This is a genomic window from Desulfonauticus submarinus, from assembly GCF_900104045.1.
Lineage (GTDB): Bacteria > Desulfobacterota > Desulfovibrionia > Desulfovibrionales > Desulfonatronovibrionaceae > Desulfonauticus > Desulfonauticus submarinus.
Genome location: NZ_FNIN01000001.1, coordinates 346,029 through 461,371 on the forward strand (window position 1 = coordinate 346,029; position 115,343 = coordinate 461,371).

121 protein-coding genes and 1 tRNA gene (2 of these 122 cut by a window edge) are annotated in these 115,343 nt (G+C 31.8%); 47 read left to right on the forward strand and 75 right to left on the reverse strand.

The genetic code is table 11. The features are described 5' to 3' along the window. From BLP60_RS01670 to BLP60_RS01710, 10 genes are all read right to left on the reverse strand, one after another. On the reverse strand, positions 1-705 hold the 5' portion of the coding sequence (locus tag BLP60_RS01670; RefSeq protein ID WP_234970930.1) for a branched-chain amino acid ABC transporter substrate-binding protein. Its footprint begins 384 nt before the window's first position; only the first 705 of its 1,089 coding nucleotides appear in the window; its start codon is at positions 703-705; its stop codon lies off the left edge, out of view. A gap of 95 nt (positions 706-800) precedes the next feature. Beyond that, positions 801-1,355: a tetratricopeptide repeat protein gene (locus BLP60_RS01675; RefSeq protein WP_092062393.1), complete on the reverse strand. Its 555-nt coding sequence runs from the start codon at positions 1,353-1,355 to the stop codon at positions 801-803. Between the two features lie 2 nt (positions 1,356-1,357). Next, the gene (locus BLP60_RS10720) at positions 1,358-1,489 is read right to left on the reverse strand and encodes a hypothetical protein (RefSeq protein WP_289626249.1); all 132 of its coding nucleotides are present in this window, start codon (positions 1,487-1,489) and stop codon (positions 1,358-1,360) included. Between the two features lies 1 nt (position 1,490). Further along, a complete protein-coding gene (gene ccsA, locus BLP60_RS01680) occupies positions 1,491-2,156 on the reverse strand; it encodes a cytochrome c biogenesis protein CcsA (protein WP_092062396.1) in 666 nt (221 codons plus the stop codon). 1 nt (position 2,157) lies between these two features. Further along, positions 2,158-2,814 (reverse strand): heme exporter protein CcmB, encoded by a 657-nt coding sequence (locus BLP60_RS01685; protein ID WP_159427669.1) that lies wholly within the window; start codon positions 2,812-2,814, stop codon positions 2,158-2,160. A gap of 25 nt (positions 2,815-2,839) precedes the next feature. Further along, positions 2,840-3,445, reverse strand: coding sequence for a heme ABC exporter ATP-binding protein CcmA (gene ccmA / locus BLP60_RS01690; protein ID WP_092062402.1), 606 nt, complete (start codon positions 3,443-3,445; stop codon positions 2,840-2,842). A 10-nt stretch (positions 3,446-3,455) separates the two neighbouring features. Continuing rightward, on the reverse strand, positions 3,456-5,330 hold the full coding sequence (locus BLP60_RS01695) for a heme lyase CcmF/NrfE family subunit (protein ID WP_092062405.1): 1,875 nt from the start codon (positions 5,328-5,330) through the stop codon (positions 3,456-3,458). A 35-nt stretch (positions 5,331-5,365) separates the two neighbouring features. Beyond that, a complete protein-coding gene (locus tag BLP60_RS01700; protein ID WP_092062408.1) occupies positions 5,366-5,749 on the reverse strand; it encodes a cytochrome c maturation protein CcmE in 384 nt (127 codons plus the stop codon). Then, entirely contained in the window at positions 5,746-6,783 is a 1,038-nt protein-coding gene (locus tag BLP60_RS01705; protein ID WP_092062411.1) for a hemolysin family protein, read from the reverse strand. Before BLP60_RS01705 ends, BLP60_RS01700 begins: the two co-directional genes overlap by 4 nt. Positions 6,784-6,833: 50 nt before the next feature. Beyond that, positions 6,834-8,099, reverse strand: coding sequence for a TIGR04013 family B12-binding domain/radical SAM domain-containing protein (locus BLP60_RS01710; RefSeq protein ID WP_092062414.1), 1,266 nt, complete (start codon positions 8,097-8,099; stop codon positions 6,834-6,836). Positions 8,100-8,295: 196 nt separating this feature from the next. Between BLP60_RS01710 and BLP60_RS01715 the strand changes: the two genes are divergently transcribed. Next, positions 8,296-9,072: a DUF4198 domain-containing protein gene (locus BLP60_RS01715; RefSeq protein WP_092062417.1), complete on the forward strand. Its 777-nt coding sequence runs from the start codon at positions 8,296-8,298 to the stop codon at positions 9,070-9,072. Next, positions 9,073-9,543 carry a hypothetical protein gene (locus BLP60_RS01720; RefSeq protein WP_092062420.1) on the forward strand — a complete coding sequence of 157 codons (471 nt, stop codon included), beginning with the start codon at positions 9,073-9,075 and terminating at the stop codon, positions 9,541-9,543. Positions 9,544-9,623: 80 nt separating this feature from the next. On the opposite strand, the gene BLP60_RS01725 is transcribed toward BLP60_RS01720, so the two are convergent. The 7 genes from BLP60_RS01725 to BLP60_RS01755 form a co-directional block, all read right to left on the reverse strand. Beyond that, complete coding sequence (locus BLP60_RS01725; protein ID WP_092062423.1) at positions 9,624-10,169, reverse strand: pyruvate ferredoxin oxidoreductase subunit gamma; 546 nt, start codon at positions 10,167-10,169, stop codon at positions 9,624-9,626. A 19-nt stretch (positions 10,170-10,188) separates the two neighbouring features. Beyond that, positions 10,189-10,797, reverse strand: a complete 609-nt coding sequence (recR, locus tag BLP60_RS01730; protein WP_092062426.1) for a recombination mediator RecR — start codon at positions 10,795-10,797, stop codon at positions 10,189-10,191. Between the two features lie 2 nt (positions 10,798-10,799). Continuing rightward, entirely contained in the window at positions 10,800-11,102 is a 303-nt protein-coding gene (locus BLP60_RS01735; RefSeq protein ID WP_092062429.1) for a YbaB/EbfC family nucleoid-associated protein, read from the reverse strand. Between the two features lie 32 nt (positions 11,103-11,134). Continuing rightward, a complete protein-coding gene (dnaX, locus tag BLP60_RS01740) occupies positions 11,135-12,436 on the reverse strand; it encodes a DNA polymerase III subunit gamma/tau (protein ID WP_092062432.1) in 1,302 nt (433 codons plus the stop codon). Continuing rightward, positions 12,437-13,357, reverse strand: a complete 921-nt coding sequence (locus tag BLP60_RS01745; RefSeq protein ID WP_234970925.1) for a branched-chain amino acid transaminase — start codon at positions 13,355-13,357, stop codon at positions 12,437-12,439. Between the two features lie 34 nt (positions 13,358-13,391). After that, positions 13,392-14,705 carry a ribosome biogenesis GTPase Der gene (gene der, locus BLP60_RS01750; protein ID WP_092062438.1) on the reverse strand — a complete coding sequence of 438 codons (1,314 nt, stop codon included), beginning with the start codon at positions 14,703-14,705 and terminating at the stop codon, positions 13,392-13,394. Positions 14,706-14,801: 96 nt separating this feature from the next. After that, positions 14,802-15,596 (reverse strand): sulfide-dependent adenosine diphosphate thiazole synthase, encoded by a 795-nt coding sequence (locus tag BLP60_RS01755; protein WP_092062441.1) that lies wholly within the window; start codon positions 15,594-15,596, stop codon positions 14,802-14,804. A 345-nt stretch (positions 15,597-15,941) separates the two neighbouring features. Here BLP60_RS01755 and BLP60_RS01760 point away from each other — a divergent pair, with 345 nt between their 5' ends. After that, complete coding sequence (locus BLP60_RS01760) at positions 15,942-17,075, forward strand: GGDEF domain-containing protein (protein ID WP_092062444.1); 1,134 nt, start codon at positions 15,942-15,944, stop codon at positions 17,073-17,075. Here the strand turns inward: BLP60_RS01760 and mtnA are convergent. The 13 genes from mtnA to BLP60_RS01825 all read right to left on the reverse strand — a co-directional run bounded on the left by mtnA (position 17,070) and on the right by BLP60_RS01825 (position 30,982). Next, entirely contained in the window at positions 17,070-18,089 is a 1,020-nt protein-coding gene (gene mtnA, locus BLP60_RS01765; protein ID WP_092062447.1) for an S-methyl-5-thioribose-1-phosphate isomerase, read from the reverse strand. The two genes, BLP60_RS01760 and mtnA, sit on opposite strands and share 6 nt — an antisense overlap. A gap of 21 nt (positions 18,090-18,110) precedes the next feature. Then, positions 18,111-19,547: an Asp-tRNA(Asn)/Glu-tRNA(Gln) amidotransferase subunit GatB gene (gene gatB, locus BLP60_RS01770; RefSeq protein WP_289626251.1), complete on the reverse strand. Its 1,437-nt coding sequence runs from the start codon at positions 19,545-19,547 to the stop codon at positions 18,111-18,113. Between the two features lie 27 nt (positions 19,548-19,574). Continuing rightward, complete coding sequence (locus BLP60_RS01775; RefSeq protein WP_092062453.1) at positions 19,575-20,198, reverse strand: DUF4254 domain-containing protein; 624 nt, start codon at positions 20,196-20,198, stop codon at positions 19,575-19,577. Next, positions 20,191-21,339 carry a murein transglycosylase A gene (gene mltA / locus BLP60_RS01780; protein WP_159427671.1) on the reverse strand — a complete coding sequence of 383 codons (1,149 nt, stop codon included), beginning with the start codon at positions 21,337-21,339 and terminating at the stop codon, positions 20,191-20,193. The genes BLP60_RS01775 and mltA overlap by 8 nt, the downstream gene beginning before the upstream one ends. A gap of 1 nt (position 21,340) precedes the next feature. Then, positions 21,341-23,107 (reverse strand): ARMT1-like domain-containing protein, encoded by a 1,767-nt coding sequence (locus BLP60_RS01785; protein WP_092062459.1) that lies wholly within the window; start codon positions 23,105-23,107, stop codon positions 21,341-21,343. After that, positions 23,101-23,940, reverse strand: a complete 840-nt coding sequence (locus tag BLP60_RS01790) for an NAD(+)/NADH kinase (protein ID WP_092062462.1) — start codon at positions 23,938-23,940, stop codon at positions 23,101-23,103. Before BLP60_RS01790 ends, BLP60_RS01785 begins: the two co-directional genes overlap by 7 nt. Continuing rightward, the gene (locus tag BLP60_RS01795) at positions 23,941-25,455 is read right to left on the reverse strand and encodes a sigma-54-dependent Fis family transcriptional regulator (RefSeq protein ID WP_092062465.1); all 1,515 of its coding nucleotides are present in this window, start codon (positions 25,453-25,455) and stop codon (positions 23,941-23,943) included. Next, positions 25,443-26,042, reverse strand: a complete 600-nt coding sequence (locus BLP60_RS01800) for an indolepyruvate oxidoreductase subunit beta (protein WP_092062468.1) — start codon at positions 26,040-26,042, stop codon at positions 25,443-25,445. The genes BLP60_RS01795 and BLP60_RS01800 overlap by 13 nt, the downstream gene beginning before the upstream one ends. An 85-nt stretch (positions 26,043-26,127) precedes the next feature. After that, on the reverse strand, positions 26,128-27,954 hold the full coding sequence (gene iorA / locus BLP60_RS01805) for an indolepyruvate ferredoxin oxidoreductase subunit alpha (protein WP_092062472.1): 1,827 nt from the start codon (positions 27,952-27,954) through the stop codon (positions 26,128-26,130). 3 nt (positions 27,955-27,957) lie between these two features. Further along, positions 27,958-28,605: a tetratricopeptide repeat protein gene (locus BLP60_RS01810; protein WP_092062474.1), complete on the reverse strand. Its 648-nt coding sequence runs from the start codon at positions 28,603-28,605 to the stop codon at positions 27,958-27,960. 1 nt (position 28,606) lies between these two features. Continuing rightward, complete coding sequence (hypB, locus tag BLP60_RS01815) at positions 28,607-29,266, reverse strand: hydrogenase nickel incorporation protein HypB (RefSeq protein WP_092062477.1); 660 nt, start codon at positions 29,264-29,266, stop codon at positions 28,607-28,609. Between the two features lie 15 nt (positions 29,267-29,281). Further along, positions 29,282-29,635, reverse strand: a complete 354-nt coding sequence (gene hypA, locus BLP60_RS01820) for a hydrogenase maturation nickel metallochaperone HypA (RefSeq protein WP_092062480.1) — start codon at positions 29,633-29,635, stop codon at positions 29,282-29,284. A 27-nt stretch (positions 29,636-29,662) separates the two neighbouring features. Further along, on the reverse strand, positions 29,663-30,982 hold the full coding sequence (locus tag BLP60_RS01825; RefSeq protein WP_092062483.1) for a malic enzyme-like NAD(P)-binding protein: 1,320 nt from the start codon (positions 30,980-30,982) through the stop codon (positions 29,663-29,665). Positions 30,983-31,099: 117 nt separating this feature from the next. On the opposite strand from BLP60_RS01825, the gene BLP60_RS01830 reads away from it, so the two are divergent. Genes BLP60_RS01830 through BLP60_RS01840 form a run of 3 tightly spaced genes read left to right on the forward strand, consistent with a single transcriptional unit; the run spans position 31,100 to position 36,088 of the window. Further along, positions 31,100-32,230 (forward strand): ABC transporter substrate-binding protein, encoded by a 1,131-nt coding sequence (locus tag BLP60_RS01830; RefSeq protein ID WP_092062486.1) that lies wholly within the window; start codon positions 31,100-31,102, stop codon positions 32,228-32,230. Next, positions 32,220-34,763: a hybrid sensor histidine kinase/response regulator gene (locus tag BLP60_RS01835; RefSeq protein WP_092062489.1), complete on the forward strand. Its 2,544-nt coding sequence runs from the start codon at positions 32,220-32,222 to the stop codon at positions 34,761-34,763. Before BLP60_RS01830 ends, BLP60_RS01835 begins: the two co-directional genes overlap by 11 nt. Continuing rightward, entirely contained in the window at positions 34,760-36,088 is a 1,329-nt protein-coding gene (locus BLP60_RS01840; protein ID WP_092062492.1) for a tetratricopeptide repeat protein, read from the forward strand. Before BLP60_RS01835 ends, BLP60_RS01840 begins: the two co-directional genes overlap by 4 nt. Here BLP60_RS01840 and BLP60_RS01845 read toward each other — a convergent pair. The 11 genes from BLP60_RS01845 to BLP60_RS10780 all read right to left on the reverse strand — a co-directional run bounded on the left by BLP60_RS01845 (position 36,075) and on the right by BLP60_RS10780 (position 46,537). Further along, complete coding sequence (locus BLP60_RS01845) at positions 36,075-36,575, reverse strand: HyaD/HybD family hydrogenase maturation endopeptidase (RefSeq protein WP_092062495.1); 501 nt, start codon at positions 36,573-36,575, stop codon at positions 36,075-36,077. The two genes, BLP60_RS01840 and BLP60_RS01845, sit on opposite strands and share 14 nt — an antisense overlap. 84 nt (positions 36,576-36,659) lie before the next feature. Beyond that, positions 36,660-38,360, reverse strand: coding sequence for a nickel-dependent hydrogenase large subunit (locus BLP60_RS01850; protein WP_092062498.1), 1,701 nt, complete (start codon positions 38,358-38,360; stop codon positions 36,660-36,662). A 34-nt stretch (positions 38,361-38,394) separates the two neighbouring features. Next, positions 38,395-39,348, reverse strand: coding sequence for a hydrogenase small subunit (locus BLP60_RS01855; RefSeq protein ID WP_092062501.1), 954 nt, complete (start codon positions 39,346-39,348; stop codon positions 38,395-38,397). Positions 39,349-39,510: 162 nt separating this feature from the next. Continuing rightward, on the reverse strand, positions 39,511-39,963 hold the full coding sequence (locus BLP60_RS01860) for a hydrogenase maturation protease (protein ID WP_092062504.1): 453 nt from the start codon (positions 39,961-39,963) through the stop codon (positions 39,511-39,513). Positions 39,964-40,066: 103 nt separating this feature from the next. Further along, positions 40,067-41,605, reverse strand: a complete 1,539-nt coding sequence (locus BLP60_RS01865; protein ID WP_289626250.1) for a Ni/Fe hydrogenase subunit alpha — start codon at positions 41,603-41,605, stop codon at positions 40,067-40,069. 41 nt (positions 41,606-41,646) lie between these two features. Next, positions 41,647-42,639, reverse strand: a complete 993-nt coding sequence (locus BLP60_RS01870) for an NADH-quinone oxidoreductase subunit B family protein (protein WP_092062507.1) — start codon at positions 42,637-42,639, stop codon at positions 41,647-41,649. A 2-nt stretch (positions 42,640-42,641) separates the two neighbouring features. Further along, entirely contained in the window at positions 42,642-43,055 is a 414-nt protein-coding gene (locus BLP60_RS01875; RefSeq protein ID WP_092062510.1) for a hydrogenase iron-sulfur subunit, read from the reverse strand. A gap of 12 nt (positions 43,056-43,067) precedes the next feature. Continuing rightward, a complete protein-coding gene (locus tag BLP60_RS01880) occupies positions 43,068-43,976 on the reverse strand; it encodes a CoB--CoM heterodisulfide reductase iron-sulfur subunit B family protein (protein ID WP_092062513.1) in 909 nt (302 codons plus the stop codon). A gap of 18 nt (positions 43,977-43,994) precedes the next feature. Then, a complete protein-coding gene (locus BLP60_RS01885) occupies positions 43,995-44,516 on the reverse strand; it encodes a 4Fe-4S dicluster domain-containing protein (RefSeq protein ID WP_092062516.1) in 522 nt (173 codons plus the stop codon). Between the two features lie 11 nt (positions 44,517-44,527). After that, on the reverse strand, positions 44,528-45,922 hold the full coding sequence (locus tag BLP60_RS01890) for a CoB--CoM heterodisulfide reductase iron-sulfur subunit A family protein (protein ID WP_200779093.1): 1,395 nt from the start codon (positions 45,920-45,922) through the stop codon (positions 44,528-44,530). Positions 45,923-45,952: 30 nt separating this feature from the next. Then, positions 45,953-46,537, reverse strand: coding sequence for an FAD-dependent oxidoreductase (locus BLP60_RS10780; protein ID WP_200779094.1), 585 nt, complete (start codon positions 46,535-46,537; stop codon positions 45,953-45,955). 325 nt (positions 46,538-46,862) lie between these two features. On the opposite strand from BLP60_RS10780, the gene acs reads away from it, so the two are divergent. Both acs and BLP60_RS01900 read left to right on the forward strand, forming a co-directional pair. Beyond that, positions 46,863-48,986, forward strand: coding sequence for an acetate--CoA ligase alpha subunit (gene acs / locus BLP60_RS01895; protein ID WP_092062525.1), 2,124 nt, complete (start codon positions 46,863-46,865; stop codon positions 48,984-48,986). Between the two features lie 405 nt (positions 48,987-49,391). Continuing rightward, the gene (locus BLP60_RS01900; protein ID WP_092062528.1) at positions 49,392-50,399 is read left to right on the forward strand and encodes a DctP family TRAP transporter solute-binding subunit; all 1,008 of its coding nucleotides are present in this window, start codon (positions 49,392-49,394) and stop codon (positions 50,397-50,399) included. Between the two features lie 28 nt (positions 50,400-50,427). On the opposite strand, the gene BLP60_RS01905 is transcribed toward BLP60_RS01900, so the two are convergent. From BLP60_RS01905 to BLP60_RS01940, 8 genes are all read right to left on the reverse strand, one after another. Next, the gene (locus BLP60_RS01905; RefSeq protein WP_092062531.1) at positions 50,428-50,970 is read right to left on the reverse strand and encodes a Fe-S-containing hydro-lyase; all 543 of its coding nucleotides are present in this window, start codon (positions 50,968-50,970) and stop codon (positions 50,428-50,430) included. Next, on the reverse strand, positions 50,971-51,807 hold the full coding sequence (locus tag BLP60_RS01910; RefSeq protein WP_092062534.1) for a fumarate hydratase: 837 nt from the start codon (positions 51,805-51,807) through the stop codon (positions 50,971-50,973). Positions 51,808-51,864: 57 nt separating this feature from the next. Beyond that, the gene (locus BLP60_RS01915) at positions 51,865-52,614 is read right to left on the reverse strand and encodes a fumarate reductase iron-sulfur subunit (RefSeq protein WP_092062538.1); all 750 of its coding nucleotides are present in this window, start codon (positions 52,612-52,614) and stop codon (positions 51,865-51,867) included. Positions 52,615-52,701: 87 nt separating this feature from the next. Beyond that, complete coding sequence (locus BLP60_RS01920; RefSeq protein WP_092062863.1) at positions 52,702-54,552, reverse strand: fumarate reductase flavoprotein subunit; 1,851 nt, start codon at positions 54,550-54,552, stop codon at positions 52,702-52,704. A 15-nt stretch (positions 54,553-54,567) separates the two neighbouring features. Beyond that, a complete protein-coding gene (locus BLP60_RS01925; RefSeq protein WP_092062541.1) occupies positions 54,568-55,209 on the reverse strand; it encodes a succinate dehydrogenase/fumarate reductase transmembrane subunit in 642 nt (213 codons plus the stop codon). Positions 55,210-55,230: 21 nt separating this feature from the next. Next, complete coding sequence (xth, locus tag BLP60_RS01930; protein ID WP_092062544.1) at positions 55,231-55,995, reverse strand: exodeoxyribonuclease III; 765 nt, start codon at positions 55,993-55,995, stop codon at positions 55,231-55,233. 53 nt (positions 55,996-56,048) lie between these two features. Further along, a complete protein-coding gene (locus tag BLP60_RS01935) occupies positions 56,049-56,708 on the reverse strand; it encodes a metallophosphoesterase family protein (RefSeq protein WP_092062547.1) in 660 nt (219 codons plus the stop codon). 43 nt (positions 56,709-56,751) lie between these two features. Next, the gene (locus BLP60_RS01940) at positions 56,752-59,064 is read right to left on the reverse strand and encodes a cysteine synthase (protein ID WP_092062550.1); all 2,313 of its coding nucleotides are present in this window, start codon (positions 59,062-59,064) and stop codon (positions 56,752-56,754) included. Between the two features lie 28 nt (positions 59,065-59,092). Here BLP60_RS01940 and BLP60_RS01945 point away from each other — a divergent pair, with 28 nt between their 5' ends. Beyond that, positions 59,093-59,971: a DMT family transporter gene (locus BLP60_RS01945; protein WP_092062553.1), complete on the forward strand. Its 879-nt coding sequence runs from the start codon at positions 59,093-59,095 to the stop codon at positions 59,969-59,971. Here BLP60_RS01945 and BLP60_RS01950 read toward each other — a convergent pair. After that, the gene (locus BLP60_RS01950; RefSeq protein WP_092062555.1) at positions 59,937-61,148 is read right to left on the reverse strand and encodes a mechanosensitive ion channel family protein; all 1,212 of its coding nucleotides are present in this window, start codon (positions 61,146-61,148) and stop codon (positions 59,937-59,939) included. The two genes, BLP60_RS01945 and BLP60_RS01950, sit on opposite strands and share 35 nt — an antisense overlap. 386 nt (positions 61,149-61,534) lie before the next feature. Here BLP60_RS01950 and BLP60_RS01955 point away from each other — a divergent pair, with 386 nt between their 5' ends. Further along, positions 61,535-63,001: a DUF4139 domain-containing protein gene (locus tag BLP60_RS01955; protein ID WP_092062558.1), complete on the forward strand. Its 1,467-nt coding sequence runs from the start codon at positions 61,535-61,537 to the stop codon at positions 62,999-63,001. 16 nt (positions 63,002-63,017) lie between these two features. Continuing rightward, positions 63,018-63,317 (forward strand): MTH1187 family thiamine-binding protein, encoded by a 300-nt coding sequence (locus BLP60_RS01960; RefSeq protein WP_092062561.1) that lies wholly within the window; start codon positions 63,018-63,020, stop codon positions 63,315-63,317. On the opposite strand, the gene tgt is transcribed toward BLP60_RS01960, so the two are convergent. After that, complete coding sequence (gene tgt, locus BLP60_RS01965; protein WP_092062564.1) at positions 63,314-64,411, reverse strand: tRNA guanosine(34) transglycosylase Tgt; 1,098 nt, start codon at positions 64,409-64,411, stop codon at positions 63,314-63,316. The genes BLP60_RS01960 and tgt overlap by 4 nt on opposite strands. 62 nt (positions 64,412-64,473) lie before the next feature. Further along, the gene (gene nth / locus BLP60_RS01970) at positions 64,474-65,100 is read right to left on the reverse strand and encodes an endonuclease III (RefSeq protein WP_092062567.1); all 627 of its coding nucleotides are present in this window, start codon (positions 65,098-65,100) and stop codon (positions 64,474-64,476) included. Between the two features lie 119 nt (positions 65,101-65,219). Here nth and BLP60_RS01975 point away from each other — a divergent pair, with 119 nt between their 5' ends. The 17 genes from BLP60_RS01975 to mutL all read left to right on the forward strand — a co-directional run bounded on the left by BLP60_RS01975 (position 65,220) and on the right by mutL (position 82,318). After that, positions 65,220-65,984, forward strand: a complete 765-nt coding sequence (locus BLP60_RS01975) for a hypothetical protein (protein ID WP_092062570.1) — start codon at positions 65,220-65,222, stop codon at positions 65,982-65,984. 83 nt (positions 65,985-66,067) lie between these two features. Continuing rightward, positions 66,068-67,411 carry a sigma-54 interaction domain-containing protein gene (locus BLP60_RS01980; protein ID WP_092062573.1) on the forward strand — a complete coding sequence of 448 codons (1,344 nt, stop codon included), beginning with the start codon at positions 66,068-66,070 and terminating at the stop codon, positions 67,409-67,411. Positions 67,412-67,538: 127 nt separating this feature from the next. Further along, on the forward strand, positions 67,539-68,138 hold the full coding sequence (locus tag BLP60_RS10640; protein WP_143338902.1) for a NifB/NifX family molybdenum-iron cluster-binding protein: 600 nt from the start codon (positions 67,539-67,541) through the stop codon (positions 68,136-68,138). Positions 68,139-68,159: 21 nt separating this feature from the next. Then, positions 68,160-68,501, forward strand: a complete 342-nt coding sequence (locus BLP60_RS01990; RefSeq protein ID WP_092062576.1) for a DUF5320 domain-containing protein — start codon at positions 68,160-68,162, stop codon at positions 68,499-68,501. Between the two features lie 85 nt (positions 68,502-68,586). Further along, a complete protein-coding gene (locus tag BLP60_RS01995; RefSeq protein ID WP_092062579.1) occupies positions 68,587-68,949 on the forward strand; it encodes a NifB/NifX family molybdenum-iron cluster-binding protein in 363 nt (120 codons plus the stop codon). Further along, complete coding sequence (locus tag BLP60_RS02000) at positions 68,946-69,788, forward strand: ATP-binding protein (protein ID WP_092062582.1); 843 nt, start codon at positions 68,946-68,948, stop codon at positions 69,786-69,788. The genes BLP60_RS01995 and BLP60_RS02000 overlap by 4 nt, the downstream gene beginning before the upstream one ends. Then, complete coding sequence (locus BLP60_RS02005; RefSeq protein WP_092062585.1) at positions 69,789-70,640, forward strand: Mrp/NBP35 family ATP-binding protein; 852 nt, start codon at positions 69,789-69,791, stop codon at positions 70,638-70,640. 66 nt (positions 70,641-70,706) lie between these two features. Next, positions 70,707-71,600 (forward strand): ATP-binding protein, encoded by an 894-nt coding sequence (locus tag BLP60_RS02010; protein WP_092062588.1) that lies wholly within the window; start codon positions 70,707-70,709, stop codon positions 71,598-71,600. Between the two features lie 23 nt (positions 71,601-71,623). Beyond that, a complete protein-coding gene (locus BLP60_RS02015) occupies positions 71,624-71,962 on the forward strand; it encodes a NifB/NifX family molybdenum-iron cluster-binding protein (RefSeq protein ID WP_092062591.1) in 339 nt (112 codons plus the stop codon). Positions 71,963-72,001: 39 nt separating this feature from the next. Further along, entirely contained in the window at positions 72,002-72,886 is an 885-nt protein-coding gene (locus tag BLP60_RS02020) for an MBL fold metallo-hydrolase (RefSeq protein ID WP_092062594.1), read from the forward strand. Positions 72,887-73,062: 176 nt separating this feature from the next. Continuing rightward, entirely contained in the window at positions 73,063-74,322 is a 1,260-nt protein-coding gene (locus tag BLP60_RS02025; protein ID WP_092062597.1) for a permease, read from the forward strand. Positions 74,323-74,347: 25 nt separating this feature from the next. Next, positions 74,348-75,952 (forward strand): glycosyltransferase family 4 protein, encoded by a 1,605-nt coding sequence (locus tag BLP60_RS02030; protein WP_092062601.1) that lies wholly within the window; start codon positions 74,348-74,350, stop codon positions 75,950-75,952. Positions 75,953-76,094: 142 nt separating this feature from the next. Then, complete coding sequence (locus BLP60_RS02035) at positions 76,095-76,367, forward strand: TMEM165/GDT1 family protein (RefSeq protein WP_092062604.1); 273 nt, start codon at positions 76,095-76,097, stop codon at positions 76,365-76,367. A gap of 26 nt (positions 76,368-76,393) precedes the next feature. Beyond that, complete coding sequence (locus BLP60_RS02040; protein WP_092062606.1) at positions 76,394-77,629, forward strand: inorganic phosphate transporter; 1,236 nt, start codon at positions 76,394-76,396, stop codon at positions 77,627-77,629. A gap of 34 nt (positions 77,630-77,663) precedes the next feature. Continuing rightward, positions 77,664-78,344, forward strand: a complete 681-nt coding sequence (locus BLP60_RS02045; RefSeq protein WP_092062609.1) for a DUF47 domain-containing protein — start codon at positions 77,664-77,666, stop codon at positions 78,342-78,344. After that, a complete protein-coding gene (locus BLP60_RS02050) occupies positions 78,345-80,597 on the forward strand; it encodes an LPS-assembly protein LptD (protein WP_092062612.1) in 2,253 nt (750 codons plus the stop codon). A 2-nt stretch (positions 80,598-80,599) separates the two neighbouring features. Next, positions 80,600-82,318 (forward strand): DNA mismatch repair endonuclease MutL, encoded by a 1,719-nt coding sequence (gene mutL, locus BLP60_RS02055; protein WP_092062615.1) that lies wholly within the window; start codon positions 80,600-80,602, stop codon positions 82,316-82,318. Between the two features lie 54 nt (positions 82,319-82,372). Here mutL and ilvC read toward each other — a convergent pair whose 3' ends face one another. From ilvC to BLP60_RS02115, 12 genes are all read right to left on the reverse strand, one after another. Then, complete coding sequence (gene ilvC / locus BLP60_RS02060; protein WP_092062618.1) at positions 82,373-83,362, reverse strand: ketol-acid reductoisomerase; 990 nt, start codon at positions 83,360-83,362, stop codon at positions 82,373-82,375. A gap of 21 nt (positions 83,363-83,383) precedes the next feature. Next, positions 83,384-83,869 (reverse strand): acetolactate synthase small subunit, encoded by a 486-nt coding sequence (ilvN, locus tag BLP60_RS02065; RefSeq protein WP_092062621.1) that lies wholly within the window; start codon positions 83,867-83,869, stop codon positions 83,384-83,386. A gap of 13 nt (positions 83,870-83,882) precedes the next feature. After that, positions 83,883-85,571, reverse strand: a complete 1,689-nt coding sequence (ilvB, locus tag BLP60_RS02070; RefSeq protein WP_092062624.1) for a biosynthetic-type acetolactate synthase large subunit — start codon at positions 85,569-85,571, stop codon at positions 83,883-83,885. Position 85,572: 1 nt separating this feature from the next. Continuing rightward, entirely contained in the window at positions 85,573-85,806 is a 234-nt protein-coding gene (locus BLP60_RS02075; protein ID WP_092062627.1) for a DUF465 domain-containing protein, read from the reverse strand. A gap of 19 nt (positions 85,807-85,825) precedes the next feature. After that, entirely contained in the window at positions 85,826-86,119 is a 294-nt protein-coding gene (locus BLP60_RS02080; protein ID WP_092062630.1) for a DUF167 domain-containing protein, read from the reverse strand. 4 nt (positions 86,120-86,123) lie between these two features. After that, entirely contained in the window at positions 86,124-86,621 is a 498-nt protein-coding gene (locus BLP60_RS02085) for a DivIVA domain-containing protein (RefSeq protein ID WP_092062633.1), read from the reverse strand. A gap of 9 nt (positions 86,622-86,630) precedes the next feature. Continuing rightward, positions 86,631-86,939, reverse strand: coding sequence for a YggT family protein (locus tag BLP60_RS02090; RefSeq protein WP_092062636.1), 309 nt, complete (start codon positions 86,937-86,939; stop codon positions 86,631-86,633). A gap of 71 nt (positions 86,940-87,010) precedes the next feature. Further along, positions 87,011-87,667, reverse strand: a complete 657-nt coding sequence (locus tag BLP60_RS02095) for an HAD family hydrolase (RefSeq protein ID WP_092062640.1) — start codon at positions 87,665-87,667, stop codon at positions 87,011-87,013. A gap of 15 nt (positions 87,668-87,682) precedes the next feature. After that, positions 87,683-89,329 carry an AMP-binding protein gene (locus BLP60_RS02100; protein WP_092062643.1) on the reverse strand — a complete coding sequence of 549 codons (1,647 nt, stop codon included), beginning with the start codon at positions 89,327-89,329 and terminating at the stop codon, positions 87,683-87,685. Positions 89,330-89,344: 15 nt separating this feature from the next. Next, positions 89,345-89,917, reverse strand: coding sequence for a helix-turn-helix domain-containing protein (locus BLP60_RS02105; RefSeq protein ID WP_092062647.1), 573 nt, complete (start codon positions 89,915-89,917; stop codon positions 89,345-89,347). Positions 89,918-89,928: 11 nt separating this feature from the next. After that, the gene (locus BLP60_RS02110; protein ID WP_092062650.1) at positions 89,929-90,651 is read right to left on the reverse strand and encodes a hypothetical protein; all 723 of its coding nucleotides are present in this window, start codon (positions 90,649-90,651) and stop codon (positions 89,929-89,931) included. Positions 90,652-90,671: 20 nt separating this feature from the next. Continuing rightward, the gene (locus BLP60_RS02115; protein ID WP_092062653.1) at positions 90,672-91,037 is read right to left on the reverse strand and encodes a hypothetical protein; all 366 of its coding nucleotides are present in this window, start codon (positions 91,035-91,037) and stop codon (positions 90,672-90,674) included. A 262-nt stretch (positions 91,038-91,299) separates the two neighbouring features. Here BLP60_RS02115 and BLP60_RS02120 point away from each other — a divergent pair, with 262 nt between their 5' ends. The 14 genes from BLP60_RS02120 to flgM all read left to right on the forward strand — a co-directional run bounded on the left by BLP60_RS02120 (position 91,300) and on the right by flgM (position 102,823). Continuing rightward, a complete protein-coding gene (locus BLP60_RS02120) occupies positions 91,300-92,028 on the forward strand; it encodes an amino acid ABC transporter ATP-binding protein (RefSeq protein WP_092062656.1) in 729 nt (242 codons plus the stop codon). A 62-nt stretch (positions 92,029-92,090) separates the two neighbouring features. Further along, entirely contained in the window at positions 92,091-92,867 is a 777-nt protein-coding gene (locus tag BLP60_RS02125) for an ABC transporter substrate-binding protein (RefSeq protein ID WP_491996584.1), read from the forward strand. Positions 92,868-92,950: 83 nt separating this feature from the next. Further along, on the forward strand, positions 92,951-93,652 hold the full coding sequence (locus tag BLP60_RS02130) for an amino acid ABC transporter permease (protein ID WP_092062664.1): 702 nt from the start codon (positions 92,951-92,953) through the stop codon (positions 93,650-93,652). Positions 93,653-93,667: 15 nt separating this feature from the next. Then, on the forward strand, positions 93,668-94,363 hold the full coding sequence (locus BLP60_RS02135) for an amino acid ABC transporter permease (RefSeq protein ID WP_092062667.1): 696 nt from the start codon (positions 93,668-93,670) through the stop codon (positions 94,361-94,363). Then, entirely contained in the window at positions 94,353-95,207 is an 855-nt protein-coding gene (locus BLP60_RS02140; protein WP_159427672.1) for a 50S ribosomal protein L11 methyltransferase, read from the forward strand. Before BLP60_RS02135 ends, BLP60_RS02140 begins: the two co-directional genes overlap by 11 nt. Then, complete coding sequence (locus tag BLP60_RS02145) at positions 95,200-95,844, forward strand: endonuclease III domain-containing protein (protein WP_092062870.1); 645 nt, start codon at positions 95,200-95,202, stop codon at positions 95,842-95,844. The genes BLP60_RS02140 and BLP60_RS02145 overlap by 8 nt, the downstream gene beginning before the upstream one ends. Next, positions 95,823-96,944, forward strand: coding sequence for a murein hydrolase activator EnvC family protein (locus tag BLP60_RS02150; RefSeq protein ID WP_092062673.1), 1,122 nt, complete (start codon positions 95,823-95,825; stop codon positions 96,942-96,944). The genes BLP60_RS02145 and BLP60_RS02150 overlap by 22 nt, the downstream gene beginning before the upstream one ends. A gap of 11 nt (positions 96,945-96,955) precedes the next feature. Further along, the gene (locus tag BLP60_RS02155) at positions 96,956-98,227 is read left to right on the forward strand and encodes a S41 family peptidase (RefSeq protein WP_092062676.1); all 1,272 of its coding nucleotides are present in this window, start codon (positions 96,956-96,958) and stop codon (positions 98,225-98,227) included. 66 nt (positions 98,228-98,293) lie between these two features. Continuing rightward, positions 98,294-99,580, forward strand: coding sequence for a divergent polysaccharide deacetylase family protein (locus BLP60_RS02160; protein WP_092062679.1), 1,287 nt, complete (start codon positions 98,294-98,296; stop codon positions 99,578-99,580). A gap of 141 nt (positions 99,581-99,721) precedes the next feature. Continuing rightward, the gene (gene ndk / locus BLP60_RS02165; protein WP_092062682.1) at positions 99,722-100,141 is read left to right on the forward strand and encodes a nucleoside-diphosphate kinase; all 420 of its coding nucleotides are present in this window, start codon (positions 99,722-99,724) and stop codon (positions 100,139-100,141) included. A 5-nt stretch (positions 100,142-100,146) separates the two neighbouring features. Next, entirely contained in the window at positions 100,147-100,941 is a 795-nt protein-coding gene (gene proC / locus BLP60_RS02170; protein WP_092062685.1) for a pyrroline-5-carboxylate reductase, read from the forward strand. 1 nt (position 100,942) lies between these two features. Continuing rightward, entirely contained in the window at positions 100,943-101,833 is an 891-nt protein-coding gene (locus BLP60_RS02175) for a nuclease-related domain-containing protein (RefSeq protein WP_092062688.1), read from the forward strand. Between the two features lie 270 nt (positions 101,834-102,103). After that, entirely contained in the window at positions 102,104-102,520 is a 417-nt protein-coding gene (locus tag BLP60_RS02180; RefSeq protein WP_092062691.1) for a DVU0524 family FlgM-associated protein, read from the forward strand. A 9-nt stretch (positions 102,521-102,529) separates the two neighbouring features. Beyond that, positions 102,530-102,823 carry a flagellar biosynthesis anti-sigma factor FlgM gene (gene flgM, locus BLP60_RS02185; RefSeq protein ID WP_092062694.1) on the forward strand — a complete coding sequence of 98 codons (294 nt, stop codon included), beginning with the start codon at positions 102,530-102,532 and terminating at the stop codon, positions 102,821-102,823. Between the two features lie 12 nt (positions 102,824-102,835). Here flgM and fliW read toward each other — a convergent pair whose 3' ends face one another. The 11 genes from fliW to flgF are packed head-to-tail and all read right to left on the reverse strand — an operon-like array spanning position 102,836 to position 112,875. Continuing rightward, complete coding sequence (gene fliW, locus BLP60_RS02190; RefSeq protein WP_092062697.1) at positions 102,836-103,285, reverse strand: flagellar assembly protein FliW; 450 nt, start codon at positions 103,283-103,285, stop codon at positions 102,836-102,838. After that, positions 103,273-103,500, reverse strand: a complete 228-nt coding sequence (gene csrA, locus BLP60_RS02195; RefSeq protein ID WP_092062700.1) for a carbon storage regulator CsrA — start codon at positions 103,498-103,500, stop codon at positions 103,273-103,275. Before csrA ends, fliW begins: the two co-directional genes overlap by 13 nt. Positions 103,501-103,503: 3 nt before the next feature. Next, a complete protein-coding gene (gene flgL, locus BLP60_RS02200; protein ID WP_092062703.1) occupies positions 103,504-104,979 on the reverse strand; it encodes a flagellar hook-associated protein FlgL in 1,476 nt (491 codons plus the stop codon). 9 nt (positions 104,980-104,988) lie between these two features. Then, a complete protein-coding gene (gene flgK, locus BLP60_RS02205) occupies positions 104,989-107,103 on the reverse strand; it encodes a flagellar hook-associated protein FlgK (protein WP_092062706.1) in 2,115 nt (704 codons plus the stop codon). A gap of 2 nt (positions 107,104-107,105) precedes the next feature. Beyond that, complete coding sequence (gene flgN / locus BLP60_RS02210) at positions 107,106-107,558, reverse strand: flagellar export chaperone FlgN (RefSeq protein WP_092062709.1); 453 nt, start codon at positions 107,556-107,558, stop codon at positions 107,106-107,108. 27 nt (positions 107,559-107,585) lie between these two features. Beyond that, a complete protein-coding gene (locus BLP60_RS02215) occupies positions 107,586-108,497 on the reverse strand; it encodes a peptidoglycan DD-metalloendopeptidase family protein (RefSeq protein WP_092062711.1) in 912 nt (303 codons plus the stop codon). A 1-nt stretch (position 108,498) separates the two neighbouring features. Then, entirely contained in the window at positions 108,499-109,587 is a 1,089-nt protein-coding gene (locus BLP60_RS02220) for a flagellar basal body P-ring protein FlgI (protein ID WP_092062714.1), read from the reverse strand. 11 nt (positions 109,588-109,598) lie between these two features. Then, positions 109,599-110,330 (reverse strand): flagellar basal body L-ring protein FlgH, encoded by a 732-nt coding sequence (locus tag BLP60_RS02225; RefSeq protein ID WP_092062717.1) that lies wholly within the window; start codon positions 110,328-110,330, stop codon positions 109,599-109,601. A 15-nt stretch (positions 110,331-110,345) separates the two neighbouring features. After that, positions 110,346-111,284, reverse strand: coding sequence for a flagellar basal body P-ring formation chaperone FlgA (gene flgA / locus BLP60_RS02230; protein ID WP_092062720.1), 939 nt, complete (start codon positions 111,282-111,284; stop codon positions 110,346-110,348). A gap of 8 nt (positions 111,285-111,292) precedes the next feature. Continuing rightward, positions 111,293-112,072 (reverse strand): flagellar basal-body rod protein FlgG, encoded by a 780-nt coding sequence (flgG, locus tag BLP60_RS02235; protein WP_092062723.1) that lies wholly within the window; start codon positions 112,070-112,072, stop codon positions 111,293-111,295. 26 nt (positions 112,073-112,098) lie between these two features. Further along, positions 112,099-112,875, reverse strand: coding sequence for a flagellar basal-body rod protein FlgF (flgF, locus tag BLP60_RS02240; protein WP_092062727.1), 777 nt, complete (start codon positions 112,873-112,875; stop codon positions 112,099-112,101). Between the two features lie 133 nt (positions 112,876-113,008). On the opposite strand from flgF, the gene BLP60_RS02245 reads away from it, so the two are divergent. From BLP60_RS02245 to infB, 5 genes are all read left to right on the forward strand, one after another. Further along, positions 113,009-113,084 (forward strand) — tRNA-Gly (locus BLP60_RS02245). Positions 113,085-113,148: 64 nt separating this feature from the next. Then, positions 113,149-113,610 carry a ribosome maturation factor RimP gene (gene rimP, locus BLP60_RS02250; RefSeq protein ID WP_159427673.1) on the forward strand — a complete coding sequence of 154 codons (462 nt, stop codon included), beginning with the start codon at positions 113,149-113,151 and terminating at the stop codon, positions 113,608-113,610. Between the two features lie 17 nt (positions 113,611-113,627). Further along, positions 113,628-114,863, forward strand: a complete 1,236-nt coding sequence (gene nusA, locus BLP60_RS02255; RefSeq protein ID WP_092062733.1) for a transcription termination factor NusA — start codon at positions 113,628-113,630, stop codon at positions 114,861-114,863. A gap of 27 nt (positions 114,864-114,890) precedes the next feature. Then, the gene (locus BLP60_RS02260; protein ID WP_234970931.1) at positions 114,891-115,094 is read left to right on the forward strand and encodes a YlxR family protein; all 204 of its coding nucleotides are present in this window, start codon (positions 114,891-114,893) and stop codon (positions 115,092-115,094) included. Next, positions 115,094-115,343: the 5' end (the start) of a translation initiation factor IF-2 gene (gene infB / locus BLP60_RS02265; protein ID WP_092062739.1), read on the forward strand. The gene runs 2,480 nt beyond the window's last position; 250 of the gene's 2,730 nt are visible here — the first part of the coding sequence; the start codon lies at positions 115,094-115,096; its stop codon lies off the right edge, out of view. Before BLP60_RS02260 ends, infB begins: the two co-directional genes overlap by 1 nt.

Genomic DNA, 115,343 nt, shown 5'->3' on the forward strand with positions numbered 1-115,343 from the left:
TAAACGTTTTCTTCTCATGGTGCTTACAATTTTTGAAGCTTCAGGATGATATCCACCAAACATTACTACATCTGGTTTTTTTCTCTTAATCTTTTGAACTACAGCAGAATAATCAACTGCACCAGGAGTTACACCCTCAAACAATACGACTTTAGCTTTTCCACTCTCTTCAATAAACTTTTTCTCCATAGTAGCTAAGCCTTTTCCATAATCTCCCTTATCATGAATAATAGCAATCTTTTTAGCATGAAGATTATTTAATACAAACTCAACATCTAACTTTGCTTGAGCATCATCAGGAGCAATTGTTCTAAAAAAATTTGGATATTTACCACTTTCTGTTAAATCAGGGTTAGTTGCAGAAGGAGAAATTACTACAACCTTAGCACTTTTATAAATCGGTAAAGCAGCTTTTGTAGCTCCACTACAAATATGACCAATAACCCCTACAACTCCATCAGAAACTAACTTTGTTGCCACATTAGTAGCAAGCTCAGGTTTACATTGCTCATCTGCAACAATTAATTCAATTTTTTTACCCAAAACACCACCTTTGTTATTATACTTTTCTACAACCAACTTGGCAGCATTAACAGTAGGAATACCATAAGAGGCCAAGTCTCCACTATGAGAACCAGCAACACCTATTTTAATGGTATCACCAGCCCACGCTAAACTAGTTAAAAAACAAAAAAGAGCTACCATTCCTACAATTTTTCCCAATTTTCCCATCTTTTCCCCTCCTCATTTCATTACCTTATTTAAAATAACATACTTCTAACCTTAAAGATTTTTCTCTGTCAATTGGAAATATGACTAAGAAAATCCTTTACCTCTTGCTTTAACTTAGACTCCGCATCTGGGCTATTTAAAACTTTCTGAAAATATATTTTTGCCTTATTAGGCTGAGATAAAAATTTCGCATAAATTACCCCTAAATTATAATTAATTATATAATTATTTTCATCTGACTTTAATACTTCTTCATATAAATGCACAGCCTTATGATATTTCTGTAATTGAAAATAACAATATCCAGCCTGACTTAAAGCCATTCTATCCTTTGGCTCTATATCTAAAATCTTTGTCCAAAAAGATAACGCTCTATTCCAATTACCCATCTTCATAAAAACAAAACCAAGTTCTTTTAAAACATCAATATTATTTGGATCTTTTTTTAATTTTTGCATCAAATCTATAACCATTGCCATGGTATCTTGAGAATTATTAACCTTTGTTTTTACTTTTAAAGTAAGATTAGGACTATTAAATCTATAGAATATAGAAGAAATAAAAATGATTATAAAAGACAAAAACAAAGTTAAAAAAACATTTTTTCTTATAACTTCATTCATATTTATTTATCCTTTTTCAAATTATATAATTCTTTTACTTTTACACCAATTTCATTATTTTTCTTATTTAGAAAAATAAGATACAAACATATAAAAGACCAAATAAAAATATTTGCACCTATAATATATTTCATCTTACAGCTCCTTTATTATCTCAAAAAACATTCCCTTTATCCTATCCTCAAGCAATAATTGTCTAAAACGTAATACTAAAAGAGAAAGCCATAAAAAAAAGAACGTAACCAAAGCTGCACTAACTGTATACAGCATTTCTATACTTAATCCTCCCCCTTTAGCATAAAAAACTGCAGGATGCACAGAACGCCAAATTCTTGCAGAAATAAATACCAAAGGAACATCTAAAAAAGCCACAATTCCAATTACAGCTGCAATATTTTGCTTTTTTCTTCTTGAGATGTCTAATGATTGTATAAGTACATACCCCATATATATAAACCACATAATAAGAGTAGTAGTGAGTCTAGGATCCCAGGTCCACCAAATACCCCAACTAGATTTTGCCCAAATAGAACCCGTAACTAATGCTATTGCTGAAAAAAGCACTCCTATTTCTGCGCTTGCTCGGGCTAAGAAGTCAAAGTTATCTCTTTTAGTAATTAAAAACCCAACACTCCCTATAAATACTAACAAAAAGCTCATCATTCCCCACCAAGCAAAAGGAAGGTGAAGATAAAAAATTTTTTGAACTATACCTAGAGTAGCTTCAATAGGAGCATATATCCATATAATATATTGTAAAATTATAATTAAAATTCCAAAAATCATTATAAACACTATCATTTTACTCTCCACTAAAAATAAAGGGAAATAAAATATAACCACCTCCCAAATAAATCAAATCAAAGGAAAGCGTTAACCTAAACCAAGACAAAAGATCATTGCTTTCTCCCCAAACGCTTTCTCCCAATTTAATACCAGCTAAAAGTAAAGGAATTACCAGTGGAAAAATAATAAGAGATAAAAAAGATTCTTTAATTTCATATCCATAACTTAATGCCCCTAGAAGAGAACCTATCAAGGTTAAGCCGATATTAATTAAAAAAAAGAAAATTATTGCATATAAGGAACAATTAAACTCTTGCTGACCTAAAAAAATAACAACCGCACCTATAAAAAATATTTGCACTAATAACAATAACACAAGTCCAGAAATAGCTTTTGCTATCCAAATCTCTTGAGAAATTAGAGGAGACAAATTTAGAGCTTCATGCATATTATTCTCTTGTTCTAATAAATAAAGAGCATTAAAAATTAAAATAAGAGAAAAATTTGATGATATCCAAAAAATTGTTGCTGCATAACTTGAAGTTAAAATTCCTCCAATAGGACGAGATAAACTAAATAAAAAAATTAAAACCAAACCAAGCAAAATAGACTGCAAATATATATTGCTTCTCCCTAAAATAAGTTTTAAATCTTTTTGTATTAAATAAAACAATCTAACCATCTTACTTTAAATATTTTTAGGAAAACACCAGTTTTTTATCTTTTATCCTCACTTCAACATCATAATAACTAAAAGTTGAAGAATGAGAGATCCAAACTACAGTCCCTCCCCTATCAACTACTTCCTTGATTTTTTTATTCAAACTTTTAATAAAATCTTCATCAAGGCCTGTTTCTGGCTCATCTAACAACAATAGCTCAGGGGAAAGCAAAAAAATTCTAGCCAAATTCAACCGTTGTTTCATGCCACGAGAAAAATTCTTTACCTTTTCTGTGGCAAATTTTTCAAGTCCAACACTTTCTAACGTATATATTATTTTCTCTTCATCAATTTTAAGAGAATAGATTTTAGCAAAAAAAGATAGGTTTTCCATTGCAGAAAAATATGGATAAATAAAAGGAGAATGAGCAAGATAACCTATTTTTGTTTTTTCCATATTAAAAACCACATCTCCTTCTGTAGGTTTAAGCAATCCCGCCATAATCTTTAACAAAGTGGACTTTCCAGATCCATTTCTACCCCGTAATAAATATAATTTACCTTTTTCTAAACAAAAATTAACATTCTTTAAAATTAACCTATACCCAAAAAAATGAGTGACATTATTTAAGGCAATAAGCATAAGCAAATAATTACGCTTTTTTTCTGCTAAAACAAGCCATTAATCCACAAATAGACAAAATAAAAGAGCCAATCCAGATCCAATTTACAGCAGGATGTAAACTAATTTTTATACTCACATTTTTATTTTTATCAAAACCCAGCAAACTAATATACACCTCTGTCCCTAAAGAAGGATACGTATCTACCTCTACAAATGGTTGTTCAAAATGAGCATACAGCCTTTTTTGAGGCCTTAGTTCTCCTATCTTCTTACCTTTTCTAAAAATATCAAAAACACCCTCAAAAATCTCAATACCAGGAACTTTTTTATGTATTAATTCTTTATATTTAATATTAAAGCTATCCATTGTAATTTCTTTGCCAGGAGATAAAATAAATTCTTCCTCATGTTTAAAAGGACCTGAAATAGCAATACCAATAATAATTAAAGATATCCCTATATGTAGTCCGTATATTCCAATCATATTAATATTTTTATAAAATCTATTTTTTAAAGTAAACCAAATCAAAGTCAAAATAGAAAATATGGCAGAACCAACTCCAAGTAAGCTAAAAAAATTCTTATATCCATTAAATAACATTAAAGCTACTGAAAGGAAAAAACCTAAAAAAGATAATAAGAGTATTTTTTTATCTTGTATTTTACCTTTCCAATCTAAAACAAAACAGATAGCCATAGCTACTGCTATAAATATAAACAAAGGAGCACAAACTCTATTATAAAAAGTAGCATCCAAGCCAACAGTATTATCAGACCACAACTTAGAAAACACAGGCCATAAAGTGGCTATAATTACAATAATTCCCAGAAAAATAAACAACCAAGAAGTAATTATAATAAAACCCGATTTAGTCCATAAATCATCTAACCTTTTACCTTTAACTGGAATTAAAGTGAGATATAAAGTAATTAAAAAGTAAATAAACATAAAAATTGATAAGGGCCAAGCAATACCACCAGATCCAAAGGCATGAAGAGACTCAACTACATTACTTCGGACTAAAAATGTAGCAAAAAAACAAGCAATCAAGGTAAGATGAAGAAGAAAAAATGTTGTCTTATATAAAGAAGAACGCTTACGAGCAATAATAGAAAAGTGTAGATAAGCTGAACCAAAAAGCCACGGAATTAAAGAAGCATTTTCTACAGGATCCCATGCCCAATAACCGCCCCATCCTAATTCCATATAAGACCACCAAGCTCCCAGGACTATTCCAACACTTAAAAACACCCAAGAAAGAATTGTTATGGGTCGAACAATCTTAATCCACTCTTTATACTCTCCTTCTAGCCAAAATGCTAAAGCCAAACAAGCAGGAATAGTAAACCCAGCATATCCTAAAAATAAAAGGGGAGGATGAAAAATCATACCTACATTTTGCAACAAAGGATTTAAACCTCTACCTTCTGAAGGAGCAGGACTTAATTTCAAAAAAGGATTACTTGGACCAGTTAAAATCAATAAAAAAAACGCCTCTATTAAAAAATAAAAGCACCAAAACATTACTTTTTGTCTACCAGTCATCTTTTGATAACTAGAGGTAAATAAAAAGAAAAAACCAAACAAAGCAATAGATAAAAGCCAAAATAAAAAAGATCCTTCTTGCCCAGCCCAAAAAGCTGTTAAAGCATAAAACAAAGGCAAAAAAGTATCAGTATAATCATGAACATAAGCATAAGAAAAATCTCTAACTCCTAAAGCATAAAGCAATATTACAGAACTTAATAAAATAAGAAAAGTTACACTTTTTTGGACATTTTCAGTCAATTTTAAATTTACTGTTACATCTTTATTAGTAAATAAAAAATAGGTACTAATACCACCATTTAACACTATAAACAATAATGCGATTAATAAAGAAAAAAAGGCAAAATAATGCATTTATTGCTCCTTTTATGTCTCTTCTAGACTATAGTCTATTTATTTTTGTATTTAGAAGGACATTTTGTAATAATAAGAGACGCCTGAAAATATTCTGGCTTCATTCTTCCTTCTACAATAACTTCAACTCCAGGTTTAAAAGTATCTGAAAGTGCTCCTTTATAAAAAATTGGAATAGATTTATGTTTATCTGTTTTATCCAAAAGATAAAAAAAAGTTTCTAAACCACCATGAGATCTTTTTAGTCCTTTTTTTCCTACGATTCCAAACAATCTTGCCTGGTTTAACTTATCTAATCCCATATTCAAGGCTTCTGACACAGTAACAAAGTATACCTTATTCTCACTAAGGGTGGAAAATGCCAAATAAAAAATAGCCCCTAAAATAAGAATAAATGCCAAAATATAATTCTTTTTCATTTTATTTCCTTAGAAATTATTTTTTTCCTTCTTTCTCTGGCTAGCTGACGCATATCTACTACTTCATCCGTTTCGTCAATAATTTCTTTGCCTAAAATTTCCTCTAAAACATCTTCAAGAGTCACAAGACCTGCTACACCTCCATATTCATCTAAAACAATAAATAAATGCATTCTGGTTTCTAAAAGTCTAACCAAAAGTCTATCCAGAGTTAAACTTTCAGGTACAAACTGCACTGGTTTCATTATTTCTACTAAGGTCAAGTTGTGTTTATCTTCTGCAAGTGTAGATAACAAATCTCTTCTTAAAACAATTCCTACAATATCTTCTATATCGTTTTCATAAACAGGAATTCTACTATGCGGTAGAATTTTTTTCTTTTCCAAAGCTTCCTTTACTGTAATATGAGCTGGCAAACAAAACATTACGGTTCTAGGAGTCATTATATCTTTAACGGTTTTTTTATCTAACATTAAAATATTTTGAATAGATTCTTCTTCATAAGGCTTAATAATTCCTGACCTTCTTCCAAGACTTAATACAGCCAAAACATCTTCTTCAGTAGCTGTGTATTTCCCCTTTCTTTTTTCTATAAAAAAAACAAGAGCTTGAAAAAGACGAATAAGAGGTTTTAAGACAATAATAATTCCATATAAAGGATAAGTAATAAGGGGTACTATTTTATCATTATAAACTACTCCAATCGTCTTGGGGATAATTTCTGAGAAAATTAAGATCGTTATGGTAAAAATCAAAGAAAAAAAGAAAACACTTTGTTCTCCAAATACCTCTGAAGCTGCAGCACCGGCAATAGCAGCGCCTGCAGTATTAGCTATGGTATTTAAAGTAAGAATAGCAGTAATAGGTTGCTCTATATTAGAACGCAAGTTTTCTAACAACTTGCCCAACTTCGGGCTCTTTTCTTTTAAACGCTCAATACTACCCCAGGAAACAGAATAGAGAGCTGCCTCTGCAATAGAGCAAAGGGCTGAAATAACGACAGCTAAAAAAAAGGCTAGTCCTAACTTTGTCATCTTGTGAAAAAGAATTTAACAAAATAAATAAATAAGAGCAAGCAAGACTTCTAGAGATAACCTTGTAAATCAAATTTATTACGCCAAAATTTAACCAACTTCTCTGCTTCTGTTTCTTGTCTTTCCCAGTTACCAAAAGCCTTTCCATTGGAAATAAGTCTAGTAATGGCTCTTCTTACATCTATACTTATTTTTCCAGGACTCTTATCTTCCCACGGAGTTCCTGGTAAAGGAATAAAAGTATGAGCATGAACTCTTGCTCCTAATTGAGTCAATTCTTGCATGAATAAAATAGTATCCTGTTCATCTTCTTTTGTTTCCCCAGGAAGGCCAAAAATAAAATCAACACAAGGAATAAAGTTATATTTTACAGCTAATCTAACAGCAGAACGCACATCATCAAGAGTATGTTGTCGTCCCATACTTCTAAGCATTCTTTCACTTCCTGTCTGAGCCCCTATAACCAAATTTTTATTATCAATCTTTTTAGCTAATAACCGCATAATCTTTTCACTCAGTTGTTCTGGTCTGACTTCTGAAGGAAAAGAGCCAAAAAAAATCCTTCCATAAGGCAGTATCTCTCTTATTTTAGTTAAAAGCTCTTCAATAGCTTCTATATTGACCTCTCGTCCATTTCTAGAACCATAAGCCAAAGCATTGGGTGTAATGAAACGAATATCTGTTAAATTTATGCTTTTAAAAAATTTAATCCATTCCAAAATAGTTAAAATACTTCTATGTCTAACTTTTGTTCCAAATAAAAATGACGTCTGACAATATTTACAAGCAAAAGGACATCCCCTTGTAATTTCTAAAGGGCCAAAGCGCATCAAAGACTTTGAAAACGGAAAATATTGATTCAAATCAACATACTTCTTGTTTTTATTAATTTTTACATTTTCTTTTTCTAAATAAGCTACGCCAGGGGTAGATTTAAATTCATTGCCATTTAAAAAATTATCCAAAAAAAGACAAAAACTTTCTTCTGACTCGCCCACAAAAACAAAATCAAATCCAAAACATAAACTACCATAAATATCACCACTAGGATGAGGACCACCTGCCAAAAATATACTATTTTTATATTTTGTTTTTAGCGTTGAAACAATTTTGTAAATCTCAAAAATATTAAAAGAACAAAAAGAAAAACAAAAAATTACAGATGATTTAAAAGAGATGTTTAAGTCTTGTATAGAATTAAAAAAAATGATTTCAAAATTATTTAACAATTTTTTAGTTTCTAACGCTCCTAATAAAGCATTAATACTATACCTATTTAAAGAATTTTTCCAAAATAAAAGATATGTTTTTCTCATTTAACCTAAACGGAAAAAGTTTTGTACCCTACCAATCTTAATTAACTATCAGTACTTAAACCAACTATTCATATTTATCTAGAGCCATTTTTATCTAAATTTAATAAAATTATTTTTCTAAAAATATTTTTAGTTGACATATTTTTATTAAAACAATAACACTCTAAACACAAACTTTTTCACAGGAGGTTTATAAATGAATTGTTTTAAAAAAATTTTTATCTTTACCATGTTAATAGTAGGATACCTATTTTCTAATCAAGCTTCTGCTCATGAATTTATTGTTAAGCCCTACTTTTTTTCCTTACCCCAGCCAGGAGAAAATCCTTTTAGTATTGTATCTAGTCACATATACATGCTCAGTGAAGAAGTAGAACCATTAGATAAAGTAGAAGTATATTTAATAGGTCCTGATACAAATCAGAAAATCAATCTTCAACCAAATCAAACTCTTTATACGCTTGATGGCAAAGTTATGCTAACTGAACCAGGCATGTTTTATTTAAAGGCACACCGCAAAGGCATGATTTGGACAAAAACAACTAAAGGATGGGTACAAAAAAGTAAAAAAGGTTTAAAAGGAGTATTAAAAAGCGGCTTGTATGAAAAGTTTTCTAAAGCTCTTATTAAAGTAGGTGAAAATACAAATTTTTATAAAAAACCTTTAGGACAGACACTAGAAATTATTCCCTTAAAAAATCCTTATCAGCTAAAACCAGGAGATATCTTGCCAGTAAAGGTTTTATTACAAGGAAAGCCTATAAATACTGAAATAATGGCAAGTTATGATAGATTTAGTATGCATCCTAATACCTATGCCTATTTAACGGAGGCACAGGATAATGGCATAGGATATGTTAAAATTTCATCTCCAGGTGTATGGATGGTAAGAGTTCAAGTAGAGAAAAAAGTTAACTCTAAAGATTATGACGCCCATGTTATGCGAGCTACTTTAATCTTTGAGGTGAGATAAGTGTATTTTAAGGCTATAGTAAGTTATACTATATTTATTCTAATCTATTTAACCACCCAAGTCTGGGCTCATGGATTAGGATATACAATTACTCAAGGAAATAACATCCCCATTCTACAAATTACATTTACAGGAGGTGAAGCTGCTGGCTTTGCCTCTGTAAAAATATTCCATAAAAACAACTTAATTCAAACAGGCAAAACAACTGCTCAGGGAAAATTTCCTTTACTTATACCTAAAGAAATAAAAAATATTAAAATAGAAGTTTATGCTGGTATGGGACATAAATTAATATTCTTTTATACTCCTATTCAAAAAAACCAGGCAAAAGACATTTCTCACAATTATAAAAAAAACAATATTATCTATTCTAGCAATATCAAGATAAATTGGCTTAAGGTTATTTTAGGACTTTCTTTAATTTTAAATTTGATATTTTTAGGCAAGCTACGATGTTTTAGGCAACAATAAACTCTATCTTTTGCCGCATCCTTTACAACCAAAAAGGGCAACATTAATGTTGCCCTTTTTGGTTTATTAACAATAATAAACTATGCTACCATGGTTTTAGAAAACGCTTCGTTTAATGCCTCAAAATTTTTTGGTCCTAATTTAGAACCAAAACGTTCTAATAAAACTCCTTCCATATCCTCTGGCATTAGGATAGAAGTGGCTTTTAATAATGCTCCTAACATAGTAGTATTTGTAATAGGAACTCCTAAACAACTTAAAGCTATTTTTAAAGCATCCACCTGAGCAACTTTAGAAAAACCGTATCTCTCTTTTAACTCTTCTACCGATTCTGAAGCATTTACTATTACAATACCATCTTTTTTAAGACCCTTAGCCACATCTACAACACCCAGTAAGGTAGGATCTAAAACCAAAACTACATCAGGGTTATAAATTTTTTCTCTTATCCTAATCCTCTCATCTGACACTCTAACAAAAGCTTCTACAGGTGCTCCTCTTCTTTCTGGGCCAAAACTTGGAAAAGCTTGAGCAAACTTTCCTTTATCAATTGCTGCCTTTGCCAAAAGTTCAGCTGAGGTTACTCCGCCCTGTCCTCCTCTTCCATGAAGTCTAATCTCTATCATCTTCCACCTCACCCTATTTTTAAAGTTTTTGCCTAAAATTTAAAGACTGACGCAAGGTTTCTTTATCCATATATTTCACTTCTGCTCCCAAGGGTATCCCTTGAGCCAATCGAGTAATATTTATCTTAGGAAACTTACTATTTACTAGATTTTTTACATAAGAGGCAGTATTTTCTGCCTCAACGGTACTTCCTAAGGCTAAAATTACTTCTTTTATTTGTCCATATCTTAATCTATTCTCTAAAGCTTCAGTATTTAAACTTTCACTTTCTTTACCATCTAACGGAGACAAAAGTCCTCCAAGTATAAAATACTTTCCCCTATAAAAACCTGGTTCTTCTAAAACAAACATAGAATCCAAATCAGCTACCACACAAAGTAAAGTCTCATCTCGAGTTGGATCTGCACAAATAGAACAAGGGTCTTCTTCTGTAAGTGCCTGACAGTACTTACAAGGTTTTAATCTAGACTTAAGTTCTAAAATATCTTTCCCTAAAGTTATAACTTTGTCTTCTGGCCAATTGAGAAGTTCCATCACCATTCTCAACGCACTCTTAGGACCCACTCCAGGAAATTGAGAAAATTTATATACTAAATTTTGAAGCGGAAGAGGTAATTTATCTAACATCTCTAAAATAACCCCGGAATATTCAGTCCACCTGTTAATTTAGACATTTCACTTTGTACCATATCCTTAGCTTTTTTTAAGGCTTCATTTGTAGCTGCTAAAACTAAATCTTCTAACATTTGAACATCTTCTGGATTAACTACTGTAGGATCAATTTTTATTTCTACAATTTCCTGTCCTCCTGTAGCTTTTACCACAACCATTCCTCCACCTGCAGATGCTTCTACTACTTTCTTTTTCAATTCTTCTTGCATTGTTGCCATTTTTTTCTGCAACATCTGAGCTTGGCGAATTAAATCTTGCATTACATCCTCCTCTAATAAAAAACTTTCAAAAGTTAACTTTTTACAACAGCTAATATTCTAGCATCAAACTCTTCAATAATTTTCTTTACTAAAGGATGTTCTTTTATCTCTTGATCATCCTTTTTCTCATTCAAAATTTTTTCAGTTCTTTTTTTTAACGTTAAATTTAAATTTTTCTCTAAAGAAATTTTATTTTCTATTTCACCTCTTTTATCTTCAATAATTAATTCTTCTACTCCTAATAACTTTGACAAATAAGCAAGATTAAAAAATAAAAGCTCTAAATCTAAAATGGGGTCAACATTTTTTAAAATAGTCCTCTGAGCTTCTACAACCATTTGCCAACTAGCATGAATTCTTTTTATTCCAAACTGTTTAGATAAGTTAATCCAGTAGTCTAATTTATCTCTTTCCCAACCTAAAATCTTATTTGCCTCATTTTTAAGTTGAGCAATTAAAAATAAATTACGCCAATACAATCCAAATTCTTTTATAAAAAAACCTAAATCCAGTCCCTGCTCTCTTAAATATTCCACTAAGTTGTGTAGCTCTATTAAATTTTCTTGAATTAAACTTTCAAACAATCTTTGAAATAATTCTTCTCCTGCCAACCCTAAAATTTTTCGCACATCTTCTTCTTGAAGTTCATTTCCTGATAAAGCCAAAACTTGAGCTAATAAAGACATTGAATCGCGAATAGAACCATCTGCTCTTTTTGCAATTAAACTAATAGCTTGGAGTTCATACTTTATGCCTTCTAAATTCAAAATATTTTGAAGATGAGACTCAATTTGACTTTGAGTCAAAGCATTAAACACATAATGCTGAGATCTACTAATAATAGTGATAGGAAATCTTTCTGGTTCTGTAGTAGCAAAAATAAAAACACAATGTTTGGGGGGTTCTTCTAAAGTCTTTAAAAAAGCATTAAAGGCTGCTTTTGAGAGCATATGAGCTTCATCAATAATAATGACTTTGTAGTTCCCAGAAATAGGAGGTAAAAAAACATCTTCTCTTAATTTTCGAACATTATCAACGCCTGTGTGAGATGCTCCATCTATTTCTAAGACATCAGGAGAAATGCCTTTAGTTATAGCAATGCAATTAGAACATTTATTACAAGGTTCAGCTGTAGGGAATTTTTCACAATTAATTGTTTTTGCTAAAATTCTTGCTATTGTTGTCTTTCCAACCCCTCTTGTCCCACTAAATAGATAAACATGGGCCACTTTGTTTTCCAAAGCAGCCCGCGAAAGAACCTGTTTTATAAAATCTTGCCCTACTACCTCGGCAAAGGTCTGAGGACGATATTTTCTAGTTAGCTGAATACTCATTTAAATCTCAAATTTAGTAAGCCAACCAGCGTATTTTAAATTATCACCCTTTACTATTTTAAAATATTCACTTTGTAATAATAATGCAGTTGGACCTGCTTGCCCACTTCCAATAACTCTTCGATCTACCTCTCTAATAGGAGTTACTTCTGCTGCTGTTCCACAGAAAAATGCTTCATCAGCACTATATAATTCATCTCTTGTAAAACGTTGTTCAACTACCTCATATCCCATGTCCTTAGCCAAAGTTATTAAACTATCTCGAGTTATTCCTGGTAAAATAGAATCTAAAGGAGGAGTTTTTATAATACTGTTACGAACAATAAATATATTTTCCCCAGTAGCTTCAGCAACATATCCTTCTGGATCAAGCATTAAAGCCTCATCATAACCATCTGCCACTGCTTCTCGTTTTGCCAAAACAGAATTAACATAATTACCACATACTTTTGCCTTGGTCATCATAATATTAACATGATGTCTTGTAAAAGAAGAAGTTTTTACTCTTATACCTTTTTTTAAGGCTTCTTCCCCTAAATAAGCTCCCCACGGCCAAACAGCTATAACTAAATGAACAGGATTTTTACCAGGATGCACTCCCATAGCTCCGCTACCAATAAAAGCTAAAGGACGAATATATCCTTCCTCTAGTTTATTTACTTTTAGAGTCTCTACAATAGCTTCTGCCACTTCTTCTACAGAAAATGGAATCTCCATTTCTACAGCTTTGGCAGAATGAAAAAGCCTTTGAACATGTTCTTTTAATCTAAAAACAGCAGATCCACCTTCTATACATTTATAGCATCTAATTCCCTCAAATACCCCCACACCATAATGTAAAGTATGAGTAAGTACATGAACATTAGCCTCTTCCCATGGTACTAATTCACCATCAAACCAAATTTTTTCTGTTTTTAACATAACGCCTCCACCCATTAAATTTTATATCTTTTCTTTAACTCCTTCCCCTAAAATATATTTTTAAGGGAACCATTTCCAGGTTAAAAAGATTCCTTATTTTATTTTCCAAAAACCTTTTATAGGAAGCTTTTATCAAACTAGGATTATTCACAAAAAACACAAACTCTGGTGGATAAACATCGGTCTGAGTAACATAATAAAATTTAAGCCTTTTACCTCTAACTATAGGAGGTTGATGTTTGTGTTGTACCTCTCTTAACAACCTATTTAACTCAGAGGTAGAAATCCTAATTCCTGATTTTTCCCAAACCTTCTCTGCTAAAGGAACAAGGCTACCCATCCCTGCTCTGGTTACAGTAGAGGTAAAAACTACAGGAACATAACTACAAAATCTCAGCTCATAAGCTATTTCTTCTTTTATTCTTTTTAACTCATTTTCTTTTAATAAATCAATTTTATTAACCAAAACAATAAACGGAATATGTTCTCTCTGCAAAAAAGAAATAAGTTTTTTGTCCTGATGGCATATACCTTCTAAAGCATCTACCATCAAAAAAACAATATCTGATCTTTTACTGGTTTTTAACGCCCTCAGAACACTAAATCGTTCTAAACTTCCTTCAATATTACTTTTACGCCTAACTCCTGGAGTATCAATTAAAATATAGTGCCTACCATTCTTTTCAATTACAAGATCCACACAATCTCTAGTTGTGCCAGGGACAGAACTAACTATTTGTTTTTTTCTTCCAAATAACTCATTAACTAAAGAAGATTTCCCTACATTTGGCCTTCCTAAGACACAAAGTTTTAGTCCTTGTTCCTCCATCTGAATGTTATCTTTACTTTGCACAAAAGGTAAATTTTCTACAACCTGATCCAATAAAAATCGCACATTATAACCATGAGCTGCGGATACAGCGACCATTGGAAACCCTAAACCATAAAAATCTGAAATTAAGAGATCTTCTTGCTCAAATCCATCTACTTTATTCACCACAAGTAAAGTATTTTTATTAGCTTGTCGGAGTAACCTCGCTACTTCTTTATCCTGAGGAGTAAGACCATCTTTTCCATCCACCACAAATAACACTAAATCTGCATCACTTAAGGCTTCTTCAGCCTGAACTAAAATCTCTTTTTCAAATTCATCCTCACCCTCTAAAACTAATCCTCCTGTGTCAACTAAAGCAAATTTTACTTTTTCATGTATTACCTCTCCGTAAATATTATCACGAGTAACACCTGGCAAATTATGAGTTAAGGATTTCTTTTTTTTAAGTAAACGATTAAATAATGTCGACTTACCAACGTTAGGTCGACCTAAAATTACTACTAAAGGTATCATCTTTTTCTTCTTCTAATGTATAAATATTTCCATAATGCAAAACTACTTTTACAATATTAGCCAATTTCTACAAAATTTAAAAATACAATAAAAAAATTAATCTCCCTTTTTAATACGCTCTGCAATCTCTTTAGCAACCTTAACGCCAGAGAGCAACATCCCGCCAAAGATTGGCCCCATTCTATAAGAACCAAAACAAGCATTAGCAGCCATCCCACATACATATATGCCAGGAAATGCCTCTTGAGTATTTTTTAATGTATTTTCTTCAGCCACCTCTGCCCACATAGATTTCTCTCCTTCTATTTCTCCTGAAGGAGTAAAAAGCTTTATATCATTCTTTCTAACCAATGTCTTTAAAACTTCTGTATCGTGTCCTGTAGCTTCAATTACAAACTTTGTTTCTAAAACTAAAGGATCTACATGTAAGCCAGCCATTTCTACAGGACTATAGTTTACTACCAAGCCAGAAACTCTTTTCTTACCATTCTCTTCTCGAATAACCACATCTTCTACACTCATACAATTAAATACTTTTACTCCAGCAAGACATGCCTTTGAAGCTAAAGTGGTAGTAGCCAAAACAGCATCTACAGTAAAATAACCCGTTTTATACTCTTTAGTAGGAATACCAAGATCTTCTAAAATTTCTCTACCTTGCTCCTGAACAACTATATAATTAAAGGTCATTCCACCTCCCCACATTCCTCCACCAATAGAAAGCTTTCGCTCAAATAAGGCCACTTTAAATCCCTCTTTAGCCAAATAATATCCTGCAGTCATTCCAGAAGGTCCGCCTCCAACTATAGCTACATCTAAAGAAAGACTACTTTTAAAGTCCTCAAAATAACGGGAAATAATGGCTTCTGAAATAATTTTCTCTTCTAACATATTATTCTCCTTATATTTTTTTCTACTCATAACATAAAATTATCATCTTTTTTTACCTAATTGCAACAAAATACATTCCTTACAGGATAAACAACCTTGAGTTAAAGGTAAAGAGTTTTCCTTTTATCCAAATAATCTCCCTATTTTTCCAAACTGTTAAATAAAAACACAAATATTAACAATTAAGTTTATATATTAAAAATGTAATTTAAAGAAAAATATTTTCCTAAGAATTTTAATTTTACCATTGACAAAAAAGAAAAAATCTACCAATCCTCTCAACTCTAACCTAGACAAACTAAAATATAGTATTGCAAGGCATCTATTTTATTGTTAAAAGATACTATGCTAAAAAAGATAATTAAATCAATATCTCTTGAATTTCCAGATCCAACCTTAGAACAAGCATTTAAACAAGAACAAATAAAAAATTATTTAAATTATATGCGATTTTCTATCCTGATAGGAGCACTTATATACATTTCCTTTACTCTTTTAGACCAAATTATTACGCCAGATGTAGCATACACTGCTAGACTAACTAGAATAATAGTTATTTCTATAATATTCTTTCCAATTTTTATATCAACCTTTTTTAAAAAATTTCATCAATATATTTATATTTTTTTAGTTATAATTATAATTTCAACAGCAGCAAGTATTATTTTTATAATGTATATATCGCATTCAAATTATGCTCATCTCCATTTTGCAGGAATAATTTTGGTATTTTTCTATTCTTATACATTTTCTCATCTATTGTTCAAATTTGTTAATATATCATCTATAGTAATATGGACAATTTATACTATATATGCTATTGGAAAATTCAATACAAATCATGTCTTATTTTTAATAGACACTAGCTTCCTTCTTGGATCTTTTATAGCATCTGTATATGCTGGATATTCTTTAGAACAATTTTCTAGGTTAAATTTCATAGCATTGAAAGAATTAAAAGAAGAAAAAGATAAATTAAAGCTTGCTAGTTTTATAGACTATTTAACAAAATTATATAATAGAAGATATATGGAAATACGTCTAAAAGAGGCAATAAATCTTTATCAAAGAGAAAAAATACCTATATCTATTCTATTTATCGATTTAGATAATTTTAAAATCATAAACGACAATTATGGACATGACTTTGGAGATATTGTTTTAAAACAAATAGCTATTACCATGAATACTGTATTGCGCGATAAAGATATTGTTTTTAGATATGGAGGAGATGAATTTTGTATTCTTCTATTTAATACTGATTTAAACCAAAGTCTTCAAATTGGAAGACGTATTTTAAATCAACTAAAAAATATAAAATATATCAATCAACATCCAGTCACTCTTAGTTTTAGTGGCGGGGGTCTTACTTTAAATCCTAAAATAAAAACAGTTAATGATATTATAAAAAAAGCAGATAATCTTCTTTATAAAGCAAAAAAACAAGGAAAAGCAACTTTACTAACTGAGAATCTATAACCCCTTAAAATCATAAGGAAACCTAAAAATATCTTTTTCTGTTATAATTGCAGAAACTAAATGTGCTGGTGTAATATCAAAAGCAAAGTTTAAAACATCTACATTATCAGGTATAATTTTTTTATCATTAATAAAAGCAACTTCTTTTTTAGGCCTTTGTTCTATATTTATATCATCTCCTTTAGCTGTATTAGGATCTATAGTATAAAGAGGTGCAGCTACATAAAAAGGTATATTATGTTCTTTTGCTAATAAAGCTACGCCATAAGTGCCAATCTTATTGGCAACATCTCCATTCACTGCTATACGATCAGCTCCCACAATGACTTTATTTATCATTTTATTTTTCATTAAAAAAGCACACGCATTATCGCAAGCAACTTTAACCTCTATCCCATCTTTTGCTAATTCATAAGCAGTAAGCCTTGCCCCTTGTAAAAAGGGTCTGGTTTCATTAGCAATAACCTTTATTTGTTTTCCTTGCTCTACAGCTGCCCTTATAACTCCAAGAGCGGTTCCATATCCACCTGTAGCAAGTGCCCCAGCATTACAATGAGTCATAACAACATCTCCATCCTCTAATAAATCAGCTCCTAATTTGCCCATTTTTTGATTTATTTCTATGTCAAATTCATGCAAAGAAGTAGCTTCTTTTGTCCAAAAATCATATATTAATTGGGGATCTTTTATTTGTAGGTCTTCTAATTTATGACGCATCATATTCACTGCCCAACTTAAATTTACAGCTGTTGGTCTTGATGCTGCAAGATTTTCTAATCCCCTATATAACTTACCTTGCCAATCATCATATTTGCTTATTTCTTTAATTAAAATACAACATCCATAAGCTGCAGTAATTCCAATTGCAGGTGCCCCCCGAATAACCATTTCTTTAAGAGCATAAATCACATCTGTTAAAGTTTTGCATATAAACCAATCTTCTTTTTCAGGTAAAAAGCGCTGATCTAATAATTTTAATATTCCATTCACCTTATCAAATTGAATATGATTCATTTTCTCCCTCTTTTATCTCGGCTAGACTAACTTTTTTTGTAAAATAGAATTAACTAGTTGTGGATTAGCCTTGCCTTTTGTTGCTTTCATAACTTGACCTACAAAAAATCCTTGAAGCTTTTTTTCTCCATTTTTATATCTTTCCACTTCTTTAGGAAAGTTATCTAATATTTTTTCAATAATAGCTTCTAATTCTGAGCTATCAGATATTTGAATTAAACCTTTTTCTTTTACATACTTTTCAGGATCATCACCTGATAATACCAAATGCTCAAAAATATTTTTACCTATTTTTCCACTAATAAGTCCCTTATTAATTAACTCAAGTAAATTATATAATTGAAAAGGTGTAAACTTTGACTCTTTTAAACCTAACTTATGCTCATGCAATACTCTTAAAAGCTCAGATAATATCCAATTACTTACTTTTTTAGGATTTGCTCCTAATTCTACAGTTTTTTCAAAAAAATCAGCCAAATCTTTCTCTGCTGTCAAAGTAAGGGCCTCATCTTGGCCTAATCCATAATTTTCCTTAAAGCGTTTAAATTTACTCTCTGGAAGCTCTGGCAGGCTCTTTTTAATCTCATTAATCCAATTTTCATCTAACACTAATGGTACTAAGTCAGGATCAGGAAAATAACGATAATCATGTGCCTCTTCTTTACTCCTCATGGGTTTAGTAATATTTTTTTGAGGATCGTAAAGTCTAGTTTCTTGAACAACTTCTTCTCCATCTAAAACCAAGTCTATTTGTCTCTCAATCTCATATTCTAAAGCTTTCTGAACATGTCGAAAAGAATTAATATTCTTTATCTCTGTTCTAATACCAAATGTATTTTCTCCTTTAGGCCTAATAGATACATTAGCATCGCACCGAAAGCTTCCTTCTTCCATGTTACCATCACAAATATCTAAATAGACCAAAATAGAACGCAAAGCTTTTAAATAAGAAACCGCCTCTTCAGGACTTCTTAAATCTGGTTCTGAAACTATTTCCAACAAAGGAACACCTGTTCTATTTAAATCTATAAAACTTTCTGAGCTAGAATGAATCGATTTACCAGCATCTTCCTCCATATGAATACGAGTGATCCCAATCTTTTTATCACCCTTATTAGTTTGAATAACAAGATACCCATGTTCAGCTATAGGCAATTCATATTGAGATATTTGATAACCTTTAGGCAAATCAGGATAAAAATAATTTTTTCTAGCAAATATAGAATAAGTATTTATTGTACAATTTACAGCTAATCCCATTTTTATAGCAAATTCTACAACCTTTTTATTTAAAATTGGTAAAACTCCTGGCATTCCTGTACATACAGGACAAGTATTAACATTTGGCTCATCACCAAAAGCTGTAGAGCAACTACAAAAAATTTTACTTTTAGTTTTAAGCTGCGCATGGACTTCTAACCCAATCACACTTTCAAATTCCATCCTTGCCTCCCTAATTATCAACTTACTATAAATGTATTTTTATTACTTTTTATTATATAATTCAGGATTTAAACTTGGATCGTTATACATTTTAAATTGAAAATAAACTTTTGGAACTTTTTTACCTAAAAAATATTCATCAATTAAATAAAATAAAGAATTTTTTAGATCTTTATGTTGCTCTTTTAAAATGTTTAACTTTTTTTTACAATTAATAACATGTTTATCATCAACATCTGTTCTAAACAACTGTTCATTCATATGATAAATTTTTAAACTTAAAATAGATAATCTATCTAATACTGAACCTATTGTTTCTGTATTATAAACTTTATATTTTACTGAAGGTAAAAATGGTAGTATATTATGCATTATCCACAAATCGATCTTTTCAATCCAATCATTCCTACATTGATTTAATTTATCAATATCTCTTTTACATTGAGCAATAACACTATCATCAACGTCAATACGTCTTGCCCTATCTTCAACATGCCATAATTTAAAATTACACAAATGTTCTCTTTTCACAATATTCTCTAAACTAAGATTATCTCTTATTTCAAATATATTGATGTCCTCTTCTTTTAAGTGCCATTCAACTACACTTTCAATTTGAAAACTAATACATTTATCAACTAAATTTTTAAATTTTTCTTTATTCATTTTTCCTCAATATCAAATATAACTTTATTCTATCTTTTAAGTGACCTGCTATAAATTCTGCCTTGTCTCCTGAACCACAAAAAAGATCTAAATGATCCTTTACAATAGCTCCTCCTGTATCTTGAGCTAAAAAGATAGAAGCAAATTTTTGCGAAACATCAGTTTGCAAAGGCAATTCTCCCTCTCCTATAACAATACTTCCCCAGGGCAAAAACGAATTATCACTAGCTACACTTACCCACGGTGTCAACGGCTGCGATATACACCCAAATGGCCCCTTATCTGCTAATTTAAAAAACACATAACTAGGATTGGCCCACATTAAATCATCTACTAACTCTGGATGCATTTCTAAGGTATGAAAAATTGTTTTAAGATTTACTTTCTCTGCTTTAAGCAATCCTTTTTTTACCAACACTCTTCCTAAAGAAACATACTGTCTACCATTCTTTCCAGCAAATAAAACATGTTTCACTGTTCCATCGGGAAATATAAGCCTTCCTGAGCCTTGAATATGTAAAAAAAATAGTTTCACTTTATCTTTTACCCAAGCAATTTCTAACCCTCTTCCCTCAAGAGCACCATTATCTATTTCTTCACGAGAAAAATAAGGCTCTATTTTATCTCCTAAAATTCTATAATATAATCTTTGCCCCTTAAATCGTGGATGAAATTTTCCCAAGTCTACTACTTTTAAATCATCAGGCAAACCATAAATAGGATATTTATACTCTTCTGTTTTAACATAATTTGCCTCTAACCAAGGTTCATAATATCCTGTTAAAAGAGTATCTGTAGACAATACATAAACATTAAAAAGACGAGAAAATTCTGTTATATTCTCCCACAATAAATCTATATTATCCATTAAACTCAATGCTGTATATAATAAATCACCATAAGTACAAGTCAAAGTCCCTCTATTTAATACAATTTTATTAGGATTTTGTTTAATTAAAAAGTCAATTTGATAATTCAAGGCATTTATAAGCTGATCTCTGGAAGCAATAAATTGGCGTGATACTTTTTTAAATAAAATTTTTTTTTGATATAAAGATAAATTTATCTCTGGAGGTGGAGATTTAAAAGTACAAGCAAAAATACTTACACAACAAATTAAAAAAAATAATTTTTTTTTCATTTTAACCATTAACTAATTTAATCAAACTAGCATCAAAATATTTACCAACACCATACTCTTTACGTCTAAAAAATTTATCAGGAGAAGGTCCAATAATTTGCATCTCAGGATATTTTTTTTGTTCTTCTAAAGCAATTTGCATTTCTTTAGTACAGCCAGTGGAAAATGTTGCATCCTTTCCTGCCCATACAGGAGGTACTTTTTGTCCCATTAACTCAAAACTCTTTTCTATATCTTCTACTGTTTGAAAGCGCCAAATATCTATTAGACCACTTCTTTGTACCATCTCCCACATATACATTAAATCATCTCCATCCATTCCAGGCTCAAAGTGTTCAGCAGGATTAATAATAAATGTTCCTTCTAGTTTACTTCTCAAATAATTTACAAAAGTATTTAAAACTTTTATTGCTGTTTGAGTCTGTCCTGGGATACTTCCTACAATAGCACTATAAAACATAACTTTCTGGCCACTTGCGTGAGCTTTTCTCATTTCTTCTTTAATTTCTTCTGCTTTAGCAATAATCTCATTTTCTGTAATTTTACGCACTTTTGGACTTTTTTCTTTATACTCAAAACATACTTTTCCATTTTTATCTCTGTAGCAGACAACTATGTCTCTAGTAAATAAATGAGAAGTTAATATTAGACGACGATAATTACCATATCCCTTCGCAATAATAAAATCACATTCTTTCCAAGACCTTGCAAAAGTAACACTACTTCTGCATAAGTTAAGTCTCTCTCTCGTTCCATCTGAAATAACAACAAGATCATGCTCTTTTAATTTATAAAGAAGATCTTTTTTAGAAATTTTATTATTTGAGATAAAATAAGCTTTTTTCAAAACTTTTTGCAAAACCAAATCATTATCCATATCCCAAAAAGTAGGATAATCAAAATAAAATCCTTTTTTAAAAGATAAAATAACTTTACATCCTAATCTTAACAAAACATTTACAATTAATAAATCTATAATAAGCCCTCCTGCACTATCAGGTAAATAGAGAATCTTTAAAGACCGAGACCTGTCTTCACCCATCATTTTTTCCAAAGCAAATCGAAATTTCTTAAATTCCAAGGCATATTCTTTTAACTCAAAATCATATTTCTTGTTAAACTCCCCTTTTGTCCAAATAGAGTCCATTTGAGATAAATAAAACAACCTAGAAAGCTCAAACATATCTAATTCCCAACGCAAATCTCCTAAACTCTGACAAGTCATTTTTTCGGCAGGGCAAATATCTACTATTTTTCTAAATTGCTCAGAATTAACAAAATCAAACGCTTGTTGGTTAAACCATTGTTTCCTAACCTCATATGGATCATGAACCACACATTGAGAAAGCAAAATAGTAATTAAACGTTTAGCAAGTCTAGTAGGAATTAAAATCATATTTTTATAGGCTTGTTGAAATTTATACCTCCATAAGTTAACCAATTTTTTACGCACATAATCATCTAAAGGCATAGCATTTAAAAGTAAAACCAATCGTTTCCAGGTATAAAGATATTCTTTTTTTAAGTCTTTACTAAGCTCGCCTTTTAAAAGATTTAATAAAAGCCAATCAGTACAAGGAGCAAATACCTGATCTTCTTCCAAATCAACCATAAATTTAATCTGCTCTGGTGATGCATTATCTTCTGGATTTGCCAAAGGTTCTAAATCATTTTCAGTCATAAAGTTTAATATCCAAGCATCTAAAATAGGATCCTTACCATAATAAAGATCCCTTACCGAATGAATATTAGAAGGAAATTTTAACATTGTAATATTCCTTTATTTTTTAAACGAGTTACAAATCCAGATTCTTTTTTTTGAATTAAAATAAAACTCTTCTTACATACACTTATATTCAATTTAACTTGAGGTGGTAATAAAATACCTTTTTGTCCATCTATAGTTAGCATGGCTTCAGATTGAAAAGAAGTTAAAACGATTTGAAGTTTAGTTGACTTTGGTAATACAAAACTAGGTAAAGGACATAAAAAAGGACAAATAAAAGTTAAAACAAATGCTTTTAACTCAGGAAATAATAAAGGTCCGCCAGCTGAAAAATTATAAGCACTAGATCCTGTAGGTGTTGCAGCAATTACTCCATCAGCTCGAACTGTAAACTTTTCCTCTTTATTAATTGTTATTTCAAATTCTAAAAGCCTTGCTAATCCAGTACGATGCAAAACAATATCATTTACTGCCACACCCTTTTCTTCTAAGCTAGGAATATCATAGTTTAACTCCAATCGATTACTAAGTCTAAAATTACCTTGCAAAATATTTTCTAAACTTTCTTGCCAGCTATCTGCCTCTAATTCTGCCATAAATCCCACACGACCAAAGTTAAATCCTAAAAAAGGAACCTCTGGCAGAATCATCTTTCGCGCTACACTCAGTAAAGTCCCATCTCCTCCTACCACGATTACTAAATCTATATTCTTTGAATTAACTTCAATGGTTTTCCCTTCTAAACGATTAAAAAAAATTTCTACTTTTATTCCTCTAATATTTAAAAAAGATTTTATTTGTTGGCTCAACTCTAATGCTTTTTCATCACCATATTTTAAAACTAATAAAATATTTTTAAAATAACTGGACATCATTTAACGAACAAATTTTTTAGGGTTAATATTATATTTTTTAATTTTATAATTTATAACTCTATAGCTTGCTTTAAGTTCTCTTGCTACCTGCAACATATTTCCTTTTGCTTTTTTTAATGCTTCTATTAAAATCTCTTGCTCAAATTTAGCCACCGCTTCTGCAAAAGGAAGTTGAATATCTGTTGCTGAACTTTCTGCTGTTTGAAGAGTTGGCGGAAGATGATAAGTTCTAATAACTTCTTCATTACAAATAAGAACTGCTCTTTCCATACAATTTTTTAATTCTCTTACATTTCCTGGCCAATGGTATTGAACTAAAAGATCAATAGCAGGAGTAGAAATTCTTTTTATCTTTTTATTATACTCATTAGCATAATACTCTAAAAAATGCTCTGCTAAAGGTAAAATATCATCTCTTCTTTCTCGTAAAGCAGGAATATACACAGGAAATACATTTATTCTAAAGTAAAGATCCTCTCTAAATTTTTTCTCTTGAATTAATTTTTCCAAAGGTTGATGAGTAGCACACACTATCCTAACATCTACTTGAATAACTTTTTCTCCTCCAACACGCTGAATCTCCCCTTCTTGAATTGCTCTAAGTAATTTAGCCTGAGCCTCTAGACTTAATTCTGCAATTTCATCTAAAAACAAAGTTCCTTTATGAGCCAATTCAAATTTTCCCTTTTTAGTATGAATAGCTCCTGTAAAAGCTCCTTTTTCATGTCCAAATAACTCAGACTCTATTAAATCTGCTGGCAAAGCAGCGCAATTTAGCTTAATAAGAGGCCCATCCTTTACTTTACTAAGTTTGTGAATAGCCTCTGCTATCAACTCTTTACCTGTCCCAGATTCTCCTCTAAGTAAAACAGTAGCCTTAGAAGGAGCTACCTGGGAAATTTGGGTCATAATTTTAGACATTGCTTTTGAAGAAAATACTATTTTCTCTTTTTGAACTTCACTCTCATCACCCTTACCAAATTCAGGTAAGAAATGTTTCTTAGTAAGCTCATCCTGGAGATAAGAGGTATGCCGTGCGATAATAATAGCTAATAATTCTAAAAACTCACTTTGTTCTTTAAGAATTTCAAGAGAACGCCTGGGTATATCTGCTGTTAAAACACCAAAAATCTCAGCTAAGCCATCATTATTTTTTAACAACACAGGAACAGCAATAAAGGAAAGCCTTTTTAAATCTTGAATATCTCTATTAAAAGCCAAATTCAAAAACCGAGGCTCATCTCCCATTACAGGGACAATAATTGGCTTTTTTTCTTTGACCACCTGTCCAATTATACCCTCTCCAGGAGCATATGTCTTTTGAGGAACTTTGGCATAACCAGAATAAATGGTAAATTCTATCATTTGGGAAATGGGATCAAAAATAGCCAAAGACATATGGCGATATCCCATCTTTTTAGCTACATGTTCTAAAAGATGGGTAAGCCCCTCCCTTAAAGGCTTTGAAAAAGAAAGTTCTAAAACTGCTTCTTTTAAAATATCTAAATAGTGCATGGGATTAATTTTTTTGCCACTTCAATAGCTTGTAGGTTTACCTCCACAATCTTTGGTTTTAAATATTTCTTTATACCCTTTTCCAAGTCATTTACTGTGATTTCTATTTTATTTAAAGCCAAAAATGCTGCCAGCAAAATAGTATTAGCAACCTGTGGCACTCCAAGTTTTTCAGCTTCTTCTAATACGGGTAAAAAATAACTTTTTTCAGCACAATCTTCACACTTCTTCTTTATATCTTGCAAAGAAGGATAAGTATCTTGCCCTAAAGAAACTCCTATGGGAAACAAAGGATTCTCACTAGAAACAACTAAACCTTTTTTTAACTTTAAAAAAGGTAAAGCTCTAAGAGTCTCTAATGGTTCAAAACCTAAAAGCACATCTGCCTCACCTAAATTTATTTTAGGGCTCAAATATCCTCCCAATAACACAAAAGTATGAACAACTCCTCCTCGTTGAGCCATTCCATGAATTTCTCCAGCAGTAACAGGAATTCCCTTATCTAAGGCCAAAGTAGCAAACAAATTAGTAACTGTTAAAGTTCCTTGTCCACCTACTCCTGCAAAAAAAATTCTTACCAAAGACATATTAACTCCTTTCAAACCTACCTAAATTCAGTTTAATACAATAATTGTATTTTTAAAATAACAAGTTAATTTACGTATTTATTTTTTACTTTGCTTTTATATGTTCACAAATTTGCAAACACACCATGCAACCAGAGCAAAGAGCTTCATCTATTTTTACTTTACCTTCCTCAATAAAAAAAGCAGGACAAGCTAATTCTTGAACACACTTTAGACAATTATCACAGTTTTCTGTAATATAGGCTTTTTTATCCTTTTTTATACCCATCACTTTGCGAGCAAAAAGAGGACACGGCTCTTCAGAAATAAGTACCCTCACTCCATCAAGATTTTTAAGTTCTTCTAAAGCTTTTATTAATGCCTTTTGATTTAAAGCTCTTACTTTTTTTACTTGAGATACTCCTATAGCCCTTACAATTGGCTCTATTTCTATAGGCGTTACATCTTGGGACATTTTTTCAGCACTCACTCCAGGATGCGGTTGATGTCCTGTCATAGCTGTAGTTTTATTGTCTAAAATAACTAATAGAATATTATGCCTATTATATACCGCATTTACTAACCCTGTAAGGCCTGAATGGAAAAACGTAGAGTCTCCAATAAAAGCCACCACTGGTTTATCCACAACTTTGGCCATGCCACTACCCGCAGAAATAGAAGATCCCATACATAAAAGGAAATCTGCCATTTTTAAAGGCGGTAAAATTCCCAAAGTATAACAACCTATATCTGAAGAATAATAAGCATCATCTCCAAAAACCTTACGAACTGCATAATAAGTAGAGCGATGAGGACATCCTGCACACAAATTAGGTGGTCTATTAGCAAGATTTTTCTCTTCCTCACATAATTTAACTTCAGTAATACTTTCTCCCATAAATTTTGAGAGGGCCTTAGCAATTAAGGTGGTAGAATACTCTCCAAATCGTGGCAAACCAATATTTTTGCCCATAATTTCTATGGAAACTTTTTGCTTCTGAACCAATGCTCTAACTTCTGTTTCTAAAATAGGTTCTAATTCCTCTAAAATTAAAACTTTTTCCACTCCATCTAAAAAATTCAGAATTAACTTTTCACTTATAGGATAAGTAAATCCAAGCTCTAATACCTTTATTTTATTTAATTGAGGAAAATCTTTTAAAACATCATGTAAATAGGCTCTACTTATTCCTGAAACAACTATACCTAACTTTCCTGTTCCCCAAATTTTATTAAAAGAAGATTTGTTCACTTCTTCTTTTATTTCTTCCAATTTAGATAATAAAACTTTATGTCGTTCTCTAGCCACTACAGGAATAGGAACAAATCTAAAAGACACTTTTTGAAATTCAGCCTTTGTTATCGCAGGTTGTACTTCCTCAAATACCACCTTTCCTCTTAAATGATTCACTCTAGTTGTAGTCCTTAACACAAACGGCTGCTCATATTTTTTTGATAACCTAAAAGCTTCTTTGGTCATATCTTTACATTCTTGAGCAGAAGCTGGTTCAAAACAAGGAAATCCGCCTAATCTAGCATAATAACGATTATCCTGTTCATTTTGACTAGAATGACAAAAAGGATCATCTGCACTTAAAATCACCATTCCACCAGGTGTTCCAATATAAGCCAAAGTCATTAAAGGATCAGCTGCTACATTTACTCCTACATGTTTCATAGTAACCATACTTGGCACACCTGCTAAGGTAGCTCCTCCAGCTACTTCCATAGCCACTTTTTCATTAGTAGAATATTCAAAATAATAGCTTCCCTCATTTTTCAAACGATAAAAAGTATCAGGGACCTCTGAAGATGGGGTTCCTGGATAACAAGAAACAAACCCAACTCCTGCCTCAATTGCTCCCCTTACAATGGCTTGATTACCAAGAAGTAAATGTTGATCTCCACTTTTTCCTTTAACAAGTATATCCATATCTTACCCCTGCATTTCTTCTTCTATTTTTTTTAATTTATAATCAAGATAAGTAGTATCCTCGCCTTGAGATAAAGTTTTTAATTCTTGATAAAACGCATAAGCATTTTTTAGATCCCTAGTTTTTTCAGCCAAAAAGGCTTTTTTATATAAAACTTCTTTTTTATAATCTGATGGTATTTTGTCTTCTGCAGATTTTAAAAGCTGATAAGCAGTCTTATACTTATCTTTATCTATCAACAAATTAACTTCAGTTAAAATGCAAATAGGATAAATATCCACATCCATATTTTCTAACTTTTTAAATACATTTAAAGCCTTTTGTTCTTGTTTTTGAGCAACATAAATTTTTGCCAATTCTATATAAACAGCAGGCTTCAATCTATCTGGAGCTTTATTTAAAAAATTCTCTAAATCCTGGGCCTTATTTTTAGAACTAACCAAAATTACACCCAATTCATTTTTTGCTTTTTGCAAAGTTTGGGTTTGATAATACTTAACTCCTGAATAAATACCCACTGCCAAAACAATAGCTCCCAATGTATAAGCAATGGGCTTAATATTGTTTAAAATCTTTTCCAAAAGTGGATGAACTGTTTCATCAACTTCTGCTTCTATCTGTTCCAAAATTTGAGGTCCTTGCTCTTTCATCTTAATTCTCCTTTTTCTTTTTTACTTCTTGTCTCAACCAATCATACCACGCATTCAAACCTTCTCCTGTTCGTGCAGAAACAGGAAAAATATCTATATCTGGATTCAAACTTTTAGCAAAATTAGATGCTTTTTCTACACTAAAATCAACATAAGGCAATAAATCTATCTTATTTAAAATCATTACCTTTGATTCTGCAAAAATAAGGGGATATTTTTCTGGTTTGTCATCTCCCTCAGTAACGCTCAAAATAGTTACTTTATAATCTTCTCCTACTGTAAACTCTGCAGGACAAACTAAATTACCAACATTTTCCACAAATAAAATATCAACGCCATTCAAGTCTATTTTATTCACTGCTTCTAATACCATACTGCTATCTAAATGACATCCTCCATCTGTATTAATTTGAATAGCCTGAGCTCCTGTTGCTGCAACGCGTTTAGCATCGTTATTAGTTTGCACATCTCCTTCAATTACAGCCATTTTAAACTCATTTTTTAAATCAGCTAAAGTTCTTTCTAAAGTAGTTGTTTTCCCAGCACCAGGAGAGCTCATTAAATTTAAGACCAAAATCTTTCGCTCTAAAAACATTTTTTTTAACTCTTGAGCAATGCGTTCATTTGCCTCTAAAATATTTCTTACAACCTGAATTTGCATACCCTTACTCCTTATTTATTCTGCTTCAATCTCTTCTATAATCAACTCTTTCCCAGAGATAATTTCATGACCAAACTCTGCTTTACAATAAGGACAATAGATTACTACAAATTCATCTGGATCAGGTGTAAATTCTCGCTTACATACTCTACACCTTGCTTTCAAAGGAACTTCTTCAGTAATTATCTCTGCCCCTTCCAAGGGAGTATCTGCTGTCAATACCTGAAAAGCTGTTTGTAAAGCCTCAGGCACTATAGCAGATATCTGACCATATTTTATCTTCACCCTTATTAACTTATTTACATTATGTTTGGCCATCTCTTCTTTAATTATCTTTAAAAGAGATTCAGCCACAGATAGTTCATGCATAAATTCTCCTAATCCATTAACAAAAAATTAAAATCCAAGATTATAAGAGGCTATAAACTCTGCCATTCTTTTCCTCGAAGCCTTAAGTCTTGTTTTTAGCTGTTCTCTATATGAATCTATATTTAAATTTTTCCTAGCAACACCTGAGTCGATTGCAGCTTTAGCTACAGCTGGAGCTTCCCACTCTAAAATTCTCAAATCAAGAGGTTTAGGAATAATATAATCTGGGCCAAATTCAAGTTCTTTTAACCCATAAGCATCTAATACATCTTGCGGAACAGGTTCTTTAGCTAAATCAGCCAAAGCCCTAGCAGCAGCCCTTTTCATCTCTTCATTAATTTTTTTGGCATGCACATCTAATGCACCCCTAAAAATAAATGGAAACCCTGAAACATTGTTTACCTGGTTGGGATAATCAGATCTTCCAGTAGCCATAATACAATCTGGCCTTACTTCCTTGGCTACTTCAAATTCAATCTCTGGATCAGGATTAGCCATAGCAAAAATAATAGGAGATTTACCCATAGACTTAACCATTTCAGGTTTTAAAATACCCTTTACAGAAAGTCCTACAAAGACATCAGCGCCCCTTATAACTTCAGCCATTGAGCCATAATCTTTATCCTGAGCAAACTCTAATTTAAACTCATTTAAGTCAGGTCTATCCTTATGAAGTAATCCTTTAGAATCAAACATAAAAATATTCTCTTTTTTTAAACCTAAGCTTACATAAAATCTACAACAAGCAATGGCAGCTGCTCCAGCTCCAGATACAATAACTTTTACATCTTCAATTCTCTTACCTTCTATTTCTAAAGCATTTAAAAGCCCTGCACCAGAAATAATAGCAGTACCGTGCTGATCATCATGAAAAACAGGAATTTCCATTTCCTCTATTAATTTTTTTTCAATATAAAAACACTCAGGGGCTTTAATATCCTCTAAATTTATACCACCAAAAGTCGGCTCCATACTTTTTACAATCTCAATAAGTTTCTCTGGATCGTTAACTCTTAAGTTAATATCATACACATCAATATCTGCAAAAATTTTAAATAACACCCCCTTACCTTCCATAACTGGTTTTCCAGCTTCTGGTCCAATATTGCCTAATCCAAGCACTGCTGTTCCATTAGAAATCACAGCTACTAAATTTGCTTTATTAGTGTATTCATAAACAGCTTCTATATCCTTTTCTATCTCTTTACAGGCCAAAGCAACTCCTGGAGTGTAAGCCATGGAAAGATGTTTTTGAGTTATACAAGGTTTAGTGGGAACCACCTCTAACTTACCCTTTCTGCCAAGGGCATGATAATCTAATGCTTCTTGTGGAGTAAAAAGAGCCATACTTCCTCCTAAAATTTGATTTGACCTTTCTCTTTAAGCTAGATTAAGCTAGGTTTCAATAAGGAATTTACTAAATAAAAAACAAACCTTACCTAACCATTTGTTTTTATTAACCTCATGAAAAAATACAATTATAAATATTTTTGGATATTTACAATAGTCATTAGTTGTATCCTATTCTGTGCTTTTATTTTTAAAATTAAAATCAAACAAAAATTTATTAAAATTGGATTATGTGTCCAACTTTCAGGCCCAGGAGCTGAACTAGGACTGGGAGTAAGAAATGGAGCAAGATTAGCTGTAGATAAAATTAATGCCAACGGTGGAATAGCTGGAAAGAAAATTATTTTATTAGTAAAAGATGATCAAGGAAAACCAACTATAGCTAAACAAAAGGACTTAGAACTTATAAAACAAGGTGTTGTTGCCATAATAGGACATATTACAAGTTCTGTTAGTATAGCTGCTGTGCCTATAGCAAACAAATATAAGACTGTTTTACTTAGTCCAACATCCTCAACTCCAGCTTTAAAAGATAAAGATGATTATTTTTTTAGAATAGACAAAGTATCAGAAGATGAAGCCCAACTTCTTGCTAATTTTGCCTTTAATCATTTAAAACTTAATCAAATAGGTATTATATGGGACAAAAAAAACATTTATTATTCTAGATATTATGCTAGAAACTTTACTCAAGCCTTTAGTAAACTAGGAGGAAATGTTCTATTTTCCATTGGCTATGATAAACCTAATAGTATAAATTTGTCCTTAGAAAAAATAACTCCTCAGTTTAAAATAAAGAATATTTTATTTATATGTAGCGATATAGATTTACTAGCATTCCTCAAATCTAAATTTAGACACATATCATATATCTTAGCCAGTGGATGGCCTATGACTCAAACTTTAACAATTAATAAGCCTCTGCTTGAAAACAAAAATATATTTTTTGCGTCTTCAACTCCTCCTAAAAAAAATCAAAAAGAAATTATTTTTGAAGAAAGTTATAAAAAAATATACGGATTCTCACCAGTATTTTCAGCAGCCAGAGGATATGACGCTGTCAGGTTAATAGTAAAGGCATTACAGATAAATCCAAATAATTTAAAAAAAGGACTTTTAAAAATTAAAAATTTTCCAGGTATTCAATATAAAATTACTTTTAATAAGTATGGAGACATAAAAACCCCCACATATATATACCAAATTAAAAACGGACATTTTATACATATTAAGTATGATAAATAACAAACATAAATTAACACATCTTGCCAAAAAATTTGTGATTCAAAAAATAGGATATCCGTCTATTATTATAAGTATTATTTTAACTAGCTTACTAGGATATGCTGAAATAAAATATTGGATAAATATCTCAAAACAACAAAATAAAATCATTAATCAACAAATAAATATATTCTTTAACCTAACATTAAAACAATTAAGAAAGTTAGAAGTATTTTTTGAATCAAAATCATTAAACGATCTTACTACATCTCAAATTTCTCTTCCCTCCTTTGCAGACAATCTTTTTATTTTAGATAAAAAATATCGTCCAATATATGTATATCCAGAAGATCATAAAATACCCTATCTTAATTTGATATTTGATAATTTTAACAAAAAAGTTGCTTATTCTAGACTTTATTATTCAATAAATCTTAATAAACTAGCATTTGCTATTCTGGATAATGCAAGAGCTAAGTACTCTTACCTAGTTGAAATGGATATTGATGTGTTCCAAAAAAGCATTCAAAAACTTGTGGAGACGCAAAAAAAAGAAATATTAATAGTTACTGATAACTATGGGAATGTAATTGCTTCTTCCTTACCACATCTTTTGGATATTCAAGAAAATATTAATTATTTAAAATTTTTTAAAAAGCTCAAAAAAAATAAAAATATATTTTATATATCTATTTTTAATAGTTCTCCATATTTTATATTTGGAGAGAATTTTGGACACTATCAAGTTATAAGACTAATAAAACCTATAAATATAGTCTTACCATTAATATACATCTTGCTAATAACATCTCTTATATTAATATCTTTAAACATTTACTTTGGAATTTCTATAAATAACTTTATTTATAAAACTATATCAAAACATGTAAATAGATTTAGTGAAATATTAGATAGCAGTTTAGACAATAAATTTATTGTTAAAAATTTAAACAAACTAAAATCTGAAACAAAATTTAAGGAACTAGATATTGTTATTAGAAAATTAATATATTATTTAAATAAATTAAATATTTTTGAAGAAACATTAAAAGAAAAAAATCAAGATTTAGAATTCCTTTTAAACAATCTTCCCATGTGGATATGGTATTTAAATGATCCTACCACTTTTGGCATAATCAATAAAAACCTTGCAGATTTTTTTGGTCTTAATATTCATTCTTATATATATCAAAAAATACCATTTGAACGACTATCTTCTCAAGAACTAACAGAAGCCACCAAGCGAGAAAATAAATATCTCTTTGAAAAAGGCAAAACTATTAAAGTAAAAAGATGGTTTACTAATAAAAATGGGCAAAAAAGATTAATAGCTATCACTAAACAACCTATTTTTGATGAAAAAGGACAAGTAAAACAAGCAATATGTTTTGGATTAGATATAACCGAAAACTACTTACAAGAAGAAAAAAGAAAACAACTAGAAGAACAACTACGCAGAATGCAAAAAATGGAAGCTATTGGTACTTTGTCTTCTGGAATAGCTCATCATTTTAGTAATCTACTACAAGCAATATATAGTTATTTAAATATTTTAAAACGTTCTCAAAACAATATTGATAAAAATATATTTGAGAAAATTGATGAACAAATAAAAAAAGGAAAATCTTTAGTTCAATCATTACTTGCTGCAACACATAAAACACCAGAAGAATTTGAAATTTTTGAACTTAATAAATTTATTCAACAAATTTTAGATATTATTCAATCTTCTTATCCTAAAAACATTAAAATTAAATCATATATTGAACAAACTAAATTGTATATTAATGGGAATCAAGGCTTATTAGAACAGGCTATTTTAAATATAACAAATAATGCTAAAGATGTTTTAAAGACAAAAACTCAAGCAGAAATAAATATTACAATTGCTTCTGAGACTATTAATAAACAAAACTATATCAAAATAAAAATTAGTGATAACGGACCAGGAATCCCATCTAAACACCAAAACAAAGTATTTGAACCTTTTTTTACTACTAAAGATATTGGCAAAGGAACAGGATTGGGGCTATATTTAACTTATCAAATAATAAAAATGCATAAAGGCAAAATAAATTTTATCACTAATAATAAAGGAACAACTTTTATAATATATCTCCCACAAAGTAATCCACCCACGTATCCCAAAACAAATAACTCCTACCTTCCAAAACCTCCTTTTTCAGCCACTATATTGACTATAGAAGATGAAGAACTTATTTTAGATGGTGTTAAGGATTTCCTTGAAGATAAAGGACTTAAAGTAATTGGGGCCAAAGATGGAGAGCAAGGACTTGAATTATTTTATAAATTACAAAATAAATTAGATATAGTAATCCTTGATCTAGGACTGCCAGGTATCCCAGGCAAAGAAATTTTAACTAAAATAACTAAATACTCTTCAAATATTAAAATAATAGTCTGTTCAGGATATCACCATCATGAAATTGCTAAAAATCCCCAAAAATTTAAAGTAAGTGCTTTTCTTTCAAAACCATACGAACTAGAAGATTTATATAAAGTTATTTTAAAAATCTTAGAAGTAGAACAATGATTAACAAATATGATAAAGAAGTTATAGATTTTATTTTAAATAAAAATGGATATTTCATTATAGTATCAAAAGACAATCTTTTTGAAAAAACATTCTTGGCAATGCTTAAAACTCTTGCTCTAAAAGATACCTGCTTTTGTATTTGTTCAGAAAATAATTTAATTTCTAAAATAAAAGATATAATCAATCAAAATCTAAAACCAATTATTTTTATAGAACTATTCTCACAATCAGAAATAAATATAGTAAAAATAAGTGATTTAAAAAGTTATTTTGGTAATAAAATAAAGATAATATGCTTATCTAATGAAATAGACAGAGATAGAGTAGCACAAATATTAGAAAGCGGAGCAGACAATCTTATTATAAAACCTATATCAATAAATTCCCTAGTACAAAAAATATCTTCAACTATAAAACCAAATAACATTACTAAAAAAGTTGATTTATGTAGATATTTTATAGAAAAAAAAGATTTTGTCCAAGCAGAAAAAATTGTTAAAGATATTCTCACAATCAAACCAGACAGTGCTATTGCTTATATCCTAAAAGGAGATATTTTAAGACATAAAAAAGAATTTGAAAAAGCCGAAGAATATTATTTAAAAGCATCTTTAAGAAGTAAACTTTATTTAGAACCTTTGAAAAAATTAGCTGAATTATATGCAGAAATTGGAGATTTAGAAAAAAAATTAAACTACTTAAAAAAACTAGACAGGTTATCGCCACTAAATTTTAAAAGAAAAATAGATATTGGAGAAACCTACATAAAACTAGATCAAATTGAGGAAGGAAAAAATTATATAGATGAAGCTATTAAGCAGGTTAAAAAACTTTCTAAAGAGCTATTAGCCAGCACTCTAATGGATATAGCAATGAGAATTAAAGATAAAACCCCTGATTTAAGTACACAATACATGAAACAAGCAATTGATACTAAAGAAGATTTTCTTCATCCCAATGATCTATGGATGTTTAATGAATTAGGTATTCTTTTAAGAAAAAAGGGTAAATGGGAAGACGCAATTAAATACTATAAAAAAGCCCTTACTATAGCACCTAACGATAGTCATCTTCATTATAATATAGCACTCGCTTATTTAGAAGCTAATAAACCATATAAAGCTCTAGAGTTTGCTGAAAAAGCTCTTAGTTTTGATGCAGAACTTCCTTTAAAAGGAGCAAATATTGCTTATAATTTAGCCTTTATTTACTTTCGTGCTCATAAAATTGTAGAAGCACAAAAATTTATTTCTCTCTGTTTAAAACAAGAGCCACAGCATGTTCAAGCTAGAAAACTTTTAAAGCGTATCAGTCAAAACTAGACTTTTTTTTAAAGTCTCCTCCTACTCTTTTAATTTCAGCCAATACCTTTTCTATTACTAAAGGAATCACTCGTTCTAATTCAGGACTTACTTTCATATTAACATCATCCATATTTTTAGGTTCTACTCCAATAACTACTGCCTTAGGACGATTTCCCATAAGCTCACAATAGGTTAAAGTATCTACCAAATCGGTTTGATGTAAAGAATTTTTAAAAGAAATGCTTTTTCTAAGTCCATCTCCTTCCAATCGATATATCTCTCCAGGCTCACCATCCCCCAACACAGCATCTACAATAATAAGGTTTTCACTCCTTAAAATATAGTCCATTAGCTTCATTCCAAGAGTACCACCATCCAAAAGCACTACATTTTCTGAAAATTCATATAACTCTTCTAACTTTTGAATTACTTTTACTCCTATGCCCTCATCTGTGTATAAAATATTTCCTACTCCTAGCACTAAAACAGGTATTTTTTCTCTCATCCCTCTCCCTTTTTAATCCCTTTAAAAAAACAAGAGAGACCTAAAATTTTAGGTCTCTCTTGTTTTCTAATTTTTTAATTTATCTTACAAAATCCTAAACTTATACACTTCATTATTTCTGGCATCAATTACATGTACACCACAAGCAATACATGGATCAAAAGAATGAACAGTACGTAAAAGTTCTACAGGACGTTTAGGATCTGCCACTGGAGTATTTAATAATGCCTCCTCAACTGGGCCTAATTTGTTATTTTTACATCTTGGACCTAAATTCCAAGTAGAAGGAACTACTAATTGATAATTCTCAATTTTCTTATTTTTAATCCTAATCCAATGGCTAAGCGCTCCTCTAGGAGCAGTAGAAAAACCAACACCTTCCGCTTTATCTGGCATTTCATATTCTTGATAAAGTTTTGTATTTCCAGATTTCACATTCTCTTCCAACTCATTTACCCAATTCACCATTCTATCTGCAGTCACTTTAGTCTCAATAGCCCTAGCTGCTGTTCTACCCAATGTAGAAAATAAAGCATTTGGACCAACACCTAAGTAATTAAGAACATAATCTACTAATTTTTTTACTTCTGGAACTCCTCGAACATATGCGACCAACACAGAAGCCAAGGGACCTGTTTCACAAGGTTCACCTTTATATCTGGGAGCCTTCATCCAAGAGTATTTCTCTTTATCTTCCAAGCTAGTATAATGAGGCCTTGTTTCTCCATCGTAAGGATGAAGAGCAGCATCTCCTTCATACCAACTATGTTTTACGTGTTCATAAATAGCTTTTGGATCAAAGTCCTCCACTCTACTTAGATCTCTATTAAAAATCACACCTGCAGGTAAAAATCTTGATGCTATATCATTAGCTTTCTCAGGAAATTCACCAAAAGTAAGAAAGTTTGTACATCCACCATACTGGGACCAATCTTTATAATATGAGGCTACTGTAAGTAAATCAGGAATATAAACTTCATCAATAAATTTCTTACACTCTGCTAATAATTTTCTAAATTCTTTAAGTCGTTCTGGAGTAAGAGCCTCATAATTAGTTACACCACCTACTACTGTAAATTGAGTATGTGGGTTTTTAGCTCCAAAAACAGCCATTGCTCTGGCAGCTTTCACTTGTAAGTGCAAAGCTTCTAAATAGTGAGCTGTTGCAATCAAATTTACTTCTGGAGGTAAATAATAAGCCTTATGCCCGCCCAAGAAAAATGCATTAGTAAAAATACCAAGTTGTCCACTATCTACAAAAGCCTTTAATTTTTCTTGAACAGCCTTTAAATCTTCTGCTTTGGGAGGATTTGGATAAATATTAGCAGCTATCTTTGCAGCTTTATAAGGATCTGCTTTTAAACCTGAAGTTACATCTACCCAATCCAAGGCATGAAGATGATAAAAATGCACAATATGGTCATGAATATATTGTGCACCCATTACTAAATTTCTCATAATCCTAGCATTAGCAGGAATATCTACTTTTGCTGCATCCTCTACACAACGAAGAGAAGCCAAAGCATGCACATAAGTACAAACTCCACAAGCTCTTTGAGTAATATGCTGAGCATCTCTTGGATCTCTACCTTTTAAAATAATTTCTAATCCCCTAAATAACTGAGGCTTGCTCCAAGCATTTTTTACCTTTCCATTTTCAACCTCTACCTCTATTCTTAAATGTCCTTCTATTCTAGTTACTGGGTCCACCACAATAGGACCACTAAAAGAACTTTTTGGAGTAACTGGAATAGCAGGAGCCTGCTTTACTCTACAACCAGACATAAACTTCCTCCTTTATGTTTAGGCCCTTTAAAACCTACATAGATTCATAAAATGGTGCCATTTCATCCCAAAAATCTGGTTCACTACAACCAATACAAGGATGTCCTGCTTCTACAGGCCAATTGGTTTGATTAAATTTTATCTTAGGACAATTATTGTAAGTATAAGGACCTTTGCAACCAAGCTCATACAAACACCAACCTTTTTTAGCCTCTTCAGAATCAAAAGAAGGTGCAAATTCACCATTATCAAAATGTTTTCTTCTTGGACATAAATCATGCACTGTTTGTCCATAAAACATCAAAGGTCTATTATTATCATCTAATTCAGGCATACCCTTAGTTAGCAAGTGCACTACTGTGCCGACAAAATTATAAGGATTAGGAGGACAACCACCTAAATTAATAGCTTTAACCCCATGCTTTCCTAAAGCATCGTTTACCCCTTTTGCGCCAGTAGGATTTGGAGCAGCAGCTTGCACTCCACCAAACGCAGCACAAGTACCTATAGCAATAGTAGCAAGGGCTTTTGGCGCTACTTCTTTACAAATATCATACATTGTCCTACCACTTACCTTTCCATATATACCACCATCTTTAGTAGGAATAGCTCCTTCAATTACACAAATATATCCTTTTGGCGAAGATATCGCCTTTTTTAAGGCTTCTTCGGCAAGCTCACCTGCTGCAACCATTAAAGTCTCATGATAATCCAAAGAAATAGTGTCTAAAATCAATTCGTCTACATAAGGTTTAACTGTTCTAAGAACAGCCTCTGAACATCCTGTGCATTCTGCATTATGTAACCAAACAACACTAGGACGTTCTTTGCTTGTAAGAGCTTCAGCAACTTTTGGAGCAAAAGCAGGCCCCATTCCCATCATCACCGCAACTGTTGTACAAAATTTCATAAAATCACGGCGCGATATACCTCTTTTCTCCAACCTCTCAAGAGGTTCCTCCTTGGCCAGCCCAATACTATACTTCATAGGGCACCTCCATTGTTTTATAAAAGTTAAATACAATAAAACCTTACGTATTATTTTTTATACTTCTTTTTATGCATAAAAAACAGAAAAAAGGCAAGGGAAATTTTAATATAGATATTTTCTTTTTTAAAAAAAATGTTTGATTTGTTTTTTATATAATTTTTATAAACACAGTTCTTGTTTTATTCTTTGTTTTACTTCTTCTACTGCTTTTTTTACTTCTGGAGTAAAATTTTTAGAAAACTCTTCAATATTTTCTACTTCTATTAAAAAAATTTTAACTTCTTTTGGCATTAAATCAGGATAAAGTTCAAAACCTAACTTTAAACTCGTTCCTATGTGCATGGCATGAGAATTAACTAATTTAGAAGAAGCAAAAATATCTTCTACTTTGACCTCTAAAATATCTCCTATTTTTTGTCCTAACATGCATGCATCTACAATAATGGCCTTTTTATATCCCAAAATCTTATCTAAAAGTTCGAAACCAACTGTATAAAGTATCTCAAATTGGGCTGGAAGTCCTTCTCTCTCCAAATCTTCTACAATTACAATCCCAGCTCTATCATCTGATAATAAAGGATTACCAATACCTATAACAACAACTTCTTTCATTTATTTCTCCTTAATTTGTAAAAACTTATAACCTAAAATATTTATAAAGAAAAAAGGCCAGGCTTATGAAGCCTGGCCTTTTGATTTTAAACATCTTTCTAACCTAGAAGTTCCTAAGTTTCTTTTGCAATCTACCTTCACAATCATAAATTTCCATTTCCAAAGGAAAAACACCTGTAACTGTATGAGTAGCACAAGCTAGACATAAATCATAAGGTCTAAATGCCATCTCAACATAATTTAAAATACCTTCACTTACGTTACCATCTTTAATAAAATGTTTAGCTGCATTTTTAATAGCTAAATTAATAGGACCATTATTATGAGTAGTAGCTACAATTAGGTTAGCATTAGTTACTACACCTTTATCATCTGTAACATAATGATGAATCAATGTACCTCTTGGAGCTTCAATTATACCAACGCCCTCACCTACAACACTATCAGGTTTATTCCAATTATCTGTTCCAGTAATATCAGGATCATTAATAAGTTCTTTCATTCTTTCAGCAGCACTCAAAAGTTCAATAGCCCTTGCCCAGTGATAAGCCAAAACAAAGTGTACAGGTCTAGATCCAAAAGTAGAATGAAACTTCTCATAGTGTTTTTGAGCTTCTGGAGTATCCATACCACCTGCAACATTTAATCTTGGCAATGGACCTACTGCATATAAATTAGTTCCTTGTCCTTCTTTAATACCATCCCAGCCACCTACTTTCTTTTGATAAGGGAATTTTAAATAAGACCAAGGCAATGTTCTTTCAGCAATAAAATCCAAATACTCTTTTCCTCTAAACGTACCTATCTCATTTCCTTCTGTATCAATAACCTTTTGCAAACCATCATAGTAAGCAATACGACCTTGCTCATCAACACTACCCATATAATTAACTACAACTTTATACATATCTCCAGTAACAAGTTTCATGTAGTCTTCATTTTTTAAGACCACATCTTCAAAAATCTGCAAGGTCAGTTGCCCTAATTCAATAAGCTCATCTATCCAACCAGCAACCATTTTACGTTCATCTTCAGTAAGAGTCTTAGACCATCCACCTGGTAATGCAGCTACTGGATGGTTAGGCTTACCACCTAACAATTCAAAGATTTTTACTGCCAGTCTTCTTTTATTTAGTACAAGCTTTCCAGTTTCAGCTCCAACAGCCTCGATAAGACCAACTACATTTCTTTTAGCAGGATCAGCCTCTGGTCCAACTACAAAATCAGGAAACCCAAGAGCATATAAAATAACTGCATGGTCTTCTACATAATGAGCCATATAAAAAAGCTCTCTTAACTTTCTAGCAGTAGGAGTTGGCTCAACTCCAAAAACACCATCCATTGCTTTCATAGAAGCAGTAAAATGAACCCCTCTACAAACACCGCATATAGTAGATACTGAACGAGGTACTTCCTCCATAGGCATGCCTTGAAGGAATTTCTCATAACCACGAAATTCCACTACCTGGAAGAAGGCATCATCAACATTGCCACTATCATCTAAGAAAATGGCAATTTTTCCATGGCCTTCTAACCTGGTTATTGGATTTATTTCTATTTTTTTCACTTTCCCATTCCTCCCTATTTCTTCTTTCTTCTCTCTTCCTCCAAAAAACTTGGAGAATACTTCTTTTATTTTCATAGGACCTTCTCCATTAGGCCCATAACGGGGTTTAAAGGATTCTATCCTTTTTTATATTTTAAAGCCTTTCTCTTTCTTTCTACTAAGGAACTAGGATAGGAGTACCTATAGTAAAACTTAGCTAAAACAGGATATTTTTGCATAAGCTCTTCTACAGCTTCCTCGCTTCCCAAAATAGAGCCTATGGCACTCATAGCTCTTGCACCATAATCATTAACTCCTGGAATAGGACCGCCACATCCTCTACAAGGAATACCTACTTGCAAACAAGATGCTCCACAATCGCCTTGAGTAAATGGACCAAAACAAATAATACCCTGCTCTAATAAACACTTATCTTCTTCTGGAGCCTTTTCAATAGTACGATAAACTTTATCTACAAACTTCCTATCTTCCCCTTTATTTCTTGGATTTCTCTTACAAACATCACAAACAGCTTTACCAGAAGTAATCCAAGAACCCTTAGGTGGTAAATTACCCTCAATAATAGCTTGAACAGCTGCTGCTACAAAATCAGGATGCGGAGGGCACCCACCTATATAATAGTCAACTTCTACTATCTCATCTAAAACTCTAACATCATCTAAAAACTTAGGTAAGGTTAAATTATATTTACCATCTAATAAGTATTCAGGTTGAGGCAAGACACCATCTGGATTATCTGTACTAAAGGTATCTATATAACCTTGTTTTAAAAGTTCCTCTGCACTGTGCATATTACTCATACCAGGAATACTGCCCATAGAAGCACAAGCACCATAAGCAATAAGGACTTTACACTTATCCCTCATAACTTTTGTCATATGCTCCTGTTCACTCAATCGAACCATACCGTCAATAAAGCCAACATCTATAGATTTATCTGGCATTGCCTCTAAATCTTTATATTTTACATCAGCAACTGTAGGAGCCCAAAAGGCCACTTCCAAATGACCTAAGGCATCTACAAGTTTATCTCCCATATCAACCAAACTCATTTCACAGCCAGCACACCCGCCAGCTAAGAGAACTGCAATTTTTATCTTATCTGCCATCTCTATTTACCTCCCTTGAGAGGGTTAGGACCTAATTTCTTAATGGTTTCTGTAAATTCAGTAACTACTTCTGCAAACTTTTGACCTTCTGAACCAGAAATCCATTCCCAACGAAACCTTTCTGGTTCAATTCCTAACTCTTTAATCATTACTTCTACTTGTTTCATTCTTCTTGCAGTTTTGTAGTTACCGTCTTTATAATGACAATCACCAAAATGACAACCACCTACCAACACACCATCTGCTCCATTAGCTAAAGCCTGAATAATATATTCTGGCTCAATACGACCAGAACAAGGAACACGAATCAATTTTATAGTTGGAGGGTACTTTAACCTCAAACTTCCAGCTAAATCAGCGCCTGCATAAGTACACCAATGACAGGCAAAGCCAACTATATTGGGTTTAAATTCCATTTCCTGCCCTCCTTATTTAACTAAACGTTTTTCACTTTGTATTTCTTTTATTACTGCATCCCTTGGAGTTTGGCTAATAGAAGCCACTTCCTGAGGATTAAATCCCATAGCCAAAGCCAAAAATTGCACAACATGAAATACAGGAATCTCAAAATCTATTTCTCCTTTCTCCTTTAATGCCTGCTGAGAACCATCAAATTGGAGATAACAAGAAGAACATCCTGTAACAATCATATCAGGGTCAATTTCTTCTTTAATAGAAAGAATTTTACGTTTAAAAGTTTGCAAAGATTTCTCCCTATCTGTAGAGCTCATTGCTCCCATTCCACAACAATCTTCTATTCTACTATAATGAGGAGCTTCTGCTCCTGTTGCTTCTACAAGCTCTTTTAATTGAATTGGGAAAAATGGATTTTCTTCTTTTACTTCATATACATCACTTGGCCACAATGCATGGCAACCTTGTTGTATACCAATTTTCAAACCTTCCAAATTATACTTAGAAGCTTCTTTTATCTTTTCAGCACCTACAAATTTATAAAGTAAATGCATAATATGATAAATCTTAGCAGTTCCTTTATATTCCTTACCAATTAATTTTAATTTTTCATTTACTATCTCAAACTTACCTGGCTTATGATCAATCATATGTTTGGCTTCACTCAAAACTCCAAAACAACTATTACAACCTGTAGTAATATCTACTCCTTTTTCTTCAGCCAAAGCAATATTCCTTCCAGATAAAGAAAGCCATGTATCCACATCAAAAGAAGGAGCCGTACCCCAAGCAGGACAACAACTAGCACCTTCTAAATCAACCGGCTCTATACCAAAAACAGGTAATATCTTACGGAAGGACTGCTCTATATCTGGAGCTCTAAAAGGAATATTACATCCTAAAAACAATCCTATTTTTTCCATTTTTACTCCACTCCTTGTTTAAAATATTCCTAAATCTGCCATTGGACTATTATCCAACAATGTTTGGATTTCTTTCTGAGCTTGTTCATTATTTAAAGCAGTTGGAGGAACTTCTGGCAGACCAACTTTCTTTCTATTTTCACCAACAGCTTCTGGGCTAATAGTTACTGCGTGGCCCTTTTCATACAAGCTCATCTGTGGGCCAAATGCAGATGTAGAAAGAGCCAATTCAGAAGCTTGATAACGTCTAAACGCAAACACTACTTCCATAGGACGAACACCTTGAGGACAAATTTCTGTACATCTATTACAGGCCTGACATCCCCAAGTAGACATTTCTTCTATTGTTTCTTCTAATTGACCAGTTAATACTCTTTTTATCAACATTCTACATAAAATATTAAAACCCACTCTTACGCCAGGACATACGCTAGAGCATGCCCCACACTGTACACACTTAATCAAGGCTTCTCCACCAAAACCACTAATGGTTTCGATTGCCTCTTTAACTTTTGCATCATCTATTTTTAAACCAGCCATAAAAAATCCTCCTACGCTGTTAAAGCATCTATCTGAGCAAAAATTTCTTCATCAGTAAAACCATGAAGCGTTATTGCCTGAGATGGACATGCAGAGGTACAAACTCCACACCCCTTACACAAGCTATAATTAATTTCTGCTCTCAAAGTTTCTCCCCATTCCTGCATAGAAATAGCTCCATACGGACAAAGAGGAACACAAATACCACATCCACTACATTTATCAGGATTGATTTCAGAAATAAGAGGTTCAATCTTAACTTTACCTTGAGCTAATGGCACAGCTGCTACTGCCGCAGCACCCTTGGCCTGAGCTACTGTAGCTGGAATATCTTTTGGCCCTTGACAACAACCAGCAACAAAAACTCCGCTAACAGCAGTTTCAACAGGACCAAGTTTTGGATGAAGTTCTCTATAAAAATGACTACCACAAAATTGAAGTCCTAATTTTTGAGCTAACTCTTCTGCACCTTCAGGCATTTCAATAGCTGTAGCCAAAACAACTAAATCAGATTCATATTCAATAGGTGTACATTGTTCCATATCATAAGCTAACACCCTTAATTTATCTCCTGGCAATACTTCTAAGCCACCAACTTTTCCTTTAAAAATGTTAATACCCATTTTCCTTGCGCCAACATAATATTCATCATAGCCCTTACCAGGAGTTCTCACATCAATAAAATGCATATTAATATTAATATCTGGATATTTATCTTTAATTAAACGAGCTTGTTTAATCATATACATACAACAAATTCCAGAACAATAGGTATGAAATTTTTCATCTCTAGAACCTACACAAGAAATAAAGGTAATAGTATGAGGCTTTTCATTATCAGAAGGACGTAACAACTTTCCACCAGTATGACCTATACTAGACATAATTCTTTCAAGTTGAAGCGCTGTGATAACATTTGGATTTTTAGGAGCAAATTCTTTAAAATGATCTTTTTCCATAACCTTAAATCCAGTTGCTACCACAATAGAACCAACCTCAACTTCTAATATTTCGCCCTCTGGATCTAAGTTTAAACTTCTGTCAATTGCTTCTGCCTGACATGCTTTCTGACATGGAGCTAAAATTGGCTTGCCTGTTTTTTTACTAATTCTTGGTTCTTCACCATATTTACGCCCATCACAATTACGACAATTATCTATATCAATAACAGCCTTCTTTGGGACTGCTTGAGGAAACATAATATAAGCAGCGCCTCTTGTACCTAAACCACAATTAAATTCATCAGGAACCTTAACAGGACAAACTTCAGCACAAGCACCACAACCTGTACATTTATCCCAATCTACATAAGTCTGTTTTTTACGGATTTTTACTCTAAAATCACCAATAGAACCCTCTACATCTTCTACTTCAGAATAAGTAAGAAGTTCGATATTTTTGTGCATCCCAACCTGGGACATCTTAGGAGTGAGTATTCACGCAGAACAGTCATTGGTAGGGAATGTCTTGTCAAGTTGAGCCATAACCCCACCAATAGATGGATTTTTTTCTACTAAATATACTTTATATCCCATTTCTGCCAACTCTAAAGCAGAAGACATTCCAGCAATACCACCGCCAATTACCAAAGCAGCTTGTTTTACATCTACATATTTTTCTTCCAATGGTTCTAAACGAGCAGCTTTAGCGACTGCAGAAGCAACTAATTTTTTAGCCTTTTCTGTAGCAGCTTCTGGCTCATGAGGGTGAACCCAACTGCCTTGGTCACGAATATTGGCCATCTCAAATAAATACCTATTCAGACCAGCAGCTTCCACAGCAGCTCTAAAAATAGGTTCATGAGTTCTGGGAGTACAAGCAGCTACTACAACCCTGTCTACCAATCCTTCTCTAATGTCTTTTTTAATTACTTCCTGACCAGCATCAGAACACATAAAAAGATTAGTTCTTGCTACTGCAACATCAGGCAAACTCTCAGCAAAATCCCGTACGGCCTCAACATCTATAACACCCGCGATGTTGGTGCCGCAATAACATACGTAAACTCCTACCTTTGCCATCGCTACCTCCTTAACTTTTTGGCAAACATAAAAGATTAAGGCCCTCGCCCTAATCTCAAAAACCACCAGAATTAACTCATTTTTCAGTTCGGCTTATAATCGAAAAAAAATATATTTGTCAAAGGATTATTCTTAAAAATAAAAAAATTTCTTATCTAATCTTGATTTTTCTCAATACTTATATAGCTTATCTCCAGTAACACTATTTTACCTTTTTTCTTACAACAATTTAAAGGATTCTAAAAAAAATATTTGGACTCTATTTAGAGGTATGTTATAATATTTTTAGAAATTAATTTTTAATAATAATAAAGGGTATAGAGTTATGAAACAAAACCTTGAATATCTATTTTCTCCTAAAAGTATTGCTATTATTGGAGCATCATCTCATCCTGAAAAAATTGGACACATTGTGTTACAAAATCTTCAAGAAATGAATTTTAAAGGTGAAATTTATCCTGTAAATCCTAAAGCAAAAACTATCTTAGGATTGCCAGTTTTTTCAGACATTAAATCCCTACCTAAAAAAATAGACTTAGCTGTTATCACTGTTCCTAGAGGACTAGCTGTAAAATCTGTAGAAGAGTTAGGGGAAAAAGGAGTCAAGGCTGTTATTGTCATCTCTGCAGGTTTTAAAGAAATTGGAGGTAAAGGATATCACCAAGAACAAAAATTAATAGAAATAGCTAAAAAGTATAATATCGCTCTTTTAGGGCCAAATTGTCTGGGACTTATTAATACCCACGCTAATTTAAATACAACTTTTGCTACAGGTATTCCCAATAAAGGTAATATCAGCTTTTTTTCTCAATCTGGAGCATTATGTGTAGCAATCTTGGATTGGGCTTTGGGAGAAAATATTGGGTTTTCAAAATTTATCAGTCTTGGCAATAAGGCCATTTTAGATGAAACTGACATGATTGAATACTTGGGAAAAGATCCAAAAACAAAAGTTATCTTGGGTTATATTGAAAATGTATGCTCCGGAGAAAAATTTATTCAAACGGCAAAAAAAGTCACTAGAAACAAACCAATACTCCTCATAAAATCTGGAAGAACAGCAGCAGGAGCAAGAGCAGCTTCCTCCCATACAGGAGCAATTGCTGGTTCAGATAAAGCCTATTCTACTGCGTTTTCTAAGGCTGGAATTATTAGAGTGTTTGATGTAGAAACCCTTTTTAATCTTGCTCTTGCGTTTTCAACTCAACCCCTCCCTCAAGGACCTAATCTCACTATCATTACCAATTCAGGCGGACCAGGAATAATGGCAGCAGACATATGCGAAAATTCTAAACTTCAAATGACAAGGCTTTCTGCAGAAACAATTCAAAAACTGAAACAAATACTGCCAGGCTATGCAGCCTTATACAATCCCATAGATATCATAGGAGATGCAGATGCCAAGCGCTATTTAGACACAATTGACGTTATTGTTGATGATCCCAATACCCATGCTATTTTAGTTCTTCTAAGCCCAACTTCTGCCATTGCTCCTCAAATAACAGAACTTGCCAAAGGAATTGTAAAAAAATGTAAGAATATCCCTAAACCCATATTCTGTGTATTTATGGGAAAACATCATGTTAAAAAAGGACAAAAAATACTTTTAGACAACAATATTCCCTGTTATTTATTTCCTGAACCAGCTATCAGATCTTTAGAAACTATGTATAAACACTGGGAATGGACAAAAAAAGGTGAAATAAAAATAGAAATTCCTAAGAGAAATTTAGAGTTAGCTAAAAAAGTAATAAACGAAGCTATTGTCACAAAACAAAGAGAAATTGTAGAGTTTCAAGCCCTAAAAATATTACAAGCCTACAACCTACCACATCCTAAAACCAAATTAGCAAGATCTAGTGATGAAGCAATGCATATTGCAGAAGAAATAGGATTCCCTGTAGTTCTTAAAATAGCTTCTCCAAGCATTTCTCATAAAACAGATGTAAAAGGAGTTATTATCAATTTAAACTCTCCTAAAGAAGTAAAAAATGCCTTCTTAGAAATAACCTCCAGAGCCCAAAGGTTACGCCCAGAAGCTCATATAACAGGATGTTTAGTGCAAAAAATGGCACCCAAAGGATGTAAAGAAGTGATTGTTGGATTTAAACGAGACGACCAATTTGGCCCCTTAATTATGTTTGGCCTCGGAGGAATTTATGTAGAAGTTTTGAAAGACATATCTTTTGGTCTTGCTCCTTTAACTAGAGATGATGCCCAAAATATGATCAGACAAATTAAATCCTATCTCCTTTTAAAAGGATTTAGAGGAGAGCCTCCTGTAAATTTTAAAGCAATAGAAGATATCATCTTAATAATGTCCCAATTATCTTTAGATCTCCCTGAGGTATTTGAAGCCGAATTTAATCCTGTATTAGTTAATGATAAAGAAGCCTTAGTAGCGGATGTAAGATTAATTATCTCCGCAAATAATAATAAAAAAAATTAAAAATGATCAGTATGTATCTTCTTTTTAATAAAAATTAATTTTCCTTTATTTGTAAAAATTTTACCTACAAAAGATAGCAATATAGATTACACAATAAATATTAACAAAAGATTAAATTACCTAATACATAAAGTTAAATTAATTCTAAATTTTGTAAAAAAAATTCTATATGTGGTAAAAAAATACTATTAACATATTTTTACATATCAAGTTCAGTATCTTTATTCACAAATAAGTCTTTTCAAATTAAAAAGGTTCATAGCATTTATTATATTAAAGAAAATTATTTTTCTCCTAACACCTCATATTGACAATTTTAAAAATTTTCTCCATAAAGGAAAATGTTTTAGTCTTGAGAAAAATTATTTCCCCTATTTTATAGTCAAAAATTAAGGAGAAAATATTATGATAAATATGATAAAGAAAAAATTTTTCTTCATAATACTTATTTTTAGTATATGCTTAAATTTTGCGTCCATTTCTTACGGACAAAAATTTTTAATCAATTTTGTTCACATATTGCCAAAAAATACACCCAAAGGAATGGCAGCAGACTATTTAAAAAAACTCTTAGAAGAAAAGTCAAATGGTCGATTTATTGTAAAAGTTTTTGAAAATATGTCTAAAAAAGGCTACAATGATGCCAGAGCAGTAGAAGGTATTAAAAGAAATGCCATTCAATTAGCATGTCCTTCTTTTTCCAAATTTCCCAAAAAAGTACCTCAAATTCAACTTTTTGACTTACCTTTTTTGTTTGAATCTCAGCAACATGTAAATAAATTTGAAGACAGTGCATATGGAAAGGAAATTTTAAGTTTTTTAAAAAAAGAAGGTATTATTGGTCTAGCCTATTGGAGTAATGGATTCAAATGTATATTTAATAATAAAAAACCCATTCGCACTCCCTCGGATTTAGCTGGGTTAAAATTTAGAATAATGCCCTCTGAAGTATTAAAGGCTCAATTTGAAGTTGCAGGAGCTATCCCTATTCCTATGCCATTTTCAAAAGTTTATGATGCACTCAAGACTGGAAAAGTAGATGGCTTTGAAAATACATGGAGTAATTTTTATTCTAAAAAATTTTATGAAGTCCAAAAATATATTACTGTAACCTATCATGGATATCTTGGTTATGTATTAATCACAAGTCCAAAATTTTTAAATAGCTTACCTTCAGATTTAAGAAATATATTCTTAGAATGTGTAAGACTTGCTACTGCCTATGAAAGAAGTATAGCCTATAAAACTAATCAAGAGTTCTTTCATAAAGTGCAAAAGATCCCTGGCTTAGAAATTATAACTTTAAACCAACAAGAAAAAGCTAAATGGAAAAAAATAATGACTCAGATTTATCCAAAATTTTATCAATCAATTGGCAAAAAATATATAGACGCAGCTTTAAAAATGAAATAAAAAAGGCGGCTTTTAAAAGCCGCCTTTTTTATTTATAGTTTGGCTTAGCATATAATTCACCCCCAAAAGCATCATTAATCACCAATAGGGGAAAATCTTGAACTTGAAGTACTCTGATAGCTTCAGGCCCTAAATCCTCATAAGCAATCACTTTTGCTTGTTTTATACATTGAGATAACAAAGCCCCTGCTCCTCCTGTTGCCCCAAAATATACCCCTTTATATGTTTTCAAAGCATCTTTTACCGCCTCATTTCTTTTTCCCTTACCTATAGTTGCTTTTAAACCAAGTTCATAAAGTTTAGGAGCATAAGTATCCATTCTATAACTAGTAGTAGGTCCAGCAGAACCTATAGGCCGTCCTGGAGGTGCAGGACTAGGACCAACATAATAAATAACAGCTCCTTCAATAGGAAAAGGTAATTTTTCTCCTTTTTCCAAAGCCTGAAACAGTCTCTTATGAGCTGCATCTCTAGCAGTATAAACCAACCCAGACAGCAAGACCTTATCTCCTGACCTTAACTTTAAAATATCTTCCTCAGTAAGAGGAGTTTGTAATTTATATTCACTCATTTACAATATTACCTCCTTGTGTCTAGCAGAATGGCACTGAATATTCACGGCCACGGGTAATGAAGCTATATGACAAGGATGCTTTTCTATTTTCACACCCAAGCAAGTAGTTTTGCCTCCAAGCCCCATAGGACCTATACCTAAATCATTTATAGCCTCTAAAAGTTCTTGTTCTTTTTCTGCTAAATCAGAATCTGGATTAACATCATCTAAGCTTCTAAAAAGAGCTTTTTTAGCCAAAATTGGAGCATAATCAAATGTTCCGCCTATGCCAATTCCTACAATTATTGGAGGACAAGGATTTGGACCTGCCTCTGCCACTCTTTTTAAGACAAATTCTTTTATCCCATTAAAACCTTGAGCAGGAGTGAGCATAGTGGCTCTAGACATATTTTCACTCCCACCACCTTTAGCCATAAAATTCAACTTTAATTTATCTCCAGAAACTAATTCTATATGAATAAGAGCAGGAGTATTATCTCCTGTATTTTTTCTAGTAAATGGATCACAAGCAGATTTTCTTAAAAAACCTTCTTCATATCCTTTTCTCACTCCCCGATTGATTGCCTCTATTAAATTTCCCTCTATCTTTAAATCTTGTCCCAATTCTACAAAAAATACAGCTAAACCTGTATCTTGACAAAGAGGTAACTTTGTTTTTTCTGCTAATTTATAATTTTCAATTAGCTGTCTCAAAACTTCTTTACCTGCCTCACTGCTCTCTTGCTCAAAGGCATTATTTAAAGCATTTTTAACATCCTGAGGCAAATAAATATTGGCTTCTACCACTAATTTGGCAACAGCCTCCTCAATCGTTATCATCTTTAAAGTCCGCATACATACTCCCTCTTAACTTCTTTTTCACCAATATCCCACATCGTCACTTAAAACATTTTATTTCTTTTTTCTCCATGATAAATAATTTTTAACAGCAGCAATTCCCATTTTACGTCGCAAATACCCTAATTGATCTTGCAGTGGAATATTTTTAGGGCATACATCTTCACAAGCTAAAAGCCCCATGCATCCAAAAATACCTTGATCTGAACCAACAATTTCAAAATAATCTTTATCTGTTCGTTCATCTCTAGGGTCTAAAATAAATCTTGCAATTCTGTTTAAAGCAACTGCGCCTAAAAAGTCTGGTCTCATTTGAGCAGTAGCACATGCAGCAATACAACATCCACATTCAATACACCTATCCAATTCATAAATTTGTTCTGCTAAAGCATTGTCCATCCTTTCTTCTTCTGCACTAGGATCAAATTCTTTAGTTGAGTGAACCCAAGCCTCAATCCTTTCATTCATAGCTCTAAACCATGTTCCTGTATCTACTGAAAGATCTCCTACTAGTTTAAATCCTGGTAAAGGCAATAAATTAATCTGCTCTGGCAAGTCTTTAGTCTTTGTCTTACATGCTAAACCAGGTTTTCCATTTATAACCATGGCACAAGCACCACAAATAGCTGCTCTACAACAAAAATCAAACATCAAAGAAGGATCTTGTTCCTCTCTAATTCTATTTAATGCTATAAATAAATTTAAATTTGGAGTCTCATCTAAATAAAAACTCTGTAGATGAGGTTTTGAATCAGGATCATTTGGATTATATCGAAATATATTAAACTGTAAAATTCTTGCCATCTTGCTACCTCTTAAATTATTTTATACTTTTTCACCTATTTTTCACATTACTAAAATTACACCTTTTCCCCACTACTCAAATATTTTTTACTCTTCTTCTGGCAAAGGCTTATCCTTTGGATAATCATAAGGAATTATCTTTGCTCCTCCATATCCTCTATCACCAGGAGGTAAAATAACTTCTTTTGTAGCAGGTTCATATTTTAAAGTGGGCAAGGTTTTACCTTCTTCAAAATAAGCGAGGGTTCTCACCCACCAATCTCGATCATTCCTATAAGGATAATCTTCTCTGGCATGGCTACCTCTACTTTCTTTTCTTTCCAAAGCTCCATACGCTACACACAAAGCAAGCTTAACCATTCCTTCTATTTTGGTAGCCAAAGTAAGTTCTGCATTGGCTCCAATTCCATTAGATCTAAGTTTTACATTTTTTGCTCTTTCTAAAACTTCTTGCAGTTTATCCACAGCTGTTTGTAAATCCTTTTCATTTCTAAAAATACCAACATAATCCATAAGAATATCTTGCATCGCACCTCGAACTTTATAGACATTTTCCTTACCACTGCCAGAGATAAGGCGTTTTATTCTCTCTTCCTGTTTTTTTACTTCTAATTCTACTAAATTAGACTTAAAATTAACTTCTGCATTTTGCAAAAATTCAACGATCCTTTTCCCAACTATCATTCCCGCAACAACAGTTTCTGCCAAAGAATTTCCACCCAGTCTATTAAACCCATGCATATCCCAACAAGAGGCCTCTCCAGCAGAAAATAATCCTTTTAATCCATATGCTTCACCAAACTTATTGGTTCTAATACCTCCCATACTGTAATGTTGAGTAGGTCTTACAGGAATTAGCTCGTGAATTGGATTTATACCTAAAAAATTCATACAAATATCATAAACTTCTCTAAGCTTAGTAGTAATATGGGCCTCTCCAAGATGCCGAATATCTAACCACAAATGTTCGCCATAAGGACTTTTCACTCCAAGTCCTTTTCTAATATGCTCTATCATTCTTCTAGATACAACATCTCTTGAGGCTAGTTCTGCCTTCTCAGGCTCATAAATATGCATAAACCTTTCTTCATTCACATCTAATAAAGTTCCTCCATCTCCTCTACACCCTTCAGTAACTAAAATATCTCCTGGAACAATACCTGTAGGATGAAATTGCACAGCCTCCATGTTACCCAAAGGAACAAGACCTGTATCTAACGCAATAATCAATCCTCCACCTTCATTTATAACTGCATTAGTAGAAGCTCTATAAATTCTTCCAAATCCTCCAGTAGCAATAAGAGTGGCTTTGGCAAGATACACTCTTAATTTTCCTGTCCTCAAACATCTAACCACAGCTCCTAAACAATTTTCTCCATCATGAATTAATGAAATCGCCTCACTTCTATCATGAACTTCAACTCCCTTACTAACAGCCACGCTATCCATTGTATATAACATAGCATGTCCTGTTCCATCAGAACAATAACAAGCTCTCCATTTTGCAGTTCCACCAAAATCACGGGCAGTAATTAAACCCTCTTTTTCTTTTTTTTCTTCTTTTTCAAATTTTTTACCACCTTTATAATAAAAAGATTTCCCAGCAACTACTCTATTCCAAGGAACTCCCCAATAAGCCAATTGTCTAATAGCAATTGGAGCTGTTTCAGCAAAAAGTTTGGCAACCTCCTGATCACATCCCCAGTCTGAGCCTTTTACAGTGTCTTCAAAATGTATTTCAGGATTATCTCCCTCTCCTTTAACACAATTACCCAAGGCAGCCTGCATACCTCCTTGGGCTGCAGAAGAATGGGATCTTCTGGCAGGAACTATACTCAAACAAATTGTCTTAAAACCTGCATCAGCAGCTTCTACTGCTACTCTTTCTCCTGCCAACCCTGCACCTATACATAACAAGTCTGTATAAATTACATCCACCATAATCTCCCCTTTTTATACAAAATAAAATCTAATTAAACTAATCACATCTAATACTATCAAAGCCCCAATTAAACCAAAAACAATTTTCTTGATTTTAGACCTATTGGCTCTTGTTACAAATCCCCATTTAGCTCCCACTCTATAAAGACCAATTCCTAGATGCAAAGCTATACACAATAAAAATAAAATATTAAAGTAAAGCCATAAACCACTTTGAATTAAAAGTTTTGACTTCAAAGCAGTAATTGGTAAATCATTTAAAATTACCCAAAGATGAATACTTCCTAAAAGTAAAATACTCATTCCTGTAAATACTTGCACTAACCACAGCCATGTGTCCTGGTGTTTAAGCATCTTAGCATGTTTCCATACAGTTTGCTGTTCTTTAAAAGAAAATGGTATTTTTCTAGCTGCTAAAATAAAATGAACTAGAAAAATCAACGCTAAAATAACTCCACCTGTCTGAGCTAAGCCAGTATCCTCAAAAAATAAAGCCACTTTATTAAAAACCTTTGCTCCAAACACAACACTAAAAATAAATAAAGTATGACATAACATAAATAACGACAAAATAACCCCACTTATGGCCTGAGACCAGTCCATATATGCAGGGGCTTTAGAAACATTTAAGCTCACTACATTGGATGCCTTCATAAAACCTCCATCAAAGTATTTTTAAATTTCTAACTCTAAACCAATAGGACAATGGTCAGAGCCATAAACATCACTTTCAATCCAAGCTCTCTTAACCTTGTCCTTTAACTCCATTGACACAAAAAAATAATCTATACGCCATCCAGCATTTCTTTCTCTTGCCTTAAATCTATAGTCCCACCAGGTATAATGCCCTCCTTCTTGGACAAATAGCCGAAAAGTATCAACATATCCACTCTCAACAAATCTATCTAACCATTTTCTCTCCACTGGTAAAAACCCAGACCTTTTCTCATTTTGTTTAGGATTTTTCAAGTCTATTTCTCGATGAGCTGTATTAAAGTCTCCACAAGCTATAATCGGCTTACTCTTTCTCAATTCTTCACAATACTTTAAAAAATGTTCATAATATCCTAATTTAAATTTTAGTCTATCCTCGCTCATTTGACCATTTGGAAAATAAATATTTAATAGATAAAAATTATCATACTCTAAGGTAATTAACCTTCCCTCACCCTTGAAAGCTTCATCAGGAAAACCCAAAAAATAAGCACATGGTTCTTTTTTACAAAAACAAACTACACCAGAATATCCTTTTTTAATTTTTGAAGGGTTCCAAATAGCATAATAATCTTTAGGTTTCTTTTCTTCTAAAGAAAGCTGATCTGGATGTACTTTGGTTTCTTGCAAACAAACAATATCTGCCTTTCTTTTATAAAACCAGTCCCAAAAACCTTTCTTTAAGATAGCTCGAAATCCATTAACATTCCAAGAATATAAAATCATTTCTAATTTATCCTAACCTATTTATTCAAAAACTCTCTAAACGAATTTATATTTTAATGCAATTCTAACTCTAACCTTCCATCTCTAAAAAATATCTTTACATAACCCCCATCACCAACAGGCCCGGGATTTACTATAAGCGTCTTACCAATTTCATCTATTGCCTTAGACTCATGGATATGACCTGTAAGACAAATATCTGGCTGCACTTCCTCAATAAATTCTCGAACAGATTTGCTTCCAACATGAGAGCCACCTAACACTACATCACACTTAGTATCTAAAGGTGGAGTATGAGACATAAAAATAAGATGTTTTTTATTTTTTGCTTCTAATTTCAATTGTTTTAACCATTTTGCCATTGCATCCTCAGAAACTTCTGAAGGAGTATTAAAAGGCGTAAACGTAGAATAACCTACTCCTGCTAAGAAAATTCCTGAATCTAACTCTATAACCCTTAAATGAGTATTTATACCTAAATCATCTAATACTTCCTCTATCTCAAAACTATCCATATTCCCAATTTGAGCAAAAATTTTAGGGTTATTTTCTTTTAGTTTCTGAAAAAAATTGTAAACTTTTTCTTTATTCCCTTTATTAGTAATATCTCCTGATATTAGAATACCAGAAGATTCCTTTAAATTAGGAAGATTAAAAACTTGCTCAAAATCCTCATGAATATCGCCAAATCCAATCCATAACTTACTTCCCATATTTCCTCCTCAATAAATCTATAATTTTGGAATTAAATTAATATTATTCATTTAACCCATTCTTTTTACGATGCAATAAAACTACCGTCTCAGTTCCCATATCCACGACTTTATAACCAAAATCTTCTATTTTTTCTCTTAACTTATCACTTAAAGCAAAATTCTTATTCACTCTAGCTTGCTTTCTTTCTAATAATAATTCTTTTATCTTTTCTGGAGGATTATCATCAAAACTAATGCGCTCCTCTTCAAATAAATCAAAAATTTTGTTTAATTCTTGTAAAATATTTTTAATGCTACTTACATCTTCTTTTGTAAGCTGATTATTATTTAAAATATAATTGACTTGTTTAATAAAATTAAACAGATTAGACCAAAATAAATGAATTTTAAAACCACTTTCAAATAACTGTCTCAAATCTCCTTTAATTTTCAAAATCAATCCTTCAATCTCTGAACACAAATCACCATCTTTAAAAGGTAATACATTTAATTTAAACCACAAATCAGATATTTTTTGATAGTTTTTTTGCCACATTTTTAAACTTTCTAAAGTCAATTTTTGTCGCTTTTGAATAGAGGAAGAAACTAACCAACCTTTAAGAACCTTTAATTTATCTTCACTTAAAGAAAAAATATCCAAATCAACTTCATCTTTAACACCTAAAACAACTCCCCATGCTTTAGGCAGCTCTTTATTTTTATTTTTTAATAAAGAGATCAAGTTATCTAGATGAGGAAAAACTTGTCCTTCTCCTGCCACTACCATCTGGACTGGTTTTTGAAGAGAAGATAAAATACTTGCTTGTTGTAAATACCAAGAAGGACGCACTTTACCCCATTTTGTATTCAAAACTTCACCTTCTTTTAGATCTTGCAAACTTGCTCTTTTTAATAAAGTAAAATCTTCAGGGTTATCTTTTAAATACCGTCCTTTTATTATATCCTGCTTTGGCCTTAATTGAATATCTTTCAAACCAAGATATCCATAATTATCTTGTCTTCGCACATCAAAATACACAGATCTTAATTTTTCATAAGCCTTACCTTTAGTTAAAAGATCTGTACAAATCTCTAAAGCTATTTCTATACGCTCTGAAAAAAACGCAAATTCTATTTTTTGAAGACCAAATTTTTGGCATACCTTAGCCAATTCTTTTTTACTTTCTCTAATAAGATCCTCTCTGCTAACCTTTTTCAAACGACAATAATTTAAAGTTCTATCATCAAAATCCGAAATCCCTACTATTACTATACTTTCAATTCCTATATGCTGAAAATACCTTGCTAAAACTTCTAAAAAAACAATTCTTCTCCAGGCACTTAAATTCTTTAAATCATCTAAAGTGGGCCCAAAAGTAAAAAAATTAAAAGCATTATCTTGAGGACATAGCAAAACTTTCTTACCATCTAGTCCAACAAATTCAATTCCCCTCTTCTCTGGAGATAAAAATAGAGAAGTACTTAAATAACGTTCACCACTATCTGGAAAAATAGTTACTATTATTCCATTTTCTATTCTTTTAGCAACTTTAATAGCCCCAGCTAAGGCAGCCCCTGAACTCATACCAACCAATAAACCTTCTTCTCTAGCTAACCTACGACACAGTTCAAAAGCCTCTTCATCCTCTACTCTTAAAATCTCATCAACTAAATCAGGATTATAAATACCTGGAGGATATGATTCTTGCATATTCTTAAGACCTTGAATTTTATGTCTAAGTCCTGGTTCAACAGCTATGCATTTTATTTGGGAATCAACTTCTTTTAGATATTTTGTTACTCCCATTACAGTTCCAGAAGTGCCTAAACATCCTACAAAATGAGTAATCTTTCCCCCTGTCTGTTGCCAAATTTCGCTTCCAGTGTGTTTATAATGAGCTTCTACACAAGCCTGGTTGTTATATTGATCCATAAGAATATACTTATTTGGATATTCCCTTGCTAATCTATAAGCTTCTTCTATTGCCCCATCTGTACCTAAATGAGCTGGCGTAAGAACTAACTTTGCTCCATAAGCCTGTAAAATACGTTTTCTTTCCTCAGAAGCAGACTCAGGCATTATAAGCATTAATCTGTATCCTTTTACTGCACAAACCATTGCCAAGCCAATACCCGTATTACCACTTGTTGCTTCAATAATAACTTTATCAGAAGTAATTAAGCCACTAGACTCTGCAGCTTCAACCATTGCCAAAGCAGCCCTATCTTTAATAGATCCACCAGGATTAAACGCCTCTAATTTTGCCAAAATTCTCACACCACTTTTAAACCAAACCTTTTTTATTTCTATTAAAGGAGTATTTCCTATAAGATCTAGAAGAGTTTGCACTTGAATTTGATTTTGGTTATACACTTTTCTTACTTTCCTTTTGGAGAAATAAATGTCTAATCCTAAAAAAGCTTATCTTTTTGGATTATTAACTGTTTTTATTTGGTCCACTGTGGCCTCAGCATTTAAACTAACCCTTGTTTATATTTCACCTCTTGAGTTGCTATTTTATTCCTGCCTAACTTCTACTTGTGTGCTTTTTGCTTCTGCTTATCTCAATACCAAAGGTTTTATTTTTATTCTAAAAAAAGAAATATTCAAGTCTGCTTGGCTTGGTTTTATTAATCCATTCTGTTATTATTTAGTTTTATTTAAAGCTTATGATTTACTTCCAGCTCAAGAAGCTCAACCCTTAAACTATACTTGGGGTATTACTTTAAGCCTTTTATCTATTCCTCTATTAAAACAAAAAATATCCTTTCATCAGTTAGGAGCTATTTTATTGAGTTATTTTGGAGTGTTAATAATTTCTACTCACGGACATATTTTTTCCCTTCATTTTACAAATCCTTTAGGAGTAGGTTTGGCTTTATTTAGCACTATTCTTTGGGCTCTTTATTGGATATTTAATACTAAAGACACCCTAAATCCTTCTCTTCGTCTATTTTATAATTTTTTATTTGGTAGTATTTATATATCCATTTATTTTTTATTAACAAAAACATCTCCTACCTTTAATTTAAAAGGATTTCTTGGTGCTTTTTATGTAGGACTATTTGAGATGGGAATAACCTTTATTTTATGGCTAAAAGCACTTAAATACGCCCAAAATACTGCCCAAGTAAGCAATTTAATTTATTTATCACCTTTTTTATCCTTAATTTTCATTCATTTTTTAGTAGGAGAAAAAATTCTCTTTTCCACCTATATAGGCCTAATTTTTATTTTAGCAGGACTTATTTATCAAAACCAGGCCACTCAAAAGCTTTAGCTACTTCATCTCGCTTATCCACAAGCGCATTACGTTGATAAGCCCTTAAACCAAAAAAAGGCAATGCTGCTAAAAGATGGTCAAATATATCTGCTTGTAACCTCTCATATTCTGCCCACCGAGTTTCATCTACAAAACAATATATTTCCAGAGGCAACCCTTTACTTGCCTCTGGTTGCAAGTGTCTTACCAAAAAAGTTAAATTCTTAACTACCCTAGGGTGACGTTGCAAATAGTTAACAACATAAGCTCTATATGTACCTAAATTAGTTAAATATCTCCCATTTAGCACAATTCTATCTTTGTTTTCTGCATTAGCCTTAGCCAACTCCTCCTCTTTCTTTCTTAAATATCCTTCTATTAACTTAATTTTTTTTAACCTATTTACTTCCTCAGGAGATAGAAATCTAACACTAGACTGGTCTATTAAAATAGAGCGCTTAATCCTTCTTGCCCCAACTTCATACATACCCCGCCAATTTTTAAAAGAATTATCTAAAAATTTATGGGTAGGAACAGTAATAATCGTCTTATCAAAATTTTGCACCTTAACAACATGAAGAGATATATCTATTACATCTCCATCAACTCCAAATGAAGGCATCTCTATCCAATCTCCAACTCTAAGCAATCCGTAAGAGTTAATTTGTAAACTTGCCACAAAAGATAAAATAGTATCTCTAAAAATTATTAACACAACTGCGGTCAATGCACCAATTCCACTCAATATACCCCAAGGAGATTTATCTAGTAAATAAGAAATAATAAATATAGACCCTATTATATAAATAAAAATCTTAATTAATTGAATATATCCTTTAATTGGCCTATTCTTTGATATTTCAAATGTATTATAAAGATCATTACAAAAATTGAGGAATCTAGATAAAATTAAAACAAATACACATGTTAAATATATAAAAGCTATCTTTTGTCCATAATATTCAAATCTAGGAAATAAATTGACAAAATAATATAATAAAATACCTGGTATAAGGAGGACTAAAGCATGAAGTAATTTATTTTTAAGAATAAGATCATCTCTTTTACTTTTAGTTTTTTGTAAGATCTTTTTAAATAAACTTAAAATAACTATTTTTGATATCCAATAACTAAAAAAAATGGCAAATAAAAACAATGCAAATCTAATCCATATATTTAACCCTAAAAATTCCATACTGCCCTCTCTTCAAAATATACATTATTATTTAAATTTTTTTCCCTTCTTTGCCAAAAAATTTTAAGATCAAAATAAAAAACACCTATATCTTTTTTGTAAAATATTCCTTCTGGTTTAGCAAGTTAAAGAAAATAATAAAAATTCTAAAATCTTCCAAGCATAGCTTTATATAGTTAATAACTTAAAAAATATAATTAGATTGTGCTTTTTCTCTACTTGCCTAAACCACAACCTCTTGATAAAAACTAAGAAGCTATTTTAAGATGAGATAAGAATTTTCTTTTCTCTAGCGAAAATCATGGTCAAATCTCGACTATGAAGGAGAGTGGCAAGACGAAAAAATACTAACAAAATCAAAAAATAATAAAGAATAAGAGGATATTATGAAAAAAAAAGTAATTTTTACAATCTGCTTACTACTTTGTAGTTCTCTAAGTTTGGCAAAAATAGAGAAAATATATTTATATCCAAAGGGAGCAGAAATTATCTCTAGTGCAATTACAAATAACTCTGAATTTGAATTAGTGCTTCCTGGCTCAGCCCAACCAGAAACATTGACATTTTCTTCTGATATAGAAAATTTTTCTTATCATCTTAGAGAAAAAACTCCAAAATCTATAGAAAAATTAAAACAACAATTAAAAAAACTTATATTAGAAAAGCAAAAAATTAAATCCAATATCATATCCCAAGAAAATTCTTTAATGTTTTGGAAAACTCAGGCTGAAAGAAAAGACATTGGCTTTAAAAATCTTGTTAATTTTAATAAATTAATTCTAAAAAACTTCACTCTCGCTAAATTTAATATTTTGCAATTAGAGTTAAAATTAAAAGAAATAAAAAAGAAAATAGAAAAAATAAAAAAGAAAATAGAAAATATTGCGGCTAAAAAAGATAAAGAATGGTTAATAAAAATAAAAACCAAAAGAAAGGGAATTATCAGGTACTCATATTTTGATAGCAGTGCAGGATGGACTAGCTCTTATAGTTTATATGCATTGCCAATGAAAAAAAAGATAAAAATAAAACAAAAAGCTAAAATATGGCAGAAAACTGGAAGTAATTGGGATAATGCCTCTATTATATTAGTAAGTGGACATTTCTCTAAACAATTAAAACCCCTACCTCTTAGTCCCTGGATCATTCGTCAAAAAGAAATTTTTTATAGAAAGGCAGCATTAAAAGCACCGAGCGATATCTTTGGAAAAATGGAAGCAGATAAAGCTAATATCAATCTCCCTATCCAAAAACAGAGAAACTTTTTTGACGAATACTATCTTGGCAAACTATCATTAAAAACAGGTGGGGAAAAATATATCACATTAAAACAACTTACGACTAATGCCAACTATTCTTATATTATTAGGCCTTATATTTCTCCAAAAGCCTTTCTTCAAAGCAAAGCTTCTTTAAAGCATAGTTTAAAACTACCTCCAGGTAAGGCTAAATTATTTTTAGATGATACTTTTATAGGAAAAACCTCATTTTCTCTTTGGGATAAAAACTTGAAAATATATTTTGGCAATGATCCAGAAATAAAAACAAAATTTTATTTTCACAAAGAATATGGAAATAAAGGAATATTTAAAAAAGAAAAAATATATACTTATATTTATGAATTAAAAATTCAAAACTTAAAAAAAATGCCTGTGAATATCGAAGTAGAAGATGCTAAACTTCAAAGTGAAGAAAAAAATGTTAAAATAAAATTAGATTATAATATTAAACCTATAATAAAAGATAATAAAATTAGTTGGAAATTTGTTTTACAGCCTCAAGAAGAAAAAATATTACATTATGAATACACTATTTCATTCCCATTAAATTTAAATCTAGACATGGGAAGATAAAAAAAGAGGTAAAACTATGAGTACATTAGCAGAATTGGCTATTTTCCCTTTAGATAAAGGAGAAAGTGTAAGTGAATATGTAGCCAAGGTATTAAAAATTATCCAGCAAAGCAATCTAGAACACCAATTAACCCCTATGGGAACCTGTATAGAAGGAGAATTTGATGATATAATGAATATTGTATCTAAATGTTTTAAAGCTCTTGAACCAGAATGTAATCGTATTTATCTAACGTTAAAAATAGATTTTAGAAAAAATAGAAAGAATGCATTAAAGCAAAAAATTAAATCTGTTGAAGACAAACTACATGATTAACAAGTATATATTGATTTTATATGATTATAAAAATTTTCAAATGTACCATTAAAAATAGAAGCTCTAGCTTGATTAACCAAATTAAGAAAATAAGTAATATTATGAAGAGTATTTAATCTATAAGCTAAAAGTTCTCTAGAAGTGTACAGATGTCTTAGATAGGCCTTAGAAAAGTTTCTACAAGTATAGCAATTACATTCTGGATCAAGAGGAGAAAGATCTCTTTTATATTCTTCTCTTTTGATATTAATTTTTCCTTTAGAGGTATAAAGGGTCCCATTCCTAGCATTTCTTGTGGGTAAGACACAGTCAAACATATCCACACCAGCTCGAATACCTTCTAAAATATCCAACGGTTTTCCTACTCCCATAAGGTAACGAGGCTTATCTTCTGGCAATAAAGGAGCAGTAAAATAAAGAAACTCTATCATTTGAGCTTTTGGCTCTCCAACACTAAGTCCTCCTATAGCATACCCATCAAAAGGTATATTAGTAATTTGCCTAGCACTTTCTTCCCGTAAATCCTTAAAAAAACCTCCTTGAACAATACCAAAAAGTAACTGTTTTCCAGAAGGATAAAATTCCCTACATCTCTTTGCCCAATATGTAGTAATTCCTACAGAAGACCGCGTGTAGTCATAATCTGCACCATATGGTACACACTCATCTAACACCATCATTATATCTGAACCAAGATTTTTTTGAATCTGCATCACCTTTTCAGGAGTAAAAAAATGTTTTGAGCCATCTATATGAGAAGAAAATTCCACACCATCTCTAGTGAGTTTACGCAACTTGGCTAAACTAAAAACCTGAAATCCTCCAGAATCAGTAAGAATTGGCTTAGGCCAAGACATAAAGTTATGAAGACCGCCTAAATCTCTAATTAACTCATCACCTGGCCTTAAATATAAATGATAAGTATTGCCTAAAATAATCTGAGCTTTTGCCTCTATTAAATCATTAGGAGATAAACTCTTTACACTGGCTTGAGTTCCTACTGGCATAAATATAGGTGTGTTGATCTCTCCATGCGCAGTTCTTAGTACACCTGCCCTAGCCTGTTTATCCTTAGCCACTAATTTAAAACTCATAAATCCTAATTCCTAATTTTTTATTATTCAAAAGCTTACAAAAATCTCCCAAACCTTTCTATTTAAATATTTTTTTCGCAAATATCATTTAAAGGGCACTTTTCACAATTTGGCTTTCTTGCCTTACATACTTCTCTTCCTAAATAAACAAGTAAGTGATTTACATTGCTCCACTCTTTTTTAGGAAAAATTTTCATTAAATCTTGCTCAACTTTATTAGGTGTAGTGTTTTTAGTTAAGCCAATCCTAAAAGCAAGACGTTTTACATGAGTATCTACTGCAATCCCTTCCTGAATCCCAAACGCATTCCCCAATACTATATTTGCTGTTTTTCGTGCCACACCTGGTAGGGAAACGAGTTCTTCCATAGTTTTTGGCACTTGTCCATTATATTTTTCTATTAATATTTTAGCTGTATTAACCAAATTCCTTGCCTTATTCCTAAAAAAACCAGTAGACCGTATAACTTTTTCCACTTCCTCTATTTCAGCATTTGCTAATTTACTGGGATCTGGCCATTTTTCAAAAAAAACAGGAGTTACTTTATTTACTCTTTCATCAGTGCACTGAGCTGCTAAAACAGTTGCTACCAATAATTCCCAAGCATTCTTCCACGTTAAAGCTGTTTTTAACTGATATCGCTTTTTTAACCTTTCTAAAACTTTCCTTGCTATCTGTTGTTTATCCATAATTGCCTCCTTTTTTAACTTTAAATTAAAAAATATCTTAAATTTAATTATTCTAGTTGAAAAAAAAATTAAATTAAATAACAATTTTTATAAATTCCTAACAAATAGGAGGAGATAAAATGAGACTATTCATCATTAACTTAATAATTATTATTTTGTACCCATCTTTATTGCTAGCACAAAATAAACCCTATATAGGAATATGGGAAAGAAAAGCAACGTATATAAATAAAAAACTAGTAAGTAAAGAAAAATCTTTATTATTTATTACTAAAAAGGACTATATCGAGTTATTTACAAACTCAAAAATAAAAAATTGTTCATTTAGTGGTAAAATAAGAGTTAAAAAAAATAATATATACTTAAAAATAAATATGTCATCTTGTTATAAAATTAAAAAAGGTGAAAAAATAGTTTATACATACTATATTAATAGTAAAGGAAATCTTATATTAAAAACAAATAAAAATAATAGAATAATAAAAAAAATTTACACTAGGCGATATTTTTCAAAATTTCATTCTATTGAAAAAATTTACGGTAAGCCATTATGTTCTCATCCTTTATGTGGAATATGGAATAGAGTTGCCACATACACAGGAGACGAATTAGTAAATAATACTCCAGCATATACTGTTATAACTGAATATGATTATTATTCTATAGCACCAATTTGTTATAATTATTTAAAAATAAACTCAATCCAAGCAGATCAATTCACTATGACAATGACTAGGCATAATTGCCCTACTGGTGGATTGGGTATAAAAATTGGAGATAAAGTAATACAAAAATATTATTTAACTGATAATGGTAATAAATTAGTTATAATTAACACCTCATATGGAATTCCAGTAAAAACAGTATTTATACGCATAAAATAATATTTTAAAATAACATTCTACCAGCTTGTCAAACAGCGTTAATAATCTTATTCTTATATTTTACTCAAAAAGGAAGCTGTGCTGTGAAAAAAATATTATTAGATGCAGAATCCATATTAGAAAGTATTTCAGATGGAGTGTTTACAGTAGATAAAAATTGGAGAATTACTTACTTTAACAGAGCTGCTGAAGAAATTACAGGTATAAAAAAACAAGATGCCTTAGGACGTCTCTGCGCAGAGGTTTTTCGCTCTAATATGTGTGAAACAGAATGTGCCTTAAGACAAACTCTTAAAACAGGAAAACCCATAATTGGAAAGTCTGGGTACATAATTGATTTTGAGGGAAACAAAATTCCTATAAGTGTATCTACTGCGGTTTTAAAAGATGAAAAAGGAAATATTATAGGAGGAGCAGAAACCTTTCGAGATCTAAGTGAACTTGAAAGCCTGCGCCAAGAACTTCAAGGTCGCTATCGAGTTGGTAATCTAATTAGTCGTTCTCCTAAAATGCAACAAATTTTTGAAATCCTTCCTGCTATAGCAGAAAGCTCTAGTACTGTGCTTATCCTCGGAGAAACAGGTACAGGCAAAGAATTAATAGCACGAACTATTCACCAACTAAGCCCTCGTCAAAAACAACCCTTTGTGGCTATAAACTGTGGAGCATTACCAGAAAATCTTTTAGAAGCAGAATTGTTTGGATACAAAAAAGGTGCATTTACAGGAGCAACAAAAGATAAACTAGGCCGCTTTGTCCTGGCCCATAAAGGAACTCTATTTTTAGATGAAGTTGCAGAAATGCCACTCTCTATTCAAGTTAAACTCCTTCGCGTACTTCAAGACAAAACCATTGAACCCTTAGGAAGCACTTCTTCTAAAAAAATAGATGTAAGAATTTTAGCAGCCACTAATAGAAATCTTAAAGAAATGGTAGAGAAAAAAGAATTTAGAGAAGATCTTTATTATCGCTTAAATGTTATTCGTTTGGAACTCCCTCCTTTAAGAGAAAGAAAAGAAGATATTCCTCTTTTAATAGAACACTTTATCCAACGCTATAAAAAATTAGAACAAAAACCTATCACAGGTATCTCTGCAGAAGCCATATCTTTGCTTTTAGCTTATCACTGGCCTGGGAACATAAGAGAGTTAGAAAATGTCATTGAAAGAGCTTTTATTCTATGCCCTAAAGGAGAAATAAATACCCAACACCTACCAGAGGAAATTTTAAGCCTTGCCCCAAAAATTAAAATTAAACAACAAAACCTAAAACAAAACAAGGAACAAATTGAAAAAGAACTTATCCTCAAAACTCTTAAAAAACACAATTATAATAAAATAGCCACAGCCAAGGAACTAGGTATACACAAGACAACTCTTTTTAGGAAATTAAAAAAATTTAATATTCCTTACCACCCCACAAAGTAGCAAAAAAGCTACTAATACTACCTAAAAGTATCATTTTAGCTACTCAAATTTTAAACTCTTTATCTCTACAATTCTAAAAATTATTTAATTTCAGTATGTTAAGAAAAAATAAAATTTGGCATCAAATATGCTTACTAAAGTAGCGATGAAAGTAGGATTTACAGTATGGCAAAATAGGATTGCGCCAGTTTTTGATGTGGCCAAAACTCTAGAGATAGTAGAAATAGAAAATGATTCTATTATCAGGGAATGTGTAGCAACCATAAATACTCCACTGATATGGCAAAAAATCAAAGAACTGGAATTACTTGGATTAGATACAGTGGTATGTGGAGCTATTTCTCGCTCAGTATGGGAATTTTTACAGGCTCGGAAGATAGAAGTTATTCCTTTTATATCTGGCCATATCAATGAAGTAAAAAGAGCTTTTTTGGAAAACAAGTTAATTGGCAGCGCAATCTTTGCCATGCCAGGATGCTTAAAACGACAACAAGAGAGGTGGTTTATGCCAGGACAAGGTGGAGGAAGAGGAGTAGGCGGAGGCCGAGGTACAGGTAGAGGCATGGGCGCTGGAAGCGGAAAATGTAGAGCAGGAGGGCCCATGAGAGGAAGACAAGATGGTATGTGTATTTGCCCTCAATGTGGCTATAAAGAGCCACACTTAAGAGGTGTTCCATGCTTTGAAAAAAAATGTCCTAAATGTGGGACGGTTTTAACTAGAGAATAAAATTAAAAAGGGAGGTGTGTTATGCCTTGGGGAGATAGAACAGGACCTTTGGGCAATGGCCCAAGAACAGGACGTGGTCTTGGTTTTTGCAGCGGCTATGATAGCCCAGGATATGTAAAAGGAAGAGGATATGGGTTTGGCCGAGGCTTTGGCCGTGGATTTGGTAGGGGTTTTGGTTTTAGGCGTGGTTTTGGATGGTGGGGGCCAGGATTTGGTTTTAGAGCCCGTTTTTGGGGTGTTGGGCAAGTTCCAGAAACAGCCCCCAGCAATGAAAAAGAATATCTGGAACAGGAAGCAAAGGTATTAGAACAAGAGTTAGAGGCTATCAAAAAACGATTAGAATCTTTAGAGGCTCAAAAATAGGCTCTCTAACCCTCCTTGTATCAACGGGGACAAAAAGTCCCCGTTGTACTTTAATTTAAAACAAAATTTTTAAAAGGAGATACAAATGAAAATAGCTATTCCAACTTCAGGTGATAATTTAGAAGCAGCATTTGATCAACGTTTTGGCAGAGCAGCTAAATTTATTATTTACGATACAGAAACTAAAAAATTTAAAACCATTGATAACACTCAAAATTTGAATGCTATGCAGGGTGCAGGCGTACAAACAGCTCAAAATGTAGCTGCAGAAAAAGTAGATGTGGTTCTAACTGCCAATTGCGGGCCAAAAGCTTTTCAAGTTTTATCTCACGCTAATATAAAGGTCTATACTGTGCAGGCAAACACTGTACAAGAGGCAATAGACAAATTCTTAAATAATGAAGTTAGTCCTTTAAACGACGCAAACGTAGAGGGGCATTGGGCATGATCTTAGCCATTGCATCAGGAAAAGGTGGTACTGGGAAAACCACTGTGGCGGTAAATTTGGCTCAAACCATAGAACAAGATGTTTTTCTTTTGGATTGTGATGTGGAAGAGCCAAACTCTCATATTTTTATTCAAGGCAACAAAATAAAAGAAAAAGATTTTAGCGTTCCTATTCCTAAAGTAGATGAAGATTTATGTCAGGAATGCGGAGAGTGTGCTAAAATATGTCAATTTAATGCTATAGTTTCTTTTAAAACAATTCCTCTTATTTTTCCAGAATTATGTCATAGTTGTGGAGGATGTATAAAAGTATGCCCAACCAATGCCTTAAGTGAAGTTGAGCATACTATTGGCAAGATATCTATATATAAAAATAAACATATAACTTTAGTAGAGGGCAAATTAAATATCGGACATCCAATGGCCCCTCCTCTTATTAAGGCAGTAAAAAAGCATATTCCAGAGGATAAAATTACTATCTTAGATGCTCCTCCAGGGACCTCTTGTCCTGTAATTGCCACTCTAAAAAAAGCCGATGTTGTTTTATTAGTAACTGAACCCACTCCTTTTGGATTAAATGATCTTAAATTAGCAGTAGAAACGGTTCGAGAATTAAAAATACCATTTGGAGTAGTGGTTAACAGGGCAGAACCAGGACAAGATATTATAGAGAATTACTGTCAGGAAGAAGGTATACCTATTTTACTACAAATACCTGACAGCAGAAAAATTGCAGAACTTTATTCTCAAGGGAAAACTATTGTAAATCATCTTCCCGAATTCAAAAAAGAATTTAAAACTCTTTTAGAGCAGGCGATGTTACTTGCAAGGAGGCAATAAATGGCAGACCGTGAATGCAAATCTTGTGAGCAAAAAGAAAGTTGTGACAAAGAAACTTGCCAAAAAGAAGAAGAACAAAAATTAAAGAAAAGTTTATCTAGAATAAAACATAAATTAGTAATTCTTTCTGGAAAAGGAGGAGTTGGAAAAAGTACAATAGCAGTAAATTTAGCAGTGGGCTTAGCTTTAAAAGGCAAAAAAGTTGGTCTCTTAGATGTAGATGTACATGGTCCTTCTATCCCTCGTTTACTTAGTTTAAAGGGAAATCCTCCTCATATAGAAGAAAATTATATTGATCCTGTGCCGTGGAGTAAAAATTTATTTGTAATGTCTTTAGGATTCCTAATCCCTTCAGAAAAAGAAGCTGTTATTTGGCGCGGTCCTATTAAAATGGGATTAATTAAACAATTTCTAAGAGATGTGGCCTGGGGAGATTTAGATTTTTTAGTAGTAGATTGTCCACCAGGCACAGGAGATGAACCATTAAGTGTTATGCAACTTTTAGGCACTAGTGCTTATGGTATTGTAGTTACTACTCCTCAGCAAGTAGCAATAGATGATGTAAGACGTTCCATTACTTTTTGTAAACAGTTAGGCAACCCTGTACTAGGAATTGTAGAAAATATGAGCGGTTTTATATGCCCTAAATGCAAAGAACGTACAGATATATTCTTGAGCGGAGGCGGACAACAATTGGCTCAAGAATTTAATGTGCCTTTTTTAGCTAAAATCCCTTTGGATCCTGAAATAGTAAGAGCAGGAGAAGAAGGTTATGTATATGTAAAAACTCATCCAGATAGTGAACCTGCAAAAGAGATAAATAAAATAGTAGCAGAGGCATTAACCTTATAACAAACTTTTATTTATCTTGATTTAAAAACTTTAAAACAAAGCGTAAAAAACAAATTGAGGCGGTCAATGAGCAAAAAAAAATCAAAAGAAATTATAGTACTAAGCGGAAAAGGGGGTACTGGAAAAACCAGTATTACTGCTTCTTTAGCTGCTTTACAAAAAAAACAAGCAGTACTTGCAGATTGTGATGTAGATGCAGCTAATTTACATTTACTTTTAAACCCTTCTATAAAACAAAAAACTCCTTTTGTTTCTGGGAAATTAGCTAAAATTAGGCAGGAGGACTGCATCAGCTGTGGGCTTTGTCTAGAAAACTGTCGATTTGACGCTATAATCCAGCAAAAACTTTTGGACAAAGTAGTATTTACAGTAGATCCTATCGAATGTGAGGGATGTGGTGTTTGCGTGCATTTTTGCCCTGCCAAAGCCATTGACTTTGATGAACAAGAGTGTGGGAATTGGATGATTTCTTCTACCAAATATGGGCCTATGGTGCATGCAAAACTACATATTGGTGCAGAAAATTCAGGAAAACTTGTCTCTTTAGTAAGAAATGAAGCCCGAAAACTAGCAGAAGAAAACAACATTCCTTATATATTAGTAGATGGCCCTCCGGGTATCGGTTGTCCAGTAATTGCGTCTCTTACAGGAAGTGATTTTGTCTTAATTATAACAGAACCTACTTTATCTGGCAGACATGACTTTGAAAGAATTTTAAAGCTAGTTAAACATTTTAAACTTCCTTCTGCCTTACTTATTAACAAATGGGACTTAAACCCTGAAATAGCAGCTCAAATAGAAGAAACAGCTCATGAATATGGATCAATCATTTTAGACTCTATTCCCTATGATCCAGCTTTTACTAAAGCTCAACTATCAGTAAAACCAGTAGTAGAAATTAGCCCTATATTAAAAGATAAAATTGAAATCATTTGGGAAAAAATAACAGAATATATTTAAAAAAATCTAAACAAGGAGGGATTATGAAAATCGCTATTCCTGTTGCAGGAAACCAATTGTGTCTCCATTTTGGACATTGCGAACGTTTTGCCATGATAGAGGTAAATGAGGAACAAAAAACCATTCTAAATGTAGAATATGTAGATGCTCCACCTCATCAACCTGGGTTACTTCCCCCATGGATGAAAGAAAGAGGAGTAAACTTAGTAATAGCTGGAGGAATGGGAGCAAGAGCAATCGGACTCTTTAATCAATTAGGAATTCAAGTACTTGTTGGAGCAAGCCCTGATGTGCCAGAAAATATTGTTAAGGCGTATTTAGATGGCACATTAAAAACAGGGCAAAACGTATGCGACCATTAACTTCTCTCTAAATTAATATGTTTGAGGTTATAACGCACTATGGACATTTATTTACAGAAAAAGGACATCCTGACGACTCGGGCAGGATGTCCTCAAATAAAAATTATTTTTTTAATAGAAAATAAATCTCTTAACAACTCTTTATCTGCAGAACATGGACTGAGCTTATGGCTGGAAATAGGAAAAGAAAAAATTTTATTTGACACTGGCAGTTCAAATAAATTTATTCAAAATGCTAAACAGCTAGGAGTTGATCTATCTGAAACAAAGTGGATAATATTAAGCCATGGCCACTACGATCACACCAGTGGTTTAGCTGAAGCACTAAAATTAGCTCCAAAAGCAAAAATAGTGCTTCATCCCAACTCCATTGTACCAAGATACTCAATAGAAAAAAATAATCCCAGAAAGATAAGCATGCCCATTGAATCTAAAAAAGCTCTTCTTCAAATCAAAGAAGAGCAAATTATTTGGAATTCTGGGCCATTTAGATTATTCCAAGGAGTTGGAGTAAGTGGCTTTATACCAAGAGAACATCTAGAACAAGACAAGCAAAATTTTTTTGAAGACCCAAAAGGACAAAGAAAAGACATTATACCAGATGACCAAACCATGTGGATAAACTGTGAAGATAAACTTATCCTCATAACTGGCTGTTGTCATGCAGGAGTATTAAACACTTTGGATTATCTTATCAAAATAACAGGTAGCCCCAATAAACCAATTATCTTAATAGGTGGACTACATCTTTACAAAACTCCTCTTCAAAATATCCAAAAGTTAATCCAAGACCTTAAAAAATATAATATCCAAACCATCATTCCCTGTCATTGCACAGGAGATACGGCTTCTCAAGAATTTTCTAAATACTTTTTCAACACCATCAAAGCTCATACTGGATTTATCTGGAAAGTAGAAAATTAAAAAAAATTTATTCTCAATTTTTAGCTAAAAATTTAAAAGCCTACGCAATTAATACATCTTACGATTGTATGCGTAGGCTTAAACTTATCTTAAACTCTAACCATTTAAAGGTTGACCATAAAGATTACAATGAATAATAAACAATATTAACTAAATTCTAAAAAAAGGATAAGCCTATGTTTGACCCTATCATATGGAAAACTTTAAGCCAAAACTTATGGATTACTACTACAGCATTAAGTTTGTGGTTATTTGTAGGACTATTAATGGCTGGACTCCTCCACATACTTGTTCCAGACAACTTTATCATTAAACACTTAGGACATGAAAAAGGTATTTTAAGTGTCATTAAAGCTGTCTTATTAGGAGTCCCTATGCCTCTTTGCTCTTGTGGAGTAATACCTGCTGCTTTAGGTATAAAAAAACAAGGCGCAGGAGATGGCGCTGCCATTGGCTTTCTTATTAGCACTCCTCAAACAGGAATAGACTCTATTATGGTCAGTGCTTCTTTGCTTGGCTTACCTTTTGCTATTTTCAAAGTTATTAGTGCATTTTTTATTGGCATTATAGGAGGAATATGGGCATTTATAGCTAGTTCATCTACCCCATCATCTTTACTTATTCCTATATCAACTAACTCCATTACTTCTGAACAAAAAAAAGAAAAACTACAAGAACTTTTCAATTTTGCTATAAACGATCTTTTGAAAAGTATTTGGAAATGGTTAGTTGTAGGTTTAATAATATCTGCCCTTATCTCGACATTTTTACCTAAAAATTTTTTCTATGCTTATCTGTCTAATAACATCTTCCTTTCTATGCTAATAGTTTTAATTATTTCTCTTCCCATGTATGTTTGTAGTACAGCTTCAGTACCTATTGCAGCATCTTTAGTAGCTGCTGGTATGCCTCCTGGAGCTGCATTAGTGTTTCTCATGGCTGGACCAGCAACAAATGTAGCAACCCTCGGTGCTGTGTATAAAAGTTTTGGCGTTAAAAAGTTATTTATTTATCTATCCTCTATCATTAGTGGAAGCTTATTAGCAGGAATTTTATTTAACTCAGTTATTCCAGTAGAAAAAATTCAGGATGTTATTTTAAATAATCACACACCATCAATAATAGAAGTAATTTCTGCTATAATTCTTATAGCTTTTATATTGAAATTTATTTTTGAAGATTTACAAAAATATATTAAAAAAATTAATAAAAAAAACAAAGATAATTTAGAAGAATTAGAACTAAGATTATCAGGATTAAAGTGTAAAATGTGCGCTGAAAAATTAAAAGGAAATCTAATAAAATTAAAATTTATAAATGATGTAAGTATATCAGAAGACTTAAAAAAGTTAATAGTAAAAGGTAAAACTCTAAATATTGAAACTATAAAAAAAACCATTGATAAGGCTGGCTACAATGTGTTAGATAAGGATTAAATTACTTAATTTCTTATAAAAATAAATGCAAAAAAAAATCTGGGCATCGTTAGATCCATTTGTAGAAGGTGGTAACATCTTAGGAAGAAAGGTTGCTAATGCAAACTTTCTCATATCTCTTCTAAAAAATAACCCCTTTGATGAGTATCATTTTTTTCTTCCCTCTAAACAACAAATCCAATATGTAAAAAATTTTATTCAAAAAAATTTTGAAATTCTTTCATCTAAAATAAAAATATTTTCTAGAGTACAACTTTGGTCAAGAGTTCAAAACACTAATTATTTCTGCTTTCATCTATCTGACTGTATTTCTTATTTTCCCTACCTTGCGTCTTTTAGAAACAAAGTAGCTAAAAATAATTTCCCAATTACAGGAACAACTCACAGCCTTAGCTATAAAAACTTTATTCACGCTTATTTTAGTCATTTATGGACAGATTGGATAGGAAATGAAGCTATTATTGCAACCTCTTTTTCTGGAAAAAAGGTATTAAAAAATTTTTATGCTCATCTTAGTCAAAATTATAAGTTAGAAGCAAAATATCTTCCACCCAAAATAGTCAATATTCCTCTAGGAATTCCTGACATATATTTTTCTCATCAAGATAAAAAAAATCTTAGGAAAAAATACAATCTTCCATTAAATGATCCTATTTTTATTTATGTCGGAAGAATTTCTCATTATTCTAAAATGGATATACTCCCTCTTCTTAGAGCTCTAAGTCAAGCTCAGATAATTATTGGTAAACCTCTTCATTTAATTTTAGCAGGTTATGTAGATATAGAGCAGCATAATCTAAATACAATAAAAAATTTAGCGCAAAATACAAAAATAAATATCCATCTTTTTCCTAATCTAAAAGAAATTACTAAAATAGAACTACTTCAAACAAGCGATATCTTTTTATCTCTAAGTGACAATATTCAAGAAACATTTGGATTATCTATTTTAGAGGCTAAAGCTAGTAAACTTGCCATTATTGCCTCACACTTTGATGGATATAAAGAATTACTACACCATAAAGTAGACAGTTTTTTAATACCTATATTTTCCCCTTCTAATGATCCTCTCTTATCTGAAATAGCAAGCTTACTCTTTGATAACCAAACTCATCTTCTTGTAGCTCAGCAAACTAGTTTTGATTTCTCCACCCTAGTTCAAACTATAGTAACCTTATATACAAATAAATCATTGAGAAAAAAAATCAGTCAAAAAGCATTTGAAGATGCTCATAATTATAAGTGGGACAATATAATTCAACAATATTTTAATTTATGGGAAAAATTACAAAATGTTAAAATACCTAAAAATAAGAACTCCCATCCTTTAAACTTTGATTTTTTCCAAATATTTTCTCACTACCCTACTAAAACTATTGATTCTTCTACTAAAATAAAAACCTCTAAACTAGGATACAAAATTATCCAAAAAAAAGATTTTCCTGTTATTTATCCTTTATTAGAAAATTTTTTAGATTTAGATAAAATAGAAGACATTTTGACCTTCTTTTTAACTCCCCATCAAATAATCGATTATACTAAAACTCAAAAATCAATATCACAAATCTATAAGACTAAATTTTCTATTTTTTGGATGATTAAACAAGGGTTTATAGAGATAATAAGTTAGGTTATTTCTAATTTTTTCAAACCAATTTTTTACTGGATAAAAAAATAAGTTTTGTTTATGAACCCCTCAAGCATAAAGTCTGTTTGGATAAATATTTGAAACACACACCTATAAACTTAAAATTTATAAATTAGGGGAAAAAATGGACCTCAAACTTCTTTCTTCTACTTTTCTTACTATTTTTTTAGCAGAACTTGGAGATAAAACTCAGTTAGCTTGTATTATGCTCGCTGCAAAAACTCAAAAACCTTGGACAGTTTTTATTGCTGCTTCCATTGCCCTTTCTCTGGTAAGCCTAATTGGAGTTCTTTTAGCAAATTTTATCTCAACCTATATTTCTCCTCAAATTGTAAAAAAAATTGCTTCTATTGGTTTTATAAGCATAGGGATTTTAATGTTAATAGATAAAATCTAATTTATTTTTAAGGAGATAATTAAACAATGACTGCTTTTGACGTATTCTTTTATCTCTCCTTTGTAGCTGGATTTTTAATGGCCTTTAATTTAGGGGCTAACGACGTAGCCAATTCTATGGCTTCAGCAGTTGGTGCGAGAGCAATTACAGTCAAACAAGCTCTTTTTATTGCAGGTATCTTAAACATTGCCGGAGCTGTATTTTTAGGCTCTCAAGTAACAGCCACCATAAGCAAAGGAATCATAGACCCTTCCTCCATTAGTGATCCTAAGCTAATAATGTTAGGAATGTTTGCCTCACTTATTTCAGCAGGATTTTGGATACTTATTTCTACTTTAAGTGGTCTTCCTGTATCTTCTACCCATTCTATTGTTGGAGGTATATTCGGTTTTGGCCTGGTAGTAGGTGGACCTAATGTAGTAAATTGGGGAAAAATGGGAAGCGTAGTCCTATCTTGGATTATATCACCTTTTTTTGCTGCTCTAATAGGTTTTTTAGTATTCTCTCATATAAGAAAATATATATTTTTTAAAAAAGAATATTTAGAAAATGCAAAAAAATGGGCTCCAAGATGGGTTGGACTTACCTTTGCTATAATTTGTGGCTCTTTTTTATACAAAACACCTTTAGGTAAAAAACTACACTTACCGTGGTATGAAGCAATTGCTGTTGTTTTTGTCCTAGGAATTACTTTTTGGCTTATAGGAAAAATTATTGTAAAAAAAGTTTTTTCCCATTTAGAAAAAAGCGCTGAAAGCGTAGAGGAAATTTTTCGCAGACTACAAATTTTAACCTCTTGTTATATGGCCTTATCCCACGGTGCAAATGATGTTGCCAATGCCATTGGACCTGTAGCAGCAGTATACATGATTGCAAAATATCACGTTTTCTCAGCAAAAGCAGAAATTCCCCTTTATTTTCTTTTATTTGGTGGAGTAGGTATAGCATTAGGTATTTTCTGGCTAGGAAGAAGAGTTATTGCTACTGTAGGAGAAAAAATTACAACCCTTACTAATACTCGAGGATTTGCCGTTGATTTTGGGGCAGCTACTACAGTACTTTTAGCTTCTAATCTAGGACTACCTGTTTCTACTACTCATGCAGCAGTAGGATCAGTAATTGGCGTAGGTCTTGCCAGAGGTTTTTCTGCTGTAAATTTTAAAATCTTATGGAAAATATTTTTATATTGGATACTAACTGTGCCTTTTGCTGCCCTAACAACTATAATATTTTTCCAAGTTTTAAAATGGATGGTTTATTAATTTTTATATATTTGTCAAAAAACGGAGGATGCCTATGAAACTTTTAAAACTGCCTTTATTCGGACTTTTAGCCCCAAAATCTCCTATGGAAAAATTGGTAGAACATTACGATAAAATCGCTGGCTGCGTTAAAATAATTAAGGAGTCTTTAGAATGCTATGTTTCTGGTGGCGGAGCATGCAGAGAATTTCAAGATCTGTGGGAAGAAATAGATTCTATTGAAAATCATGCAGATAAAATTAAAAGAAATATTCGTAATCATTTGCCTCGAAGCATGTTTATGGCTGTAGATAAAACTCTCTTTTTGAACTACACTAAAGCACAAGACAATATTCTAGATTCAGGACAAGATGCTCTTCAATGGTTAGGGATGAGACGAGTTGTTATCTCTGAAGGATTCCAAAAAGATTTAATCTTTTTAATTGATGAAGTAAGCACTGCTACCGAATTACTTGGGCCAGCTTTAAAAGCTACAATAGCTCTTGTACATGGAGAAAGCTTAGATAGAGAAGGGACAAAAGAACATTACCGCAACATCAGAGCCCAACGCCATAAAATACAAAAAACCGCAAGAGAAATTACTATAAAAATTTATAATTCTGAATTGGATTTTAAAGATATATATCAACTCATTCATTTTGTACAATGCCTTGATAACATGGCCCATAACTGTGAAAATTGTGCTGATATTCTAAGAGCAATGATTGCTAGATAAATGTCCAAACTCTATCTTTCTCTCCTTTTCTTCATAGGGATATTTTTTCTGTCTTTTAATCAAGCAGGAGCCGAGGAAAATTCTCCTTGGCACCTGCAAGCAGATAAAATTACGGCTAACGATCAAACTAAAATTATTGAAGCCAAAGGGAATATCTATTTATATCAAAAAGATAATTTTTTAAAAGCAGACTATATTCGGTATTATATAGATACTAATTGGATATATCTAAAAGGAAATGTAAAAATAAAATGGTCAGGAGACCTCTTAGAAGGAAAAGAAGCTGAGTTTGATTTAAAAAATAAAATTGGCTGGATAAAACAGGGAAAAATATTTATCCCCAAACCCCACCTTTATATAAAAGCCCATTATTTAGAACGAAAAAATTCAAATACATATGTATTTAAAGAAGCAACTCTAACTAGCTGTGATGGAACAACTCCTGCTTGGTCTTTAAAAACTTCTTCTGGAACAATAACTATAGAAGGTTATGCCAAACTCTGGAACACTCGCTTTTTAGTAAAAGACTATCCTGTATTATATTCTCCTTTTCTTATTATGCCAGCTAAAACTAAACGCCAAAGTGGTTTACTTTTACCCCAAATATCCTATTCTTCCCAAAAAGGATACAACTACAATCAACCTTATTTCCAAGTTATTAATGATGAACAAGATATCACCCTATATGAAAATTATTATTCTAAAAAAAATCTTATGCATGGTCTTGAATATAGATTTACTCCTAATCTTAATACTAAAGGCTTATTAAGAGGAGACTATCTGTATGACCCTAAAATTGCTAAAACAGAACAGCAAGAATTATCTCAATTTCAAAACGATGGCTTAATTCGTCCTAATCATGATCGCTTTTGGCTTAGAGGCAAAATAAACTCTTTTTTATTTTCGCCAGAATGGGAAACTAAAATAGACATAGATTATGTATCAGATCAAAACTATTTAAGAGAATTTAAATCAGGATATTCAGGATTTAACTATAGCCGCAAAATATTTTTAAAACAATTTGGAAGAGACATTGAGGAAACAGATGATCTCACTAGAACCAATATTTTAAGTATCTTCCGCTCTTTTAAAAATACTTCTTTAAATGCAAAAATAGTTTATACTGAAAATTTAAAATATAGAAATCATAATCTACCAGAAAGCAAAGATCCAACTATACAACGCCTGCCAGAATTAAATCTTAATTTATATAAGACTACCATTCCATATTTTAGTTTCGATATAGAAGCACAAAATCAAGCTGTATATTTCTGGAGAAGATATGGAACTATAGGAAAACGTATAGATATATATCCTAAAATAAGTAAATCATTCAAATTTGATTATTTTACTCTTATACCTAAATTTGGCTATAGAGAAACTCTTTACTTCATAGATAAATACGAAAATGAAAATTCCTTAACAGATACAAAACATAAAATTTTACAAAGAAATATATATGATTTTTCTATCTCATCATATACAGAATTATTTAAAATTTATGATTTTCTTAACACTCCTGTTAAAGAAAAAAAATCCAATTTCACTAAACTAAAACATACTATTAAACCAGAATTAAAATACAAATTTAGACCTGACAAAGATCAAAGAGAACTTCCCTATTTTGACAGTGTAGATAGACTAGATCCTCAAGAAGAACTAACCTACTCTTTAACCAATTTATTTACTCTTAGAAAAGACACTTTAACCAATAATACTCTTCAAAAACAATATTTAGATTTTTTACGTATAAAATTTGAACAAAGTTATGATTTTAGAGAAGCGAGAAGAAATAATGATTTAAATCGTTACAAAAGAAGGCCCTTTTCTGATATTTTAACAGAAGTAGATATAAAGTTTCTTCCCTATTTATCTCACAACTCAAAAACATATTATTCATGTTATTTACATAAAATCACAGAGCATGAACACCTTTTAGAATTAACATGGCCAGACAAAATACATGCCTATTTTGGTTTAGATTTCCAAGAACCAGTAGATGAATATAAACGTCATCGAAATAAAAGAGTAAAAATTTTAAAATGGGGAGGAGATATTCTATTCATACCCAGATGGAAACTATCTCTTATTTTTCGCCATGATTTAGAAAAAAATAAAGACTTAGAAAAAACTCTTATCCTATCATATTTTCATCAATGTTTCAGTCTAGACTTTACTTTTTCTAAAACAGATTACGAAGATAGGTACCAAGTAATGATAAACCTCTTAAATTTCGGCTCAATGGGGAAATAAAAATGGTACCAAGTATTAAAATATTGCCTCCAGAAATTCAAAACCAAATTGCAGCAGGAGAAGTAGTAGAAAGGCCAGCTAGTGTTTTAAAAGAGTTAATTGAAAATAGTTTAGATGCTGGTGCAACCTCTATTGAAGTAAACTTAAAAAAAGGAGGTCTTGAGTCAATAGAAGTTATTGATAATGGAGTTGGTATTCAAGAACAAGAACTAGAACTTGCCCTTACAAGACATGCTACTAGCAAAATAACTTATTTTCCAGATTTACTTTCTATTTCTACTTATGGTTTTAGAGGGGAGGCTCTTCCTTCTATTGCATCTGTATCTAAATTTACTTTAAAATCACGCCCCAAATATCAAGAAATAGGTTTTGAGATAAATGTAAAATTTGGACAAATACAACCTAAAAAACCTATAACTATGCCTTATGGAACACATGTTATAGTAAATGAACTTTTTGCCAATATACCTGCAAGATTAAAATTTCTAAAAACTCCCCCTACAGAAAAAAGACGCTCAATACAAACCTTTCTCAAGCAAGCTCTCCCCCATACCGAAATCGAATTTAAACTATTTTCAGACAAGCAGGAAATTTTTCACTTCTACGCCCAAGAAGATATTCTCTCTCGACTTACTAAAATATGGCCCAAACATATTGTTTCTTGTCTTGAAAAAATAAACTTCCAAGACGATAATATTCAGATTACTGGGTTGGCTAGTAGGCCAGAAAGTATTCAAGCCAGAGGGGATAGAATTTTTCTTTATGTAAATAAAAGACCTGTTCAAGACAAACTTTTACTTAGCGCAATAAAAAAAGCTTATGAAGGAAAAATTCTTAGAAATGAATTTCCACAAGTAATTCTATTTTTAGATATTCCTCCTGAGTTGGTGGATGTAAATGTACATCCAGCAAAACTTGAGGTACGCTTTTCTGAAGAAAAGACAATTTTTAATGCAGTTAGAAAAGCTATCCAAAACACTCTTGAGGCTACTACTCTTTTTAGTTTTCACCCAACAAAAACTAATCAACCAAATTCTTTATCAACAATAAAAGAGATAAAAGAACATAGCCCTATTTACATAGCTCCAGAAATTAATGCTAAACCAACTATTAATTTTCAAACAGAACAAAGCAAAAAAAATACTTTTACTCAAAACAAAGAAAAAATTTCTGTTGTAAAAGAAGATTTTGTTTACTTAGGTCAAATAGACAAAACTTATTTACTTCTCAAACAAGCAAATATCTTCTTAGTTCTAGATCAACATGCTATTCACGAACGTATTTTATTTGAAGAATTCAAAAATCAAAAAACAGAAAAGAAAAAACTACTTTTACCTTTAAATTATTCCTTAACTGGAGAAGAAAAAATTTGTTTAGAAAAATTTTGGGTTACCTTTAATAAAATGGGGTTTTCTTTATCTCTTTCTGCAAACAATATTCTAGAAATAAATGCCATTCCTTCCCCATTTTCTCCTGAAGAGGCAAAATTATTTATTCAAGAAATTTTAAGTAAACAAATTAATAAATTTGAAGAAATGTTAAAAATAATGGCTTGTAGGGCAAGTATTAAAGCAGGAGATGAACTTACCACAGATGAAGCACTAGCCTTAATTTTCAAATGGCAATCCTGTCCCAATAAAGAATTCTGCCCCCATGGAAGACCAACTCTTCTTGTTTTAAAGGACGATATTCTTGCTCCTCTCTTTAAAAGAGGTAAATAAAAAAGCCCGTATTTTCTCAACACGGGCTTTTTTATAAACTTACAATCATAAAAACTATTTTTTTAACCAAGCCATCATAGAACGGAGTTTATCGCCTACTTCTTCTATCTGATGTTCATGCATTTTTCTACGTAAAGCAAGAAATGCTGGATTACCCGCTTTGTTTTCTAAAATCCATTCTCTGGCAAAAGTTCCCTCTTGAATTTCTTTTAAAACCTTTTTCATTTCTTGTTTGACACACTCATTTACAATCCTAGGTCCACGAGTATAATCACCATATTCTGCTGTATCAGAAATAGAATAATGCATTTTTTTAAATCCACCTTCATAAAGTAAATCTACTATCAATTTTAACTCATGCATACATTCAAAAAAAGCTATTTCAGGTTGATAACCTGCTTCTACCAATGTCTCAAATCCTGCTCGAATAAGGGCACTAACTCCCCCACAAAGCACACACTGTTCTCCAAATAAGTCTGTTTCTGTCTCTTCAGCAAAAGTAGTTTCTATAACCCCAGAACGAGTAGCACCAATACCTTTAGCATAAGCTAAAGCATAATCAAGAGCTTTGCCAGTATAATTCTGATGCACTGCAACTAAAGCAGGAACACCTCCTCCTTTTTCATACTCCCTTCTTACTAAGTGTCCTGGACCTTTAGGTGCTACCATAACCACATCAACATCTTTTGGAGGAATAATCTGGTGATAGTGAATATTAAAACCATGACTAAAAACCAACACTTTTCCAGCCGTAAGATTTGGCAATACTTCTTTTACAAATACTTGAGGTTGATATTGATCTTGAACTAAAATTTGAATTAAATCTGCCTGAGCTGCTGCTTCTGAAGCACTTACAGGTTCAAAGCCATCTTCCTTTGCCTTTAAATAGTTAGGTCCTCCAGGTCTTTGCCCAACTACAACTTTTACTCCAGAATCCCTTAAATTCTGAGCATGGGCATGCCCCTGACTTCCATAGCCAATAACAGCTACCACCTTATTTTTTAAAACATCTAAGCTAGCATCTTGTTCATAATAAATCTTCATTGTATCTCCTCTCCATGATTTTTAATCTATTTGCATTGACCGTCGCATAGCCACGGTTCCAGAACGCGCAAATTCTTTTATTTGAAATCGCTGTAATAAATTTACAATAGCTTTAATTTTATTTTGATCACCTGTTACTTCTAAAGTCAAATCCGTAGGACTAACATCTACCACCTTACACCGAAAAATATCTGCTATTCTCAATACCTCAGCTCTTTTTTCGTCTTCAGCACTTACTTTAATTAACACCATTTCCCTTTCCACTGCCTTTTCATAAGTAAGATCTACAACCTTAATAACTGTAATCAACTTTCGTAACTGCTTTACAATTTGCTCAACAATATGTTCATCTCCCCTAGTTGTAATAGTCATCAAGGAAATATCAGGTTCTAATGTAGGGCCAACATTTAAACTTTCTATATTAAATCCTCTTCCACTAAATAAACCAGCCACTCTGGATAATACCCCAGGTTCATTCTCAACCAAAACAGATAAAACATGTCTCACTTTTCAGCCCTCCCTAAACCAAAAGCATTTCAGTTAAAGATGCTCCCGCAGGCACCATGGGATAAACATTTTCCTCTGGTTCAACCCATACATCTACCACTACTGTCTTCTTAGAAGCAAGGGCTTTTTCTAAAACAGGCTCAACTTCTTTATTCTCTTTAATCCTATAGCCTTCTGCACCATAAGCCTTAGCCAGGGCTACAAAATCTGGGTTTTGATGTAAACATGTAGCACAATAGTTTTTATTATAAAACAATTCTTGCCACTGTCTAACCATTCCCAAATAACCATTATTTAAAATAACAATCTTTACAGGTAAGTTGTAACTCACAGCAGTAGCCAATTCTTGAATATTCATTTGAATAGAGCCATCACCTGCTATATCAATAACCATTTTATCAGGATTAGCCATTTGAGCACCTATTGCAGCAGGAAATCCATATCCCATAGTACCAAGACCACCAGAAGAAATAAAAGTCCTTGGATGTTTATAGTGATAAAACTGAGCAGCCCACATCTGATTCTGTCCAACTTCAGTAGTAATAATAGCATCTCCCTTAGTTAATTCATAAAGCTTTTCTACAACAAACTGAGGTTTTATAGCTTTGCCACCCCTTTCATAACGTAAAGGATATTTAGTTTTCCATTCTTTTACCATTTCCAACCACGAAGCATGTTTTTCTTCCCAGTTCTCATCTTTTCTGTCTACTAATTCGTTAAATAGTGATTCCAAAGCTAATTTACAATCTGCTACAATAGGCACATCTACTTGTACATTTTTTCTAATAGAAGTTGGGTCTATATCTATATGAATAATCTTTGCTCTGGGAGCAAAACTAGATATTTTACCAGTTACTCTGTCATCAAATCTTGCTCCAACTGAAATTAAAACGTCAGAATTATTTACGCTCATATTAGCAGCATAGGTGCCATGCATGCCAAGCATACCAAGCCAAAGATCATGATCTCCAGGAAAAGCTCCAAGTCCCATTAAAGTAGTGGTTACTGGAATATGAAACTTTTGAGCCAATATTGTTAAAATCTCATGAGCGCTAGAAGAAATAACCCCACCACCTGCGTAAATAAGAGGACGAGTAGCTTTAGATATTAAACTTGCTGCTCTTTTAATTTGTTTTTTATTAGGTTCATAGTGAGGATTATAGCTTCTTAAAGAAATTTTCTCAGGATAAGAAAACTTTGCCTTGGCTTGCATAACATCTTTAGGCAAATCAACTAAAACAGGACCTGGCCTTCCTGTTCGCGCAATATGAAAAGCTTTTTTTACTACATACGCCAATTCTTTTACATCTTTCACCAAAAAATTGTGTTTTGTACAAGGCCTAGTAATACCAACAATATCTACTTCTTGAAAGGCATCATTGCCAATCAAAGCAGTTGGAACCTGACCTGTAAACACTACTAAGGGAACAGAATCCATATAAGCAGTAGCAATACCAGTAACAGTATTAGTCGCTCCAGGTCCAGAAGTTACTAAACACACCCCTACTTTGCCTGTGGACCTAGCATATCCATCTGCAGCATGCACTGCTCCTTGCTCATGCCTTACTAAAATATGTTTAAAAGGAAACTTAGGTAAATAATGATAAATATCTATTACTGCTCCCCCAGGAAAACCAAAAATATGGGAAACGCCTTCTTTTTTCAAACACTCTAAGAGTATCTGAGCTCCTGTGAGCTCCATTTTACTTATCCTCCATATCTTTATATTTATTTAACAAAGCCAACAACTTAGTCTTACCTGCCAATTTCATCTTCTTTAATTCTTTTACTTCCAACTCCTCTTCTGGAGTTAGAAAAGGCTTGCTTTCAAATTTCTCTAACTTTTTTTCATATTCTAGATGATCTTCCCATAAAGATTTTAGTTCTGGATCTTTATCACTATACTTGGCAATTAATTCCAATTCATACTGTTCCATAATTTTACCTCCTAAAATGTTAAGGTTTATTTAACCCTTCCCAGTCTGGATGACTGGCATCTATAAAAATAACCTTTTCTCTACTACTTTTTCCTTTAACTAATTGGAGCTCACTCTGTTTTATTTTTAAAACATTAGCTAAAAATTTTAAAACAGCTTTATTAGCCTTACTATCTACTGGCGGTGCATTTACTCTTATTTTAAGCTTTCCATTTTGTTCACCAACTATCTCTGTTTGTTTAGCTCTAGGCTGTATCCAAACTGTTAAATACCATCCACCTGATTTAGCACACCGCAAAAAACTATACTCCATAACCCTATTTAACCATAAATCTTATTTTACTCTCAATCTCATCTAATTCTTCTGACTGTCTTTTCTCTTCCTCTAATAAGTCTAAATGAGATTCAATTAAATTCTTTAACTCTATCTCAAACCGAGTCTTTTGTCTTTTCAATTCTGAAATATCAGAATGAATCTGAGATAAGCGCCTATGAGCCTCATTTAAAATTTCTTCAGCTTTGTTTTGGGCTGATTCTATAATGTTCTTCGCTTGTTTATGAGCATTTGCCTTTACATCTTCAGCCATTTTTTGAGTAGTTAAAAGAGTATCTTGCAAGACTTTTTCTCGACTTTGATAATCCTTTAGTCTAATTTCAAGTTCTTCAACCTTCGATTTAAGACAAATATTTTCTTCTGTAAGTTTGCCAATTTGCTCAGATATCTCTTGTATCAAATCGTCTACTTCTTCCTTTGTATATCCAAAAAGAGACGTAGAAAAACTATAATGTAATAAATCTACTTTTGTCTTTCCCATATTGTCTCCTTATGGCATAGCTATAGATACAGAAATTTGGAATAAAGTTTTTACCAAAAAAACTTTTAAAAATTGAATCACCAATAAAACAACAATTGGAGATAAATCTAATCCTCCAATATAAGTAAATGGTAACCACTTTCTCACCCTATAAAAAACAGGTTCTGTCAAATTATGCAAAATCCTAACAATAGGATTATAAGGATCTGGATTGACCCAAGAAAGTAAGGCAGAAATAATAACCACCCAAAAATATAGCGTTAACAAAGTATCAATAACACTCGCTAACGCTTGAAGTAAATTACTTAAAACAAACATAATATCTCTCCTTCCAAAAACTAAAATCAAAAATAAAAATTCTTTAAATAATCAATAACATAATGTATTAATTACTTCAAATTATTAACCAAAAACTGTTTCAATGTCCAAAAATTTGGAATATACATGTCGCATTTTAATTTTCTATTTTTATAACTCCAAAACAATACGTTACTATTCCTTGCGCATTCCTCATCTAGCTTAGAATCTCCAATATAAGCAACTTCTTCTGAAGATATTTTCCATTTATTTAAAATAAAATAAACACTTTCAGGGTGAGGCTTTGAATTAGAAATCATACTAGCTGTTACCACTGGATAGAAATATATATGTAAATTATAATAATACAAAATTGGAAGCATTGTATTTGTTCTGTTAGTATTGATAGCAACCCAAATACCTTTATTCTTTAAAAATAAAAGCAATTCTAAAAGTCCATCTTCCATTTTAAGATATTTATACAACTCTTTATAATTAATAGCTTTTCTAATCTCTTCTATTCTATCCCACAAAGAACGAGGTAATATCTTATAAAATGATTCATATACAGAATGCATGTGAACATAATCTTCCTCCTCTGGAGTTAGAGGAGGAAGATTATGCATTTCTCTAGCCCAGTTATAATATTTTATATTAGCTAGCCGTGAATCAAATAATACTCCATCGCAGTCAAAAATAATTCCTTTCACTTGCCTTTTCAATCTTGCCAAAGGATTGCAAATAACCAAATTTTTTCTCCTTAACTAGGCATCTGGGAAAAGTTGAGCTGACATTTCTCTTAACTTATATTTTTGTATCTTACCACTTGCAGTCATAGGGTATTCTTTTACAAAGGCAATATATTTAGGAATTTTATACCTAGCAATCCGTCCCCTACAAAAATCCTTAACATCTTCTGGAGTAAGATCGTAACCTTCTTTTAAAATAATAAAGGCTCCCACTTCTTCTCCATATTTTTTACTAGGCACGCCTACTACCTGAACATCTTGAATACCTTCCATATTATATAAAAATTCTTCTATTTCTCTAGGATAAATATTTTCTCCGCCTCTAATAATCATATCTTTTAAACGGCCAGTAATGCTCAAGTAGCCATCTTCATCCATTACTCCTAAGTCACCAGAATGTAGCCATCCATCATTATCTATAGCTTCTTTAGTAGCCTCAGGCATATTATAATATCCTTTCATTACATTATATCCCCTACAACATACTTCCCCTTGCACGCCTGGAGGAACAGGTTTACCTGTATCTGGATCTACTAATCTTACTTCTATTTCAGGCAAAGGTTTGCCCACGGTTTCTACTCTTTTTTCAATAGGATCATTTACTCTTGTTTGGGTCATAACTGGAGAAGCTTCCGTAAGACCATAACAAATAGTAATTTCTTTCATATACATTTTATCCATAACTTGACGCATCACTTTTATAGGACAAGGAGAACCTGCCATAATACCTGTTCTAAGAGAACTAAAATCAAATTTAGAGAAACTTTTATGTTCTAAAACAGCAATAAACATGGTTGGTACACCATAGAGTGCAGTACATTTTTCTGCCTCAATAGAAGCCATTACTAAGTAAGGATTAAAACTTTCTAAAATAACCAAAGCAGAAGCATGCGAACAGGCTGCTAACACACCTAATACACATCCAAAACAATGAAATAATGGTACAGGCAAACAAATCCTGTCATTCGGGCCAAGTTTTTGATTCTCACCTATCCAATAACCATTATTTACTATGTTATAATGAGTAAGCATGACTCCTTTAGGAAAACCTGTGGTACCAGATGTGTATTGCATATTTACTACATCATGAGGAGAAAGGCTTTTTTGCCTAGCCAGATATTCAGCTTCACTAATTAGTTTTCCCATTGCCATTAACTCTGGCAAAGTATACATACCCCTATGCTTTTCTTGACCTAAGAAAAAAACTCTTTTTAGATTAGGAAACTCTCTACTACTCAAAAATCCTCTTTGTTGAGTTTTTAGTTCAGGAACCAAATCATAAATAGTTTGGACATAATCAGTATCTCTAAACCCATCTATTAAAAAAATATTTTCTGCTTCAGACTGTTTTAAAAGATAAGCTAACTCATCTCGTTTATAATAAGTATTTACTGTAAGTAAAACAGCTCCTATCTTAGCTGTAGCAAATTGAAGCACCACCCAATAAGGCACATTTGTAGCCCATACAGCTACTTTTTCTCCTTTTTTTACTCCCAAGGCCATAAGACCTTTTGCCACTTGATCCACTAAATCAGAAAATTCTTTATATGTTAAACGAAAGTCTCTATCCACATAAACCACAAAGTCATTGTCTGGATAATTAGAAACAGCCTCATCCAACAATTGGCCGAGGGTTATTTCTCTTAAAGGTTTATCCCACATTAAACATTGCCTCCTTTAATTTTCTGGAAAATAGAGTACAGCGTAGATCTTTGCAGGAGTCTCTCCTTTACAAGATAAATAGTGTGGAACAATAGAATTATAATAAACACTATCTCCGGCTTTTAAAGTATAAACTTCTTGACCATAAATCAATTCAATTTCTCCAGAATGAACTACGATAAACTCTTCTCCTTCATGAGAAGAAAGCTTTTTTTCTTTTGCAGATTCAGGTAAAACTTCTATAAAAAAAGGTTCCATATGCCTATCACTCTTTCCCTTTCCAAGAGAATAAAAACGCAAAGCTGCTGGTTTGTCTTTGCCTTTTAAAATACTCAATTCTTCTTCTCTTTCCTCTAAACGAATAATAAGAGGGTCTTGACTAATTGTATCATCTAAAAAGGTACCTAGCCTGGTTCCCAGAGCTCTAGCAATTTTTAGCAAAGGACCTAAAGATGGATATACTCCATCTTCTTCCACAGCCTTTAAAAAATTTACTTCTAACCCTGTTCTTTCAGCCAGTTCTTCTAAGGAAATTTCTTCCATCTCCCTAAATTTTTTAATTCTGGCGCCAACCTTTTCAGTTCCCATCTTCTCCTCCTTCAAATCTTTTTCCTATATATAAATTTTCTAATTTTCCCTTTTTTTACTTCCATCTCTCCTAAAAGTTCTTCACTATCTTGAGTTGACTGCCACCGAACCCCCATCTCAGTTAACTCATTAAAAACATTTTCTGCAACTACTAATAACTGAAATTCTTTTGGAAGAAAATAATCAAAAGCAGGTAAAAGTGTATCCAACTTTACTTCATATTTAACAATAAAGTTAGAAAAAAAATCCTTAGTTTTAAAACTATCTTCTACACCTAAAAAAGTATGCATTTTCTCCAATTTATCTTCTACTTCTTTTTCCAATTCAATAATTTCTTTTATTCTTTCTTCATACGCATAAAACAAAATTAAAACCATATGATACTTAACTGCTTCATTTAGTTTATCCTTCTTCCCTTTATTATCTTTAATGTTATCTTTAGATAAACTTAACAACTCTGACTTTAAAGAACTCTCCCCTTCTGGATCAAACAAAAATTTTTCTTGCAACAAATAAGATTCCATGTCTCTTAAATTCTTAAATTGAGAACCAAATTCTAAACAAAAACGAAGATAAGAATGAACTTCTTTTTGGGAAAATGGTAAATTTAAAGGAGTAAAAAAATTTTCATCATCATCCTCAAAACCTACATTTAAAAATTTACCTTTATCTCTAATTTGAGCATCAACATAGTCCCGATGTAAGTAAGGGAAAAATATCAATTCCGTCTTCATTCTACCTCCAGCTTAATATATCATTTTTTATCCCCTGATAGTTGGAAAAAATCACATCGCCCTTTACATTCTGGTAAATTTAAAAGACAAATATCCCCATATAAATAGCGACACAGACTATCCCCACCTTCTTGAAACCTAGAACAAGTTTTCATCTCCTCATATCTTTGAAGATCTCCTTTGGACCAAATTTTTTCTACCATTTCTAAATCTAAACCAAAAATCTCTGCCCTATCTAGTAAATTATCATAATCTTTTTCCCATTTCTGCAATATTTTACATCGAAATTTGGTAAAATACCCTGGATTTAGGATTTCTTCATACAGACAAAAGCCTAAGCGAAAAAAAATACAATCTTTGGCAGGTAAATAAACAATTTTAGCCATTTAAATATTTAGAAAAACTCCTTTACAAAGGATAATTAAATCTAAAATCTAAATTCTAGACCACCTCTATACCCTGATTAGCCCTCATTGCCAAGAAATATTCTTTAAGAGATTAAATTATATCCAAAACTTTTTCATTAACCATCTAAACAATCTAAACTGAAAAAAATTCATTTGTTTGACAAATACTATACCCTCGTTTATGAAATAGGTTTAGATTTTTGACTTTTGTCCAAATTATTTAGGAGAGGTAATAAAAATTATGGCTTATCTTGAGCTAAGAAATGTAAACAAATGGTTTGGAGATTTTCATGTCTTAAAAAATATTAACGAAACAATTGAAAAAGGAGAAGTTCTTGTTATCTGTGGCCCAAGTGGTTCTGGTAAAAGCACCTTAATTAGATGTATCAATAGGTTAGAAGAAATAGATAGAGGTGAAATTCTATTTGAGGGAAAAAATATCCACGATAAATCTGTAGATATTAATAATTTAAGAGCAGAAATTGGAATAGTTTTCCAACAATTTAATCTCTATCCACATTTAACAGTTTTAAAAAATATAACTCTTGCCCCCATTAAAGTCCGCAAAATGCCAAAAGATGAAGCAGAAAACATTGCTTTGGAACTTTTAGAACGGGTAGGAATAAAAGACCAGGCTCACAAATATCCAGCAGAACTTTCGGGAGGTCAACAACAACGAGTAGCAATAGCAAGAGCATTGGCAATGAAACCAAAGGTTATGCTCTTTGATGAACCCACCTCAGCTTTAGATCCAGAAATGATAAATGAAGTATTAAACGTCATGAAAGATCTGGCAAGAGATGGAATGACAATGCTCTGCGTAACCCATGAAATGGGATTTGCAAGAGAAGTTGCAGATAGAGTTATTTTTATGGATGGTGGAGAAATATTAGAAAGAGGTACTCCTGAACATTTCTTCACTAACCCAACCCATGAAAGGACTAAGGCATTTCTAAAAGAAATACTATAAATTAAGGAGGAGGAAGGATGAAAAAATTTTTTACTAGTATTTTAGTAGGCTTAGCAACAATAATGATGCTAAGTAGTTTGGCTTTTGCTGGAAAGTTAGAACAAATAAAAGCCAGAGGAAAACTTATTGCTGGAGTAAAAGATGCAGTGGTCCCATTTGGCTATGTTGATGAAAAGACTAATCAATTAGTAGGTTTTGATGTAGACATTTGTCGCTACATTGCCAACAAGCTAGGGGTAAAATTAGAGTTAAAACCAGTAACTTCTGCTACCAGAATTCCCATGTTAACCCAAGGTTCTGTAGATCTAGTTGCTGCTACTATGACCCACAAATTCTCTAGAGATGATGTAATCGATTTTTCTATTACCTATTTCATGGACGGACAAAAAATCTTAGTAAAAAAAGGCTCTGGAATTAAATCCGTAGCTGACTTAGCTGGGAAAAAGGTTGGAACATCAAAAGGGTCTACTTCTGAAAAAAATATCAAAAAAGCTCAACCAAAATGTAAAGTACTTTCTTTTGAAGGCTATCCTCAAGCCTTTTTAGCTCTTCAACAAGGTAAAGTAGCAGCTGTTACTACAGACTCTACTATTTTACTTGGTCTTAAAAACAGCGCCCCTAATCCAGACGAATATGAAATTGTTGGAGATTATATCTCTGCAGAACCTTATGGTATTGGGTTACCTGAAAATGACTCTGATTTTAGAGATTTTGTAAATAGATGTCTTGTAGATATGTGGAACAGTGGAGAATACCAAAAAATTTATAACAAATGGTTTGGTCCCCACTCTAAGTTCCACTTACCTTTAACTTGGAAAATGGAAATTTGGCCATATTAAAAAAATATGACAATTAGGCCAGGGATAAATCCCTGGTCTAAAAACCAAATATCTTAAAAATTTAGAGAGGAGAGGTAAAAACTTTGAATTACCAATTTAATTGGAAACTAGTCTTAAGTGGAGAATATGGCCAATGGATTATAGACGGCCTGATCTTAACTCTAAAAATTTCTGCTGTTTCCATAGTCTTTTCTTTAATTATTGGAACAATCATTGCCGTTTTTAGACTTTCCAAAATAAAACCTTTGGAGTGGTTTAGTTTAGCTTATACTGAATTTTTTAGAAACACTCCTTTATTAGTACAAATATTTTTTTGGTACTTTGGATCTGATGCAGTTCTTCCCAAGGCTGTTAATCAATGGCTCTATCAACAAGACTTTGAATTTGCTGCAGGCGTAATAGCCTTAACTGTTTATACATCTGCCTTTATTGCAGAAGAAATAAGATCTGGAATTAATTCCATTCCTAAAAACCAATTAGAAGCCTCTAGAGCATGTGGGCTTAGCTTTATTCAAGCTATGCGTTATGTTATTTTACCTCAAGCCTTTAGAATCATTATTCCACCTTTAATCTCTCAATTTTTAAATTTGACTAAAAACTCTTCTCTAGTCATGACTATTGGAGTCATGGAATTAACTTATATGGCTAGACAGATAGAGTCTTATACATTTCATGGATTTGAGGCATTTACGGTAGCAACTTTAATCTATATCGCAATCTCGTTAACTATTTCTCTACTGGTAAATTTATACAACAAATATTTTCTCCGTCATATAAAATATTAAAAACGAGGTGAACCTGTGCATTGGGATATTGTTTGGAATAATTTTGGTTATTTTCTTGTAGGAGCCTATCCAGAAGGTCCTCTTGGTGGCCTTGCTATGAGTATTCTTTTAGCACTAGGCGGTATTTTTGGTGCATTTTGGTTAGGATTAATAATAGGATTGATGCGTTTATCCAAAAAACCTTGGCTTAAATATCCTTCCCTTGTCTACATAGAAATTGTAAGAGGAACTCCTCTATTAATGGTCATATTTTGGTTTTATTTTCTTGCTCCTATTTTACTAGGACATACTTTGCCAGAAGCAAGTAGTGCCCTCATTAGCTTCATAGTATTTACTAGCGCCTATATTGCTGAAATTGTTAGAGCTGGGGTCCAAAGTTTACCTAAAGGCCAAATGGAAGCAGCTAGAGGAACAGGACTAAATCATTTCCAAGCAATGCGCTATATTATTCTTCCGCAAGCTTTAAGAAATATGATTCCATCATTTGTAGATCAGTTTGTAAGTCTTACTAAAGATACTTCCTTGGCTTACATAATTGGTGTTAATGAATTAACCAGAGCTGCGACCCAAGTAAATAATAGAACTTTAGTAGCTCCTACAGAAATATTTTTAACAATTGCAATACTTTATTTTATTGTATGTTATGTTTTAACATCTATCAGTCGTAGATTAGAAAAACATCTTGCTAGGTATCAAGCCCGTGGAAGATAAAAAACTATATGGAGTAGAAATAAAAATACCCTCTTCTTTACAAGAAATTGTAGAAGGATATCTTTATTTACTTGCGCCTTGGGGATGGGAAAGTTGCTCTATTGATAGAGATAATATTCAAATAAAAGTTGTTTTTAACACTTTTAAAGAAGCAAACGATACTATCTCTATTTTAAAAAATAAAATTCCAAACATACAAGTTTCTACCTACCTATTAAAATCCCAAAACTGGCTAGAAAGTTGGAAACAATTTTTTACACCAATAAATGTAAATAATATGTTTGTCATCTTGCCTTCATGGGAACAAAAAAAAATAGATCCTGCCCTTATACCTATCTATATTTACCCTGAAATGGCTTTTGGTACAGGACATCACGCAACAACTTTTCTTTGTTTAAAAATGCTTTGTACATTAAAACAATATTTTGATCCTCATAAAGACTATTTTTTAGATTTGGGTACAGGTTCTGGCATTTTAGGAATAGCTTGTGCTAAACTTGGTTTAAAAGGAATAGGAGTTGATATAGACAGTCATGCTATCCAAAACGCCAAATATAATATCACTTTAAACCAAATTAACGATTTCTTTACAGTACAAAAAGGATCTATTGAAGATATAAACAGTAATTTTTCTTTAATCATAGCAAATATTTTGGCAAACCCACTTATACAAATGAGAGAAAATATAAAAAAACATCTCTGCCCTAACGCTCATCTGATCTTATCAGGAATATTAATAGAGCAATCTCCCAAAGTTATTTCTTGCTATGAAAAAGTGGGATTAAAACTAAAAAATAAACTCACTCACCAAGAATGGATTGCTTTGCACTTCCAAAATGAATAAAAAAGACGTTTTAAAACTAATATATACTAAACTATTCTCAGCTCTTGGACCAAGTCATTGGTGGCCAGGAGAGTCGCCTTTTGAAATAGCAGTAGGTGCAATTCTTACTCAAAACACAAACTGGAACAACGTAGAAAAGGCAATTCATAATCTAAAACAAGCAAATCTTTTAAATGAACAAAAATTATTCTCTTTGCCAGAAGAAAAGCTTGCCTTTTATATAAAACCAGCAGGATTTTTTCGCTTAAAAACAAAACGGCTAAAAAATTTCCTACATTTTTTAAAAAAAGAAGCAAACTTAAAAATCACTAATTTAAAAATATATCCTTTAAAAGAACTTAGAGAAAAATTACTTTCTGTTTCTGGTATTGGGCCTGAAACAGCAGATAGTATTCTCCTCTATGCTTTAGATAAACCTATTTTTGTAGTAGATGTCTATACTAAACGAATGTTTTCTCGTCATGGCCTAGTACCTGAAGAAACTTCATACCAAGAAATCCAAGACTTATTTATGGATAATCTTGATCCTAATGTCCAATTATTCAATGAATATCATGCACTCATTGTTAGAGCCTGTAAAAAGTGGTGCCTTAAAAATAAACCTAGGTGCGAAGAATGTCCCCTAAACAATATCTAAAGTTACTTGTCTTTTTTATTATTTGTCTATTCCTTTTTAAAATTAATACACAAGTTTCTCTTGCTTCTCTAAAAAAAATACAATCTGAATTAAAAAGTTATAAAATCCAAATAAAAAATAAAAAATCTTTTCTAAAGAAACTATCTAGCAAAGAAAAAAAAATAATTAAACAATTAACTAAAGTTGATAATGAAATTGTAAAAATAACACAAAAGTTACAAAAAGAAGAAGAAAAACTTTCTCTTATAAAAAGAAAAGAAGCTTATCTTTTAAAGAACTATCAGATAACAAGTAAAAGAAAAGAAAAATTAAAAAAAGACTTAAAAAATATTTTAGATAAAATCTGGCCAATATATCTACAAAATAAAACTTTAAATATCTTTGACACTAAAAATGAAGAAAGATGGCAATTAAAAATAAAATTAATGAATATATTATTAGATAAAGTTAGCAAAATTTACAAAGAATTTTCCCTTGAGTGTCAAAAAATATCATCTCAATTGATAGAATTACAAAAATTAATAGAAGAAAGAAAAAAACAATTAAAACAAATAAACTTAGTAAAAGATAGTTTACTAGAAAAGAAGCTATTTTTTCTAAAAAAAATTCAAGAAACTAGATTAGTTAAGTTAAAAGAAGAAGAAAATTTACAACAAATTTTACATACTGTAGAAAGTTTAAATTATAAACTCCTTATTTTAACAAATCGCAAATTTTCTAAAGCAAAGGGCCATTTACCTTGGCCAGCAAAAGGAAAACTTAAGGTCAAATTTAATTTAAAAAAACATCCTCCGTGCAGAGGAATAGGTCTAAGGCTTCCTAAAAATTCTCCTATTAAAGCTATATTCTGGGGAAAAGTAGTGCACAATGATGTGCTAAGGGGATTTGGAGAGGTAATTATTTTATCTCACGGTCAAGGATATTATTCTTTATATGCCTTTTTATCCAAAAGCTTTGTAAAAATAGGACAAAATGTAGAAAAAGGCGAAGTAATTGGACTATGTGGATATTATCCTAAATTAAAAAATTATGGTTTATACTTTGAATTGCGTTTTAAACAAAAACCAGTTAATCCTATTTTCTGGTTAAGCAAATTTTAGGAGGCATTATTATGTTAAACCATATAACTACTTTTTTTATGATCTTAGGTTTATTACTTTTTGTTCCCCATGATTCATTGGCCAAATCTACAAATGATTATCAGGCATTAAAACAATTTAGCCAAGTACTAAGTATTATAGAGCAGCACTATGTCAAGCCAAAAACAGAAAAAGAACTTTTAAAAGGTGCTATTAAAGGAATGTTAAGTTCTTTAGACCCCCATTCTGCCTATATTGATCCAGAAGAATTAAAAGCTATGCAAGAAGACTTTTCTGGTAAATTTAGTGGAATTGGAATCCAAATAGGAATGAAAAACAAACGACTCACAGTTATTTCTCCTATTGAAGGAACTCCAGCTTATAAAGCAGGTTTAAAAGCAGGAGATATAATTCTAGCTATAGATGGAGAGTCAACTCAAGGCATGACTTTAATGGATGCAGTAAAAAGAATTAGAGGACCTAAAGGAAAACCTGTAGAACTATTAATTTTACATAAAGATGCAGAAAAACCTCAAAAAATTACCATTATAAGAGATACAATCCCTATCCATACAGTCAAAATTGTAGAACTAGAACCAGGATATATATACCTTAGAATTACAGACTTTAAAGCCACAACTTCAAAAGAAATTTTGAAGAATATAAAAAAATATCGCAAACATTTAAAAGGTCTTATTTTAGATTTGCGCAACAATCCAGGCGGATTATTAGACCAAGCTATAAAAGTATCGGACATCTTTTTGTCTAAAGGCCTGATTGTTTACACTCAAGGGAGAGATAAAACTACCAGATCAGAATATAAAGCCAAAAAACAAAAAACTGACATTCTCTGTCCAATGGTAGTATTAGTGAATGCAGGATCTGCTTCTGCATCTGAAATAGTAGCAGGAGCTTTAAAAGATCAAAAAAGAGCTTTATTAATTGGCGAAAAAACCTTTGGTAAAGGGTCAGTTCAAACAATAATTCCTTTATCAGATGGATCTGCAATTAAACTAACTATTGCTCTTTATTATACCCCTTCTGGACGTTCTATTCAGGCTTATGGCATAGAACCAGACTTAGAAATCCCTTTTCAACCTATACCAAAAGAAAAAGAACATGTTTTACGAGAAAAAGATCTATCCAAACATTTAGATAATCCAGAAAAAAATAAACACTCTAAAATAACAAAAGAAACAAAAGAAGCCCAAAAAATGCTTTCCAAGGATAACCAATTAAAAATTGCTTTAGAAGTAGTAAAAAAGATGCCTCTTTTAAAAAAATTAAACTATGCAAGTGAATAAAAAAAATAAAATTTAACAAAAAATTAGGGGCAGATTAAATCTGCCCCTAATTTTTTAGTTCTTGCTATGCCTAAAAAAACTACTAAAAAAAGAAAAAAAACAACAAAAACTCGAAAAAAGAAAAAACAACAAATTTCTTTTTCTCCTTTACTCTTTATCCTAATCTTAATAGCCGGCCTATCTGCTTTAGGAGCATATTTTATTTTCACAAGATTATCTTTAACAAAAACGCCAACCCCGAAACAAATTAAGTCTATAAATGCCAGTCATACTAAAATTAAGAAAAAACATCTAAAAATACAAAGCAATAAAAATAAAAAACATTCTTATCAACAATATGAAGAAGAGCAAAGAAAAGAAAATGAGTTCAATATAAAAATTAATAAAGTTGATTTATTATTAATTCAAAACCTATATCAAACAAATCAAAAAAAAGTTAGAATTATATCGCATAAATCTAAATTAAGATATATCCATAACAATCCATATAAATTCCAAGAAATAATACTATATGTACCTAATGCTCAAAAATTTATAAATAATTTTAAGAAAGATTTAAAACTAGTTGCTCCATTTGCTTCTATCAAAAAAATGGATTCTTCAATATATTACCTTTTAATCAATGGTATCCTAACGCACAGGATAGTTTTAAAAACAAAAAAAATAATCCCAACTAAAAAAGCTAAAATGGCATTAATTATAGACGATATCGGTAGAAGCATAAAAAAAGCTACCCAACTATTAAACTTAGATCTAAATATAACTTTATCTCTTTTACCATATGCTCCATATACTTCTAAAATATCTCATCTTGCTATGTTAAAGGAACAAGATGTAATGCTTCATTTACCTATGGAACCCGAAGGCTATCCAATTTCAGCTAATCCTGGACCTGGAGCATTATTTGTAAACATGTCTCCCCAAGATTTACAAATCACTTTTTTACAAGATCTAAATTTAGTTCCAAATGCAGTGGGAGTAAATAACCATATGGGATCAAGGTTTACAGCCTTTAACCAAGGAATGAAAATAATTTTTAAAGAAATAAAAAAAAGAAATTTGTTCTTTTTAGATAGTCTTACTACTCCCAAAAGTGTTAGTCGAAAACTTGCTCGAGAGTTAAATATAGCTTATTTGAGACGAGATATTTTTTTAGATAATGTTCAAGATGAAAAAGCTATTTTATTTCAACTTCACAAAGCTGAAGCAATTGCCTTAAAAAAAGGTTTTGTTATAGCAATTGGACATCCTTATCCTGTCACCATTTCTACCCTTTCTGCCTGGAAAAATACAAAAAATTCTCACATTCAATTAATTAAAGTAAAAAAATTAACTTCTATCCATACCTTTTAGTTTAAAATTTATTCTAAAATCCAACTGTTTAATATTATAAATTGGGGGAAAAGTTAAACATATGCAGGATAAATTTTTCTTGCGTCTTTGACATTCTATTTATAAATAAAACAGATCAATTCAAATTCTTGGAGGTTATAAATGGTAGAAAGAACTTTATCTATTATCAAACCAGATGCAGTGCAAAGGAATCTAGTTGGCGAAATCTTAACCATGATTCAAAAAGCAGGACTAAAAATTGTGGCTCTCAAAATGCTATATTTAACCAAAAAACAAGCTGAAGGTTTTTATAAAGTACATCAAGATAAACCTTTTTTTGATAGTTTAACAGATTTTATGTCCTCAGGTCCAATTGTTGTATCTGTACTAGAAGGCGAAAATGCAATAGAAAACTATCGTAAACTTATGGGAGCCACTAACCCTGAAAATGCAGAAGAAGGAACTATTCGCAAAAAATTTGCTTTAGATATTGAAAAAAATTCTGTTCATGGCTCCGATAGCATAGAAAATGCTAAAACTGAAATAGCTTATTTTTTTAATGAACTAGAAATAGTAGGATAAATAAAATGACCAAAATTGGTTTTATTGGCACAGGAAATATGGGGGGAGCAATGTTAAAAGGGCTTTCCCCCTTAAATAAAATAGAATTATATGCTTATGATATAGATATAAAAAAAATAAAAAATTTATCGTGTTCTTCTAAAATAAATATCTGTACAAATACTTTAGAATTAGCAGAAAAGACAGATTATATCATTTTAGCAGTTAAACCTTACTTAGTAAGCTCTATAATTCAAGAGATAAAACCAAAACTTCGTGCTCAAAAGTGTATTATTTCTATTGCTGCTGGAGTAAACCTAAATACCTTAATACAATCTTGTGAAAAAAAATGTGCTTGCATTAGAGTAATGCCAAATACTCCTGCCCTTGTAGGTAAAGGAGTATTTGCTCTTTGTTTTGACGATCCCAATCTTAATAAAACACAAAAAAACTTTATTTTTGATTTGTTTTCTCACTTAGGAACAAGCTATATTTTATCAGAAAATTATTTTGATGCTTTTACCGCACTTATTGGCTCTGGCCCTGCTTTTGTATTTTTAATTTTAGAAAGCTTTATTCAAGCTGGTGTTACTCTTGGGTTTACTGCAGAACAAAGTAAAGAAATGATTATTAAACTGTTTGAAGGTTCTTTAGAATTAACTAGTTATCTCTCAAATAAACACCTATCAGAACTTAAAGACATGGTTACTTCTCCTGGAGGGACAACAGTTTATGGATTAAATTCAATGGAATTTAATGGCCTAAAAAAAGCGATTATAGAGGGAATAATAGCTAGTTATAAGCGAAGCAAAGAGTTATAATATGTTAATAAAAAGTAGAGACTCAAAAGAAAAAGATTTAAAGCTTTTAAGACAATTACTAAAATATAACTTAACAGAAGAACAACGCAGCAGTATAAAAAAACAGATTCTAATCCTAGAAAAAGGATTAAAAACAGAAGATGAAGCAGCATACTATATTAACTTTTATTATGAAAATTCTAAAAACTGGATAGTTATTCATGATTTAAGACTAGAATTAAAAGGCAAAGTAGCCCAAATAGATCATATTCTTATAAATAGATTTTTCGATATTTATGTTTTAGAGTCTAAATTTTATAAATATGGGATAAAAATTACAGACAATGGAGAATTTGAAGTTTTTTATAAAAATAAATCTATTGGTATCCCATCTCCTATTGAACAAAATAAGAGACATATTAAACTTTTAGCAGATTTTATTGATTCCTATGATTTATTACCTAGACGTGCTGGAGTAAAAATAAAACCTAGGTTCTTTAGTTATATCTTAATTTCTCCTAATTCTACAATCAAACGTCCTCCTAAAAAATTATTTGATACTAGTACAATAATAAAAGCAGATACATTAGAAGCGATAATAGATAAACAAATTGATAAACAATCTACAATAGAATGTCTAGGATTGGCTCTAAAAACACACACTCTTTCTGATATAGAAAAATTTGCTAAAAAATTAGTTTCCTTTCATTCTCCAATAAATATAAATTGGTTTAAAAAATTTAATATAAAATTAACTAAAAACACAGATAATCCAAAAAATAAGAAATATTTTTGTGCTAGATGTAAGTGTGACATTTCGGAAAAAGAAGCATTTTTTTGCTGGAATAATAAAGAAATCTTTAAAGGAAAAGCTTATTGTTTAGCTTGTCAACGATATTATAAAAAACACTAACTATATACATATCAAAACCACAAAATAGACTTCAAAGCTAAACAAGTGCTAATATTTAATATTTCATAAAAAATACAACCTAAGCCTATAAGTAAAATAAAAAATTCTAAAATTTTTTTTAAATACGCCATTTCATTATCCCTCCAAATATTTCTCTAGCAAATATTTATTACTTAAAAGTTACTTTTTGAAAAAATTTTGTATATTTTTTTATTTCCAGCCTAAAGAAATTAAAAAACATGTCGATAAGAAAGACAGATGAGGTGATTTATGACCATAAGTCCATATTTGACCAAAAACGTCTTAAGCGAATACATTAAAGAACTTAATCATGGACGTAGAATAGCAAGATTAAGACGACTTTTGCGTCAGGCAGGTCATGATATAGTGGAAGTATCTCCAGAAGCAAAACGACGCCAGATGATAGAACAAATTGCCAGAGAAATTATAGAAAATTTACTAACTTCAGAAAACAACCACCCTATAGTTTTAGAAATAAAAGCCGATTTAGAAAAAAAGATGAATCAAAAATTTATTTTTAAATATCCTCCTCCAAATGGAGATGATATTCATATTTTAAAAGAAGAAAAAAATGGCCCAGTAGAACTTTTACCTAAAGAGAGGGAACAAATCTTGCAGAAACTCTGGGAAATAACTATAAAAAAAGTTAATGAAACTATGATCTAGGAGTTAAAAATGCAAATAAAAAATTTGTTAGATAAAATAGATAATTATAGACAAGAAGAAATAAAAGAAAAACAAAAAAAAGAGACTTTACAAAAGTTAAAAAGTCAAAAAAACGACACCATCTCTATTTCTCCAAAAGCGAAATTATTTGCTACTATTTTAAAAGAAGCCAAAAATGCACCTGAAGTAAGAATAGCCAAAATAGAAAAGCTTAAAGAACAAATCCATACAGGCCAATACCACCCAGATCCTCAAAAGATCGCCCAAAAAATATTAGAAGAAGACCACCAACTTTGGGATTAACCATTTTTTCTCTCATGTTCTTTCCTGAACAAATTCACTAATAACCACATGAGAAGGCAACCCAGCCTCTATAACAGCAAGTTGTAATCCTCTTTTACTTTTATTATTTATTACAATTGGTCCACTAAGGTTTAAAGTAGTATTTTCTGGTTTTCCAGCAGGAATATTTACTGTTGCTAAAACAGAAATTTCATCTCTTCCACTAATTCTTAAAACCTTTTCTTCTATTTTATTTAAAGAAAATCTAAAATGAGGAACAAATACAAATGGATCTGCTACAATAAGTCCTAGTCTACTATTTTCAGTACTCTGTAATAATAAAAAAGGAGATTTATCCTTTATTTGTAGCAAAACAAAATAATGGTATCCCTCAAAACCTATTAATCCCCTAGGGAAATAGATAATTTTAGATTTATCTATAATTATCTTTCCTAATCTAGAACTTACTTCTATTTGTCCCATAATCTTATTACCTTATAAAAATCATCCTTATCTATTAACAATGATTTCTTATTTTCCTCTAAAATACGCTTATATACTTCTTCTCTAAATACAGTAACATCGTCAGGGACTTCGATTCCTAATTTAACTGTTTTTCCTCTACATTCTAAAACAGTTATCTTAATATTATCCCCAATATGAAGACTTTCTCCAATTTTTCTTGATAAAATAAGCATAATTTAAATATAATTTACTAAACTCATTCTCATAATCATTGAAGAAGATTTTAAAACAGCCTCATAAATGATTTGCTGATTTGCAAGTTGAGTCATTAATTCTGCCACATCAGCATCTTCTATTTTACTCAATCTCTCTTTTTCATTTATAGAAAGCCCAGATAATATATTACCTGCTACTTCTAATCTATTTTCCCTTGCCCCAATAGAAGCTAATTGGTTAGAAATATGATTTAAACTGTCATTAAGATTTTCAAGTGCCTCTTGAATGCCAGATTGGTTATTAGTTTCTAAAAAACCAACTAGTTTTCCTACAGTTTCAAATACATTTTTCCCTGCTCCACTAAAAACTACTTCATTTTGGTAAATACCACCAAAGATATCTTTCCCCACATGATTAATCTGAACCTTTTCACTAGCAGAAATTTCAACTTCTATTTTAGCCATTTCAGGCCGTACAATTAACTGATCTCCAACCGTAAGGTTAGCTTGACTATTAACCTCTACTCTTCCGCCAGGAACAAGAAAGGTTGTGTTATCTGTAGTATTTCCTGTAGTCCAATTATTTCCTCCATCTGTAGAATAAGAATATGTTATAGTAGTCCCTGTTATGTCATCTATTCTTATATTTAAATTTTTATCAAAATTCCCATAAGCTTGAGCAGTTAAAGCAGTATTTTGAGCATATAAGTCCACTACTTTATCTTCTTCAACATCTCCTTGGTAAATTGCTGTAGGCCTAACCCAAAGCCACGTTCCAGAATCATCATTATAATCAGTCAACGAGTTAGCTTGTACAGTATAACCTGCTGTAAAATCCACTTGTATATCACCTAAGTTTAACGTAGTGCTTCCTGCCGCTATAGTTCCTGTTTGCCAAGTATCTCCTCCATCTTCAGAATATCTATAATTAATTGCATTTGTTCCTATAACTCCATCGGTTAAAAATTGAACCAACACTGTTTTAGATGAATTTCCACTTATAGAATTTATAAAGCCATCTACATTATCATTTTTATTAGAGGTAAGCCACAATCCTTCCACAAAAGCATCTTCATTTACTTTATGACCAGCAAAAATAGACTTGCCTTCATATTCTGTATTTGAAAGATTAACTAATTGACTAAACAACTGCCTAGCTTCATACGCTAATCCCTGCCGTTGTTCTTTTGTAAGAGTGCCTGTAGCCCCTTGTTCTGATATCTCTTTTAACCTAATAAGTATATTATTAACCTGCATTAAAGTTTCATCGCTTAAATTTAGCCAACCCTTAGCTGTATCAATATTTTTTTTATATTGAGCAAGAGCTGCAATGGAATCTCTATAATCAAGTATTCTAGTCATACCTATTGGATTATCTGAAGGTTTATTTACCTGTTTTTGGCTAGCTGCTTTTTTATTTAATTCTACTAATTTGGAAGTAGAATAATGAAATTGATTAATAAAAGTTGTAAAAAGGTCTCTTTGTGAAACTCTCATAATTCTTTCCTACCTTAAACTAATAAGTGTTTGAACCATTTCATTAGCTACATTAATCAACTTTGCAGCTGCAGCATAAGAATTTTGAAATTTAATTAAATTTGTCATTTCCTCATCCATATTAACACCAGAAACCTCTTCTTGTCTGCTATTTAAGTCATCAGCTAAGGTTTTATTATAATTATAATTAAATTCACTCATTTCTGTATCTGCCCCTACATTTCCTACCAAACTATTATAATATTCCTGCAAAGTCTGAGAAGTAGTTCCTTCTATTGTAGTATATATATCAACATTTTTATGTGCTAGTTCTGCAATCTGTAAGGCAATATAATTATCTCCATAATTTACTTCTCCTGCTCCATTTACATGACCTGCATTTATATAAGAAATATTATTTCGTATAAAATCATTTAAAGCAATATCATTTGCCCCATTTCCTTGGAAATAAGTATTTATTCCTAAGGCAGATAACAAACCAGATGTATCCTCACCAAAAACAAAAGAATAATTTGTATTTGCTTGTAATACCAACTTATTATCTACAATACTCGCTGAGATATAAGTACCAAAAGTATTATTAATCGCATCTCTCACATCCTCTAAAGAATGATTATTAGGATCAAAATTTTGAATTCCTGCAGTGGCATTATCAAAATCCAAAGGACCATTTGCAACTAAATTACCAGAATTATCATATACAAATAAAGATAAATTGCCCTCTTGCAGTTTATTACCAAAACTAAGTCCTGAGGCATAATTTCCTAAAGCAATACTCGTATTAGTTACTCCATATGTTCCATTAGCATAAGTATATTTATCTAATCCAGCACCCTGAGAATGTATTCTATTTACTTCCCATACAATTGCCTTAGCAAAAGCATCTAATTTTTCTTTGTATTTACCTACATAAGAATCTCTAAAAGAAAAATACCCACCTAAACTTCCTCCTTGAACTCTTCTAGTATTAAATGAGCCATCTGGCATTACCTGAGGAGTTATGTTCATAAAACTAGAAGAATTTTCATACCAATACAATCCTTTTTTAGGAATAATTGTAAAGGTATCGCCAACACTCAAATTACTAGTAGCAGGGTTTTGACTATTACTAGAATCGCCAAACCAAATAGTAATATCTCCATTAGGTAAGGTTATTCTATTCGCATAACTATCTGCTGTATAAACAATATCGTTCCCATCTTCATCTTTTAAAAAAGTTTTTCCTCCATCAATAGAAACTTTAAATTGTGCAGTTCCATTAGCAGCTCCAGCAGTGACAACTTTTACCGTATATTCATAATCTGAACTCCCTTCATAATAAATGCTATCAGTAAAAGTTGAGCCAGGGACTAAAGAAGTAAGCACCTTTGGAGACTCAAATTTTATTTCAAAATAGCTTGTACCATCAACTAAAGTATGGCCTGCTTTGGTTGTAATAATTACTCTTCCAAGACCATTATCAATATAATTAATATCTAACTTTTCTGCTAACTCTCTAACAAGCGCATCTCTTTTATCTCTAAGTTCATTAGCATTATTCTTACCTGGTTCTTCATGAACTGTAATTTTACCATTTATACTTGCTATTTCTTTTAAAATTTCATTTACTCTATCAACATCTTGTTCTATAAAATCATCCATTTGTTGTTGCAGTTTATTTAAATCATCTGAAGTAAGATGAATTGCATTTAATAAGTTTTGCGTATCTCCAAGAAGAGCTGCTCTTGTACTGGTATCTTCTGGTCTTTGACTCAACTCTTGCCAATCACTAAAAAATTTAGCTAAAGCTTTATTAATACCTCCATCTTCTCCTTCTTTAAATAAAATCTCTACATTTTGTAGTGCCTCGTGTAGTTTATCATAAAGTTCTCTCAAAGAAGCTCTTGTATTATACTGTTCTTCTATAAATGCATCAAAATGTCTAAAAACTTCTTTAGCTTTTACCCCTGTTCCTAGTTGGCCAGGATAAAAATCTATAGCCATAGCTTCTTCTAGACGCACTTCTTGTCGTCTATATCCAGGGGTATTGGCATTTGCTATATTATTGCCTATAACCTCAATTGCAGATTGATGAGCAAATAATGCTTGTCTGCCTATATCTAAAATTGAATTGATTCCAGGCATTCTTATCCTCTCAGATTAATATTTGGTCGTCCCACAAGTTTTCCCCCATTTGTATAAACAGGATTTTCTGGATTACTTTCCTTTATTTTAGTTTGTAAAAAATTAAGCATATTAGCCGTTTGATTAGCTAAAGCAACAGCTAAGGCGTTATTTTTAGCACTTAATATCTTTATTTTCTGCTCTTTTTGTTTAATATCAGTAAGCAAAACAGAATATTTATCTATTTGGCCAAGGTTATTAAAAAATTTAAAAACAGAATCAAAACCTTTTTTTCTAGCAATTATTATAAATTCTTGTTTTTCTCGATTTAATTGCTCCAACAATCCCTGAATACATACCTCTAAATCGGCAATTTTATCCATTTTTCTATTTTTTAAACAGGAAAATTCTTCCTCTAACATTTCTAACAATAAATTTAAGGCCTGCCTTATCCTATACAGCTTCTCTTTTAACATGGCCTATTCCTCCAAATTTTTATGTGATTATTCCTTTTTAGCTAGTAAAAAAGTTTTAAATTTCAAAGGGTTTAAAGCTATATCCCCATTTCTAAGTTCAAAATGCAAATGAGGACCAGTAGATCTTCCACTATCTCCAGATAAAGCAATTTTTTGACCAAAACGAACAAACTGCCCTTTTTCCACTAACAACTTAGAATTATGAGCATAGTAACTTGCTATACCATTTTTATGTTTTATAATTACTAAATTACCATATCCAGATTTTTCCCCTGCAAACACAACTTTTCCAGACATACAAGCTCTAACCTCTGTTCCTATTGGTACAGCAATATCTACTCCACTGTGCCATGCACGAGTGGCCGTAAAAGGATCCAATCTCCACCCAAAACCTGAGCTAATTCTACCGTTTACAGGCCAAATAAAATTATCTTCTTTTAAATCAAGAAAAGAAATTTTTTTAATGCCACCAAGTCGAGGAATACCGCCTTTACCTGGTTGATGTTTAAGTTCTATTTTTTTAGCAAGTCTTTCTATCTTATTGTCTAAAGAAGAAAGACTATTATCGCCTTGTTTTATGTGTACTTTATTTTCTACTTTATCTTCTTGTTGATCTAGTTTTTCTTTTAACTGCTCAAACATTAAATTTGCTAAACCTATTCCTCCACTCTTAGCTAACACTTTGCCTAATTCTTGATCAAACAAGCTCAGATACATATCTTCTTCTTTACTATGTAAATACCCTTCTTTAGGAACAGTTTTACGCATTTGTTCCCACATCTTTTGTAGAAAAATTGCCTCAAAATCATTACACGCCTGTTTTAACTTTTCTACTTTAGCATTTTTAGTTTTTAATTTTACAAGCCTATTTTTTAGGCTAGAATCATCTAATTTTTGTAAAGCAACAAACTGTAAATTTTGAAAATAATTAATACTCATTTTAAATTACTTCTAATTCTGCATGTAAAGCACCAGCAGCTTTTAAAGTCCTTAAAATTGAAATTAAGTCTCTTGGTGTAGCCCCAATAGCATTAAGCCCTTTTACTAGTTCCTGAACAGTAGCACCTTTTAGCAAAATAAGATTTTTCTTTTCTTCTTTTACCCCTAAATTAGTTCTAGGAACCACTGTAGTTTGCCCCTGAGATAAAGGATTTGGCTGGGATACCTGAGGCTCTTCTTGAACAACTATATGCAAATTACCATGAGATATAGCCACAGGAGAAATACTAACATGTTCTCCTAATACTATTGTTCCAGTTTTTTCATCTACTACAATTTTAGCTGGTGTATCAGGCGTAACTTCCAAATTCTCTAAAGCTGCAATAAAAGGTACCAAGTTGTGTTGGAATTTATTTGGAATTTTTATTTTAATAGTAGAAATATCTGGAGCATACGCCAAATTATCCTGAAAACTTTTATTAATTTTATTCACTATTTGGTTCGTGGTTGAAAAATCAAAAATTGATAACTCTAATGTAAGTTCTTTTTGTTGGGCAAAAGAAAAAGGTACACTTCTTTCTACAATAGCTCCACCTGGGATTCTAGCTACTGTAGAAATATTTTTCGATGCTGTAGCTGCTTGTCCGCCAGCAGAAAATCCTCCAACCGCCAAAGGACCTTGAGCAATCGCGTATACCTTGCCATCAATACCCTTTAAAGGGGTTTGCAAAAGCACTCCACCTAATAAACTAGAAGCATCTCCAATAGAAGATACCGTTACATCTAATTTACTACCTGGTTTTGCAGAAACAGGCATATTAGCAGTAACCATCACAGCTGCTACATTTTTTATTTTCAAACTGCTTTTATCTACTCTTACTCCCATATTTTCTAGCATGTTTACTAAGGATTGAATTGTAAATTCAGGATTACTCTTATCTCCTGTCCCAGCCAGTCCAACTACCAAACCATATCCAACTAATTGATTAGAACGCACTCCTCCTATCTGAGAAATATCTTTAATACGAACAGCTAAAGAAACACTGCTTATTAATAAATATAAAACTGCAAGAATTATTTTTTTAACCATTAAAAACTCTCCTAAAATGGCCAAATATTATCCAAAAGACGAGTTAACCATCCTGGTTTTTGTTTATCAGCTAATATTCCCTGACCATAAATCTCTATCTGAGCATTGGCCAAATAATTAGAAGAAATGCTATTATCAGGACCAATATCTCTACTTCTGGCCAAACCTCTCACCACAATAATTTGAGTTTCTCCATTCACCTGAATACGTCTTGCTCCTTCTATTTGTAAAACCCCATTAGGTAGTACTTTTACAACTCTTGCAGCAACTTTAGCTGTCACTTCTGCTTCTCTAGAAGTTTCCCCATCACCATTAAATTTACTTGTACTACTAGCAGAAATTAAAGGTGTACTGCCTACTGCCACTCTAGGTCCCATTGTAGGCCCTATCCCTACAGCAGAACCAAGAGGCACCAACCTCATATGTTGTTGCCCCAAAAAATTACTAACTCCTAAATTTATAGAAGAACTTTTTTGAGACTTTGTAGTTGCCTTATTTTTTGCACTCACACTTTCTACTATATTAACTACAACTATATCACCTATATGTTTGGCTCGATTATCAGCAAATAAAAAATGCGCACTCTCTTCCCTAAATAAACTACCAGGATTTTCATAAGTAGGTTCACTTTGAATATCTGGAAGAGGTGTTAAGGCAGGTACAGGAGTTGATTGTTTTTGACGAGGAGCACAACTAAAACATATTATTACCCCTAGTAATATTACAATCTCTGTAATACGCATATACTTTTTCTCCTTTTAAAATACTTGAACAATACCTGGTCCCTTTACTTTACCTTCTACAATTTTACCTGTTTCTAAATTTTTAACCTTAACCTCAGAACCCAAAATTCCATCTTGAAGAGCAACACCTATTCCTTGTAAACGAATATATTTTCCTCTAAACTCTAAATTTATCCTTTCTCCCTTACTTACCAAAGGTAGTAATTCTAATTTATTTAAAGTAATCACTTCTCCTATTCCCATACTTTTCTTAACCCGATAATTAAAATTCTTCCCAGACCAAACCTTACCAGAAATATACGCCAAATTTTTACGCTTATATGTAATCTTAGTTGGAGTTAAAGCTTCATGCCGCTGTATAGGCACTGCAATCACTGGCACTGCTTTCCAAACATCTACAAAAATATTTCCCATAAAAGTCTTTTTTACCACACCAAAAGTATCAATTATTTTTATCTTAAAACTATTTCTGCCTGGATGAAATTTTCGCCCTAATTCTATTTTTAATTTTTCTCCTCTATTTAAAAAAATGCCTTGACTAAAATTAAAATCGCGAAACGTTATATCCAGATGATTTGTATTTTGTTTAAAGAAACACTTAACCTTTTCTTCCAATTGGTTAGGAGAAAATACCTTTTCTGCTTTTTTTAAAACTATTTTATCTGGAATAATACAAGAATTTACACTTCTTCCAAGCACTTTTTTAAATAAACTATAAATATCTCTCCGCTCTATTACATACTTTTTATCATCTTTAACATACAAAATAAGTTTATCTTTTAAACTCATCCATTCCTGTGAACTCTTATTAAAGGAAACAACAAAATCTCTAAAATAAAAATTGCCATTTAGAGAACACACATATTTTTTTATTAAAAAGTATTGCTCATTATCTGCCATCAAAAATGCACTTTGCAAAACAAAAATACTTATTAAAAGCAATACTTTTTTCATTTTAATAACTACCTTTTCATATTCGTAGCAACTTGAAGCATTTGATCAGATGTGGTAATAGCTTTTGAATTTATTTCAAAAGCTCTTTGCCCTACAATCATATTTACCATTTCTTCCACCAATTCCACATTAGACATTTCTAAAAAACCCTGAGCAATTGTTCCTACATTATTTTCTCCTGGAGTACCTTCGGTTGGATCACCTGAAGCTTCTGTTGGTAAATATAAATTGCGACCAATACTTTTAAGACCACTAGGATTAATAAAAGTATAAAGTGGAATATCAGCAGCTGCTAATTCGTTGCCTTCCTTATCTAAGGCCGCAATATGTCCTGTTTCCGTAACAACTATATTTTGAGTTTCTGGTGGAACTGTAAATTCTGGCTGTAAAATATATCCATTTGCTGTAACAATCCTTCCTTCATTATCTAATTTAAATGCACCAGCTCTTGTATAAGCTGGCTTTCCATTAACCATTACTTGAAAAAATCCATCTCCCTCTATGGCTAGATCAAGAGGATTTCCTGTATTCTGATAATCTCCTTGAGAAAATAATTTGTGTACTGCAACTGGCCTTACACCTAAGCCAATTTGCATTCCAACAGGAATTCTTGTTCCTGCATTTTCAACACCAGCTATTTTTAAGTTTTGATACATTAAATCTTCAAACTCTGCTCTACTCTTTTTAAATCCAATTGTATTAACATTGGCTAAATTATGAGCAGTAACATCAATATTTAACTGTTGGGCAATCATTCCTGTTGCTGCTGTCCAAAGAGAACGCATCATTGTTCTACTCCTTAAATAATTTTAATTTATCTAATACTTCCTACTTGCAATATTACCTTATCATCCTGTTCTTTTGAAGACTGCATTGTTTTTTGCATAGCCTCAAAAGCACGTAAAGTTTCTATCATATTTACCATTTCTTCTACAACTTGCACATTAGAAGTTTCAAGATAACCCTGCTTTACAAAAACATCTTTAGATGGAATTTCCTGACCCTTATTTCGATCTAAAAGAAAAAGATTATTGCCAATTTTTTTCAACGCTTTAATATTAGAAACAGAAACAACAGCCAGTTTATCAACGATATCTCCATTTACAACAATCTCTCCGTTTTCATTTACAGTAATTACACCATTTTCAGGGATTTCAATAGGACCATTCTCTCCCAATACTAGATTTCCATGGGAAGTTACCAAATTTCCTGTTTTAGGATCTCTTTTAAAACTGCCATCTCTCGTATATCTAATTCCATCTGGTGTCTGAATCTTAAAAAACCCTTCTCCTTCTATGGCAAAATCTAAAGAATTTCCTGTAAGTTTTAATGTTCCTGGGCTTAAATCAACATATTCTCTGCTTAGACGAGTTTCTGACATCACTTTTGCTTCTGGCCATAAAATTCGTTTTTTAACGGTATCATTTGGATCTAAGTAATCTGAGGCAAACCTTGTAAATACGTCAACAAAAGCCAGTTTATCTTTTTTAAATCCCGTGGTATTCACATTTGCCAAATTATTGGCAATAGTATTTAGCCGAAACTCCTGGGTCAAAGCACCAAATAGAGCAGAATACATTGCTTTTTGCATTTTTTGCCTCCTCTAAAAGAAAGTTAGCAAATAGTAGACCAACTATTTAACAAAAATATAAAAAATATTTTCAAATTATGTATTTTTCCCTTGACAAGACTATAAAGATGAAGATTATAGAAATCTTGCCTGAGCGGGTGTAACTCAGTTGGTAGAGTACAAGCTTCCCAAGCTTGGAGTCGCGGGTTCGAATCCCGTCACCCGCTCCACTCCAGAGGAAATGCCGAGATGGAGTGGACCCCTTGGGTCCACTTTTTTTTTAGTGAGGAAGAAATGGATAAAAATTTACAACAATCTTTAGAAGACTTAATCAAAGAACAGTGTGCCCTGCACCAATTAGAGTATTGGGGGATAGAAATATCTTTTGGAAGGGGTAAAAAAGGTCTTTTAAGGATATATATAGACAAAGAAAATGGTATTACTATAGATGAATTAGCAAAATTTAGTCGAGAATTGGAAGTTGTTTTAGACATAGAAGATATAATTCCAGGTTCTTATAACCTAGAAGTATCTTCTCCTGGATTAAATAGAAAATTTTTTCATCCTAACCAACTTAAAAGATTTATAGGCCAAAGCATTAAGGTAAAATTAAAAGAACCAATAAATAAACAAAAAGTATTTAAAGGAAAATTGATAAAAGTAGAGCAAAATATTTTCTTTTTACAAACAGATAAGCAAGAAATAAAAATTGATTTTTTTGAAACAGAAAAAGTAAATTTAGAATATAAATTTTAGAAGAAGTGGAGAGAAAAATGAGTTTAGAATTAAAAAAAGTTATTGATCAAATTTCTAAAGATAAAGGTATTGATAGAGATTTATTAATTGATACTTTGGAAGAAGCAGTTAGGGTATCTGTTTACAAGAAGTATGGAGATGATATTGACGTTGAAGTCAGTTTTAATGAAGAAACCAATGAAATCGAAGTATATCAATTTAAAGTAGTTGTTGAAAATGTAGAAAATCCTAAAAATGAAATATCCCTTCAAGAAGCCAGAACACATGATGAAAACGTACAACTTGGAGATGAACTTGGTTTTAAACTAAGTATAGAAGACTTAGGCAGAATAGCAGCACAATCAGCCAAACAAATTATTATTCAAAAAATGCGCGATGCTGAACAAGAAATTATTTACGAAGAATACAAAGATAGAGTAGGAGAAATTATAAGTGGAATTATTCAACGTAGAGATAAAATGGGATGGATAATTAATTTAGGAAGAACAGAAGCTTTATTACCAAAAGATGAATTAATTCCTTCTGAGAGATATATAAGAGGAGATAGAATTCAAGCTTATATTATTGAAGTAAAAAAAGAAGGACGTGGACCTCAAATTATAGTATCTCGTTCTCACCCAGATTACCTTAAAGCTTTATTTCACAGAGAAGTTCCGGAGGTTGCAGACGGAACTGTAAAGATTATGGCTGTGGCTAGAGATCCTGGTAAAAGAGCTAAAGTTGCTGTGATGACTCAAGACTCTGATGTAGATCCAGTAGGAGCCTGTGTAGGTGTTAAAGGTTCTCGTATTCATAATATTGTTGCTGAGCTTAAAGGAGAAAAAATAGACATTGTTATCTGGAGCCCAGACATTGCTACTTATGCAGCTAATGCACTCTCTCCAGCCCGTATCTCCAAAATATTTGTAGATGAGGAAGAAAAAATTCTGGAAGTAATTGTGCCAGATGATCAACTTACTCCAGCTATAGGACAGAGAGGACAAAACGTAAAGTTAGCCTCTAAATTGCTAGGTTGGAAAATAGATGTTTATACAGAAACCCGTTATAATCAATTAAACGAAGATAAACGTATTTTAGAACAACTTGCAAGTGTAGCTGAAATTCCTATGCAAAACTTTTTAGATGCAGGCTTTGAAAGCCTTGAAGAAATAGAACAAGCAACAGAAGAGGAATTACTTTCTATAGAAGGGCTTTCTAAAGAAAAACTTAGTGATTTAAAAGCAGCAATTAATCTTTTAAAAACTAACAATTAAATGAAAAAAAGACATGTTCCTATAAGAATGTGTATAATTTGTAGAAAAAAAGCTCCTAAAAAGGAACTAATAAGGTTCGTGTGTATAATAGAAAATAATAAAAAAAAATTAATAGAAGATATTAAACAAACAAAACCAGGAAGAGGTTTTTACGTGTGCAGTCCAAAGTGTAAAGAAAAATTAAATACATTTAAGGGCTGGCTAAAGAAGTGTAAGGGGGTTAAGAACTAATGGCTAAAAAACGTGTTCGAGATTTGGCAAAAGAACTTGATGTATCTACAAAAGAAATTATTCAAATTTCAAGAGAATTAGGAATTCAAGTAAAAAGCCATATGAGTGGACTTACTGAAGAAGAAATTACAGCAATTACAGAAAAATTTAAAACCAAAAAGGAAAATAAAGAACAAATAGTAAAACGAAAAGCCCCTGATGGAGTTATTATAAGAAGAAGAAAGCAAACCAAATCACAAAAAAAAGAAA

What these genes read in the sequence shown, in the direction of transcription:
- BLP60_RS01745 (WP_234970925.1), bottom strand. Translation starts at nt 13,357, where the DNA reads ATGTTAAAAACAGAAAAAATTTGGTTTGATGGTGAATTAGTACCATGG.
- ilvC (WP_092062618.1), bottom strand. Translation starts at nt 83,362, where the DNA reads ATGAAGATTTATTATGAACAAGATGCTAGCTTAGATGTTTTAAAAAAT.
- BLP60_RS02090 (WP_092062636.1), bottom strand. Translation starts at nt 86,939, where the DNA reads ATGTTTGTTTTAAGTAATTTACTTCAAGCGTTAGCGAGTGTTATTGAT.
- BLP60_RS10640 (WP_143338902.1), top strand. Translation starts at nt 67,539, where the DNA reads ATGCTTACTAAAGTAGCGATGAAAGTAGGATTTACAGTATGGCAAAAT.
- mutL (WP_092062615.1), top strand. Translation starts at nt 80,600, where the DNA reads ATGGTACCAAGTATTAAAATATTGCCTCCAGAAATTCAAAACCAAATT.
- BLP60_RS02100 (WP_092062643.1), bottom strand. Translation starts at nt 89,329, where the DNA reads ATGTGGGATAAACCTTTAAGAGAAATAACCCTCGGCCAATTGTTGGAT.
- BLP60_RS02015 (WP_092062591.1), top strand. Translation starts at nt 71,624, where the DNA reads ATGAAAATCGCTATTCCTGTTGCAGGAAACCAATTGTGTCTCCATTTT.
- BLP60_RS01735 (WP_092062429.1), bottom strand. Translation starts at nt 11,102, where the DNA reads ATGCAAGATTTAATTCGCCAAGCTCAGATGTTGCAGAAAAAAATGGCA.
- BLP60_RS02220 (WP_092062714.1), bottom strand. Translation starts at nt 109,587, where the DNA reads ATGGTTAAAAAAATAATTCTTGCAGTTTTATATTTATTAATAAGCAGT.
- der (WP_092062438.1), bottom strand. Translation starts at nt 14,705, where the DNA reads ATGATACCTTTAGTAGTAATTTTAGGTCGACCTAACGTTGGTAAGTCG.
- BLP60_RS01950 (WP_092062555.1), bottom strand. Translation starts at nt 61,148, where the DNA reads ATGGAATTTTTAGGGTTAAATATATGGATTAGATTTGCATTGTTTTTA.
- BLP60_RS02000 (WP_092062582.1), top strand. Translation starts at nt 68,946, where the DNA reads ATGATCTTAGCCATTGCATCAGGAAAAGGTGGTACTGGGAAAACCACT.
- BLP60_RS01790 (WP_092062462.1), bottom strand. Translation starts at nt 23,940, where the DNA reads ATGATGTCCAGTTATTTTAAAAATATTTTATTAGTTTTAAAATATGGT.
- BLP60_RS02075 (WP_092062627.1), bottom strand. Translation starts at nt 85,806, where the DNA reads ATGGAACAGTATGAATTGGAATTAATTGCCAAGTATAGTGATAAAGAT.
- BLP60_RS01825 (WP_092062483.1), bottom strand. Translation starts at nt 30,982, where the DNA reads ATGGCTCTTTTTACTCCACAAGAAGCATTAGATTATCATGCCCTTGGC.
- BLP60_RS01785 (WP_092062459.1), bottom strand. Translation starts at nt 23,107, where the DNA reads ATGTTAAAATTTCCTTCTAATATTCATTCGGTAAGGGATCTTTATTAT.
- BLP60_RS01935 (WP_092062547.1), bottom strand. Translation starts at nt 56,708, where the DNA reads ATGGGAAGTAAGTTATGGATTGGATTTGGCGATATTCATGAGGATTTT.
- BLP60_RS02155 (WP_092062676.1), top strand. Translation starts at nt 96,956, where the DNA reads ATGTTAAACCATATAACTACTTTTTTTATGATCTTAGGTTTATTACTT.
- BLP60_RS02115 (WP_092062653.1), bottom strand. Translation starts at nt 91,037, where the DNA reads ATGGCTAAAATTGTTTATTTACCTGCCAAAGATTGTATTTTTTTTCGC.
- BLP60_RS01855 (WP_092062501.1), bottom strand. Translation starts at nt 39,348, where the DNA reads ATGAAGTATAGTATTGGGCTGGCCAAGGAGGAACCTCTTGAGAGGTTG.
- BLP60_RS01995 (WP_092062579.1), top strand. Translation starts at nt 68,587, where the DNA reads ATGAAAATAGCTATTCCAACTTCAGGTGATAATTTAGAAGCAGCATTT.
- BLP60_RS02180 (WP_092062691.1), top strand. Translation starts at nt 102,104, where the DNA reads ATGACCATAAGTCCATATTTGACCAAAAACGTCTTAAGCGAATACATT.
- BLP60_RS01850 (WP_092062498.1), bottom strand. Translation starts at nt 38,360, where the DNA reads ATGTCTGGTTGTAGAGTAAAGCAGGCTCCTGCTATTCCAGTTACTCCA.
- BLP60_RS02125 (WP_491996584.1), top strand. Translation starts at nt 92,091, where the DNA reads ATGATGCTAAGTAGTTTGGCTTTTGCTGGAAAGTTAGAACAAATAAAA.
- BLP60_RS02175 (WP_092062688.1), top strand. Translation starts at nt 100,943, where the DNA reads ATGTTAATAAAAAGTAGAGACTCAAAAGAAAAAGATTTAAAGCTTTTA.
- BLP60_RS01700 (WP_092062408.1), bottom strand. Translation starts at nt 5,749, where the DNA reads ATGAAAAAGAATTATATTTTGGCATTTATTCTTATTTTAGGGGCTATT.
- flgF (WP_092062727.1), bottom strand. Translation starts at nt 112,875, where the DNA reads ATGCAAAAAGCAATGTATTCTGCTCTATTTGGTGCTTTGACCCAGGAG.
- xth (WP_092062544.1), bottom strand. Translation starts at nt 55,995, where the DNA reads ATGATTTTATATTCTTGGAATGTTAATGGATTTCGAGCTATCTTAAAG.
- BLP60_RS01975 (WP_092062570.1), top strand. Translation starts at nt 65,220, where the DNA reads ATGAGACTATTCATCATTAACTTAATAATTATTATTTTGTACCCATCT.
- BLP60_RS01990 (WP_092062576.1), top strand. Translation starts at nt 68,160, where the DNA reads ATGCCTTGGGGAGATAGAACAGGACCTTTGGGCAATGGCCCAAGAACA.
- BLP60_RS02020 (WP_092062594.1), top strand. Translation starts at nt 72,002, where the DNA reads ATGGACATTTATTTACAGAAAAAGGACATCCTGACGACTCGGGCAGGA.
- BLP60_RS01760 (WP_092062444.1), top strand. Translation starts at nt 15,942, where the DNA reads ATGCTAAAAAAGATAATTAAATCAATATCTCTTGAATTTCCAGATCCA.
- BLP60_RS01880 (WP_092062513.1), bottom strand. Translation starts at nt 43,976, where the DNA reads ATGGAAAAAATAGGATTGTTTTTAGGATGTAATATTCCTTTTAGAGCT.
- BLP60_RS01885 (WP_092062516.1), bottom strand. Translation starts at nt 44,516, where the DNA reads ATGGCTGGTTTAAAAATAGATGATGCAAAAGTTAAAGAGGCAATCGAA.
- tgt (WP_092062564.1), bottom strand. Translation starts at nt 64,411, where the DNA reads ATGAGTTTTAAATTAGTGGCTAAGGATAAACAGGCTAGGGCAGGTGTA.
- BLP60_RS01715 (WP_092062417.1), top strand. Translation starts at nt 8,296, where the DNA reads ATGAATTGTTTTAAAAAAATTTTTATCTTTACCATGTTAATAGTAGGA.
- flgK (WP_092062706.1), bottom strand. Translation starts at nt 107,103, where the DNA reads ATGCCTGGAATCAATTCAATTTTAGATATAGGCAGACAAGCATTATTT.
- BLP60_RS01695 (WP_092062405.1), bottom strand. Translation starts at nt 5,330, where the DNA reads ATGCATTATTTTGCCTTTTTTTCTTTATTAATCGCATTATTGTTTATA.
- BLP60_RS01725 (WP_092062423.1), bottom strand. Translation starts at nt 10,169, where the DNA reads ATGATAGAGATTAGACTTCATGGAAGAGGAGGACAGGGCGGAGTAACC.
- BLP60_RS01830 (WP_092062486.1), top strand. Translation starts at nt 31,100, where the DNA reads ATGAAAAAATACAATTATAAATATTTTTGGATATTTACAATAGTCATT.
- nth (WP_092062567.1), bottom strand. Translation starts at nt 65,100, where the DNA reads ATGGATAAACAACAGATAGCAAGGAAAGTTTTAGAAAGGTTAAAAAAG.
- ccmA (WP_092062402.1), bottom strand. Translation starts at nt 3,445, where the DNA reads ATGCTTATTGCCTTAAATAATGTCACTCATTTTTTTGGGTATAGGTTA.
- ndk (WP_092062682.1), top strand. Translation starts at nt 99,722, where the DNA reads ATGGTAGAAAGAACTTTATCTATTATCAAACCAGATGCAGTGCAAAGG.
- BLP60_RS02150 (WP_092062673.1), top strand. Translation starts at nt 95,823, where the DNA reads ATGTCCCCTAAACAATATCTAAAGTTACTTGTCTTTTTTATTATTTGT.
- BLP60_RS02215 (WP_092062711.1), bottom strand. Translation starts at nt 108,497, where the DNA reads ATGAGTATTAATTATTTTCAAAATTTACAGTTTGTTGCTTTACAAAAA.
- flgA (WP_092062720.1), bottom strand. Translation starts at nt 111,284, where the DNA reads ATGAAAAAAGTATTGCTTTTAATAAGTATTTTTGTTTTGCAAAGTGCA.
- BLP60_RS01845 (WP_092062495.1), bottom strand. Translation starts at nt 36,575, where the DNA reads ATGAGAGAAAAAATACCTGTTTTAGTGCTAGGAGTAGGAAATATTTTA.
- BLP60_RS01675 (WP_092062393.1), bottom strand. Translation starts at nt 1,355, where the DNA reads ATGAATGAAGTTATAAGAAAAAATGTTTTTTTAACTTTGTTTTTGTCT.
- flgL (WP_092062703.1), bottom strand. Translation starts at nt 104,979, where the DNA reads ATGAGAGTTTCACAAAGAGACCTTTTTACAACTTTTATTAATCAATTT.
- flgG (WP_092062723.1), bottom strand. Translation starts at nt 112,072, where the DNA reads ATGATGCGTTCTCTTTGGACAGCAGCAACAGGAATGATTGCCCAACAG.
- BLP60_RS01890 (WP_200779093.1), bottom strand. Translation starts at nt 45,922, where the DNA reads ATGCACAAAAATATCGAACTTCTTACTTATTCTGAAGTAGAAGATGTA.
- csrA (WP_092062700.1), bottom strand. Translation starts at nt 103,500, where the DNA reads ATGCTTATTTTATCAAGAAAAATTGGAGAAAGTCTTCATATTGGGGAT.
- BLP60_RS01905 (WP_092062531.1), bottom strand. Translation starts at nt 50,970, where the DNA reads ATGAGTGAATATAAATTACAAACTCCTCTTACTGAGGAAGATATTTTA.
- BLP60_RS02010 (WP_092062588.1), top strand. Translation starts at nt 70,707, where the DNA reads ATGAGCAAAAAAAAATCAAAAGAAATTATAGTACTAAGCGGAAAAGGG.
- BLP60_RS01925 (WP_092062541.1), bottom strand. Translation starts at nt 55,209, where the DNA reads ATGAAGGCATCCAATGTAGTGAGCTTAAATGTTTCTAAAGCCCCTGCA.
- flgM (WP_092062694.1), top strand. Translation starts at nt 102,530, where the DNA reads ATGCAAATAAAAAATTTGTTAGATAAAATAGATAATTATAGACAAGAA.
- BLP60_RS01875 (WP_092062510.1), bottom strand. Translation starts at nt 43,055, where the DNA reads ATGGAATTTAAACCCAATATAGTTGGCTTTGCCTGTCATTGGTGTACT.
- BLP60_RS01840 (WP_092062492.1), top strand. Translation starts at nt 34,760, where the DNA reads ATGATTAACAAATATGATAAAGAAGTTATAGATTTTATTTTAAATAAA.
- BLP60_RS02120 (WP_092062656.1), top strand. Translation starts at nt 91,300, where the DNA reads ATGGCTTATCTTGAGCTAAGAAATGTAAACAAATGGTTTGGAGATTTT.
- proC (WP_092062685.1), top strand. Translation starts at nt 100,147, where the DNA reads ATGACCAAAATTGGTTTTATTGGCACAGGAAATATGGGGGGAGCAATG.
- BLP60_RS01915 (WP_092062538.1), bottom strand. Translation starts at nt 52,614, where the DNA reads ATGGCAAGAATTTTACAGTTTAATATATTTCGATATAATCCAAATGAT.
- dnaX (WP_092062432.1), bottom strand. Translation starts at nt 12,436, where the DNA reads ATGAGTATTCAGCTAACTAGAAAATATCGTCCTCAGACCTTTGCCGAG.
- hypA (WP_092062480.1), bottom strand. Translation starts at nt 29,635, where the DNA reads ATGCATGAACTATCTGTGGCTGAATCTCTTTTAAAGATAATTAAAGAA.
- BLP60_RS01835 (WP_092062489.1), top strand. Translation starts at nt 32,220, where the DNA reads ATGATAAATAACAAACATAAATTAACACATCTTGCCAAAAAATTTGTG.
- BLP60_RS02035 (WP_092062604.1), top strand. Translation starts at nt 76,095, where the DNA reads ATGGACCTCAAACTTCTTTCTTCTACTTTTCTTACTATTTTTTTAGCA.
- BLP60_RS02025 (WP_092062597.1), top strand. Translation starts at nt 73,063, where the DNA reads ATGTTTGACCCTATCATATGGAAAACTTTAAGCCAAAACTTATGGATT.
- BLP60_RS01900 (WP_092062528.1), top strand. Translation starts at nt 49,392, where the DNA reads ATGATAAATATGATAAAGAAAAAATTTTTCTTCATAATACTTATTTTT.
- BLP60_RS01775 (WP_092062453.1), bottom strand. Translation starts at nt 20,198, where the DNA reads ATGAATAAAGAAAAATTTAAAAATTTAGTTGATAAATGTATTAGTTTT.
- BLP60_RS10780 (WP_200779094.1), bottom strand. Translation starts at nt 46,537, where the DNA reads ATGGCAAAGGTAGGAGTTTACGTATGTTATTGCGGCACCAACATCGCG.
- BLP60_RS01945 (WP_092062553.1), top strand. Translation starts at nt 59,093, where the DNA reads ATGTCTAATCCTAAAAAAGCTTATCTTTTTGGATTATTAACTGTTTTT.
- BLP60_RS01910 (WP_092062534.1), bottom strand. Translation starts at nt 51,807, where the DNA reads ATGCGGACTTTAAAGATGATAACGATTGAGGAGGCTGTTGCCAAATTA.
- fliW (WP_092062697.1), bottom strand. Translation starts at nt 103,285, where the DNA reads ATGGGACAAATAGAAGTAAGTTCTAGATTAGGAAAGATAATTATAGAT.
- BLP60_RS02085 (WP_092062633.1), bottom strand. Translation starts at nt 86,621, where the DNA reads ATGGGAAAGACAAAAGTAGATTTATTACATTATAGTTTTTCTACGTCT.
- mtnA (WP_092062447.1), bottom strand. Translation starts at nt 18,089, where the DNA reads ATGAATCATATTCAATTTGATAAGGTGAATGGAATATTAAAATTATTA.
- ilvB (WP_092062624.1), bottom strand. Translation starts at nt 85,571, where the DNA reads ATGGAGCTCACAGGAGCTCAGATACTCTTAGAGTGTTTGAAAAAAGAA.
- BLP60_RS01955 (WP_092062558.1), top strand. Translation starts at nt 61,535, where the DNA reads ATGAAAAAAAAAGTAATTTTTACAATCTGCTTACTACTTTGTAGTTCT.
- BLP60_RS02225 (WP_092062717.1), bottom strand. Translation starts at nt 110,330, where the DNA reads ATGCGTATTACAGAGATTGTAATATTACTAGGGGTAATAATATGTTTT.
- nusA (WP_092062733.1), top strand. Translation starts at nt 113,628, where the DNA reads ATGAGTTTAGAATTAAAAAAAGTTATTGATCAAATTTCTAAAGATAAA.
- BLP60_RS10720 (WP_289626249.1), bottom strand. Translation starts at nt 1,489, where the DNA reads ATGAAATATATTATAGGTGCAAATATTTTTATTTGGTCTTTTATATGT.
- BLP60_RS01710 (WP_092062414.1), bottom strand. Translation starts at nt 8,099, where the DNA reads ATGAGAAAAACATATCTTTTATTTTGGAAAAATTCTTTAAATAGGTAT.
- BLP60_RS01800 (WP_092062468.1), bottom strand. Translation starts at nt 26,042, where the DNA reads ATGTCTTTGGTAAGAATTTTTTTTGCAGGAGTAGGTGGACAAGGAACT.
- BLP60_RS02040 (WP_092062606.1), top strand. Translation starts at nt 76,394, where the DNA reads ATGACTGCTTTTGACGTATTCTTTTATCTCTCCTTTGTAGCTGGATTT.
- BLP60_RS02080 (WP_092062630.1), bottom strand. Translation starts at nt 86,119, where the DNA reads ATGGAGTATAGTTTTTTGCGGTGTGCTAAATCAGGTGGATGGTATTTA.
- BLP60_RS02110 (WP_092062650.1), bottom strand. Translation starts at nt 90,651, where the DNA reads ATGAAGACGGAATTGATATTTTTCCCTTACTTACATCGGGACTATGTT.
- BLP60_RS02145 (WP_092062870.1), top strand. Translation starts at nt 95,200, where the DNA reads ATGAATAAAAAAGACGTTTTAAAACTAATATATACTAAACTATTCTCA.
- BLP60_RS01960 (WP_092062561.1), top strand. Translation starts at nt 63,018, where the DNA reads ATGAGTACATTAGCAGAATTGGCTATTTTCCCTTTAGATAAAGGAGAA.
- BLP60_RS01705 (WP_092062411.1), bottom strand. Translation starts at nt 6,783, where the DNA reads ATGACAAAGTTAGGACTAGCCTTTTTTTTAGCTGTCGTTATTTCAGCC.
- BLP60_RS02260 (WP_234970931.1), top strand. Translation starts at nt 114,891, where the DNA reads ATGTGTATAATTTGTAGAAAAAAAGCTCCTAAAAAGGAACTAATAAGG.
- BLP60_RS01865 (WP_289626250.1), bottom strand. Translation starts at nt 41,605, where the DNA reads ATGAAAATAAAAGAAGTATTCTCCAAGTTTTTTGGAGGAAGAGAGAAG.
- recR (WP_092062426.1), bottom strand. Translation starts at nt 10,797, where the DNA reads ATGTTAGATAAATTACCTCTTCCGCTTCAAAATTTAGTATATAAATTT.
- acs (WP_092062525.1), top strand. Translation starts at nt 46,863, where the DNA reads ATGAAACAAAACCTTGAATATCTATTTTCTCCTAAAAGTATTGCTATT.
- BLP60_RS02045 (WP_092062609.1), top strand. Translation starts at nt 77,664, where the DNA reads ATGAAACTTTTAAAACTGCCTTTATTCGGACTTTTAGCCCCAAAATCT.
- iorA (WP_092062472.1), bottom strand. Translation starts at nt 27,954, where the DNA reads ATGGATATACTTGTTAAAGGAAAAAGTGGAGATCAACATTTACTTCTT.
- BLP60_RS01870 (WP_092062507.1), bottom strand. Translation starts at nt 42,639, where the DNA reads ATGGCAGATAAGATAAAAATTGCAGTTCTCTTAGCTGGCGGGTGTGCT.
- BLP60_RS02160 (WP_092062679.1), top strand. Translation starts at nt 98,294, where the DNA reads ATGCCTAAAAAAACTACTAAAAAAAGAAAAAAAACAACAAAAACTCGA.
- BLP60_RS02105 (WP_092062647.1), bottom strand. Translation starts at nt 89,917, where the DNA reads ATGGGAACTGAAAAGGTTGGCGCCAGAATTAAAAAATTTAGGGAGATG.
- BLP60_RS01795 (WP_092062465.1), bottom strand. Translation starts at nt 25,455, where the DNA reads ATGCACTATTTAGATATTTTAAAAGAAGCAGTTTTAGAACTTTCTTTT.
- BLP60_RS02030 (WP_092062601.1), top strand. Translation starts at nt 74,348, where the DNA reads ATGCAAAAAAAAATCTGGGCATCGTTAGATCCATTTGTAGAAGGTGGT.
- mltA (WP_159427671.1), bottom strand. Translation starts at nt 21,339, where the DNA reads ATGAAAAAAAAATTATTTTTTTTAATTTGTTGTGTAAGTATTTTTGCT.
- BLP60_RS01860 (WP_092062504.1), bottom strand. Translation starts at nt 39,963, where the DNA reads ATGAAAGAAGTTGTTGTTATAGGTATTGGTAATCCTTTATTATCAGAT.
- rimP (WP_159427673.1), top strand. Translation starts at nt 113,149, where the DNA reads ATGGATAAAAATTTACAACAATCTTTAGAAGACTTAATCAAAGAACAG.
- BLP60_RS02005 (WP_092062585.1), top strand. Translation starts at nt 69,789, where the DNA reads ATGGCAGACCGTGAATGCAAATCTTGTGAGCAAAAAGAAAGTTGTGAC.
- ccsA (WP_092062396.1), bottom strand. Translation starts at nt 2,156, where the DNA reads ATGATAGTGTTTATAATGATTTTTGGAATTTTAATTATAATTTTACAA.
- BLP60_RS01755 (WP_092062441.1), bottom strand. Translation starts at nt 15,596, where the DNA reads ATGTTAGAAGAGAAAATTATTTCAGAAGCCATTATTTCCCGTTATTTT.
- BLP60_RS02050 (WP_092062612.1), top strand. Translation starts at nt 78,345, where the DNA reads ATGTCCAAACTCTATCTTTCTCTCCTTTTCTTCATAGGGATATTTTTT.
- BLP60_RS01810 (WP_092062474.1), bottom strand. Translation starts at nt 28,605, where the DNA reads ATGAAAGAGCAAGGACCTCAAATTTTGGAACAGATAGAAGCAGAAGTT.
- hypB (WP_092062477.1), bottom strand. Translation starts at nt 29,266, where the DNA reads ATGCAAATTCAGGTTGTAAGAAATATTTTAGAGGCAAATGAACGCATT.
- flgN (WP_092062709.1), bottom strand. Translation starts at nt 107,558, where the DNA reads ATGTTAAAAGAGAAGCTGTATAGGATAAGGCAGGCCTTAAATTTATTG.